127 protein-coding genes and 2 pseudogenes (2 of these 129 only partly in view) are annotated in these 114400 nt (G+C 41.1%); 37 read left to right on the top strand and 92 right to left on the bottom strand.

The genetic code is table 11. The annotated features are described in order from the left end of the window. The 35 genes from H6G79_RS11470 to rplC all read right to left on the bottom strand — a co-directional run. Positions 1 to 10: the 5' end (the start) of an ABC-F family ATP-binding cassette domain-containing protein gene (locus H6G79_RS11470; RefSeq protein WP_190588757.1), read on the bottom strand. 1685 nt of this gene lie to the left of the window's left edge; 10 of the gene's 1695 nt are visible here — the first part of the coding sequence; the start codon lies at positions 8 to 10; its stop codon lies off the left edge, out of view. A gap of 137 nt (positions 11 to 147) precedes the next feature. Next, positions 148 to 363, bottom strand: a complete 216-nt coding sequence (locus tag H6G79_RS11465; RefSeq protein ID WP_190588921.1) for a hypothetical protein — start codon at positions 361 to 363, stop codon at positions 148 to 150. A gap of 26 nt (positions 364 to 389) precedes the next feature. Then, the gene (locus tag H6G79_RS11460) at positions 390 to 1226 is read right to left on the bottom strand and encodes an Rpn family recombination-promoting nuclease/putative transposase (RefSeq protein ID WP_190588756.1); all 837 of its coding nucleotides are present in this window, start codon (positions 1224 to 1226) and stop codon (positions 390 to 392) included. Between the two features lie 33 nt (positions 1227 to 1259). Continuing rightward, on the bottom strand, positions 1260 to 1760 hold the full coding sequence (locus H6G79_RS11455) for a hypothetical protein (RefSeq protein WP_190588755.1): 501 nt from the start codon (positions 1758 to 1760) through the stop codon (positions 1260 to 1262). 163 nt (positions 1761 to 1923) lie between these two features. After that, the gene (gene prfA / locus H6G79_RS11450; protein WP_190588754.1) at positions 1924 to 3024 is read right to left on the bottom strand and encodes a peptide chain release factor 1; all 1101 of its coding nucleotides are present in this window, start codon (positions 3022 to 3024) and stop codon (positions 1924 to 1926) included. A gap of 117 nt (positions 3025 to 3141) precedes the next feature. Then, positions 3142 to 3381, bottom strand: a complete 240-nt coding sequence (gene rpmE, locus H6G79_RS11445; RefSeq protein ID WP_190588753.1) for a 50S ribosomal protein L31 — start codon at positions 3379 to 3381, stop codon at positions 3142 to 3144. A gap of 203 nt (positions 3382 to 3584) precedes the next feature. After that, positions 3585 to 4001: a 30S ribosomal protein S9 gene (gene rpsI, locus H6G79_RS11440; protein ID WP_190588752.1), complete on the bottom strand. Its 417-nt coding sequence runs from the start codon at positions 3999 to 4001 to the stop codon at positions 3585 to 3587. Then, positions 4001 to 4456 (bottom strand): 50S ribosomal protein L13, encoded by a 456-nt coding sequence (gene rplM / locus H6G79_RS11435; protein WP_190588751.1) that lies wholly within the window; start codon positions 4454 to 4456, stop codon positions 4001 to 4003. The genes rpsI and rplM overlap by 1 nt, the downstream gene beginning before the upstream one ends. A gap of 66 nt (positions 4457 to 4522) precedes the next feature. Further along, positions 4523 to 5344, bottom strand: a complete 822-nt coding sequence (gene truA / locus H6G79_RS11430) for a tRNA pseudouridine(38-40) synthase TruA (protein WP_190588750.1) — start codon at positions 5342 to 5344, stop codon at positions 4523 to 4525. Between the two features lie 70 nt (positions 5345 to 5414). Further along, the gene (gene rplQ, locus H6G79_RS11425; protein ID WP_190588749.1) at positions 5415 to 5765 is read right to left on the bottom strand and encodes a 50S ribosomal protein L17; all 351 of its coding nucleotides are present in this window, start codon (positions 5763 to 5765) and stop codon (positions 5415 to 5417) included. 33 nt (positions 5766 to 5798) lie between these two features. Then, positions 5799 to 6746 (bottom strand): DNA-directed RNA polymerase subunit alpha, encoded by a 948-nt coding sequence (locus H6G79_RS11420; RefSeq protein WP_015113408.1) that lies wholly within the window; start codon positions 6744 to 6746, stop codon positions 5799 to 5801. Between the two features lie 336 nt (positions 6747 to 7082). Continuing rightward, a complete protein-coding gene (gene rpsK, locus H6G79_RS11415) occupies positions 7083 to 7478 on the bottom strand; it encodes a 30S ribosomal protein S11 (protein ID WP_015113409.1) in 396 nt (131 codons plus the stop codon). A gap of 54 nt (positions 7479 to 7532) precedes the next feature. Next, entirely contained in the window at positions 7533 to 7913 is a 381-nt protein-coding gene (gene rpsM / locus H6G79_RS11410; protein WP_062291702.1) for a 30S ribosomal protein S13, read from the bottom strand. Between the two features lie 125 nt (positions 7914 to 8038). Further along, positions 8039 to 8152: a 50S ribosomal protein L36 gene (gene rpmJ, locus H6G79_RS11405; RefSeq protein WP_015113411.1), complete on the bottom strand. Its 114-nt coding sequence runs from the start codon at positions 8150 to 8152 to the stop codon at positions 8039 to 8041. A gap of 135 nt (positions 8153 to 8287) precedes the next feature. Beyond that, complete coding sequence (infA, locus tag H6G79_RS11400) at positions 8288 to 8512, bottom strand: translation initiation factor IF-1 (protein ID WP_006276978.1); 225 nt, start codon at positions 8510 to 8512, stop codon at positions 8288 to 8290. A gap of 202 nt (positions 8513 to 8714) precedes the next feature. After that, a complete protein-coding gene (locus H6G79_RS11395) occupies positions 8715 to 9269 on the bottom strand; it encodes an adenylate kinase (RefSeq protein ID WP_190588748.1) in 555 nt (184 codons plus the stop codon). After that, positions 9269 to 10582 carry a preprotein translocase subunit SecY gene (gene secY, locus H6G79_RS11390; RefSeq protein WP_190588747.1) on the bottom strand — a complete coding sequence of 438 codons (1314 nt, stop codon included), beginning with the start codon at positions 10580 to 10582 and terminating at the stop codon, positions 9269 to 9271. Before secY ends, H6G79_RS11395 begins: the two co-directional genes overlap by 1 nt. Before the next feature lie 70 nt (positions 10583 to 10652). Further along, positions 10653 to 11099 carry a 50S ribosomal protein L15 gene (gene rplO, locus H6G79_RS11385; RefSeq protein WP_190588746.1) on the bottom strand — a complete coding sequence of 149 codons (447 nt, stop codon included), beginning with the start codon at positions 11097 to 11099 and terminating at the stop codon, positions 10653 to 10655. 45 nt (positions 11100 to 11144) lie between these two features. Next, entirely contained in the window at positions 11145 to 11669 is a 525-nt protein-coding gene (gene rpsE / locus H6G79_RS11380) for a 30S ribosomal protein S5 (protein ID WP_062291712.1), read from the bottom strand. Between the two features lie 106 nt (positions 11670 to 11775). After that, positions 11776 to 12138 carry a 50S ribosomal protein L18 gene (rplR, locus tag H6G79_RS11375; RefSeq protein ID WP_190588745.1) on the bottom strand — a complete coding sequence of 121 codons (363 nt, stop codon included), beginning with the start codon at positions 12136 to 12138 and terminating at the stop codon, positions 11776 to 11778. 2 nt (positions 12139 to 12140) lie between these two features. After that, on the bottom strand, positions 12141 to 12689 hold the full coding sequence (gene rplF, locus H6G79_RS11370; RefSeq protein ID WP_190588744.1) for a 50S ribosomal protein L6: 549 nt from the start codon (positions 12687 to 12689) through the stop codon (positions 12141 to 12143). Between the two features lie 93 nt (positions 12690 to 12782). After that, positions 12783 to 13184: a 30S ribosomal protein S8 gene (gene rpsH, locus H6G79_RS11365; RefSeq protein ID WP_190588743.1), complete on the bottom strand. Its 402-nt coding sequence runs from the start codon at positions 13182 to 13184 to the stop codon at positions 12783 to 12785. Between the two features lie 20 nt (positions 13185 to 13204). Beyond that, positions 13205 to 13753 carry a 50S ribosomal protein L5 gene (gene rplE, locus H6G79_RS11360; protein ID WP_190588742.1) on the bottom strand — a complete coding sequence of 183 codons (549 nt, stop codon included), beginning with the start codon at positions 13751 to 13753 and terminating at the stop codon, positions 13205 to 13207. Positions 13754 to 13850: 97 nt separating this feature from the next. Then, complete coding sequence (gene rplX / locus H6G79_RS11355) at positions 13851 to 14195, bottom strand: 50S ribosomal protein L24 (protein WP_190588741.1); 345 nt, start codon at positions 14193 to 14195, stop codon at positions 13851 to 13853. Beyond that, positions 14195 to 14563 (bottom strand): 50S ribosomal protein L14, encoded by a 369-nt coding sequence (gene rplN / locus H6G79_RS11350; protein ID WP_062291728.1) that lies wholly within the window; start codon positions 14561 to 14563, stop codon positions 14195 to 14197. The genes rplX and rplN overlap by 1 nt, the downstream gene beginning before the upstream one ends. A gap of 39 nt (positions 14564 to 14602) precedes the next feature. After that, positions 14603 to 14851: a 30S ribosomal protein S17 gene (rpsQ, locus tag H6G79_RS11345; protein ID WP_015113422.1), complete on the bottom strand. Its 249-nt coding sequence runs from the start codon at positions 14849 to 14851 to the stop codon at positions 14603 to 14605. Positions 14852 to 14857: 6 nt separating this feature from the next. Then, positions 14858 to 15085 carry a 50S ribosomal protein L29 gene (gene rpmC, locus H6G79_RS11340; protein ID WP_190588740.1) on the bottom strand — a complete coding sequence of 76 codons (228 nt, stop codon included), beginning with the start codon at positions 15083 to 15085 and terminating at the stop codon, positions 14858 to 14860. A 3-nt stretch (positions 15086 to 15088) separates the two neighbouring features. Continuing rightward, complete coding sequence (gene rplP / locus H6G79_RS11335) at positions 15089 to 15517, bottom strand: 50S ribosomal protein L16 (protein ID WP_190588739.1); 429 nt, start codon at positions 15515 to 15517, stop codon at positions 15089 to 15091. A 72-nt stretch (positions 15518 to 15589) separates the two neighbouring features. Then, entirely contained in the window at positions 15590 to 16345 is a 756-nt protein-coding gene (gene rpsC, locus H6G79_RS11330; RefSeq protein WP_190588738.1) for a 30S ribosomal protein S3, read from the bottom strand. Between the two features lie 26 nt (positions 16346 to 16371). Further along, entirely contained in the window at positions 16372 to 16731 is a 360-nt protein-coding gene (gene rplV / locus H6G79_RS11325; protein WP_190588918.1) for a 50S ribosomal protein L22, read from the bottom strand. Between the two features lie 87 nt (positions 16732 to 16818). Then, on the bottom strand, positions 16819 to 17097 hold the full coding sequence (gene rpsS / locus H6G79_RS11320) for a 30S ribosomal protein S19 (RefSeq protein WP_190588737.1): 279 nt from the start codon (positions 17095 to 17097) through the stop codon (positions 16819 to 16821). A 97-nt stretch (positions 17098 to 17194) separates the two neighbouring features. Next, positions 17195 to 18058, bottom strand: coding sequence for a 50S ribosomal protein L2 (gene rplB, locus H6G79_RS11315; protein ID WP_190588736.1), 864 nt, complete (start codon positions 18056 to 18058; stop codon positions 17195 to 17197). Between the two features lie 6 nt (positions 18059 to 18064). Continuing rightward, complete coding sequence (locus H6G79_RS11310; RefSeq protein ID WP_190588735.1) at positions 18065 to 18379, bottom strand: 50S ribosomal protein L23; 315 nt, start codon at positions 18377 to 18379, stop codon at positions 18065 to 18067. Next, entirely contained in the window at positions 18372 to 19004 is a 633-nt protein-coding gene (gene rplD, locus H6G79_RS11305) for a 50S ribosomal protein L4 (protein ID WP_190588910.1), read from the bottom strand. The genes H6G79_RS11310 and rplD overlap by 8 nt, the downstream gene beginning before the upstream one ends. Positions 19005 to 19095: 91 nt before the next feature. Further along, the gene (gene rplC, locus H6G79_RS11300; protein ID WP_190588734.1) at positions 19096 to 19731 is read right to left on the bottom strand and encodes a 50S ribosomal protein L3; all 636 of its coding nucleotides are present in this window, start codon (positions 19729 to 19731) and stop codon (positions 19096 to 19098) included. Positions 19732 to 20785: 1054 nt separating this feature from the next. Between rplC and H6G79_RS11295 the strand changes: the two genes are divergently transcribed. Further along, positions 20786 to 21274 carry an NAD(P)H-quinone oxidoreductase subunit N gene (locus tag H6G79_RS11295; protein ID WP_190588733.1) on the top strand — a complete coding sequence of 163 codons (489 nt, stop codon included), beginning with the start codon at positions 20786 to 20788 and terminating at the stop codon, positions 21272 to 21274. Between the two features lie 63 nt (positions 21275 to 21337). On the opposite strand, the gene H6G79_RS11290 is transcribed toward H6G79_RS11295, so the two are convergent. The 4 genes from H6G79_RS11290 to H6G79_RS11275 all read right to left on the bottom strand — a co-directional run bounded on the left by H6G79_RS11290 (position 21338) and on the right by H6G79_RS11275 (position 22752). Next, entirely contained in the window at positions 21338 to 21739 is a 402-nt protein-coding gene (locus H6G79_RS11290; protein ID WP_190588732.1) for a type II toxin-antitoxin system HigA family antitoxin, read from the bottom strand. Next, entirely contained in the window at positions 21723 to 22022 is a 300-nt protein-coding gene (locus H6G79_RS11285) for a type II toxin-antitoxin system HigB family toxin (protein ID WP_190588908.1), read from the bottom strand. Before H6G79_RS11285 ends, H6G79_RS11290 begins: the two co-directional genes overlap by 17 nt. A 198-nt stretch (positions 22023 to 22220) precedes the next feature. Further along, a complete protein-coding gene (locus tag H6G79_RS11280) occupies positions 22221 to 22472 on the bottom strand; it encodes a CopG family antitoxin (protein ID WP_190588731.1) in 252 nt (83 codons plus the stop codon). Further along, positions 22447 to 22752, bottom strand: a complete 306-nt coding sequence (locus H6G79_RS11275) for a BrnT family toxin (RefSeq protein ID WP_190588730.1) — start codon at positions 22750 to 22752, stop codon at positions 22447 to 22449. Before H6G79_RS11275 ends, H6G79_RS11280 begins: the two co-directional genes overlap by 26 nt. Before the next feature lie 283 nt (positions 22753 to 23035). Between H6G79_RS11275 and H6G79_RS11270 the strand changes: the two genes are divergently transcribed. The 3 genes from H6G79_RS11270 to H6G79_RS11260 all read left to right on the top strand — a co-directional run bounded on the left by H6G79_RS11270 (position 23036) and on the right by H6G79_RS11260 (position 26030). Beyond that, entirely contained in the window at positions 23036 to 24286 is a 1251-nt protein-coding gene (locus H6G79_RS11270; RefSeq protein WP_190588729.1) for a sensor histidine kinase, read from the top strand. 109 nt (positions 24287 to 24395) lie between these two features. Next, positions 24396 to 24650 (top strand): hypothetical protein, encoded by a 255-nt coding sequence (locus H6G79_RS11265; protein ID WP_190588728.1) that lies wholly within the window; start codon positions 24396 to 24398, stop codon positions 24648 to 24650. A 531-nt stretch (positions 24651 to 25181) separates the two neighbouring features. Continuing rightward, positions 25182 to 26030, top strand: coding sequence for a hypothetical protein (locus H6G79_RS11260; protein ID WP_190872685.1), 849 nt, complete (start codon positions 25182 to 25184; stop codon positions 26028 to 26030). 277 nt (positions 26031 to 26307) lie between these two features. On the opposite strand, the gene H6G79_RS11255 is transcribed toward H6G79_RS11260, so the two are convergent. Then, positions 26308 to 26856, bottom strand: coding sequence for an NUDIX hydrolase (locus H6G79_RS11255; RefSeq protein WP_190588726.1), 549 nt, complete (start codon positions 26854 to 26856; stop codon positions 26308 to 26310). Between the two features lie 277 nt (positions 26857 to 27133). On the opposite strand from H6G79_RS11255, the gene H6G79_RS11250 reads away from it, so the two are divergent. Together H6G79_RS11250 and H6G79_RS11245 are read left to right on the top strand one after the other, a co-directional pair. Then, on the top strand, positions 27134 to 28186 hold the full coding sequence (locus H6G79_RS11250; protein WP_190588725.1) for a dipeptide epimerase: 1053 nt from the start codon (positions 27134 to 27136) through the stop codon (positions 28184 to 28186). Continuing rightward, positions 28170 to 29222, top strand: coding sequence for a DUF1611 domain-containing protein (locus H6G79_RS11245; protein WP_190588724.1), 1053 nt, complete (start codon positions 28170 to 28172; stop codon positions 29220 to 29222). The genes H6G79_RS11250 and H6G79_RS11245 overlap by 17 nt, the downstream gene beginning before the upstream one ends. A 110-nt stretch (positions 29223 to 29332) precedes the next feature. Here the strand turns inward: H6G79_RS11245 and H6G79_RS11240 are convergent, their stop codons facing one another. From H6G79_RS11240 to H6G79_RS11230, 3 genes are read right to left on the bottom strand one after another with little or no spacing between them, the layout of a single operon-like run. Then, positions 29333 to 29671: a type II toxin-antitoxin system PemK/MazF family toxin gene (locus H6G79_RS11240; protein WP_190588723.1), complete on the bottom strand. Its 339-nt coding sequence runs from the start codon at positions 29669 to 29671 to the stop codon at positions 29333 to 29335. 4 nt (positions 29672 to 29675) lie between these two features. Then, positions 29676 to 29912, bottom strand: coding sequence for an Arc family DNA-binding protein (locus H6G79_RS11235; protein WP_190588722.1), 237 nt, complete (start codon positions 29910 to 29912; stop codon positions 29676 to 29678). Positions 29913 to 29969: 57 nt separating this feature from the next. After that, the gene (locus tag H6G79_RS11230; protein ID WP_190588906.1) at positions 29970 to 30401 is read right to left on the bottom strand and encodes a Fur family transcriptional regulator; all 432 of its coding nucleotides are present in this window, start codon (positions 30399 to 30401) and stop codon (positions 29970 to 29972) included. A gap of 360 nt (positions 30402 to 30761) precedes the next feature. On the opposite strand from H6G79_RS11230, the gene H6G79_RS11225 reads away from it, so the two are divergent. Together H6G79_RS11225 and H6G79_RS11220 are read left to right on the top strand one after the other, a co-directional pair. After that, complete coding sequence (locus H6G79_RS11225) at positions 30762 to 32369, top strand: M48 family metallopeptidase (RefSeq protein ID WP_190588721.1); 1608 nt, start codon at positions 30762 to 30764, stop codon at positions 32367 to 32369. Between the two features lie 70 nt (positions 32370 to 32439). Continuing rightward, entirely contained in the window at positions 32440 to 33219 is a 780-nt protein-coding gene (locus tag H6G79_RS11220) for a COP23 domain-containing protein (protein ID WP_190588720.1), read from the top strand. A gap of 117 nt (positions 33220 to 33336) precedes the next feature. Here the strand turns inward: H6G79_RS11220 and H6G79_RS11215 are convergent, their stop codons facing one another. Both H6G79_RS11215 and H6G79_RS11210 read right to left on the bottom strand, forming a co-directional pair. Beyond that, positions 33337 to 33678 carry a DUF86 domain-containing protein gene (locus tag H6G79_RS11215; RefSeq protein WP_190588719.1) on the bottom strand — a complete coding sequence of 114 codons (342 nt, stop codon included), beginning with the start codon at positions 33676 to 33678 and terminating at the stop codon, positions 33337 to 33339. Beyond that, positions 33675 to 33965, bottom strand: a complete 291-nt coding sequence (locus H6G79_RS11210) for a nucleotidyltransferase family protein (RefSeq protein WP_190588718.1) — start codon at positions 33963 to 33965, stop codon at positions 33675 to 33677. The genes H6G79_RS11215 and H6G79_RS11210 overlap by 4 nt, the downstream gene beginning before the upstream one ends. Positions 33966 to 34158: 193 nt before the next feature. Between H6G79_RS11210 and H6G79_RS11205 the strand changes: the two genes are divergently transcribed. The 3 genes from H6G79_RS11205 to H6G79_RS11195 all read left to right on the top strand — a co-directional run bounded on the left by H6G79_RS11205 (position 34159) and on the right by H6G79_RS11195 (position 38149). Beyond that, positions 34159 to 34860 (top strand): cyclase family protein, encoded by a 702-nt coding sequence (locus H6G79_RS11205; protein ID WP_190588717.1) that lies wholly within the window; start codon positions 34159 to 34161, stop codon positions 34858 to 34860. Positions 34861 to 34967: 107 nt separating this feature from the next. After that, positions 34968 to 36464 carry an aldehyde dehydrogenase family protein gene (locus H6G79_RS11200; protein ID WP_190588904.1) on the top strand — a complete coding sequence of 499 codons (1497 nt, stop codon included), beginning with the start codon at positions 34968 to 34970 and terminating at the stop codon, positions 36462 to 36464. Between the two features lie 323 nt (positions 36465 to 36787). Further along, on the top strand, positions 36788 to 38149 hold the full coding sequence (locus H6G79_RS11195) for an NAD(P)/FAD-dependent oxidoreductase (protein ID WP_190588716.1): 1362 nt from the start codon (positions 36788 to 36790) through the stop codon (positions 38147 to 38149). A 138-nt stretch (positions 38150 to 38287) separates the two neighbouring features. Here H6G79_RS11195 and H6G79_RS11190 read toward each other — a convergent pair whose 3' ends face one another. The 3 genes from H6G79_RS11190 to H6G79_RS11180 all read right to left on the bottom strand — a co-directional run bounded on the left by H6G79_RS11190 (position 38288) and on the right by H6G79_RS11180 (position 40401). Then, the gene (locus H6G79_RS11190) at positions 38288 to 38683 is read right to left on the bottom strand and encodes a DUF309 domain-containing protein (protein WP_190588715.1); all 396 of its coding nucleotides are present in this window, start codon (positions 38681 to 38683) and stop codon (positions 38288 to 38290) included. After that, the gene (locus H6G79_RS11185) at positions 38680 to 39045 is read right to left on the bottom strand and encodes a ferredoxin thioredoxin reductase catalytic beta subunit (RefSeq protein WP_190588714.1); all 366 of its coding nucleotides are present in this window, start codon (positions 39043 to 39045) and stop codon (positions 38680 to 38682) included. The genes H6G79_RS11190 and H6G79_RS11185 overlap by 4 nt, the downstream gene beginning before the upstream one ends. Positions 39046 to 39210: 165 nt before the next feature. Continuing rightward, positions 39211 to 40401 (bottom strand): DUF58 domain-containing protein, encoded by a 1191-nt coding sequence (locus H6G79_RS11180; protein ID WP_190588713.1) that lies wholly within the window; start codon positions 40399 to 40401, stop codon positions 39211 to 39213. 106 nt (positions 40402 to 40507) lie between these two features. On the opposite strand from H6G79_RS11180, the gene H6G79_RS11175 reads away from it, so the two are divergent. The 5 genes from H6G79_RS11175 (at position 40508) to H6G79_RS11155 (ending at position 44208) form a co-directional block, all read left to right on the top strand. Next, a complete protein-coding gene (locus H6G79_RS11175; protein WP_190588712.1) occupies positions 40508 to 41503 on the top strand; it encodes a hypothetical protein in 996 nt (331 codons plus the stop codon). Between the two features lie 296 nt (positions 41504 to 41799). Continuing rightward, a complete protein-coding gene (locus H6G79_RS11170; protein WP_190588711.1) occupies positions 41800 to 42126 on the top strand; it encodes a DUF433 domain-containing protein in 327 nt (108 codons plus the stop codon). Positions 42127 to 42451: 325 nt separating this feature from the next. Next, positions 42452 to 43033, top strand: a complete 582-nt coding sequence (locus H6G79_RS11165) for a hypothetical protein (RefSeq protein WP_190588710.1) — start codon at positions 42452 to 42454, stop codon at positions 43031 to 43033. Next, entirely contained in the window at positions 43023 to 43283 is a 261-nt protein-coding gene (locus H6G79_RS36675; protein WP_242048273.1) for a hypothetical protein, read from the top strand. The genes H6G79_RS11165 and H6G79_RS36675 overlap by 11 nt, the downstream gene beginning before the upstream one ends. A gap of 10 nt (positions 43284 to 43293) precedes the next feature. Further along, entirely contained in the window at positions 43294 to 44208 is a 915-nt protein-coding gene (locus H6G79_RS11155) for a PIN domain-containing protein (RefSeq protein WP_190588709.1), read from the top strand. A gap of 14 nt (positions 44209 to 44222) precedes the next feature. Here H6G79_RS11155 and H6G79_RS11150 read toward each other — a convergent pair whose 3' ends face one another. The 11 genes from H6G79_RS11150 to H6G79_RS11100 all read right to left on the bottom strand — a co-directional run bounded on the left by H6G79_RS11150 (position 44223) and on the right by H6G79_RS11100 (position 52550). Beyond that, positions 44223 to 44768 (bottom strand): (2Fe-2S) ferredoxin domain-containing protein, encoded by a 546-nt coding sequence (locus H6G79_RS11150; protein WP_190588708.1) that lies wholly within the window; start codon positions 44766 to 44768, stop codon positions 44223 to 44225. Positions 44769 to 44975: 207 nt separating this feature from the next. Then, a complete protein-coding gene (gene nifT, locus H6G79_RS11145) occupies positions 44976 to 45179 on the bottom strand; it encodes a putative nitrogen fixation protein NifT (protein ID WP_190588707.1) in 204 nt (67 codons plus the stop codon). After that, entirely contained in the window at positions 45154 to 45441 is a 288-nt protein-coding gene (locus H6G79_RS11140; protein WP_190588706.1) for a nitrogen fixation protein NifZ, read from the bottom strand. The genes nifT and H6G79_RS11140 overlap by 26 nt, the downstream gene beginning before the upstream one ends. Beyond that, a complete protein-coding gene (gene nifV, locus H6G79_RS11135) occupies positions 45428 to 46561 on the bottom strand; it encodes a homocitrate synthase (RefSeq protein WP_190588705.1) in 1134 nt (377 codons plus the stop codon). Before nifV ends, H6G79_RS11140 begins: the two co-directional genes overlap by 14 nt. A 459-nt stretch (positions 46562 to 47020) precedes the next feature. Then, complete coding sequence (locus H6G79_RS11130; protein WP_190588704.1) at positions 47021 to 47218, bottom strand: DUF2949 domain-containing protein; 198 nt, start codon at positions 47216 to 47218, stop codon at positions 47021 to 47023. Between the two features lie 123 nt (positions 47219 to 47341). Further along, positions 47342 to 47575, bottom strand: a complete 234-nt coding sequence (locus H6G79_RS11125; RefSeq protein ID WP_190588703.1) for an Asr1405/Asl0597 family protein — start codon at positions 47573 to 47575, stop codon at positions 47342 to 47344. Between the two features lie 52 nt (positions 47576 to 47627). Beyond that, positions 47628 to 48392: a serine O-acetyltransferase gene (gene cysE, locus H6G79_RS11120; RefSeq protein ID WP_190588702.1), complete on the bottom strand. Its 765-nt coding sequence runs from the start codon at positions 48390 to 48392 to the stop codon at positions 47628 to 47630. Positions 48393 to 48972: 580 nt separating this feature from the next. Next, on the bottom strand, positions 48973 to 50082 hold the full coding sequence (locus H6G79_RS11115) for a precorrin-8X methylmutase (RefSeq protein WP_190588701.1): 1110 nt from the start codon (positions 50080 to 50082) through the stop codon (positions 48973 to 48975). Positions 50083 to 50192: 110 nt separating this feature from the next. Next, positions 50193 to 51581: a carotenoid oxygenase family protein gene (locus tag H6G79_RS11110; RefSeq protein WP_190588700.1), complete on the bottom strand. Its 1389-nt coding sequence runs from the start codon at positions 51579 to 51581 to the stop codon at positions 50193 to 50195. Between the two features lie 443 nt (positions 51582 to 52024). Next, on the bottom strand, positions 52025 to 52204 hold the full coding sequence (locus tag H6G79_RS11105) for a hypothetical protein (protein ID WP_190588699.1): 180 nt from the start codon (positions 52202 to 52204) through the stop codon (positions 52025 to 52027). A 193-nt stretch (positions 52205 to 52397) separates the two neighbouring features. Continuing rightward, on the bottom strand, positions 52398 to 52550 hold the full coding sequence (locus H6G79_RS11100; protein WP_190588698.1) for a hypothetical protein: 153 nt from the start codon (positions 52548 to 52550) through the stop codon (positions 52398 to 52400). 49 nt (positions 52551 to 52599) lie between these two features. On the opposite strand from H6G79_RS11100, the gene H6G79_RS11095 reads away from it, so the two are divergent. Then, positions 52600 to 53784 (top strand): phosphotransferase enzyme family protein, encoded by a 1185-nt coding sequence (locus H6G79_RS11095; RefSeq protein ID WP_190588697.1) that lies wholly within the window; start codon positions 52600 to 52602, stop codon positions 53782 to 53784. Here the strand turns inward: H6G79_RS11095 and H6G79_RS11090 are convergent. Further along, entirely contained in the window at positions 53748 to 54872 is a 1125-nt protein-coding gene (locus H6G79_RS11090; protein WP_190674564.1) for an RNA-guided endonuclease TnpB family protein, read from the bottom strand. The genes H6G79_RS11095 and H6G79_RS11090 overlap by 37 nt on opposite strands. Before the next feature lie 148 nt (positions 54873 to 55020). Between H6G79_RS11090 and H6G79_RS11085 the strand changes: the two genes are divergently transcribed. The 4 genes from H6G79_RS11085 to H6G79_RS11070 all read left to right on the top strand — a co-directional run bounded on the left by H6G79_RS11085 (position 55021) and on the right by H6G79_RS11070 (position 58185). After that, on the top strand, positions 55021 to 55560 hold the full coding sequence (locus H6G79_RS11085; RefSeq protein ID WP_190588902.1) for a DOMON-like domain-containing protein: 540 nt from the start codon (positions 55021 to 55023) through the stop codon (positions 55558 to 55560). Between the two features lie 515 nt (positions 55561 to 56075). Beyond that, on the top strand, positions 56076 to 56867 hold the full coding sequence (locus H6G79_RS11080) for a YdcF family protein (RefSeq protein WP_190588695.1): 792 nt from the start codon (positions 56076 to 56078) through the stop codon (positions 56865 to 56867). Positions 56868 to 57283: 416 nt separating this feature from the next. After that, the gene (locus H6G79_RS11075) at positions 57284 to 57904 is read left to right on the top strand and encodes a hypothetical protein (protein WP_190588694.1); all 621 of its coding nucleotides are present in this window, start codon (positions 57284 to 57286) and stop codon (positions 57902 to 57904) included. Between the two features lie 56 nt (positions 57905 to 57960). Continuing rightward, on the top strand, positions 57961 to 58185 hold the full coding sequence (locus H6G79_RS11070; RefSeq protein ID WP_190588693.1) for a hypothetical protein: 225 nt from the start codon (positions 57961 to 57963) through the stop codon (positions 58183 to 58185). Positions 58186 to 58190: 5 nt separating this feature from the next. Here the strand turns inward: H6G79_RS11070 and H6G79_RS11065 are convergent, their stop codons facing one another. The 4 genes and pseudogenes from H6G79_RS11065 to H6G79_RS11050 all read right to left on the bottom strand — a co-directional run. Then, positions 58191 to 58463: a ferredoxin-thioredoxin reductase variable chain gene (locus tag H6G79_RS11065; RefSeq protein ID WP_190588692.1), complete on the bottom strand. Its 273-nt coding sequence runs from the start codon at positions 58461 to 58463 to the stop codon at positions 58191 to 58193. Between the two features lie 376 nt (positions 58464 to 58839). Next, entirely contained in the window at positions 58840 to 60780 is a 1941-nt protein-coding gene (locus H6G79_RS11060; RefSeq protein WP_190588900.1) for a protein phosphatase 2C domain-containing protein, read from the bottom strand. A 468-nt stretch (positions 60781 to 61248) separates the two neighbouring features. Continuing rightward, positions 61249 to 61434: a hypothetical protein gene (locus tag H6G79_RS11055; RefSeq protein ID WP_190588691.1), complete on the bottom strand. Its 186-nt coding sequence runs from the start codon at positions 61432 to 61434 to the stop codon at positions 61249 to 61251. Positions 61435 to 61660: 226 nt separating this feature from the next. Continuing rightward, positions 61661 to 62087: pseudogene (locus H6G79_RS11050) on the bottom strand (glycosyltransferase); the annotation flags it as partial. Between the two features lie 460 nt (positions 62088 to 62547). On the opposite strand from H6G79_RS11050, the gene xth reads away from it, so the two are divergent. The 5 genes from xth (at position 62548) to H6G79_RS11025 (ending at position 70566) form a co-directional block, all read left to right on the top strand. Further along, entirely contained in the window at positions 62548 to 63333 is a 786-nt protein-coding gene (xth, locus tag H6G79_RS11045; protein ID WP_190588690.1) for an exodeoxyribonuclease III, read from the top strand. Positions 63334 to 63565: 232 nt separating this feature from the next. After that, entirely contained in the window at positions 63566 to 64612 is a 1047-nt protein-coding gene (locus H6G79_RS11040; protein ID WP_190588689.1) for a hypothetical protein, read from the top strand. Beyond that, a complete protein-coding gene (locus tag H6G79_RS11035) occupies positions 64609 to 66375 on the top strand; it encodes an ATP-binding protein (protein WP_190588688.1) in 1767 nt (588 codons plus the stop codon). Before H6G79_RS11040 ends, H6G79_RS11035 begins: the two co-directional genes overlap by 4 nt. 8 nt (positions 66376 to 66383) lie before the next feature. Then, positions 66384 to 67562: an exonuclease SbcCD subunit D gene (locus H6G79_RS11030; protein WP_190588687.1), complete on the top strand. Its 1179-nt coding sequence runs from the start codon at positions 66384 to 66386 to the stop codon at positions 67560 to 67562. Next, the gene (locus tag H6G79_RS11025; protein ID WP_190588686.1) at positions 67549 to 70566 is read left to right on the top strand and encodes an AAA family ATPase; all 3018 of its coding nucleotides are present in this window, start codon (positions 67549 to 67551) and stop codon (positions 70564 to 70566) included. Before H6G79_RS11030 ends, H6G79_RS11025 begins: the two co-directional genes overlap by 14 nt. A 20-nt stretch (positions 70567 to 70586) precedes the next feature. Here H6G79_RS11025 and H6G79_RS11020 read toward each other — a convergent pair whose 3' ends face one another. The 5 genes from H6G79_RS11020 to H6G79_RS37305 all read right to left on the bottom strand — a co-directional run bounded on the left by H6G79_RS11020 (position 70587) and on the right by H6G79_RS37305 (position 78591). Continuing rightward, complete coding sequence (locus H6G79_RS11020; RefSeq protein ID WP_190588685.1) at positions 70587 to 72797, bottom strand: EAL domain-containing protein; 2211 nt, start codon at positions 72795 to 72797, stop codon at positions 70587 to 70589. Between the two features lie 150 nt (positions 72798 to 72947). After that, complete coding sequence (locus tag H6G79_RS11015; RefSeq protein WP_190588684.1) at positions 72948 to 74465, bottom strand: ATP-binding protein; 1518 nt, start codon at positions 74463 to 74465, stop codon at positions 72948 to 72950. Between the two features lie 92 nt (positions 74466 to 74557). Then, complete coding sequence (locus H6G79_RS11010) at positions 74558 to 76249, bottom strand: histidine kinase dimerization/phosphoacceptor domain -containing protein (RefSeq protein WP_190588683.1); 1692 nt, start codon at positions 76247 to 76249, stop codon at positions 74558 to 74560. Positions 76250 to 76827: 578 nt separating this feature from the next. Beyond that, the gene (locus tag H6G79_RS11005) at positions 76828 to 78360 is read right to left on the bottom strand and encodes a SagB/ThcOx family dehydrogenase (RefSeq protein ID WP_190588682.1); all 1533 of its coding nucleotides are present in this window, start codon (positions 78358 to 78360) and stop codon (positions 76828 to 76830) included. A 99-nt stretch (positions 78361 to 78459) separates the two neighbouring features. Further along, complete coding sequence (locus H6G79_RS37305; RefSeq protein ID WP_277877233.1) at positions 78460 to 78591, bottom strand: hypothetical protein; 132 nt, start codon at positions 78589 to 78591, stop codon at positions 78460 to 78462. Positions 78592 to 78665: 74 nt separating this feature from the next. Between H6G79_RS37305 and H6G79_RS11000 the strand changes: the two genes are divergently transcribed. Next, positions 78666 to 78875, top strand: coding sequence for a DUF6887 family protein (locus H6G79_RS11000; protein ID WP_396019793.1), 210 nt, complete (start codon positions 78666 to 78668; stop codon positions 78873 to 78875). 74 nt (positions 78876 to 78949) lie between these two features. Here H6G79_RS11000 and H6G79_RS10995 read toward each other — a convergent pair whose 3' ends face one another. Then, the gene (locus tag H6G79_RS10995; RefSeq protein WP_190588681.1) at positions 78950 to 79828 is read right to left on the bottom strand and encodes a DUF4349 domain-containing protein; all 879 of its coding nucleotides are present in this window, start codon (positions 79826 to 79828) and stop codon (positions 78950 to 78952) included. Positions 79829 to 80012: 184 nt separating this feature from the next. On the opposite strand from H6G79_RS10995, the gene H6G79_RS10990 reads away from it, so the two are divergent. Together H6G79_RS10990 and ilvC are read left to right on the top strand one after the other, a co-directional pair. Next, positions 80013 to 80450 carry a thermonuclease family protein gene (locus tag H6G79_RS10990; protein ID WP_190588680.1) on the top strand — a complete coding sequence of 146 codons (438 nt, stop codon included), beginning with the start codon at positions 80013 to 80015 and terminating at the stop codon, positions 80448 to 80450. A gap of 340 nt (positions 80451 to 80790) precedes the next feature. Then, complete coding sequence (ilvC, locus tag H6G79_RS10985; RefSeq protein WP_190588679.1) at positions 80791 to 81786, top strand: ketol-acid reductoisomerase; 996 nt, start codon at positions 80791 to 80793, stop codon at positions 81784 to 81786. A gap of 175 nt (positions 81787 to 81961) precedes the next feature. Here the strand turns inward: ilvC and H6G79_RS10980 are convergent, their stop codons facing one another. Further along, positions 81962 to 82168, bottom strand: a complete 207-nt coding sequence (locus H6G79_RS10980) for a hypothetical protein (RefSeq protein WP_190588678.1) — start codon at positions 82166 to 82168, stop codon at positions 81962 to 81964. A gap of 613 nt (positions 82169 to 82781) precedes the next feature. Between H6G79_RS10980 and H6G79_RS10975 the strand changes: the two genes are divergently transcribed. Both H6G79_RS10975 and H6G79_RS10970 read left to right on the top strand, forming a co-directional pair. Then, on the top strand, positions 82782 to 83510 hold the full coding sequence (locus tag H6G79_RS10975) for a hypothetical protein (protein ID WP_190588677.1): 729 nt from the start codon (positions 82782 to 82784) through the stop codon (positions 83508 to 83510). Between the two features lie 222 nt (positions 83511 to 83732). Continuing rightward, positions 83733 to 87971: an NB-ARC domain-containing protein gene (locus tag H6G79_RS10970; protein WP_191049354.1), complete on the top strand. Its 4239-nt coding sequence runs from the start codon at positions 83733 to 83735 to the stop codon at positions 87969 to 87971. Between the two features lie 29 nt (positions 87972 to 88000). On the opposite strand, the gene H6G79_RS10965 is transcribed toward H6G79_RS10970, so the two are convergent. Further along, positions 88001 to 88540 carry a hypothetical protein gene (locus tag H6G79_RS10965; RefSeq protein ID WP_190588675.1) on the bottom strand — a complete coding sequence of 180 codons (540 nt, stop codon included), beginning with the start codon at positions 88538 to 88540 and terminating at the stop codon, positions 88001 to 88003. Between the two features lie 78 nt (positions 88541 to 88618). Here H6G79_RS10965 and H6G79_RS10960 point away from each other — a divergent pair, with 78 nt between their 5' ends. Further along, entirely contained in the window at positions 88619 to 88777 is a 159-nt protein-coding gene (locus tag H6G79_RS10960) for a transposase (protein WP_190588945.1), read from the top strand. 81 nt (positions 88778 to 88858) lie between these two features. Continuing rightward, positions 88859 to 89071, top strand: a pseudogene (locus H6G79_RS10955) (transposase); the annotation flags it as partial. 59 nt (positions 89072 to 89130) lie between these two features. On the opposite strand, the gene H6G79_RS10950 reads toward H6G79_RS10955, so the two are convergent. Both H6G79_RS10950 and H6G79_RS10945 read right to left on the bottom strand, forming a co-directional pair. Further along, positions 89131 to 90774, bottom strand: coding sequence for an alpha/beta hydrolase (locus tag H6G79_RS10950; RefSeq protein ID WP_190588674.1), 1644 nt, complete (start codon positions 90772 to 90774; stop codon positions 89131 to 89133). A gap of 273 nt (positions 90775 to 91047) precedes the next feature. After that, positions 91048 to 91611, bottom strand: a complete 564-nt coding sequence (locus H6G79_RS10945) for a TetR/AcrR family transcriptional regulator (RefSeq protein WP_190588673.1) — start codon at positions 91609 to 91611, stop codon at positions 91048 to 91050. 389 nt (positions 91612 to 92000) lie between these two features. Between H6G79_RS10945 and H6G79_RS10940 the strand changes: the two genes are divergently transcribed. After that, positions 92001 to 92207, top strand: coding sequence for a hypothetical protein (locus tag H6G79_RS10940; RefSeq protein ID WP_190588672.1), 207 nt, complete (start codon positions 92001 to 92003; stop codon positions 92205 to 92207). A gap of 341 nt (positions 92208 to 92548) precedes the next feature. After that, entirely contained in the window at positions 92549 to 93202 is a 654-nt protein-coding gene (locus H6G79_RS10935) for a PEP-CTERM sorting domain-containing protein (RefSeq protein ID WP_190588671.1), read from the top strand. Positions 93203 to 93302: 100 nt separating this feature from the next. Here H6G79_RS10935 and H6G79_RS10930 read toward each other — a convergent pair whose 3' ends face one another. After that, positions 93303 to 94097, bottom strand: a complete 795-nt coding sequence (locus H6G79_RS10930) for an HAD family hydrolase (protein WP_190588670.1) — start codon at positions 94095 to 94097, stop codon at positions 93303 to 93305. A gap of 115 nt (positions 94098 to 94212) precedes the next feature. On the opposite strand from H6G79_RS10930, the gene H6G79_RS10925 reads away from it, so the two are divergent. After that, on the top strand, positions 94213 to 94995 hold the full coding sequence (locus H6G79_RS10925) for a hypothetical protein (RefSeq protein ID WP_190588896.1): 783 nt from the start codon (positions 94213 to 94215) through the stop codon (positions 94993 to 94995). 186 nt (positions 94996 to 95181) lie between these two features. On the opposite strand, the gene H6G79_RS10920 is transcribed toward H6G79_RS10925, so the two are convergent. The 4 genes from H6G79_RS10920 to H6G79_RS10905 all read right to left on the bottom strand — a co-directional run bounded on the left by H6G79_RS10920 (position 95182) and on the right by H6G79_RS10905 (position 100848). Continuing rightward, a complete protein-coding gene (locus H6G79_RS10920) occupies positions 95182 to 95916 on the bottom strand; it encodes a DevA family ABC transporter ATP-binding protein (protein ID WP_190588669.1) in 735 nt (244 codons plus the stop codon). A 293-nt stretch (positions 95917 to 96209) separates the two neighbouring features. Beyond that, entirely contained in the window at positions 96210 to 97364 is a 1155-nt protein-coding gene (gene devC / locus H6G79_RS10915) for an ABC transporter permease DevC (RefSeq protein ID WP_190588668.1), read from the bottom strand. A 218-nt stretch (positions 97365 to 97582) separates the two neighbouring features. Then, the gene (locus H6G79_RS10910) at positions 97583 to 99022 is read right to left on the bottom strand and encodes an HlyD family efflux transporter periplasmic adaptor subunit (protein WP_190588667.1); all 1440 of its coding nucleotides are present in this window, start codon (positions 99020 to 99022) and stop codon (positions 97583 to 97585) included. A 1088-nt stretch (positions 99023 to 100110) separates the two neighbouring features. Next, positions 100111 to 100848 carry a phycocyanobilin:ferredoxin oxidoreductase gene (locus H6G79_RS10905; protein WP_190588666.1) on the bottom strand — a complete coding sequence of 246 codons (738 nt, stop codon included), beginning with the start codon at positions 100846 to 100848 and terminating at the stop codon, positions 100111 to 100113. 194 nt (positions 100849 to 101042) lie between these two features. On the opposite strand from H6G79_RS10905, the gene H6G79_RS10900 reads away from it, so the two are divergent. Next, positions 101043 to 101300, top strand: a complete 258-nt coding sequence (locus H6G79_RS10900; RefSeq protein WP_190588665.1) for a hypothetical protein — start codon at positions 101043 to 101045, stop codon at positions 101298 to 101300. Between the two features lie 62 nt (positions 101301 to 101362). Here H6G79_RS10900 and H6G79_RS10895 read toward each other — a convergent pair whose 3' ends face one another. From H6G79_RS10895 to hpsE (H6G79_RS10835), 13 genes are all read right to left on the bottom strand, one after another. Next, positions 101363 to 101956 carry a nucleoside triphosphate pyrophosphatase gene (locus H6G79_RS10895; RefSeq protein WP_190588894.1) on the bottom strand — a complete coding sequence of 198 codons (594 nt, stop codon included), beginning with the start codon at positions 101954 to 101956 and terminating at the stop codon, positions 101363 to 101365. A 106-nt stretch (positions 101957 to 102062) separates the two neighbouring features. Further along, entirely contained in the window at positions 102063 to 102608 is a 546-nt protein-coding gene (gene psbP, locus H6G79_RS10890; RefSeq protein WP_190588664.1) for a photosystem II reaction center PsbP, read from the bottom strand. Positions 102609 to 102723: 115 nt separating this feature from the next. Then, complete coding sequence (locus tag H6G79_RS10885) at positions 102724 to 104115, bottom strand: SpoIIE family protein phosphatase (RefSeq protein ID WP_190588663.1); 1392 nt, start codon at positions 104113 to 104115, stop codon at positions 102724 to 102726. Positions 104116 to 104872: 757 nt separating this feature from the next. Next, on the bottom strand, positions 104873 to 106435 hold the full coding sequence (ftsY, locus tag H6G79_RS10880) for a signal recognition particle-docking protein FtsY (protein ID WP_190588662.1): 1563 nt from the start codon (positions 106433 to 106435) through the stop codon (positions 104873 to 104875). A gap of 215 nt (positions 106436 to 106650) precedes the next feature. After that, on the bottom strand, positions 106651 to 107292 hold the full coding sequence (gene nusB, locus H6G79_RS10875) for a transcription antitermination factor NusB (protein WP_190588661.1): 642 nt from the start codon (positions 107290 to 107292) through the stop codon (positions 106651 to 106653). A gap of 103 nt (positions 107293 to 107395) precedes the next feature. After that, complete coding sequence (locus tag H6G79_RS10870; RefSeq protein ID WP_190588660.1) at positions 107396 to 108118, bottom strand: DUF502 domain-containing protein; 723 nt, start codon at positions 108116 to 108118, stop codon at positions 107396 to 107398. A gap of 592 nt (positions 108119 to 108710) precedes the next feature. Beyond that, the gene (locus H6G79_RS10865) at positions 108711 to 109601 is read right to left on the bottom strand and encodes a glycosyltransferase family 2 protein (RefSeq protein ID WP_190588659.1); all 891 of its coding nucleotides are present in this window, start codon (positions 109599 to 109601) and stop codon (positions 108711 to 108713) included. Positions 109602 to 109695: 94 nt separating this feature from the next. Continuing rightward, positions 109696 to 110532, bottom strand: a complete 837-nt coding sequence (locus H6G79_RS10860; protein ID WP_190588658.1) for an HpsJ family protein — start codon at positions 110530 to 110532, stop codon at positions 109696 to 109698. 254 nt (positions 110533 to 110786) lie between these two features. Then, positions 110787 to 111449: a TIGR04282 family arsenosugar biosynthesis glycosyltransferase gene (locus H6G79_RS10855; RefSeq protein WP_190588657.1), complete on the bottom strand. Its 663-nt coding sequence runs from the start codon at positions 111447 to 111449 to the stop codon at positions 110787 to 110789. A 33-nt stretch (positions 111450 to 111482) separates the two neighbouring features. Next, a complete protein-coding gene (locus tag H6G79_RS10850) occupies positions 111483 to 112085 on the bottom strand; it encodes a type II secretion system protein (RefSeq protein WP_313933906.1) in 603 nt (200 codons plus the stop codon). Between the two features lie 99 nt (positions 112086 to 112184). Continuing rightward, positions 112185 to 113156: a glycosyltransferase gene (locus H6G79_RS10845; protein WP_190588655.1), complete on the bottom strand. Its 972-nt coding sequence runs from the start codon at positions 113154 to 113156 to the stop codon at positions 112185 to 112187. Next, entirely contained in the window at positions 113153 to 114148 is a 996-nt protein-coding gene (gene hpsE / locus H6G79_RS10840) for a hormogonium polysaccharide biosynthesis glycosyltransferase HpsE (protein WP_190588654.1), read from the bottom strand. Before hpsE (H6G79_RS10840) ends, H6G79_RS10845 begins: the two co-directional genes overlap by 4 nt. Positions 114149 to 114153: 5 nt before the next feature. Beyond that, a protein-coding gene (gene hpsE, locus H6G79_RS10835) for a hormogonium polysaccharide biosynthesis glycosyltransferase HpsE (RefSeq protein ID WP_190588653.1) crosses the window boundary here: on the bottom strand, positions 114154 to 114400 show its final stretch. Its footprint extends 719 nt past the window's final position; the window shows 247 of its 966 coding nt (coding positions 720-966); its start codon lies off the right edge, out of view — the gene reads right to left on this strand; its stop codon occupies positions 114154 to 114156.

Here is a 114400-nt window from a genome sequence, read left to right as displayed (position 1 = left end):
GTCGCAGCATCGAGTTTCTCTCAGGGTAGGAAATTGATGGTTAAGGACGAAGTACCAACACCGTGTCCAATATTAACAAAAATTAACCAATAATTCTTCCCAAGAAGTCACAATCAAACCCAGACATCGCTTAATTTTGATTACTGATTAATTTTGTGCAGCTTGCTGTACTTCTTCAATACTTAAATCAAGTTCCGCCTCTACTTGTTCCACAGTAAAACCCAATCTCAAAAGTCGAGAGACAATTCTCAACCTTTCTTGGCGTTTACCTTCTTCTATACCTTCCTGTCTACCTTGTTCTATACCTTCCTGAAAAGCTTCTTGATAAAATCGTGTTTTCTTTAAATCGCCTAATTCAAACATAGCCTGCATTTTGCCTTGATTACTGATTAATTTTGTGCAGCTTGTTGTACTTCTTCAATACTTAAATCAAGTTCCGCCGCTACTTGTTCCACAGTCAAACCCAACCTCAAAAGGCGAGAGACCATTCTCAACTTTTCTTGGCGTTGACCTTCTGCCATACCTTCCTGTCTACCTTCTTGTCTACCTTCCTGTCTACCTTGTTCTTTGCCTTCCTGAAAAGCTTCTTGATAAAATCGCGTTTGCTTTAAATCGCTTAATCCAAACATATTCTGTATTTCCTCTCTACTCATGTTCGGCAACTTGTAAATCAGAATCGTCTCTATTAATTGTAATAATTGCTGTTGTTGACGTTGAGATGTTAACTCAAGTTTTGTTCTAGTAATTAGCTCTGTAGCCTCGATGATTGCTGCGTTGGTATCAGCAATTACTAACTTGATTGTTGCTATACCAATTGGTAGTGATGCTGCATCGCCTAATTCATCCAAATAAATACATTGGACTCGCTGACTTTCAAAAAATTCTCGGTAATGTTTTATATCTTGTGTATCTACACTTCTGCTAGGATATAAAACCACTGCACACCAGTTATTTGGCGGTCGATTTTGGCGTAAATATAAACAAACTTCGGCAAACAGTCGTGAATAAAAATCATCATCAGTTTGAAACTGTACCTCCACAAAGTAAATATGCTTTTCCTCATTTTGTACAGGTAGAAACACACCATCAATTCTGAAGGCTGTTTGTTTGATCTCAACTGATGAAAATTGATAGTATTCAGTATTTTCTGGAGAAGCACCAATGAGTTCAAAGAAGATATCGGGAAATTCTTGAAACAGGCGATAAAATATACTGTCTGTTTTCACAGATTGAACAAAGGAAATAATGTTAATAGCTAATTATGTACTTTTTTGGGCTTCTACACCATCTCTCACTTCTTGCACACGCTCTCTAGTTATCCCTAATACTCGTGAGATTGGCGCTAATAAACTATCATCAATCGGCTCTCCAGCATAAATACTACTGAGTTCGGTAGGAGAGATTTTAAAGGTATCGCAGAATTTGACAAATTCTTGATTGTTAAGGTCAAGTTCTTTTTGTCGCTCTTGTAGTAAAAGCGCGATCGCTCTCGTTCCATATTTAGGACGTTCACTAACTTTTATATATTTTTGTACTAAATAATTAACCTTAGTTATATCGCCACCAGTCTTTTTTAGTAAATCACCACAAGCTTTTTTGAGAGCTTTTTTTAAAACTTCTTCTTCATTTAAAAAATAAAGAATTTCATTCACATATTCTTGTTTAAAGAAACCAACTAAACTACCTTTATGATAAACAGGTATATAAGATGTTTCTGGATTAGATTGCCAATCTAAAGGTTCATTCCGTAACAATGACATAGCTGCACCTATAAAAATTTGATGCTCACCATTTTAAAACTATTTATATGTGCGTAACTTATGTATATTTGCGGAAATCAATTCAGATTAAAAAACCGTCTAGTGTGTTAAACATCGCAACACCCCAGACGGTTTGTAATCAAATTAATTCTCAAGCTAAAAATTAGTTCATTGTACCGGAAGCCGCTAACTCTGCCAAACGTTCTTGCTGATCTTGAGAGATACAAGATTGAATTACTGTCTCTAAATCACCTTCCAGAACAGGGTTTAAGGAGAAGTTTTGACCTAAGCGGTGGTCGGTAACGCGGTTATCTTTATAGTTATAAGTGCGAATCTTTTCCGATCGCGATCCTGTACCAACCTGCGATCGCCGCATCGAAGTTACAGCTTCTTGTTGTTCGCGTAACTTCATTTCATACAGTTTCGCCCGCAAAATTTGCATCGCCCGTTCTTTGTTTTGCAACTGGCTACGCTCTTCCGTACAGAAAATTCTGATTCCTGTGGGTTTGTGCATCAAGTCAACGGCTGTTTCCACTTTGTTGACGTTTTGTCCACCAGCACCGCCAGAACGAGCCGTCGTCATTTCAATATCTTTGGGGTCGATGTGAATTTCTACATCATCCACTTCTGGCATGATTGCGACAGTAGCGGTTGAAGTATGCACCCGTCCCCCAGCTTCTGTGACTGGTACACGCTGTACGCGATGCACTCCAGCTTCAAACTTTAACTGGCTGTAAACGTTGTCACCTTTAATTTCCAGAATGACTTCTTTCCAACCGCCCATTTCTCCCAAAGATTCGCTCGCCAGCGAAACTTTCCAACCTTGAGTTTGCGCGTAGCGAGTGTACATCCGCATCAAATCACCAGCCCAAATACTCGCTTCATCACCACCTGTCCCAGCGCGAATTTCCAACATGATATTCTTCTCATCGTTGGGGTCGCGGGGCAGTAATAATACTTTTAAGCGGGTTTCTAAGTATTCTATTTTTTCTTCCAGTTCACTAACTTCCAGTGCGGCCATTTCTTGCATTTCTGGGTCACTGGCTGCTTCTTTATAAACTTGACGCGCCCCAGTTAAATCGGCTTGGGCTGTTTTCCAAGTTTCATAGGTATTCACTACCTCTTCCAAAGAAGAACGAGCCTTAGCTACTTGCTGATACTCATCAGGATTTTTAGCAGTATCAGGGTCGGCTAGGCGGCGTGTCAATTCATTAAAGGTTTGTTCAACAGATTTAAGTTTCTCCAGCAGGTATGTTTCAGCCATAAGTGCGTTCACGAAGTGTGCGTTGAGCGCATTCGCTCCTTCAAATAACAACTTGGCTCAAAAAATGACAATCGACCCAGCATTCGCAGGGTCGTCGTTAACAGCAGAGCCAAACCGCTACTTTTTCTTTTTGTCGCCGGAGCCTTGCTCGCTTGACTTGCCGTATTTCCGCAGGAAGCGTTCTACGCGACCTTCGGTATCGATAATCTTTTGAGTACCAGTATAAAAAGGGTGATTTCCAGACCAAACGTCTACGTGCAATTCTGGCTTGGTAGAACCAATAGTCATCACAACTTTACCGTTGCAGTAGACTTTAGCATCTGGATACCACTGGGGATGAATATCAGGTTTAGCCATTGTTCCTTTTGTGGTGAATCTATATAAATTATAACTTTCAGTGGAATCTAGAGACTAGTACAGATCGGCGGAAATAAACAGATCATTTGGAATGGCTAAAAGGCTTGTGGTATCACTATTCTTTCTTTTTCCTTTTGACTTTTTACTTTTGCCTTGTTGTACTAGGGACTACAAAAATTACCCAATTCCCAAGACCCAATCCCTTATCGTTTGGAGTACTGAGGAGCTTTGCGAGCTTTGTGCAAACCGTATTTTTTGCGCTCTTTAGCTCTGGGATCGCGGGTGAGATAACCTTCGGTTTTTAAGGGTGAGCGATTTTCTGGGTCTAATTGACACAAAGCACGAGCTACACCCAAACGGATAGAATCAGCTTGACCAGTCAAGCCACCACCCTCAGCTTTCACCAAAATGTCATATTCGCTTTCCAAGCCAAGGGTTTCCAGAGGAGCTTTAATCACTCCCAAGTAATTCGCATTGAACTGGAAGTATAAATCTCCAGGCTTGCCATTGACTGTCAATTGACCGCTACCAGGCACAAGGCGGACTCGTGCAACTGCGGATTTACGGCGGCCAGTACCCCAGTAAACGGCACGACCGCTATTGGCTTCTGCTACTACCATTAACTTTCTTCTCCAGGAATTGTACTAATCTTTAATTCTTTAGGTTGTTGAGCTGCGTGGGGATGAGTCGGCCCTGCATAAACTTTGAGCTTGGTAAACAACTGCCGACCCAAGCTATTTTTAGGAAGCATACCTTTAATAGCATGTTCAAGAATCCGTTCGGGGATGCGCTGTTGCAGCTTGGCAAAAGTTTCGGTCTTCATCCCACCAGGACGGCCAGAGTGGCGACGATATAATTTTTGCGTCCGTTTTTTACCTGTGACTGCGATTTTCTCGGCATTAATCACAATCACAAAGTCACCAGTGTCCATGTGAGGTGTATATTCCGGTTTCTTTTTGCCTCGAAGAATCATAGCGATTTCGGTAGCGAGGCGACCAAGACGTTGGTCAGTAGCATCTACTACGTACCAATCATGCTCAAGTGAAGCTTGAGGCGGAAGGTAGGTTTTACTCATTTGTGTTTGTCCTTTGTTATTTTGCCCTTTGTCATTCGTCATTGAGTAATGACTGATGACCAATGACTAAAAACTAAATTTGGGCTGGGTATCGTACCAAATATCACAAGAAAAAGGAAAATCAGGATAGCCGACGCGCAACAAGCATAAACCCTGAGCAGGTGCGGCATATTTTACTTCTTCTCGGCGTTCTTCTTGCCAAATTTCGGTGAAGTTCGCCAGGGTGCGCTGTCCAGCACCTACTTGTACTAGCATTCCCACCAGCAGTCTAACCATGCCATATAAAAATCCATCTGCTTGAATTTCTAGATGGAGCAGTGACCCGCTACGATGACATTGGGCGGCTTGTACTTCTACCCAAGAATGTTTTCGCTTGGAACCTGCACGATGGAAAGCTGCTAAATGATGCTTGCCCAACAGAGGTTTCATGGCAGACTGAATTAATAATTCATCCAGTGGCTCATGATAATAATGCCAACTAAAGGGTTTAACGAACAAATTTGGTCGTTTTTCAGTGTATATCGTGTAGCGGTATCGCCGATAAGCCGCGCTAAAACGGGCGTGCCAAGCGTTACCTACGGGTGCTGAAGCCCTAATTATGATGTCTTGTGGCAGATAACTGTTGAGAACTGTTGCCCATTTCTGAGCCGGAATTAAACCTGTAGCATCAAAGTGGGCTACTTGTGCAGCAGCATGAACACCAGCATCAGTGCGTCCTGCACCATGTAGTGTGACATGATGACCAAGAATAGTCGCGATCGCTGTTTCGATTTCTTCTTGGACTGTACGCTGCCCCTTTTGCCTTTGCCAGCCATGAAAATGAGTACCTAGGTATTGAATTACCAAGGCAACTCTTTGAGTTTGTTGCGGCTGGTCAATTTCTAACATACAGATTTTGTCCTTTGTCACTCGTCCTTTGTCATTTGTTCAGTTTGATCAATGACTAATGACTAATGACTTAGACCAGTTCAATAATTGCCATTTCGGCATTGTCTCCACGCCGAGGCACGGTATGAAGAATCCGGGTGTAACCACCACTACGATTAGCATACCGAGTAGGAGCTTGTTCAAACAAAGCATGAACCAGTTGCTTGTCATATATGTAACCTAAAGCCGCCCGACGAGATGCTAAGGAGCCGTCTTTCGCTAAGGTAATCATTTTATCTACTTCACTCCGCAAAGCTTTCGCTCTAATCAAAGTGGTGGTAATTCGACCATGACGAACTAGCTCAGTGGTTAAGGTACGCAACAGAGCGCGACGCTGGTCAGCTGGTTTACCAAGTTTTTTAACCCGACAACGGTGACGCATAATAGTGGACTATGAACTATGAAAGGTTTTGCTTTAGCTGTGTTTGGAGCTTCTTTCCTGCGGTAAGGTAATACCCAAGCGTCGTTGCAACGCTTCTACCACCTCTTCCGCCGATTTTTGACCAAAGTTTTTGATTTCCAGCAAATCTTCTTGGGTAAAATCCAATAAGTCTGCCACAGAATTAACTTGTGCGCGTTTGAGACAGTTGTATGCCCGCACAGAAAGTTGCAATTCTTCGATGGGAATTTGAGCAGTTGGATCGTCTGGAACATCAGAACCAATATCTGTTGGTTCTAACGAAATGTCCTTCAGTGGGTTGAATAAATCTACCAAAATACTGGCAGCTGAGGATAGTGCTTCTTGGGGAGAGACACTGCCATTTGTCCAAACTTCTAATAACAGTCTGTCTTTGGTAATCGAGCCATCTGCACGGGCTTCTTCAACACTATAGTTGACTTTTCGCACTGGCATAAATACTGAGTCGATTTGCAAAAAGTCCAAAGAAGTGGCTTCTTCCCGCCCTCGTTCTACGGTACGATAACCCTTACCGCGTTCGATGCGAAATTCCATTTCCAGCTTACCGCCCTCAGCGAGAGTCGCAACATACTGGGTAGGATCAACAACTTCAACTTCACTAGGCAAATCAAAATGAGCGGCTGTGACTGTTGCTGGCCCGGTAACGAGTAATCTGCCAATTTGGGGTTGAGAAGAGTAACTTTTGAGAATAACTTCTTTCATTCTCATCAAGATTTCTAGCACGTCTTCCCGCACACCAGGAACTGTAGCAAACTCATGTGTCACACCTGCAATTCGCACTGCGGTCACGGCTGTTCCTTCCAAGTTGGACAACAACACCCGCCGCAGTGCATTACCCACAGTTGTACCTTGACCACGCTCTAGGGGTTCTAAGACAAACTTGCTGTAATGGCTCCGACTTTCTTCTGTACTTGACTCTACACATTCAATTTGAAACTGCGCCACGGAGTAGCCTCCCTTAATTAAGGTGCTGCTAACAATTAATTGCCTATTCAATTTACTTCTGCCCTCGGCTTGCTTCCGGCTGATCAAATTACCCAACTCTAGTGGGGTAGCTGACCTGCTGATGAAGCTTGTGGGCGATTATCCATAATTAATATGGTGTTGCGGATAGTGCAGCAGCTCTCCCTCTAGGAAGAGCTAACTTGCTTTTTACCACCCAAGCATCCAGAAGTTATTTACTATTTACTCTGCTTGATAGCTAAAAACCAAGACTTTAGTAGCTATGACAAGTGAATTTTTAATTGCAACTTCTGGTATTTGTTACCCAACAAGTTTTATCTAGACTCGACGGCGCTTTGGTGGACGGCAACCATTGTGAGGAATTGGGGTAATATCCCGAATCAGGGTAATTTCCAGCCCTGCTCCTTGCAGTGCGCGAATCGCAGTTTCTCTACCAGCACCAGGGCCACTGACCATCACTTCAATTTGACGCATTCCTTGGTCAATAGCACGACGGGCGGCGCTTTCAGCAGCAGTTTGGGCTGCAAAGGGAGTGCCTTTTTTGGCTCCTTTAAAACCACTGGAACCAGCACTTGCCCAGGAAATAACATCGCCGTTTTGATCAGTGATTGTGACAATGCTATTGTTGAAAGTAGATTGGATGTAAGCAAGTCCGTTGGGTACGTTCCGCTTTTGCTTTTTACTCCCAGTTTTTTTAGTTGGTTGTCTCGCCATATTTGTTTAGTTAATTTAAGGAAAAACTTGCTCTGTTGAGCAAGCAATGAACAATTATTTGCCAGGAGCCTTCTTCTTACCAGCTACTGTCTGCCTTCTACCACGACGGGTTCTAGCATTAGTACGAGTTCTTTGTCCTCTAACTGGTAAACCCATGCGGTGACGGCGACCTCTGTAGGTTCCGATGTCAATTAGACGCTTGATGTTCATCCCTTCCAAGCGTCGCAAGTCACCTTCTACTTGATAGTTACTTTCTATTTCTGCACGTAGGGCTGCGACATCGGCATCACTTAAGTCTTTCACACGAGTGTCTGGATTGACACTTGTAGCCGCCAGAATTTCCTGCGACCTTGATAATCCAATTCCATAAATGTAAGTTAGACCAATCTCTACGCGCTTGTCGCGTGGCAGGTCTACGCCGGCAATACGTGCCACAATAAATCTCTCCCTGTTGTTCTCGCAATTTCTCTTGGTTAAGATGTGGGTGATTGATATGCCACATCTAGGGGTTTTTTGGTGATTTTTTCCTAGTCACGGTTAACTTCCCAATACTGAGAGTGTTATCCTTGACGTTGTTTATGCTTGGGGTTAGAGCAAATCACCATAACGCGACCACGACGGCGAATCACGTTACACTTTTCGCAAATTTTTTTGACAGAGGCTCGAACTTTCATGCCTTTCTTAATTGACTCCAAATATAAAATTATAGCATTTCTAGAAAAATATTACAGTTAAGTAAATGAGAATCTCCCAACAAGTTGATTTTATGGTAAGATCCTTCACATATAACTAGTTTTTTCTGGATTTAATTATTTTTTCCGCAATCTATAGGTAATTCGGCCTTTTGTCAGGTCATAGGGAGTGAGTTCAACCTTGACGCGATCGCCTGGCAAAATCTTGATGTAGTTGCGGCGAATTTTTCCAGAAATGTGTGCCAGTACGTTAAAACCATTGTCCAGGTCTACACGAAACATCGCGTTTGGCAAGGACTCAGTAACCGTACCTTCCATTTCAATCAAATCTTGTTTAGACAACTTTTTTGTTCCTCAACTCAACAGTTTTCGGTTCGCTGGCAGCTTTTATCTGCAACAGAACACAATTTGAGAAATATATCAACAGTTTATTAATATATCTTAGCTAAAATCGATCAGCATACTCTTGCCAGAGTTCAGTGAAGAATGGGGAGTAGTGAGTGGTGAATTTTATGATTCCCCATAACTACTCCTACATCTCCAGCTAGGAAACTAAAATTTGTTTCAATTCACTAGTGACTTCTTCTTGGGATTGATTACCATTGACTGTTAATAGCCTTTGGCGTTCACTATAGTAGTTGATCAAAGGTGCAGTTTCATTCCGGTACACTTCTAGACGACGACGAATCACCTCTTCGGTATCATCTTTTCTTCCTCTAGCCAGTAACCGTGAAATTACAATGTCATCTGGTGCATCTAAGTTAACTACTCTTTCGCCACCTTGAGCAGTTTTCGCTAACAATGCCTCTAAAAAAGCTGCTTGCGTCACTTTGCGAGGAAAACCGTCTAAAATCCAACCGGATTTGGCATCTGATTGACCTAGACGTTCCTCCACTAAATCTTGCACCAATTGATCAGGAACCAACTCACCGCTATCAACGTAACTTTGAGCTTTGACTCCCAAAGGAGTTTGCTCTTTCATGGCTTGCCTCAAGATTTCACCAGTGGAAATATGAGGGATATGCAGGTGTTCTGCCAAAACCTGAGCTTGAGTTCCTTTGCCCGCACCCGGTGGCCCCAAGAAGATTAGTCGCGTCACTATTGTTTCACCATTCCTTCATAACGCTGAGAAATAACGTAGGTTTGGACTTGTTTTGCGGTGTCAATTGCCACACCAACTAGAATTAACAATGAAGTAGCACCCAGTCCCTTGAAGGTTGGTACTTTCAACGCACTTTCCACGGCGGTAGGAATAATCGCAACCAAGCCTAAAAAGATAGCTCCCAAAAAAGTTAAGCGGTTAATAACTCGCTCAATATACTCACTGGTTGCTTTCCCTGGACGAATCCCAGGAATACTCGATCCCATTTTTTTCAAGTTTTGAGCTACATCAACTGGGTTGACAATCAATGAAGAGTAGAAGTAGCTAAAGAAAACAATGGAAGTTAAATACACCAAGGCATACACCCAAGGTGCAGAACCACCAGGGCTGAGATAGGTATTGACGATGTTCGCCAAGTCAGGATTTTTTGTAAAGTTGGCAATGAGTAATGGCAAACTCAAAATGGCAGCCGCAAAAATAATTGGCATCACACCACCAGAGTTGAGCCGCAGGGGTAGATAACTACGCTGTTCTGCCAAAACTCTTCTACCTACTTGACGACGAGCTGAAATGATGGGGATGCGGCGAATACCTTCCTGCACAAAGACAATGCCCACGATGGTGGCCAAGAAGACCAACACCAGCACAATTACCCGACCCACGATTTCTCGACCGCCAACTTGTACTAAGTCGATGGTGTCGCCTAGAGATTTGGGTAGCGAAGCAACAATGTTGACAAAAATCAACAATGATGCACCATTGCCAATACCTCGTTCTGTGATCAGTTCGGATGCCCACATAACAAACATAGAACCTGCGGTGAGAGCGATCGCAGTTTCAGCTACAAATAGCGGTCCAGGAGTTAAAGCAAATTGTTGCAAAAATAAGGCAGAAAAAGCCGTACTTTGGATAATTGCCCAACCTACAGTCACGTAGCGGGTAATTTGCGAAATTTTCCGCCTTCCTGCTTCGCCTTCGTTTTTCTGTAAATTTTCTAAAGATGGGATAGCCGCAGTCAGCAATTGGATGATAATGGACGCATTAATAAAGGGCAGAATCCCTAAAGCAAAGACTCCCAAAGTAGAAAGTCCCCGCCCAGAAAAGATATCCAATAAACCGAATATAGAATTGTTGCCGGAAATTGCTTCAGCAAATCTAGCTCGGTCAATTCCCGGTACAGGTAAAAAGATACCTAGGCGAACCAAAATTAAAATACCGACAGTAACAAGCAGCCTGCCTCTTAGCCCAGCTGCTTGTGCCATCTGCATAAAAGTTTCTTGAGCCGTTGGGGCTTTATCTCGACTGATCATAGAGTGCTACCTTTGTCGTGAACCAGGCACTGGAAGGGAGTTGGCAGGTATTTAAGTGCGCGGTTGGGCTTCACCCTAAAACTTCACAACTTCCTCCAGCTGCCTCAATTTTGCTACGAGCTTGACCTGTGAAAGCTGCCGCTTTGACGTTGAGGGCAACGTTCAATTCCCCATTACCCAAAATTTTCAATGGCCCTTTGGCAGAGGTTAAAATCCCGGCTGCTTTTAAGGATTCCAATGTTACTTCTGTGTTGGCAGGAAGAGAGGCTAACTTCTCTACATTTATCGTAGTGTAAATCTTGCGATTCACAAGTGGAAAGCCTTTCAGCTTGGGTATACGGCGGTACAATGGCTGTTGACCACCTTCAAACCCTGGTCTGGTACTACTACCAGAGCGAGATTTTTGACCCCGCATACCTAGACCGGCACTGGCACCTTGACCAGCAGAAATACCTCTGGCTACACGGCGACGGCGTTTTTTAGAGCCTTTTTGGGGCTTAACATCGTTGAGTCTCATGATGTTATTTGTATTGTTTACAAGAACTCGGTGAGTGAAGCTCTACTAAATGTAGAGTTTGTCAATAGCGATACCACGGTCTTCAGCAACTTCCGCCAAAGTACGCAGGGTAGATAAAGCGTTAACTGCGGCTCTAGCATTATTGAGTGGGTTGTTAGAACCAAGTTGTTTAGCAAGAACGTTGCGAACTCCGGCTAATTCCAATACAGTCCGCACAGCACCACCAGCAATTACACCGGTACCAGGTGCGGCTGGGCGCATGATGACTTTTGCACCACCACCAACGCCATCAATGGGATGCGGAATGGAATTAGATTTGGTAATCGGAATGTCAATGAGATGTTTTTTGCCATCGGCTACGCCTTTTTTCACAGCACCGATAACATCTGAGGCTTTACCTACTCCCACACCGACTTGACCGCGTTCGTTCCCAACAACGACAATGGCACGGAAGCTGAGTTTTTTACCACCCTTAACTACCTTGCTCACCCGTCGGATTTGGATGACGCGCTCTTGCCAGTTAGTTTCTTCTTTTTTTGCGCGGTTAGCTTTACGACGACCTGTTGCCATAATTCATGCTCTCTAAATGTCATTTGTCAATTGTCATTTGTCAGTTGTCACTTGTCCTTTGTCATTTACCTAATGACCAATGACCAATGACTAATGACTAATGACTTTAAAAATCTAAACCAGCTTCGCGTGCAGCATCCGCTAGTGTTTTGATGCGGCCGTGGTATATGTTACCACCACGATCAAAAACTACTTTTGTAATGCCCTTTTCTAATGCGCGGGCTGCGATTAACTTACCAACTTGCGCTGAGGCTTCGCAGTTAGCGCCAGAAGCTAAATTTGCTTTTAACTCTGCATCTAAAGTTGATGCTGCCACTAAAGTATGATGCTGAGTATCATCAATTACTTGGGCGTAAATATGTTGGTGAGAACGAAATACGGATAGGCGTGGGCGTTCGGGAGAGCCGTTTACCTTGCCACGAACGCGGCGGTGGCGGCGCTGTTTGGATTCTCTACGAGTAAGTTTCATGTTTATTTCTTACCTTTACCTCCGGTCTTACCAGCTTTGCGTCTGACTACTTCACCCGCATAGCGAATACCTTTACCTTTGTAGGGTTCTGGTGGTCGGACGGCACGAATCTTAGCGGCTGTATTACCGACTATTTCTTTGTCGTAACCACTAACGATGACGTTAGTGTTATTCTCTACGGCAAACTGAATACCATCTGGTGGCTCAATCTGTACTTGGTGACTGAAACCCATGTTTAACACCAGGTTGCGTCCTTGTACTTGGGCGCGATAACCAACCCCTTGAATTTCCAAACGACGTTGAAAACCTTGGGAAACTCCCTCTACCATGTTGGCTACCAATGTCCGGCTTAAACCGTGCATTTGGCGAGAGGTACGGGAATCATCTTTACGAACTACTTGTAAGGTTTCGCCTTCCTGGCTCACTGTTACTTGAACAGGTAAATCCCGTGAAAGCTCACCTTTGGGGCCTTTGACCACAACCTTAGTGCCATCAATTGTGATTTGCACTTTGGCGGGAATAGTAATTGGTCGTTTACCAATACGAGACATGATCTTTTGTCCTTTGTTATTTGTCCTTTGTTATTTGTCCTTTGTCCTTTGTCCTTTACTAATGACCAATGACTAATGACAAATGACTAATGACTACCAGACGTAGCAAAGTACTTCACCACCCAAATTCTGACGGCGAGCTTCACGGTCAGTCATAATGCCACTGGAGGTAGAAATAATGGCAATACCGATACCGCCTAATACTCTGGGTAGTTCTTTTCGGTTGGAATAAACACGTAAACCAGGTTTACTGATCCGTTTGAGGGCAGTAATCAAAGGCTGACGATTTTTCCCTTTGTATTTTAGGGCAATCACCAAGTGCCGTTTTACGCCTTCTTCGGCTTCTGTATATTCTGAAATGAATCCTTCTTCTTGTAGTACTTTGGCAATACTACGGGTCATTTTAGTGGCTGGCACTTGTGTTGTTTGATGCCTTGCCATATTGGCATTGCGGATGCGCGTCAGCATATCTGCAATTGTGTCGTTAGCCGCCATCGTTCCCTCTTTAGATGAACTTATTGATCGCGAAAGGGCATTCCCAATTCTTTGAGTAAAGCGCGGCCCTCTTCGTCATTTTTTGCTGTAGTAATAATCGAAATATCCAGACCACGAACTTGATCAATGCTATCGTATTCGACTTCTGGAAAGATTAGCTGTTCTCTTACGCCGAGAGTATAGTTACCACGGCCGTCAAAGCTTTTTGGGCTAATACCACGAAAGTCACGAATTCTTGGTAGTGTCAAGCTGATCAAGCGGTCGAGGAAAGCATACATTCTCTCGCCTCTGAGTGTAACCATAATCCCGACGGGCATACCTTGGCGAATTTTAAAGCCTGCGATCGCTTTTTTCGCTCTTGTCACTACGGGTTTTTGACCAGTAATGAGCGCAATTTCGTTGATAGAAGCTTCCAAAGCCTTAGCGTTTTGTGCTGCTTCGCCCAAACCTCGGTTCACAGTTACCTTGACCAACTTCGGTACTTGATGAACGTTGGTGTATTGAAACTGATTCGTGAGTTTCGGGACGATTGTCTCTTGATATAAAGTTTTGAGTCTTGTTGTCGCCATAGTTTTTGTCCTGAGATCCCTGGGCTTGGTCAGGGAAGATTATAGAGGATGAAGATAAAATAAGTAATATTTATACTTCAGGCTTTCAGCTTCATCCTTAATCAATAATCTCGCCAGTTTTTTTGAGTTTTCGCACCTTCTTGCCTTCGGGGGTAAAGGTGTAGCAAACGCGACTAGCGACATTTTGTTTGGTGGAATAGAGCATCACGTTAGAACTGTGGATTGGGTACTCTTGAGTTACAATCCGTCCAGATTCCCCTTCTTGTTGGGGTTTAACGTGCTTGGTCTTAATGTTGACACCTTTAACAACAACTTTGCTCAGTTGGGGCAATGCTTTAATCACTTCGCCAACTTTGCCTTTGTCTTTGCCGGCAATTACTTGCACGGTGTCACCAGTTTTGACGTGCATTTTATAGAATACTTTTTCCTTTTGGATAGGCATTACAGCACCTCCGGAGCCAGAGAAACAATTTTAGTAAAGTTCTTGTCGCGGAGTTCCCGTGCTACTGGGCCAAATACCCGTGTACCTCTAGGATTACCTTCTTTATTGATGATTACGGCGGCGTTATCATCAAAGCGAATAGTCATACCGCTATCACGACGGATGTTATGGCGGGTGCGAACAATCACAGCTTCCACAACATCTGATTTTTTCACAGCCATGTTGGGGATGGCATCTTTGACAACAGCGATAATGCGATCGCCGATAAAACCGTAACGGCTATTACCAGCACCTAACACCCGGATACACATTAGTTTCCGTGCGCCACTGTTATCTGCCACATTTAAGTAAGTTTGGGGTTGAATCACAATTGGTCTCCCTTGTGCAGTTGTTAGTGAAGTAACAACTTATGAGTTTTTAGTGTTGAGGATTTCTGTGACTTGCCAGCGTTTGGTTTTGCTCAGGGGTCTGGTTTCTTGAATCCGCACGCGATCGCCCACTTTGCATTTGTTTTCTTCATCGTGAGCTTTATAGCGGCGGGTTTTCACTACAATCTTGCCGTATTTGGGATGGGGAGCGCGGTTTTCAATGGCAACTACCACCGTTTTTTGCATTTTGTCGCTCACTACCAACCCAACTCGTTCTTTGATTGCCATAATCTCTTAGTTCTCTTCTTTAGGAGTTTGACTTGCTGCCCGTTTGCGCTCTCCCTCTACTGTCAACAGTTGGGCAAGGCGATGGCGAGCGTGGCGGAATTGGTGGGGTTTTTCTAGTTGTCTGGTTGCCTTTTGCAAGCGCAACTGAAACAGTTGTTTTTTAGTGGCGGCAATTTCCGCAGCTAATTGTTCGTCACTTAATTCTCTTGCTTCTGAAATCTTAGGAAGCGGCATAACCTACTCCTGCTCCTCTTCTATTTGAGGGCGCACAATAAATTTAGTTTTAATTGGCAGTTTGTATGCAGCTAGGCGCATAGCTTCACGGGCGATTTCTTCAGAAACCCCAGCGATTTCAAATAAAATCCGCCCTGGCTTCACTACTGCTACCCAAAATTCTGGATTACCTTTACCAGAACCCATCCGTGTTTCTGCTGGACGCATGGTTACAGGCTTATCTGGGAATATCCGAATCCAGATTTTACCACCCCGGCGGATATAACGTGTCATCGCCCGACGGGAAGCTTCGATTTGTCGAGAGGTAATCCAAGCTGGTTCTTGGGCTTGGAGGGCAAAATCGCCAAAGTTGAGGGTGCTACCCCGGTGGGCTAGACCCGCCATTCGCCCGCGCTGTTGTTTGCGGAATTTAGTTCTTCTAGGACTTAACATGATTTTTCATCTGTCGTTTGTCATTTGTCATTTGTCATTTGTCATTACTCAGGACTAATGACAAATAACGATTTAGCCTTCATTGGAACGGTCTTCAAACTGCTGACGACGGCGCTGTTGTTGACGGCGACGCGGCTCACGTTCGCGGGTGGCGGGTTGGGGTTGAGTTTCTTCCTGTCCAGGAATAATTTCTCCTTTAAATACCCACACTTTGATGCCCAAAATACCGTAAACGGTTTTGGCTGTGCAGTAAGCGTAGTCAATATCAGCCCGTAAGGTGTGTAGAGGTACTCTACCTTCGCGCGTCCATTCTGTCCGGGCAATTTCCGCACCGTTGAGCCGACCACTGACTTGAATTTTAATTCCTTGAATACCAGCACGTTGCGCCCGTTGAATTGCTTGGCGGACTACGCGACGGAAGGAAACCCGACGTTCTAATTGTTGGGCGATGTATTCCGAAATTAAGTAAGCATCGGCATCAACTCGTTGGACTTCGACGACGTTAATCCGAATCTGGCGAGTACCGCCTAATAAATCTTGCAGTCCAGTACGTAAGGATTCGATACCTTGTCCACCACGACCTACAACTACACCAGGGCGGGCTGTGCGTACTTCTAAATCAATTTGGTCTGCTTTGCGCTCAATTCTAACTTCGGAAATACCAGCGTTGTTTTGAGCGAGTCTACCCAGTTTTTGTTCGATGTAATTACGTAGTTTGTAATCTTCTTGTAAAAGTTCTGGATAGCGTTCAGGATCTGCGTACCACCGGGATTGGTGTTCTTGGGTAATTCCGAGGCGAAAGCCAACTGGATGAATTTTTTGTCCCACAAATGCTTCCTCTAAAGTTCTGGTAATTATTCCACAGTCTCACCAGCAGCTACAGCTACTGTGATGTGACATGTAGGTTTGCGAATTTGGTAAGCTCGACCTTGCGCTCTAGGTTGGAAACGTTTTAGGACTGGGCCTTGATCGGCATAAGCTTGAGTAATTACCAGTTGGGCGCGGTCTAGACCTGCATTGTGTTCAGCATTGGCGGCTGCGCTTCTAATTAGTTTTAGTACTGGTTCACAAGCCCGATAAGGCATAAATTCCAGAATAATTAACGCTTCTCTGTAAGACCGCCCCCGAATTTGATCGAGTACGCGACGCACTTTAAAGGGAGACATGCGTATATAACGGGCGATCGCTTTTACTTCTGTAGTATTAGTTGCCATGTTTTTCTCCTTGTCGTTTGTCATTCGTCATCTGTCATTTGTCATTTGTCAGTTGCAAAGGACTAATGACAATAGACAAAGAACAAACTATCTACCCGCTTTTTTGTCACTTTTGCCATGACCCCTGTAGGTGCGTGTTGGGGCGAATTCTCCCAACTTATGACCTACCATCTGATCGCTGATAAACACGGGGACGTGTTGTCTACCATTGTGAACAGCGATCGTATGTCCCACCATCTGGGGCAGAATTGTTGAGGCTCTTGACCAAGTTTTAATGACTTGCTTTTCGTTTCTCTCGTTCAGCTTTTCAATTTTGCTGAGTAAGTGATCGGCAACGAAAGGCCCTTTTTTTAGTGAACGACCCATAGTTAAATTTTGGTTTTAGGATTTGGGCTTTTGGATTTATTTAGTTGGATTTTAGATAATTTCTCAATCTAAAATCCAAAATTTCAAATCTAAAATTTTAAGACTGACGACCACCACGACCGCGCTTAGAAGATTTACGACGACGGCGTACAATCAATCTACTGCTAGGTTTCTTGGGCTTGCGTGTCTTGGCTCCCAATGTTGGTTTACCCCAAGGTGTGACTGGGCCAGAACGACCAATGGGCGCTCTACCTTCACCACCACCATGTGGGTGATCAACTGGGTTCATGACGCTACCTCTAACTTTCGGGCGGCGACCTTTCCAGCGATTACGTCCAGCTTTACCTGCACTCAGGTTTCTAAAGTCCGTGTTGCCTACTTGCCCGATGGTAGCGTAGCATTCACGCCGCACCATCCGCACTTCCCCAGAAGGCAACTTGAGGGTGACATAATTACCTTCTTTCGCCACTACTTGCGCTGTCGCACCAGCAGCACGAACAATTTGACCACCCTTACCCGCAGTCAGTTCTACGTTATGTACGTTTGTACCTAAAGGAATGTTTGCCAGTGGTAAAGCATTACCATCTTCAATGGGAGACTCAGGGCCAGCCATTAAGGTTTTACCTACAGTCAAGCCATTCGGTTGCAGGATATAGCGTTTTTCCCCATCCTGATATTGCAGTAGGGCAATACGAGCGTTGCGGTTGGGATCGTACTCGATCGCTAACACTGTAGCGGGAATGTTACGCTTATCTCTTTTAAAATCAATAATTCGATAAAGTCTTTTATGTCCGCCACCCCGGCGACGGCTGGTTATCCGCCCTTGATTGTTGCGACCTTTGGCGCGATGGACGTACACCGTCAGAGACTTTTCTGGATCTTTTTTAGTAATTTCCGAAAAGTCGGAGATTGTAACTTGACGAGTACTGGGGGTATAAGGGCGATAAGAACGAGTACCCATTTTTTGTTAGACCTCTGGGAATAGAATCTGTCTAATCTTTTGTGCGTCCCCAGGTGAGACGGTGACAATAGCTTTCTTATATTGGGGCTTGTAGCCAATAAATTTGCCCACGCGACGTTTTTTCCGTGGCTGTGTAGCAGTGTTGATTTTGACTACTTTGACTTGAAACAAGTCTTCGATCGCTGCTTTAATATCTGGCTTGGTAGCTTTCAGAACTACTTCAAAAGTGTATTGATTCTGTTCCATCAGAATCGTTGCTTTTTCGGTGACAATCGGGCGACGCACCAAGTCAGGCAGATCACGGGGCGCAATCTTAGGCATTGTAGACCTCCTGAATTTTTTCTAATGCTGGTGCTGTAACCACAAGCTTGTCAGCGTGCAGCAAATCATAAACATTCAACTGATCTGCGGCAATAATTTTTAAGTTCTCGACGTTGCGTCCTGACAGATAAACGGTTTCGGCAATCTCAGACAAAATTAACAGGGTCTTTTGTTCTGGGCTTACTCCCCAACGCACTAAAGCTGCCAATAAATCTTTAGTTTTCGGACGAGAAAGTTCGTTGCTAAATTCTTCGACCACAATCAAATCATCAGCACGGCTCACAAAGGCTGTGCGTAATGCCAACCGTCGTTCTTTCCGGTTCATTTTCAGGTCGTAATCTCTGGGTTTAGGCCCAAAAATCACACCACCACCACGCCATAAGGGTGAACGAATCGAACCAGCACGAGCGCGACCTGTGCCTTTTTGCCGCCAAGGTTTGCGGCCACCACCTCTAACTTCTGCGCGAGTTTTTGTACTAGCGGTTCCTTGACGAGCATTGGTTGTTTGTCTAACCAAGGCACGATGTACAATATGGGCCGCTGTTTCTTCTTTGGCAACTCGCAAGTCGAACGTCTTTTGTCCGACTTCCTCTCCTTGCCAGTTTTTAACTACAGTCTCAACCATTTTTTTGTCCTTTGTCATTTGTCTTTTGTCATTAGTCCTTTGTCATTTGTCTTTAGCTAATAACCAATGACTAATGACCATTGACGATTGACTATTTACCAACTTTCTTTGCGGGTACAACACTCACTAAGGAACCTGGTTTACCAGGAATTGCACCTTTAATGAGTAATAAGTTGCGTTCTGCGTCTACACGCACAACTGTCAATTTACTAATGGTGACGCGGGTACCGCCCAAGCGCCCTGCCATTCTTTTTCCTGGATACACACGACCGGGTGTTGTACCAGCACCAATGGAACCGGGCGCTCTGTGGTTTTTAGAACCGTGAGACATTGGCCCGCGACCAAAGTTATTCCGCTTTTGGTTGCCTGCAAAACCGCGACCGATACTTGTACCAATTACATCTACGATTTGACCAGCAGTAAAAATATCTGCTTTGATTTCTTGACCTAATGTATATTCGCTGGAATTATCTATGCGAAACTCACTCAGGTGACGTAAAGCTGGCGCTGATGATTTGGCTAAGTGACCCAATACGGGTTTATTGAGAGCTTTTGGTTTAACTTCGCCATAACCAAGTTGAATGGCGGTATAACCGTCAGTTTGCTTTGTTTTGACTTGTGTAACAGTGCATGGCCCTGCTTGAACAACAGTGACAGGAATTGCTACTCCTGCCTCGTCAAATATTTGGGTCATGCCCAGCTTGGTGCCGAGAATACCTACAGACACAGTAACTGGTTCTCCTTTTTACTTACTGAGCAGATTCATCGGGATGTTCGGTGGTTTTCTGACTGAGGGAGGACGATCCTCAGTAATTTCCAGCAACTAATGTTGCTTTCTCTTATCCAGAAAACAAAAACCGTTCCCTAAATTTTGGTTGAATCCGTTTACCTGAATTCAGTTGCTTACTAGAACAGCCATGAGTTGCTTCCAAACGGATCACAAATCTCTGTTTTTAAGGCAATGCTCTAAAGCTTTGCTTTTCGTGCAGCAATGCTCTCGTCCAAGCAGTTGCTTAGGCACTTTTTGGAGGCTGCTTTTTTGGTGGCCTCCTTGTGGTAGAAGGACTTAAGTAGTTAATTACCACTCAGTATCCCTATAACTAAGGCTTTTGTACTACTACAGCACTAGTATTACAACTCAGTTTCTACGTTCAGGATTACCTTAAACTACTGTTCAAGGTTTTGCCTGGTTTATCCGGGTTACAGGAAAGAATCCAAATTGTATCCGGCTTATGGCTTTGATTACTTCGCCATAATTATATTTGGTGAACATCAAGGCTTTTTTAGTTTAGCAGTCTCTTGGTAGCTTGGCTTAACTTAATAACTTGATTCTGTTTAATCAGAGGTTAGATGTTACGCTCATACGACTCACCAGGGAAGGCTTTATTTTGCCGTTTGGTCACAATCTCACATTATAGATGAGGGGTGTGATGTTTGTCGAGTATTTTGTCAGGACTCACTCAATGGTTTTGAATAAGGTCACTTCGACTGCGCTCAGTGACCTGACCTGATTTAAAACCCTGACACTGTTCGGTTGACGCTCACGGCGCAGCCCTATGCCCTTTTACCCAGTCTCCACAGAAAATCTTGGTGTGTAAGTCCTGAGTAAGTTGCATATATCTATATTATTAGGTGAATAAAATAAGCTTTTAGAAGTGATTTGCTTTGTTGGGCAATACTTTGGCAAGTTTTGGACTAGTTGCTATCTGAAGACACCTTAAATATTTTACTTAACAGTAAATAATAGAGATATGTAAGTGGGATAGGATAAACGAAAATCTATGGCACTGATTACCACTGGCAATGGTTTAATCCGAGATTTGGAGAAATTTGGCGCTCTCGGTACGTACGTCCCTTTAGAGGGAGGTTTTGAAGGTCGATATCGCCGCCGACTGCGTGCTGCTGGCTATGTGACTTTAAATATAACTGCTAGGGGATTGGGCGATGTAGCGGCCTATCTTACTGGAGTTCATGGTGTGAGACCGCCTCACTTGGGTAAGAAAAGTACTGGTAGTGGTGCGGCTGTGGGTAGTGTCTACTATTTACCCCCAATTGTTAACTATCAGTTAGAACAGTTACCACCAAAATCTAAGGGTTTGGTGCTGTGGATCATTGAAGGGCATATTCTGTCTGATCAAGAAATTGAGTTTTTAGCAGAATTGCCGAAACTGGAACCCAAAGTCAAAGTAGTGGTGGAAAGAGGCGGTAGTCGTGCTTTCAAATGGAAGCCTTTGACAGCTACCTTCGCGGTTAGTTCTCAGGCTGTGTAATTTTTTCGATTACAACAAAGGCGATCGCATCTCTGATTGTACAGGTGCGATCGCCTTTGTTTTTCATGAGCAAAATAACTCCGGCTCGACGTGAAAAAACTGTCCTAAAACCTTGGCCTGTTCTTCTGTGATTTCTTGCTCTCCATCAAGTAACTTAGTCACTATCTCACTTGAACCCAGTACTTCCACCAAATCAGATGGCTGTAAATTTCGAGCATCCATCAAATGCAACAGTCTGGAACAAGAAGTTGAAGCATTAAGTTGATAGTACTTTTCTTCAAAATCTTCGATGAGTTTGACTAATAATTCTAACAATGTATCTTCTTCTGGACTTAAGTCAGGACGAGCCAGTAATTCTTCAACCACTGCCAAAAATTTCTCATTTTCTGACTCAGTTTTGATGATGCGGGGTTGATAGTGTAACAATAACTCACCGTAAATTGTGGAATTAATAGTATGGGTCATGCTTCCAGTCGTCTTTGTCATAATTGGCATGAGTCAAAACGTACTTGATGTAGATAACCTGCTTCTCGTAATTAATACTGGTAATTAAGCGATATTTATTGCCTTTAATATTAAAAACTGTAAAGTTACTAACAGCTTCAGCTTTTGGGTAGACTGTTTGTACCTCAATCAGGTTAGCCCAGTTTGCTTTGCTTGCTGCCTGAAACCAGTCATCAAGTGCTTCGCGCGAATCAGCGTGTATTTGGCAAAATTCTCGAAGCTTTTTCCGACTTATGACGTGCATCATATAATCATTTTATTTTTTAATATCCTCGGCGAGTAGTCACCAGGCTTGACACCTCGCAAACTAGCGCAAAAAAAATCACACTTGTGTTTACAAGTGCGAGACGATCGCTTATTTTTTAGTAGAAGTTGCGATTATGTTTAGAAAAACTGCGATCGCGCTTTGATGCTTACTTCTCTCATTTTTTATGCCAAATTACTATTCAGCACTTAAAGACCGTTCTATCGCACGTCTAATGTAACGCTGATAAGGGATACCCTCTTTCTTGGAAACAGATTTAACTTTTTCTAGCATCTCCTCAGACATCCGTACATTCACACTTTTGTCTTTAGGCTTAAATTCAAAAGTTACTGGCTTGAAATTATCAGGAGTAAGATAATCTGACAAATCTTCTTCTAAGAGTGCCTCTATTTCTTCATCAGTTTTAAGTCTTGGGAAAGTTTTGTCCATATTTCTGTACCTCTGTGTCTCTCATATATCTGGCACTGATCGGTCTAATGAGTATTTCATCCTGTTTATTTCGGAGCGTAAAAGCCACAAAAATGTACTTTTGTTGGCTTGAAATCCCTATGGCTAAATACCTATCTTCATCCTGAGAATGTTTTATATCTGGTGCAATCAGAACACCCGATTGTTGAAACAGGTACTCAATTTCTTCTTTAGAAACACGATTCCAGCATTTGGCAGAGTTCCCTTTATCCCAATCAAAGCCATTTACACTTTCAAGCATAACTCTGAAATCTACATTTGTATATACAAATGTAGCAATATCTCAAACATTTCAAAAATTTGCTTTTTAAGCATTGAGGCGATCGCCCACTATATTACTATCCACTTCAATATATTTAGAAGCATTTTCTCTCTAGATAACTAATATCAAGCTAAAAACCACTTTTTAGAAATTATTTAACTTCACATAAATAAAAAAATGTCTATTGTAAACATTTATATCAATTATGAGTGAGCAAATGGGTACTTTAAGGATCTGAGGGCTTTAGGGTACTAGTAGATTTATGAATCATATATTGGATGCCGATCAAATCGGTGGGTTAATAGCGGGGGAAAATTTAGTCATCTCTTGTTGTTATTTCATTATTGGTAGCGTCATTGGTTTTGGAGTGTGGCGTAATCGACAAGCAGGTGTTGACCCACTGGTAGTTACAGTAGCTGGGATTTTTTTAAGCTGCGCTTTTGGTCACGGCTTGCATGTAGTGGGAATGCTGGGTTTGGTTAATTCCCATTTTTGGCAAGCAATAGCGGATTTGTTGACAGTTGCGATCGCATTACGCTTTCTCAGTTTCTATAAAAGTTTTGATTTACTTGCTTGTTTCAGTCAGATATTCGCTTCAAAAATCGAACTGGAAAACAAGAATCAACTCTTGGAAAATACGATGACAGAACTCAAGCAGACACAGATGCAGTTAGTCCAACAAGAAAAGATGTCAAGTTTAGGACAATTAGTAGCTGGGGTTGCACATGAAATTAATAATCCGATTAACTTTATTCACGTTAACTTGACTTATGTCGAAGAATATGCTGATTATTTATTGAGCATTGTCAATGCTTACCAAGCGCATTTTCCGGTTTTACCCTTGCCCCTTCACAGGCTAATTGAAGAAGTTGATTTAGACTTTTTGCAAGAAGATTTACCAAAAATTTTAAATTCAATGAAAGTAGGAAGCGATCGCATCCGGCAAATTGTCATATCATTACGAAATTTCTCGCGCTTGGATGAAGCGGAACTGAAAGTGGTGAATATTCACGAAGGTATTGATAGTACTCTGATGATTTTGCATCACCGCCTGCAAGCAAAACCAGAGCGTCCAGAAATTAAGGTGATCAAAGATTATGCTAATTTGTCGGAAGTAGAGTGTTATCCGAGTTCACTCAATCAAGTGATGCTGAACATTCTCACAAATGCGATAGATACCCTAGAAGAGAAAATTACGCAAAAATCTCATTCAGAAATTCAAGATAATCCACCTCAAATTACAGTCAAAACTTCTTTGACGGCAGACAAATGGGTAGAAATCACGATCGAAGATAATGGAGTGGGGATTCCTGAACAGCTTCAGCCAAGAATTTTTGACCCATTTTTCACAACAAAACCCGTAGGTAAGGGTACAGGAATTAGTATGTCAATTAGTCATCAGATAATTGTCGAAAGACATCATGGTAAATTAATCTGTCTTTCCACCTTTGGTCAAGGAACAGCGTTTGTCATACAAATTCCGTTGAAACAAAACACCTATGCGCTTGTTTAAGGTTATGGTTGTGGTAGAAATACAAAGTTTTGTGGGCTTTTGAAATAGCTATAAAAAAGTTGCGATCGCACTTTGTTTAGTATCTACCTTGCGTTACTAGTATGTTGATATGCGATATGAAGACCATCCAGATTTTTATGCGCGTGTCTTCGCCAGAGTTTTAGGATGTCTACTTCCTGGGGAGATTACCATTATTCTCTTTCCAGGACATGGGTTAGTGCGAACAGAAGCAATCCCAACGCAGCTGATTCCTGAAAGCTTGAGAATGCCCAACAGTGAATTTTATGTGTTGTTCAAACATCCTGGGCGCGAAATGATCAGAATTTTGCAAATTGACGAATTTTGCCCAGAAATTGATATGTAGCACCACAAAGCTTTTACCCCTGTCACCTGTAACCTATTACCTGTCCCCTGCTATAAGTCAGAATTGAGGCTCAAATTGTTTTAAATTGCAAATAACAGCTTGTTTAGATAGCAGGTGAACGGTTATAGGATGAGATGACAGTGATCTTATCTACCTTTTATCAGTTCAGATTGGTTTTAGATTCATATTTGGGCGATCGCTAGTTGGTGTTATGGGTGCGATCGCTCAATTTTTGTGATCGAATGGCGATCGTGCTTTGTTGAATATCAGCCTTTTAACTGGCTATTCTATGGCAAAACCGTTATTTCTCTTGATTGATAGCCAATTTACGGTGGATAGATTCGAGATAGAGAACATAATAAGTTTCGATAAATTGCAAGTATCCAGTCGTACAAGTACTGGGGTTACAGTATTAAAAATGTTATTTATTTGAGATTGTTAGACAAAGAAATATACTGAGAAAACAGCCCAAAATAGGCGGATAAAGTTTATTCTAAATTTGCTTAATACATAAAATAATTTATACAATCTATGGAACTTATTACTTATGCTAGAGAAGTCGGTAATAAGTATAAGAACATGAACAGAATCTGGCGTATTTTAATGGTTTCTAGCTTGGTTGGCTTAGGTACTTTAGTTAATGCTAAAGCCCAAGCAGCTTCTTTTGAAATTGACTCTACTTATACTTTCTTGAAAACTCAGTCTGATACAACTTATTACAATAATGTTCAGACAATTGCAGGTAATACTAAAGCCATCTCTTTAGCTGATTTAGGTCTTGAAGCTGGAAGCACAATTCGTTTAAGTACTTCTGGCGCATTTAACTGGAGTGTTTGGAACCCTGGACAAAGAAACGATATGATTGGGGTTTTCAGTGCTTCGGATACATTGCTTGATTCTTCTTTTCAACAACGTGTAGCTGATGCTATTAGTCTTGATGCTGAAGATGCCAGTAAGTATGCCTATACAGACGCAAACTGGACTTCTAACACTTTATTTGACACCACTAATCAAGCAGGTTCTACTTACGACGGCTCAAAAGGTGCTTATATGTGTAATGGAGCAACTTTAAGTGATGTTAATAGAACTTGTGGTCAAAAAACATTGTTTGATGGTGTATTCGGAATCTTAGGCGAGATGACAATTAAGATTCCCACCAACGCGAAGTTTTTATTCTTGGCGGTTAATGATATTTTCTATAGTGACAACACTGAAAAAATGTTAGTTGATATCACTAATACAGAATCTGTCAATACAGTAGCCAGCGCCAAATATGTAAATGAGACAACTTCTGTTCCTGAACCAAGCGCAGTTGTTGGCATTGCAGCTACACTTGCATTGGGTTTAAGAATGAAGTCTAAAAAACAGGTGGCTAATTAATTTCCTGGACAGAATTCAGAATCATGAATAAATCAAGGGTCTGCTAGATATAAATTTGAATATTCTCATCATATTATTCATCAAACTCTGAGCAATTTTGACTTCGGGATTCTGGATTCTTGTACTTTATTGCAGATTTTATTAGTAAAGGAGAAATATTTAATTTAGGGAAAAATATTTATCAATTCTCAAACTGTTTGATTTACTGGATTAATTTTTTGGCGATCGCTATTCTGAATTACAGATGCGGCCGCCTTTTTTATTGATGGTTATTAAGCTATTTCATCAAGTTTAAACCTAAAAATAAAGCCGCAATAGTTCCTGACACTGAAATTTCACCTTGATAGATTTTATCTAATACTTCCGCTACAGGAATTAAAATTACTTCAATTTCTTCTGTAATATCTAAATTCTGTTCCCCAACTTTTATCACATTCTCAGCTAAAAATAAATGTATGCGGTTGGTATCTTTGCTGGGTTTATCATAAAAAACAGTGACTTTTTTAACTTGTTGAGCTAGATAACCAGTTTCTTCTTGTAATTCTCGGATGGCGGCGATTTCCGCACTTTCTTGGGTGGGGTCAAAATGTCCGGCTGGTAATTCGATAAAAAAATCGGCGACTGCGTGTCGGTATTGGCGGACGAAAACAATTTCTTGATTACTGGTAATTGGCAAAATAATGGCAATTTCTGGTTTAATACTGACAAAATAATCATCAATCACCTTGCCGTTAGGTAATTCGATTTTATCTTGCCTGACTTTGCACCAAGGATGGTTTAATACCATTTCTGATTGCAAGATTTTCCATTTCTTGAGATTGCTCATAGATGCTAATTAATAAATGTAAAAAAGTATAACAGATGTAGAAAATCGGCTAAAATCACTTAAACTATTTTCTGCCCTAGCCATCATAGAGCAGTCTTATTTGAGAATGAAGAAAAGAGACAAGGTAGACAAGGTAGACAAGGTAGACAAGGTAGTCCCGATGAAACAAACTTCATAGCCAAGTATGAAAGTGGGACTAGCATTTTTACTCAGCACTCAGCACTTTCAGGTCAGAGAGATGTTTGTATATCGTTTAGGATTGCTATAGAGCAGACTTATGCAAGTAGAAGTCAAGGTATTTACTGTCAATAAACGATTTCCCTTAACTATTAGTCGGGGGACAACTGCACAGACAACGAATGTCTGGGTAAAAATTTCGCAAGATGGCGTTGAGGGCTGGGGTGAAGCATCACCGTTTGGGGTGGGGAATCATGCTCAAAAAACCGAGCAAATCAAAGATGCGATCGCTCAAGTTATACCATTATTAACAACTTTCAGCCCATTGCAGAGACAGCAAGTTGAGCAGTTGTTAATTCAACAGCAAATTCCTTCATCGGCGCGGGCGGCTGTAGATATGGCAATGCACGATTGGTTGGGTAAGTTTGTTGGTTTACCGCTGTGGCAGATTTGGGGATGCGATCGCAATCTCATTGTCCCGACTTCGGTAACTATTGGCATAAATTCACCAGAGGGCGCTAGGGCGAGGGCGCGGGACTGGTTAAATTATCTGGATGTGCGGCTGTTCAAGGTGAAATTAGGTAGCCCCGATGGTATTGAGGCAGATCAGCAAATGCTATTAGCAGTCCAACAAGAAGCACCAAATCTAGAATTTTTTGTGGATGCAAATGGTGGTTGGAGTTTGCCAGATGCAATTAAGATGTGTCATTGGCTGGCTGATTTAGGTGTAAAGTATGTAGAACAGCCACTAGCAAGGGGTCAGGAAGAAAGTTTAGCCAAACTCAAACAAGAGTCACCCCTACCGATTTTTGTTGATGAAAGTTGCTTTACTAGCGTTGATATTCCCCATTTGGCAAACTACGTGGATGGAATTAATATCAAACTGATGAAGTCAGGGGGCTTAACCGAAGCATTGCGAATGGTACACACAGCGCGGGCTTACAATTTACAAGTGATGTTTGGCTGCTATTCTGACAGTTCACTCGCTAACACAGCCGCAGCACAATTAGCACCACTCGCTGATTATTTAGATTTAGATAGTCACCTCAACTTAGTTGATGACCCATTTATGGGTGCATTAGTAGTAGAAGGAAAAGTTTTACCAAACGATTTACCAGGCTTGGGGGTACAATACAGTGCGTTTGCCGCTTAATCAACGAATCGCTATTCTGCTGCATGAAGGAACTACAGGAACACAGGGCAAAACCGGGTTGGCAATTTTACGCTACAGTGAAGCCCCGATTGTCGCAGTAATTGATAAGGTAAGTGCTGGTAAGTCTTTGCCAGAATTAACAGGTATCAAGCGTGATGTGCCGATTGTAGAATCTGTCACCGCAGCTTTAGCATATAAACCCGAAGTATTGGTAATTGGAATTGCGCCCAAAGGTGGTGCTGTACCTGATGATTATTGGATAGAAATTAAAAATGCCCTAGCGGCTGGGATGTCTTTGGTGAATGGGTTACACACACCATTGGCGACGATGGCAGAGTTAAATGCCATTCTCAAACCAGGACAGTTAATTTGGGATGTCCGCAAAGAACCACCAAATATAGAAGTGGCGAGTGGGATGGCGCGGACGCTTCCCTGTCGCCGGGTGTTGACGGTGGGAACAGATATGGCGATTGGGAAAATGTCTACTAGTTTAGAATTACACTGGGCGGCAAAGTTACGGGGTTGGCGTTCTAAGTTTATCGCTACAGGTCAAACTGGTTTGATGTTAGAAGGTGATGGTATCGCTTTAGATGCTGTCCGTGTAGATTTTGCGGCTGGTGCTGTGGAACAAATAGTGATGCGCTATGGCAAAAACTATGACATTCTGCACATTGAAGGACAAGGTTCGCTGTTACATCCTGGTTCTACTGCTACCTTGCCTTTGATTCGCGGTTCCCAACCTACACAACTAGTATTAGTACATCGGGCAGGACAAACTCATAACCGGAATAATCCCCATGTCCCGATTCCGTCGTTAATGAAAGTGATTCAAATGTATGAATCTGTAGCGAGTGCGGGTGGTGCTTTTGGGAAAGTGCCTGTGGTGGGTATAGCGTTGAATACTGCACATTTAAATGAGTTTGCAGCCCAAGAAGCGATCGCCCAAACTACAGCCGAAACCGATTTAGCTTGCACTGATCCGGTGCGGTTTGGGGCTGGGTTGTTGTTAGATGCAGTCATGCGAAGTGACGTGTGAAGTAAGGTGCGTGACATTTTATTCACGCATCCTACAAAATTGGCGATCGCACCGCACCCAACCTACGAAATTCTGCTACCGAAGTCTGAAATTTCACACTTCAGACTTTTTTAAACCTCCGGGGGCTTCAACATTCGCCAAATTTCCCCATCAATCTGCACCAAATACTCAGGCTCCAACTCACCAATTTTACGAATAATTCGCTTAGGATCGATCGCTCGCATCTGAAAAACCATTGCTACCGAAAGCAATGTCAAACCATTCAGCACTGATGGCTCAATCCTTACAGTAAATGGAAACCTTGATGCCCCCAAGGAAGAAGTAACTGGGACAATCATTAACATGGGCGAAACCGCAATGTCTGTTTGAACAGCGATCGCTGGGCGATTACCTTGTTCTTCTCGTTTATCTGAATCTGGTAAACTTACTAACAGAACATCCCCTCTCACTATCTCATTCTCCCAGAGATGCCAGCATTCCTTCTGTAGTCAGCCAATCCTCGTCACTTGCTGCTTCCCATGCTGCAAATTCGACCTCTAACTCATTGGGTATTTGTACCAGCAAAGGAGTCAGCAGTGCGACAATCTCTCCACTCACTGAATTTCCATGAGCTTGCGCTCGTTGTGCGATCGCCTGATATAGTTCCATCGGCAATGTCACTTGAGCATCAATGTCACCTGAACCATTCATAAGAACTGAGATATCGATAGAATATCTTATTCATTGTATTGCGATCGCACTGAAATTTTACACTTCCAACTTTGTTTGACAGCGATCGCAAGTTCCTTGGACAGTCACTTCATAGCGTTCGGCTTTTAACCCCGAACGCAGTTTATTCAAATCAATACACTGAAAGGTATTCCAATCAATGTCTTCAATTGCACCACAACAGTTGCAGCGAAAATGATGGTGTGGCAAAACTTTGGCATCGTAACGTGAGACACCTTCTTCTAACAGCACTTCTCGCACTAAGCCGACTTCCCGTAAGGCTTGCAGTGCAGCATATACTGTGGCTTGAGAAGAAGTAGGTGCATCTTGATTCAAGCTTGTCAGAATTTGATCTACTGTGGGGTGGTCTTCTCGCCCTAGTAGATTGGCATAGACGGCGAAGCGTTGAGGCGTTACTCGCAATCCCTTACCCTTGAGTGTTTTGACAATCTCATCAGCTTTTTGCTGCATAGCATTCACTTGAATCATATTAACAGAAATAGATCACTATTATAACCTTTTTCAGAAAGATAAATTGTAGAGAGTACTTCTCACTAATATATAAGTCTTAGTTCAGAATAGTTATGCTTTTATCATATCAGTTCAAACAGCAAAACTTGATCATTCTCAGTGCTGAGTCAGAAAAAAATACTCAACACTTTAGTACTATGATAAATACCACGCTCGTGGGCGGTCTTTTAACTCAGCACTCAGCACTTTCCACTCAGCACTCTTTATAACCTGAGATTATCGGAAAACAGTAGCGATCGCTCTAGGCGGATGGGGTCAGTTACTCATAGCATTAAAATAGCCCCTTTGCATAAAATCAGCATGAAACGAACCAGGAAGTCTCTGCTGCTCACCTTGAGTTGGATTTTGTTGTCAGTTAGTACATCAATTGTAATTATTCTGACGCAACCTTTAGCACCTGTTCCAGCCCAAGAACCTGCCACTACCACCGTAGAAACAACAGATACACCCAGTTCCGAAAGTTCACAGTCCAACCAAACGCCAAAACCAGAAGCGACTGAACCTAAAAAACCAGACACCGCCACAGAACCTGCACTTACTCCTGAAGAACTTGCCCGTCAACAAAAATTTATCGAAGCTGATAAATTATACCTCGCCGGAAATATTACTGAGGCAGAAAAACTTTATCGGGAAGTCAAAACACCATTCGCCAACACAGATACTGCAACTCAAGAACGTAAACCCGCCATTGTTGATGCGACGCAACTATCCCCAGCAGGTAAAGTTTACTGGCGAGAATCAGAAGCGGGAATTGCGGCTAAGTTGCAAACAAGAACAGAAGTACCGCTAAAACTATTAGTTGAACAGTATCCCGAATTTATTCCTGGCCATATTCGCTATGCTGAGATTCTCAAGCAATATAATCGCCCCAAAGAAGCTGTAGAGGTTTTAGAACAAGCATCATCACTATATCCCGATCAGCCAGATTTAATTAAAGCTAAAGTTACCGCACTGGCTGATGAAAAAAAATGGATGGAAGCATCCTTAGCAGCGCGTCAATTTGCTATTCTTTATCCGAATGATCCGCAAGCCGAGGAATTTACCCAACTTGCAGAAATCAATCTCAAACGCTACAAAGCCCATATCCGCGAAGAAATTAGAGGTAACACTCTCGCTAATATTATTACAGGTGCAGTCGGCTATGCGGTGACAGGTAGTTTGTTAGGGCCGTTTTCTGCCTTAGACTCTACCATCTTGCTACTACAAGGCGAAGGTGCGGTGGGGGAATCGGTAGCGAAACAGGCAAAACAACAGCTACCATTAGTCAAAGATGAAGAAGTGCTGGCCTATGTGAACGAAATTGGGCAGAAACTAGTGAAAGTTTCAGGACGCACTGAATTTAAATACGAATTTTTTGTGATTCCTGAAGAAGAATTGAACGCCTTTGCCTTACCAGGAGGTAAAGTTTTTATTAATGCTGGTGCGATCGCTAAAAGTAATTCTGAAGCTGAACTCGCTGGGTTAATCGGTCATGAATTATCTCATGTAGTTTTATCCCACGGCTTTCAACTAGTTACCCAAGGAAACTTAATTTCTAACGTCACCCAATATCTGCCTTTTGGCGGTACAGTCGGTCAACTTTTCTCCCTCAGCTACAGCCGTGATATGGAACGTCAAGCAGATGTTTTGGGTACTCGCTTAATTGTGGCGAATGGCTATGCTGCTGATGGGTTGCGTAACTTGATGGCGACACTACAAAAACAACAAAAAAATGCGCCTCCTACCTGGATATCATCTCACCCCGGCGGTAAAGAACGGGTAAATTATCTCGAAAACTTAATTATTCGGGGTAAATACAACCGCTACAGTTATGAAGGCGTTGAACGTCACACAGCCATTCAAGCCAAAATTAAACAAATCCTCAAAGAAGAAAAAGAAAGAAAAGAGAAAAAGCGGCGTTCTGAATGAATCAAAAAACAAATTTCTGCGTCACTGAAATTATCAATTAGCTAACCTCATATCTACTAAAGGATAATTTATGGCATTTCAACCCTTGAAGCTATTATGTTTAAGCGGTTTGGGCTTATCTTTATTTTTAGGTAATTCCGCCGCCTTTGCTCAAGTTAATGATGGTGGTGGTATTGTTGTACCTACCACTTCCGATCCTTATCCATCAGGTTCATCAAATCCTGTAGACACTTCCTCTAGTGGTACCGTAGCGACTGGTACCAGATTTAGCTGTCAAAACAGCAATGGTCAATATATAGTAATGTATCAACCCGAAAGCCAACCAGGAAGATTCTTTCCTTGGGCTGCTCCTGCACAATTGGGTGGTGGTTGGGACCCGTACAAACGTTGTGTTACTATTGCTCAACGCTTAGAAGAATATCGTCCCGATGGTTTGCAAGAACTCCAAACAGGTTTTTTGAATAACGAAAATATTGTTTGTGTCACTACTGAAGCTAACTCTAGTTGTCGAATTGTATTGACAGTACCCAGAGATAAAGACCCTTATACTGTCCGCAATAGCATTTTCCAAAACTTAATTTCTGCGGATGATGGTCAACAAACTACGGCTGTGAATACTTTCCGCAATAATAGAGGCGGCGCAGATGAAATTTACAATATCGGACGCACAATTTTAGGTGGAAATAATCGCAGAGTTAGCTCATCGAGAAGTGGCATTAATCTTAAACCGTTCCTCGATCGCAAAGATGGTGGAACTGGAACACAATTACGCAATGGTGTCGCAATTCGTCGTCAAACTCCGACTCAATCTCAAAATCGGACTCGCTTAAATCCTGGTAATTTCCGGTAATATTGTGTGCAGTGAATGTCAAATCTTGACTGATGAAAACTCTCATTCAAGCTCTGTGTTATTTGGGCTAGAGTGAGAGTTTTTGTTATTGGTATAATACAGGAAATTTTCACATACTTACAACTCTTCCCATCTCTGCAAAATTTCCTCAACTGTAGATTTTAGTTCTGGTAAATTCTGCTCAATTACACCCCAAACTCGATTTAAATTTACCTTTAAATAATCGTGAATGAGTACATCTCGAAAACCAGCTATCTGTTGCCACGGTAAATCTGGATAAGCTGCTTTTATTTCAGGAGATAATCGCTTTGTTGCTTCCCCAATAATTTCAAAATTTCTAATTACCGCATCTTGAATAATTAAGGTTTGCAAAAATACTTCTTTGCCACTACAGGTATAAAGCTCAATGCGCTCAATACATTCTTTGATGTTACTCAAGTACAAGCGATCGCCTTTCATAACATTACAGCTTCCTGTAACACTTCATCTCTAATTAACTCATGTAAAGTTTCTACTTCGGTTACATCCACTTTACGTCCAAGTAATTGCTCCAAAGATTGTATGAAAGCAATTTGATCTAGTAAAGTTCGCTGTGGTTCAAGGTCTATCAGAAAATCTACATCACTATCTAGTGTAGCTTCTCCTCTAGCTACAGAACCAAACACTCGCACATTATATGCGCCGTACTCAGCAGCAATTTGTAAAATTTCTTCACGGTAAGCTGTGATTATTTCATCAATACCCATAACCTAACTTAAATCTTTCTTATTTTCATAATATATGGTGAAAGCTTCTGTTATCTATCACCTGATTTCTGCTATGGCGTTTTTCATTGCAATGAGGTACATTCATCTAGCCTCTAGCCTCTAGCCTCTAGCCTCTATCTCCTATCTACTTGTACTGCACTCAACCGAGAAACGCTATATTGCTTTGTACTTTATGCAAATTAATTATTCCCGCGTTATACACTTAAGCCATATTATTGATGAAAATATACCTTTATGGCCGGGCGACCCAGCGATAGAACTTAACACTGTTGCTGATATTCAAAATGATGGTTACTATCTGCGGCGTTTTGCTTTGGGTGAACATAGTGCTACTCATATCAACGCGCCTAATAGTTTTGATTCTGCTGGTGCAGGAATTGATGAATATGCGGCGGAATCACTGGTTTTATCGGCAGTAGTGATAGATGTCTGCGAAGTTGCCGAAAATAATCCTGATTATGCTTTGAGTATTGCTGATATTCTGGCTTGGGAGGCAAAATACGGCGTGATTGCCAATGGTAGTTTAGTCATACTGTATACTGGCTGGCAGCATAAGTGGACTGATAGCCATGCCTTCTTTAACCAAGATGCGGCAGGAATTATGCACTTTCCGGGCTTTAGTGGTGATGTGACGCAGTTTTTGTTGGATGAACGGCAAATTGCTGGTGTAGGAATTGATACCCACGGTGTTGATCCTGGAAAAGATAACAGTTTTACGACTAACCATTTAGTGTTGGCACAGCAGGGTATTGTGTTGGAGAACTTGACGAATTTAGATCAACTACCTCCTCAAGGTACTACATTAGCGATCGCTATTCTCAGATTGCGTGGTGGTTCTGGTTCTCCTGTGGGTGTGTTGGCTTTTGTGCCTTAACTTTTGTGTATAACTTTTTCGCCTTCTGCCCATTCTTTAAACTTGACGTTAACGTAGAAAGCAAATCAAATCCATAGCAGTTATCTCAAAAAAATTTTTAAATACTAATTATGACTTTGCTAACTTGTCGCAATTATATTAATGGTCAGTGGGTGGATGCTACGACAGGAAACGTTCTGGAAAGTTATAACCCTGCTGTGGTAAGTGAAGTTGTCGCCACCTTTCCCCGTTCTCACACTGAGGATGTGGATAAAGCCGTCGCCGCCGCCCGTGAAGCTTACCGTAGTTGGCGGCAAGTTCCTGCCCCAGCCAGAGCCGAATATATTTTTCGTGTGGGAGAATTATTACTCCAGCATAAAGAAGAACTCGCCCAATTAATTAGTCGGGAAATGGGTAAACCCTTAACCGAAGCTAGAGGTGATGTGCAGGAAGGTATTGACTGTGCTTTTTATAGTGCTGGTGAAGGAAGGCGGCTGTTTGGGTTAACGACACCTTCAGAAATGCCGAATAAATTTGCGATGACGGTGCGAATGCCCATTGGTGTTTGTGCTTTAATTACACCGTGGAATTTCCCTGTGGCTATTCCTTGCTGGAAAGCTATGCCGGCTTTGGTATGCGGTAATACTGTTATTCTCAAACCTGCTGAAGATACTCCCGCTTGTGCAACTAAACTAGTAGAAATTTTTGCCGCAGCCGGTTTACCAGCAGGTGTAATTAACTTAGTGCATGGTGTTGGTGAAGAAGTTGGTAAAGCTTTAGTTGAACATCCCCATGTTGATTTAGTTTCTTTCACTGGTTCTTCGGAAACGGGTGCTTTTGTGGGTGCAACTTGCGGACGCACTCACAAGCGTGTCTGTCTGGAGATGGGCGGTAAAAATGCCCAAGTGGTGATGGAAGATGCCGACTTAGGACTAGCTTTAGATGGTGCGGTTTGGGGGGCTTTTGGGACAACTGGGCAACGTTGTACGGCTACGAGTCGGCTGATATTGCACCGTGACATTAAAGAAGAGTTTACGGCAATGCTGTATGAGCGTACTAGTAAGTTACGCTTGGGTGCTGGTTATGACCAAGATACAGAAATTGGGCCGATAATTAATCAAAGGCAATTGCAACGGGTGAATGAATATATGAAAATTGCCCGTGAAGAAGGGGCAAAAATTTTAATTGGTGGGGAAATTGCCACTGAAGGACAACTACAACAGGGTAATTTCTTTTGGCCAACTATTTTAGATAATGTTACGCCAGATATGCGCGTTGCCCGTGAAGAGATATTTGGCCCTGTAGTGGCATTAATTGAGGTTAATTCCTTTGAAGAAGCGATCGCTATTCTCAATGATACTAATTACGGTCTGTCTTCTTCCATTTATACCCGCGATATCAACCGGGCGTTTACCGCCATGCGGGACATTGAAGCAGGCATTACCTATATTAATGGCCCGACTATTGGCGCAGAAGTACATTTACCTTTTGGTGGTGTGAAACAAACAGGTAACGGACACCGCGAAGCCGGAACCACTGCTTTAGATGTATTCACAGAATGGAAGAGTGTGTATGTTGACTTTTCTGGTAGTTTACAACGCGCCCAAATAGATAATCGAAGTTAGTCAATCGCCTCTTGCATGAGTTGGGCGAAAATAAACTAAAATCCCGACACCCCAAACCCTTTCACCCAGTCGCCACAAACAATCTTTGTGCAGAAATCCTCATAAAATAATGCCCTTTGTAATGTATCTAAACAAAGGGCGATAAACACTAAAGCTAAGAGGGCAATATATGAATGTAATATGTATCACCTGGGAATGGTAATCTAGCTTACCTTTATGTTTTTTTCATTTGTGCAGCGTGAACAGAAACATATATGACAAGTTTGATACATATTTGTTAAGAATAGTTACAGCACCCGTAACACTAGGAAATATTTCTTCTTATGGTAGACTCCCTTGAGAATAACCCACCGCATCAAGTCGTGATCATTGGTGGTGGCTTTGGTGGACTATATGCAGCAAAGGCACTGGCTAAGGCTAAGGTAGACGTAACGCTGATTGACAAACGTAATTTTCACTTGTTCCAACCATTGCTGTACCAAGTTGCCACAGGTACACTATCACCTGCTGATATTTCCTCTCCGTTGCGATCGGTATTAAACAAAAGCAAAAATACGAAAGTGTTGTTGGGAGAGGTGAATGATATAGATCCCCAAGCACAGCAAGTCTTTTTGGGTGATCAAGCGATACCATACGATACGTTAATAGTGGCTACAGGTGCCAAGCATTCCTATTTTGGTAAAGATAACTGGGAAGATTTTGCGCCTGGTTTAAAAACTGTAGAAGATGCGATCGAAATGCGTCGCCGGATTTTCTCGGCGTTTGAAGCCGCAGAAAAAGAAACTGATCCTGAAAAACGTCGGGCTTGGTTAACCTTTGTGATTGTAGGTGGTGGCCCTACAGGGGTAGAATTAGCAGGTGCGATCGCTGAACTTGCTTATCAAACCCTCAAAGAAGATTTCCGCAACATCGACACATCCGAGGCAAGAGTTTTACTTCTAGAAGGACTAGATCGGATTTTGCCACCCTTTGCACCAGAATTATCGCAACAAGCAGAAGCATCTTTACAGCAATTGGGTGTTAGCGTTCAAACCAAAACTTTAGTCACCAACATTGAAAACGATATTGTCACCCTCAAACAAGGTGATGAAGTGAAAGAAATTGCTGCCAAAACAGTATTATGGGCAGCAGGTGTGAAAGCTTCACCAATGGGGCAAGTTTTAGCAGAATGTACAGGTGCAGAATGCGATCGCGCCGGACGAGTGGTTGTTGAACCAGACTTAAGCATCAAAGGCTATCCCAACATTCATGTAGTTGGCGACTTAGCAAACTTCTCCCATCAAAATGGCAAACCTCTTCCTGGTGTTGCGCCAGTAGCGATGCAAGAGGGAGAATATGTTGCTAAATTAATTAAGGAAAAAATCAAAGGTAATACCTTACCTGCTTTCAACTATAGCGATCGCGGTAGTTTAGCCATGATTGGGCAAAATCTAGCCGTCGTGGATTTAGGCTTTATCAAACTCAAAGGTTTCTTTGCTTGGCTATTTTGGCTATTAATTCATATCTACTTCTTAATTGAGTTTGATAACAAACTAGTAGTCATGATTCAGTGGGTATGGAACTATGTCACCCGCAAACGTGGCGCAAGATTGATTACTGGGCAAGAAGCTTTGGCACAAGCAGGAAATGAAGCGCCTAGTAAATATTACAAAGCCACACCACCAAGACAAGCACTCAATGTCTAAAAAGGTAGGACTTACGCACCAACATTGTCTGTAGAGATTGGGTGTGAGGGTGAAAGAATATGGGGTGTAAGGGTTTTGGATACATACACCCCTATACCCTTTCACCCTTGCCCATGATGATTTTTCGCTGTTCCCTGTTTAACAATCATTAGATAGTAAAAGTCTAGGTATCGGCAAGTTTTGATTTTCCAGCAATTCACTTGCCGGAATTTTGTTTAAACTTGTTTGCTGTAATACTGTCAATAATTCGGCACTTTGGCTTAATAACTCATCTACATTAATACCGCCATAACTATCTGGATAACGGCGCAGGCGGTTGCTTCCTTCTCCGAGTAAAATAGCTGCGCCGCGCAAATTCTCATTTCTGAGATGATACAAAGCTACAGCAATTTGGAGAATGCCCTGGTAAAAAGTTTTTTCGGGTTCAATGGCTTCGATCCACAAAGCCTCTAAAGTGTCATGACAGGCGTAAAACTGTCCAGAGTTGAACTGTTCTACACCTTGCCAAAACTCTTGGGGCATAGTTTCGCTCATGCCATACTATCTCTTACTTCTTTAATAGTTTCGATAGAGATTTCTTGGCTTTCACCAGCAAATTCATTGTCTGATGTTAAAAACAGCATACAATGGCATTCTTTCCGTTCTCTCATTGGTACACAAGGACAGTTCCAATATGTAGCCTTGACTTCAGCTTCTTTGTCTTCGTAGTGGCGACAGGGACACAAAGGCGCACCTAGATCGTCTTTATGTTTGGCTAACCCTTCAATTACCACTGCTGTAACCGAAGGTTCACTACAGAAGTACGTTCCAGTACGCTTGGCGTATTGTTCGGAAAAATGCCGCATTGCTTCTAAGCTTTTATCGCTGGAATGTGTGTTAACTTCTGATGTGATCATGTGGATCGGCCGCTCATAATTTAAATATTTCTTTGCATTGTACCTCAGCCTCAAGGCGCTATTACTGGGGATATCTCCCCAACCTGAACAGATTCAATGATGATATTTAACAAAAACCGCAATAAATTAGCATTCATTGAAATATTAAATACATAGAATACTCATTTAAAATGCTTGTAAAGGTTTTTGTAGTTGGGGTTGTAAAGCTTGTTCGCTTTGCACCACAATACCAGGGCAGTCACGATTGACAACCGTTGATGCTTGATCTGAGGAATTATTATTCTGCCACAAAATCCAACGACTGCCTTGGGGTAAGGAAGAGAGTGTCAGAGAATTTTGAGTTAACCAAATTAAAGGATTGTTTGGTGTTTCTGTGGCGTTGATATCTTCTTGAGATGTTGCCGCAGCTAGGGTTTCTAGAACAATGCGTAGGCCGGAGGACTTGCCGCAGGCATCGCCTTTTACCAAATTTGTCCCAGCTGTCCAGAGTTTGACGGGCATTCCCATCCGTTGTGTGTAAAAGTACAAGCTGGCTGCGGCAATTACGGCTTCCTCAAAATCATCTTCTTGCCATTCACCACCACTATCTAAGGCAATAATGATTTCTTGTCCACCTGTGACAACTTCTAACTCCCGGACTCGTAATTCACCATAACGGGCGCTAGTCCGCCAATGAATCAGTCTGGTGGGGTCGCCGATGCGGTAAGGACGCAGCGATCGCACTAATCCCGATGTCGCTGTCTGCAATGGGCGATTGATAGAATCACCTTTTTTGCTTTCTTCTTGTCCCATTTCATCAACTAAGGGACAAGTGGTTAAAGGTAATACAGTGGGGTAAACAATAGCGATCGCTTCACAATCTCGCTGACGACGACACCAAAATAAACCTAAAGGTGCGCCAGTTGCTAATTCCACATTGTGCCAACGATAAATACCTCGACGCTGGGTCTGGTGGTAATAAACCCAACGGTAACTATTTTTACTCGGAATAACTTCTATTGGCTGTTTGATTGGGTTACCCAAAACAAAAGGCAAAATATCCTCGACTTGCAGCAAACTTACAGATTGTGACGTGGGATTGTGGATTTCTAATTCTACAGTCAATTCATCCCCAGCCGAGACAGGCTGAATTGGATTGCGGGTGATAGTTAAACCAACAAGCGATCGTGGCGGTAAAACTGCTGCTACTACCAACAGCGCCACACTCACACCGCTAATAGCATACAGCCACCCTGCCATTGTATTGACAGCCGCACCAAAAAAACAAATAGCAACTCCCGCAAGCACCCAACCGCCGTATGTAGGTGTACTTGCCCGATTTTCTAACCAGTTGGTGATGGGTTTGATAATTTTCATGTTTCTTTTTTAACCCAACATCACCGGAAGTTCACAGTGGCGCTGGTGTCATTTCACGAGCAGAACAATCATAATAATTAGCAAACATCACCTTGATAATGCAAAAATGTCTAACAACCTCAGTCACATAGAAGAAATTCAAGCAATTCGTCGCCGACCGGCTATGTACTTTGGGAGTGCAGGAGTGCAAGGTACAGAACAGTTTGTTTATGAACTGGTAGCCAATGTGCTTGATGCTTATTTGACAAAAAAAGCAACCTTTGTGAATGTAACTTTGGATGGAACCACTATCTCAGCCGTCGATGATGGCCCAGGACTGCCATTTGATGAACCCAGTGATATCGAAGGTGTTAGCCTTGCTACTAAATTGCTAACTCGTATTCATCAAACACGCTCATTTGATGAACACACTCCCCATGTTCATATAGTTAGCCGAGGCGTTGGTTTAGCACCCATGAATGCCACTAGTATTCAACTCAAGGTACAAAGTTGGCGTTCTGGAATGCTGTGGGAACAGTGCTTTAATAAAGGAATTGCACAAGGATATGCCAAGATTATTCAACAAGGTAATGGTCGAGGAACAAAAATTGAAGTCACACCTGATCCTGAACTTTTTAGGCAAACGCAACCCAGATTTGGAATAATTCAGAGGGCTTTGTTTGACACTGCTCATTTATTTGCTGGGTTGAAAATTGGATTAAATGAAGAGCGTTTCTATGCACCGCAAGGACTAAAAATGCTGGGATATATACTTTTGACTCGGCAAACAGACGCTAACAATGAGCCATTTCACGTAACTTTGCACCATAAAAATATTTTGATTGAAGCGGCAGCTTTTGGCGATCGCTTCTCGCAAAACCGCATATTTTCATGGGTAAATGGAGCCAGAACCCCAGATGACGGCAGCCATGTTGAAGGTTTTTCACAAGCATTAGCAGAAGTCAACTGGCAACCTGCACTGAGTTTGATTCATATTGTGATGTATGACCCACGTTTTGCAGGGCCGACGCGGGATAAATTGGATGTCCCACATATTAAAGAAGTAATTCAAGAAGCACTGCGAGAACCTTTATCATCCTGGTGGGAAGACCCCAAAACGTAAGCGGAACCTAATGATGAGAGCCTTTCTCAGAGACTTGACTGCTGAAATTTGAATATGAAATCTAGAATTGTAAATATAAAGCCGTGTACAACTTTATCTCAAACCTAACCCCCAACCCCTTCCCTCGTAGGGAAGGGGAGCAAGATTCAAAGCCTCTCTCCGCTTCGGGGAGCCAGCGCGTTGCGGAGGTTCCCTCCGTTGTAGCGACTGGCGTGAGAGGTTTGGAGAGGGGTTTCAAGAATAAATCGCACATCGCGTAAATTATAGTCTGACAAAATACCAAAAAATTTAAATTCGTGACACTTAGAGAATTAGAAAACCAACTTCTTGCTCTTAGCCCTAGTGAAAAATTGCAGGCAATACAGTTACTTGCCCAAAGTCTTGGTAGCAGTTGGCAAGGAATAGAGAAAACCCCTGGAGTCTGTGGTGGCGAGGCGCGAATTGCCAACACTCGTATTCCAGTTTGGGTACTTGTGGAAGCTCGCCGTCTTGGATATAGTGATGCTGACCTTTTGACAAGCTATCCCAGCATTTCAGCTACAGATTTAGCTAATGCTTGGGTATATGCAAAAGCTCATTCTGATGAAATTGAATTGGTAATTGAGCGTAATCAGGTAGCGTAAATGGCAAGATTTTACGCAGATGAGCAGTTTCCGTTTCCGGTTGTCGTTATTAGGCGTAGGTTGGGTGGAGGAACGGAACCCAACATCATCAAAACTTTGAAGTTAATTCCTAAATGTTAGATTTATCAGGACTTACGCAAAAGTATGAAAAAACGAACCACAAAGGGCGCAAAGGACACGAATTTATAAGAGTTTGAGAGAGTTCTTGCATAAGTCCTATTAATTAAAAAAACTGTTTGTTATATTCAAAAGATACTATAGAGTAATAGCTAATTAACTGTATAATTTATGGATCTGTAACTGTACTAAAAATTATCAAAGTTAATTGACTCACATTGGATGCTATCAAGTAAAAGTCCAAATAAATGCACTGGCTCAGGATAATGCTTTTCTTTCCCCAGCCAGTATAGATGACATACCAAATAATTGGTCTTGTAACTGGGTGAATTTCTGGAAAAATACTAACTTCGAGTGTCAAAATATAGTCAAAATTGTTTATCAGGATGAGGTTTGGGGATTAGTGCATTATGGTCTTTATCCATATCTTTATCCCAATTCTGTTCCTCCCAGATTTTTAGAGATAGAACACATAGAAGCGCACCCTACAAGTCGAGGAGAGATTGCTGGGCGGTTTATGGAACCGATTGGCAAATGGTTAATCTGGTATGCAACACAGGTTGCTTTAAAGTTTTGTCAAGCACAATCAGATGATCCACTCGTTATTCTAGAAGCTCTAGATACAGCTGTGTCATACTACAGAGATAAGGTGCAGATGGAATATCTTGGTTTCGCACGTAGCACTCCTGGAGAAGATTTATATGGCTTCAGATTCTCACGAACAGCAGCAGAAGCATTCTGCCAGCGACATGAAAGCCAATGGGGAGGAGCAATACAGTATGAGCAGTGATGAAATTAGAGCAGGATCAAAAGAGATGATGACACACGCTCAAAGACAAGCTTTTCTAAAAACATCTTCTTTAGGACAATTATTTGGAGTAGCAAATTTACTTCCTGAAGTTGAAGCAGCTGACGAAGAATCATCAGAAGAACTACCAAGGCTGAAACGAGTGCGTGGACTATTTAAACTGAAGCAAGTAGGACACAATCAGCATTCTTCGACTGATGCTGAAATTTCTAAAACTAATAATCAAGTTTAGGTAAACATACGTGATTAGACGTGTTTTAGTAGATTTTGATATTCTACTAGATGTTCTGCTAGACCGAGAGCCGTATGTAGAATATTCTGTAAAACTCTGGGAGTTAATCGAGTCTGGGCAGATAGAAGGTTATGTAACCCTAACAACTCTCAACAAAATATTTGATATTGGTAGAGAAAAAGGAGATATTGAGATCGCCTGGCAAGCTTTATCAGAGATTCGAGCAATCATGAATATTTGCCCTATTGATGATCAAATTTTAGCAAAAGCCAGCAGTTATAAAATAGAAGATTTTGAATTTGCAATACAGTTAGCCTGTGCAAGTGTTTTAAATCTCGATTATATTCTAAGTAGAAAAAAAGGTAATTTACAAATATTCTATAATTTAGATTTTAAATATATTTCAGAAAATATTTTTTCTTTAGTACCAGTAAAACAGTTCTTAGACTCTTATTGCTTATTTGACAATCCTACCCATTACATAACGCGTTATGTTAAGGAAGAAGAAAAGCGTTTATATTTTGTTGATTTTATCCTGAAGAATGTTCATCAGATAATAGCTAATTGCGCCAAAGACTTGTTAATAGAGCAAAAACTAATTGATTCAAATGATCAAGCACACATCAAGAGCTATATAGAAACTATCCAAAGAGATATGGCAAATATTTTAAAATACATTATGTATGTCATACTATCTTATGACACTAGCGTTTTTGATAAGCTTAGACTTGATTGTTTGGATAGAAAAGAAACTTCACAATCTCTAAATTTAAACCACGAATCTGTGATTTTTTTGATTTACAGAATGCAAGACAATATCTTAAAGATAACTAATGAATCAACGGATATTGATCATGTTGATTGCATTAGTTTAATCTATGAATTAAACAGCTATTTTGAAAAATTGATAACTGTTATTAATTAAATCCAAATATTTACTCACTCAACATTTAAGTGATTTTCTAGCAATGATGCGATCGCTTCTGGATGAAGTTTCTTATACTTCTTTTTACCGAGTAACAAAACGCAGTTAGGGGCGCTGCTGCACCGCTTTTGACAGTCTGTGTGTTCAATTTTTACTTTGTCTCGCAAACCGCGATCGCACAGAGTTTTTTCTAATTCTGATAATAAACCTTTACCACCTTTTTTCACACAGCCAGATTTTTGACATACCATAATTTTGGCTTCTGGTTGCGGTAATAATTCTTGAGTGGGACAAGCAGCAACTGGCGTGACTTGATGTGCTTTAATTTTGATTTTGCCTGTGCGTGTGTTGACTTTACTCACACCACAAACATGAATTTGCTCACCAGGAGCTAAACTACATTGCAACGAACTACGCAAATCTTTTGGTAATTTGATATATAAATTACCAGAAGGAATTGCTAATTGCAGATATTTAGCTTTTCCTGATTTAATGCCTGCAAAACCCTGGAACTGACCTTCTAAATTCAATTCCGATAATCTGAGATATTTGTCACCCATGTTAACTACTCAAAATTTAATTACAAAATAATTAACCCCATGCTTTTGGGGCATTTTTGCTGATTCTTGAGTAAAAAGGAAGAAGGAAAAATTGGTTGTTACTTTTTGCCTTCTCTCTTTACTGTTGACTTGTATTTTTTCGCTAGATTCCTATAGGTAATAGCCTACAAATCAGGAATAAATATTTTTATTCTCTAGCCTCTGATTTCAAGCCAAGCGTCTAGCTTCTACAGTTTTAGGCAAATTTGCTACATCAGGTATTTCGGGAAATTCTAATTCCCAACCATTGGCTAAGGTAAGAATTTTACCAGCTTCACCGTCTGTTTGTTTAACTACTACTTCTTCTAAATCTTTTTTAGCGACGTAGACTGTTAAATTACCATTATCATTCATCCGTAGCATTACCTTCATGATTTTCCTCAGCAGATTCTAGTTCTTTTTTGCGACAACCAACAACAATGCCTTTATCTAAAAAATGCACTGCATAAATATAGGAACGTTGTAAAAAAGTGCCTATACTTGCTACGTAACCAATGTCTCCTTTCTTCGCTAAAATTTCGCCAATTTCTCTACCGGGAAATGTACCGTCATTTTTAATTTGTTTGCGGAGTCTGACTTTTTCACCAATTTCAAAATCAGGTTCTGACTCTAATTCGTATTCATCGGGTTGCATGAGAATACCTCTGTTCTTTTACCAAGTTCAACAGTTCTTCGGTTGTCAGGCTGCGTTTTTTCTTAACTGATTGTTGGCGGACTGCATCTAATACAGATTGGGTTTCTTCGGGGTTGAGAAAGATCCCATGCTGCTGAAGCAAGCTAGATACCAAATGCTTTCCAGAATGCTTACCAACGACTAAACGTCTTTCCCAACCAACTTCTTCTGGTGCAAAGGGTTCGTAGGTGTTAGGGTTTTGTAATACGCCGTGTGCATGAATTCCAGATTCGTGAGCAAAGGTATTCTCACCAACAATTGCTTTCCAAGGTGGTACACCAGCACCGGCGGCTGCGGCTACAAGTTGCGATAATTCCAACAAACGGGGTGTGTTAATTCCCATATCTAAGCCATAGATGCGTTTGATAGCCATGACAACTTCTTCTAAAGCGGCGTTACCTGCTCTTTCACCCAAGCCGTTGACGGTGGTGTTAACAGATATTGCGCCACCTTTAATTCCGGCGAGTGCGTTAGCTGTCGCCAAGCCGAAATCGTTGTGGGTGTGGATTTCTACAGGAATCGACAACCAAGAAACAAGGCGCTTAACTTTTTTGTAGGTGGTGAAAGGATCGAGAACTCCTACGGTGTCGCAGAAACGAAAGCGAGATGCACCCCATTCTTGAGCATACAGAGCGACATCCAACAAAAAGTTTTCATCGGCTCTGGAAGAATCTTCGCCACCGACGGCTACCCAAAGACCGCGATCGCGTGCGTAACTGATACAATCTTTGAGTCTTTGCAGACTTACTCGCCACTGTCCATGAAACTTGGCAGCGATTTGGATACCGGAAACCGGAATAGCAATATGTACTCGCTGCATTCCACAAGCAATGGAAGCTTTGATATCAGAAATTACAGCGCGGTTCCAGGCGAGGAGGTTGGCTTTTAATCCCAAGTCAGCAATGATTGAGATGGCACGAATTTCATCTTCTCCCATCGCTGGGATACCGACTTCTAATTCATGCACGCCGATAGCATCGAGAAATTTGGCGATCGCAATTTTCTCTTTTAAGGTAAAAGCAACACCTGCTGCTTGTTCGCCATCGCGTAATGTAGTGTCATTAATTATGATTTCACTCATTTCAAACAGCCTCATAGGAATTTTTCTTAATATTCTTTCTGTAGCGTTAATTATTTTCCGCAACGCTGAGTAAAGGTAAATGCTATAAATTAATCCAATTAATATTTTGTCTTCATCATTCTTTAATATTAACCAGATAAAGACATCGCATCTGTATGACAGAAAACAAAACGACAGTATAATTTAACTGCCATTTTCACTATTGTCATGCACACTTTTTTCTAGTAGAAGATAGCCCAAATAGGTGTTAAGTAGACTGGAAACAAATAAGAAAACAAATCCACAAACAAAGCTAGAAATCATAATCCTATCTCCCGATAATTGCAAGTCATTTCTGCCAAAAAGTTGTAACTAGCGATCGCCAACATATTGCCAGTAAAAATTTGTTCAGTTCATCCCACAAATCAAAGCTCCAATTTCTCCCTTGTCTCCCCTGTCTCCCTCATCTCCCCCATCTCCCTATCTATGCTCATCTAGCCAATCTAAAATTTGTTCTAGCTGTTCTAAGTTGACCAATCCATATTGCCAAAGCAGCATCGGTAATGGTGCATCATCAAACTTTTTGTGTCGCAGTGCTACAGCAATATCTGCATTGGTGAGTTCGAGTTCTGTATGTAAAAATTTGATGAATTTTGATTCTTTCGTGCGGGTGGACATAACTAAACCAGAAACAGATAAGTATAGAGGAGAATTAAAGATTGAGTATGCAATTTAGGCAACTAAAAAAATCAGAGTTAAAAATAAAAGAGAAGCTGATTTTTTTGGTTTGTCAAGACAGGTTTATAAATCCCAACAATGTTTTAACCAGTTGACCAATTCTTGACGCGGCGCGAAAAATTGCATAATCGTACTACGGACTAAAATTGCTGCCAGTAAACTGTTAATTTGGACTCGTAAAGAACCATCAGGGTGACAAGCACAGGGAATCATTAACTCTTGCAAACGGTGATAAATTCGCCAGCGATCGCTCAATGGAATCTGTAAAATTTGCTCACCTAAAGTATTATTTGTCATTGGTCATTTGTCCTTTGTCCTTTTTCTTTTGTGTAATATTAGTTACTATGTTTTATTCTTTTGCCTTTTGAGTTTTAACTTCTGATTGACGGATTGATTCGTAAGCTTTGATTTTTTGTTCAAGTTGCTCAATGCGAGATAGTAAGGAACGAATCACAGTGGCTTCCACATCCGGGAGTTTGTTATGTTCTAGAGGAGATTGATTCTTGTCTTTGCGAGAAATAATTCGTCCGGGAACGCCGACAACAGTGGAATCAGCCGGAACATCACGCAACACAACGGAACCCGCACCCACACGGACGCGATCGCCTAATTGAATATTTCCTAAAACCTTCGCACCAGAACCAACCACAACGTTGTTACCTACAGTCGGGTGACGTTTCCCGCTTTCCTTCCCAGTTCCGCCGAGAGTCACCCCTTGGTAAATCAGCGTGTAGTCTCCCACAATCGCCGTTTCCCCAATCACAACCCCCATCCCGTGGTCGATAAATACGCCTTTACCAATCTCTGCACCAGGGTGAATTTCAATTCCGGTTAAGAATCGACCAATATGAGAAATGAAACGCGGAAAGAAAGCTACGCCTCGACGATGCAACCAGTGAGCTAGACGATGTAAACAAAGCGCGTGGAAGCCAGGGTAGCAAAACACCACCTCTAACCAATTACGTGCAGCCGGATCACGTTCAAAAATAATCCGAAAATCACTCAACACTGGCTCAAAAGAAGTGACAGCAGAGAGTAAATTTTTCAGCAGGGATGTTTTTACAGAATCAGGCGCTACTGTCGCTGGTTGATTACTGTCTAATGACTGTTGCATCGGTACTGTCTGGGTAAAAAAGCCTTGTGCTATTTTTATGCTTATAGCAGGCGACCCCCAACAGGACAGTACACTCTATGTCGGTTGGATTTATTGTATTTATTAAGGTTGTACTCAACCACTGCAAAGCTTTATTTTTAATTAATAATAAATTTCTCTTGGGGTAGGGGTACTAGCTTTTTAAAGTAGGGGTACTAGTATTTCTTGGGTGGGGGTTTAAGAATTGCGGTACTCACCATCAAAACCTTGACCCGTCTGAATTTGCAGCGATTTATCCAAGTTATTTTACGATATATTAAGCTGTACTCAATTGCCCGGAAATCGGGTGTAGAGACGACTACAACTTAATTTCTGTATCTCTAGTTACGATTGTAATTTTACGGTTTTGCCACCCAAAAAACCAAATTCTTCACTTTGTTTTAGCTTTTATTATTTGTATTTGGAGATACTAATAAATTCCGATTTTACACCCTGTTGATTTGTGGGAGGATGGTGAAGCAATCTTTCCCCCCACACTCCCCACACCCCCACACCCCCCACACTCCCCACACTCCCCACACCCCCCACACTCCCACACCCCCTACTCCCCATTCCCCGATAAATAGCAATGACAATTGGGCTTTTCAATGAGTGACTCAACCAGGGCATTGAGGGCTGTGGCTGCTAGTAAACCACCGCCCAAAGTGCCTTCTGTGGTGATGGTAGGAATTGCTTGTTGCATAATTTGGCGTTTGGCGGCGGGTGCATGGCTAAAGCCGATGGGCATTCCGATGATGAGGGCGGGTTGAATTTTTTGTGCTTTAATGGCGGTGCAGGCTGCTAACAATACAGAGGGTGCATAACCAATGACTAAAATGCTACCCTGGGAGACTTGTAATAATTTTTCTTGCCATTCTTGATGTTGCCAAAATTCCTGTTCGGCTTCTGTGGCGGTGGTGATGTGGGGGTTATTAATTAAAGTTGTGACACGACAGCCTAAATGAGCTAATCTTGTTTGATCTAAAGCGGCGGCAACGGTAGGAATATCCACAAAAATCTCGCAACTGGCTGATAAGGCGTGACGACTAGCTGCGATCGCTCCGGCACTGACTCTCACAAAAGATGCTAAACTCACATCACCACAGGCTAAAACCAATTGCGAAATCAGATGTTGTTCAATTTCCGAACGGTCAGATAAATCAGGTAATAAATGTTGTAGAGATTCGGCAAATGCTTCTGAGTGGGTGTGTACTTGGGCATCTAAACCATTCCACAGTTTTTCTAACCCGCCTAATCCTATGTGGGTTTCGACTTCTAACAATTTTAGTTGGGCTAAGACTTCCGCCTGCATAATTTGACAATGGCGATCGCGTCCTAATAATCCTTCTAAGGCTGAGGCGGTTTGTCGCAATTGGGCAATTTGCTGCATAATTGCCTGATACTGTTTTTGTAATTGCGCTGTCAGAGTTTCGGTTTCTGGTTCCATCTCTAAAATGTGGCGGATGTGGTTGAGTTGGAACCCTTGTTGCTTCAGCGCCACAATTCTTTGCAGCCTGATGACATCTTGTTCTGTGTAAAGACGATAATTACTCGGCGATCTGACTGGTTGCGGCAACAAACCTAATTGATGGTAATGTCGTACCATACGCGGCGTAATGCCACCGCCAACCGCTTCCGTTAGTTCTTTGATTGTTAAAGAACAATTATTCATACATCACAGCCAAGCTAACCACATACTATTATTTTGAGGTTTAGACGAGATAAGTAAGAATAGTCAGATCCCCGACTTCTTTGGAGAAGTCGGGGATCTCGCCCAACTAACTAAAACCCTTGCAACTGTTTCTCAGTCACCCAAGCAGCATGAAACCCATAAGGTACACGTTGGGGAATTAACACTCGCGCTACAGGTTCACCAGTAATATCTTGAGCATTCATTACCAATAATTCTGAAGTATTGGCTGTTTCATCGTGAACAAAAGTCATTAACCAGCCATCATCTTCAGCTGTGGCGTGAGGACGTGGTGCAAATATAGACTCACCACCATAACGCCCTTGCCCAAATTCACGAATTTGGGATGTACCATGATCAAAATCGTATTTAATTACACCGTCGAACAAAGGTACAGGAGTAGGTGCGCTTTTATTCACGTAGCCATAGCGAGTTTGTCGTCCTAACAAGTTTTCGTTGACGCGGGGAAATTCCCCAGATGTGTCATCTAATCTGGACTCAGACACAGCCCCAGTCTTGAGGTTAAACCGCCATTGATGGAGTCGGGGAATATTCCCATCAGGATCATCAACGCCATTAACACCCAACACAGAAGTAGAACTCATCCGACAGGCTATTAATACGACTTCATCACCTTGTTGATAGGCGTTGAGGGTATGAAACATGTAGCAAGCAGGACTTTCAAACCATTGAATCTTGCTGTTATCACCGTGACGTGGGAGAATGCCAAAACGACTGGGGCGATCGCACTCAAACATGATCATTGGTTTTCCCTGCTGCATCCTTGCTGGGTTGAAGGTCAAGGGTAAATCCATGAAAATTGTATAGTCTTCTGTAATGGCAAAGTCGTGCATCATCACAGGTTCAGGAATTTCAATCGGTACAGTGAATAACAACTCCCCTGTAGCGGAAACTATGCCGTACTGCAAATATGGCGGCGTAAATGAATAGCCAAAAAACACCATTTCACCCGTAATTGGATCTACCTTTGGGTGTGCCGTAAACGGAGAAACAAGTTTGCCATTATAGGTGTGTTCGCCAATTGTCTTTAACTCAGGTACTTGAATTGTATGAGGCGCACCAGCTTCCCACACTGCTAATAACTGACCACCATGCCAAACTAAGGCGGTATTGGCGGTATTTCTCGATATTGGTGGCGCATCTGTTTGTGGTGGTTCTAGCAACCCAGTCAAGACTGCTTTACCCGCTTCATGTTCTGTTTCCCATTTTTGCGTCTGCACATAACGGTTGCGATAAACCGCCTTACCGCCACTAATTCTGACACCGTGCAGCATCCCGTCACCATCAAACCAATGATACTGACCAATAGGTGAATATTGCGGGTTAGGGCCATTCCGCACAAACATCCCTGATAGTTCTGGTGGGAGTTCCCCAATTACTTGCAGGTTTTCTGCCGTAATTTCTGCGGAAATTGGCGCAAAATTGCCATCAAGATAAGGATTTACTGCTGTTGTGGTCATGATGTTGTCTACAAAACTCTGTGAATTTGTAATACTACTTAATCTTAATGATGACAATATAGCAATCCTCATAGGGAACAGGTGGGAGGGATGTGGGAGGGGTTGGAGGTTTGGGAGGATGGTGAAGAAATCTTTCCCCCCACACTCCCCACACTCCCCACACTTCCCCCACGCCCCACACGCCCCACACGCCCCACACTTCCCACACTCCCCACACTTCCCCCACTCCCCACACTCCCCACACCCCGCCCCGAAGAGGCTAGTCAGCGAATAGGGTGCGCTAACAGTGTTAACGCACCCTACAAAAATTAATAGATTGTTGACAAAAGTAGATATATCTAAATAAAACCTACAGATGTAAACTTCTGTAATATTGATAACTTGCCAAGCATTGATAGTTGTAGTAAATATCTCGGCTCTAAATATTTACTTAATATTTAAACTTATGATTGTTGAGGCCCTTTAGCATCGCATTCTCTGTGCCAGCATCGTTTGAGCAAATCAATCCGCCAGCTATGAGCAAAGCGTTGGGGATTTAATTCTAGTTGATGATCACGGCTAAATAAGGGCTGGTTGAGATATTGCCAAAGAGGAAATTTAATCTTGGTGTGTTTTTCTGCCATAACGAGGAACAAAGGAAATATATATAAGCGATCGCCTTATAGCAGCAGTGGAAATTTTTACTCAAAACTACCACTTACTGATTTTCTAGTTAAAGATGACATGATAAGTATTCAATTGTCCTGGTGACAATTGCGGAATTTTACGTAAAGTTTTCTGTCCAGTTCGTTAGACTCAAGATCATGTTAAAAGTTCCTAAAGCTTAATACTGCTTGGTTCTAATTGCTGTGGCTGGCGGTTGTACTGAGTTCCTATATGAGATAGGTGTCGGTTTCTCAGACAGTTTCTGACTGTTTGCCATCCTCGCAACACATTTATATATCCTGAAACCAACACTTGAGTTACCATGTCTGCTATTGCTTTTGTGCATTTGCGTGGGGAGTAGTCAAAAATCAATATGGCAACAGTTATCAGTCAGCAAAGCGTTGAGAAGTTAGTTGGCATTGCCGAGCAGTTTGTACTTCAAGGTAAGGTTAAGAGTGTCACAGCATTTGGCAGTGGGAATATTAATGACACTTTTTTAGTGACTCTCGATGGCGCAACCCCAGAACATTTTGTTTTACAACGCATCAACACTCAAGTATTTCGCCAGCCGCAACTGATTATGCAGAATATGCGGATTTTTAGCGATCATGTTTATCAGCGTTTGCAATTTACACCCCTCAACCGTCGCTGGGAAGTACCACGGGTGTTGTCAACTCAGGATGCTCAAGATTATTACATTAATGCTGAGGGTGATTTTTGGCGAGCCATTAGCTTTATTCAAGACTCACAGTCTTTTGATACGATGCCTAATATCGAATATGCCCAGGAAATTGGCTATGGCTTGGGGATGTTTCATAATTTGATCAGTGATTTACCACCAGAAAAATTAGCCGATACACTTGCAGGTTTCCACATTACACCGCTTTACCTTGGTCATTATCAAGAAGTTTTAGCCAAAACTAGTCCCAAATCATCACCAGAGGTTAATTACTGTTTGCAGTTTGTGAGCGATCGCACCAGTTTTGCCAATATCCTAGAAAATGCTAAAGCTCAAGGTCAACTACCATTACGCTTGATGCACGGCGACCCTAAAATTAATAATGTCTTATTTGATACTTTTACACAAAAAGCTGTCAGTGTAATTGACCTAGATACAGTTAAGCCAGGATTAATACATTACGATATTGGTGACTGTTTGCGCTCTGGTTGCAATCCGGCTGGCGAAGAAACCGAAGATTGGGATAATGTGTATTTTGATACTGATTTATGTGCGGGAATTTTACAAGGTTATCTGGCGGTAGCTAAGGCATTTTTGACAGAAAATGATTATGCCTATATGTATGATGGCATTCGGTTGATTGCCTTTGAATTAGGATTGCGGTTTTTTACCGATTACTTAGCTGGAAATGTTTATTTTAAAGTCAAGCATCCAGAACATAATTTAGCAAGGGCGATCGTGCAGTTTAAGCTAACCGAAAGTATCGAATCCCAAGAAACCCAAATTCGCCAGATTATTCAGGATGTCAACAACCCCACCCACAAGGGGATGGGGCTTGTGATTCAAGTTCCCATTTCTGGGCAGACCACAATAGGCTGATTGACCGCAGCCCTGAGTTTGAGAAAATCCTCACGAATATTCACCGCAGCATTGTAATCCCCATGGCACTCGTACCCACACTTCTTACACCGAAATTCAGCCTGAGACGGGCGATTCCCTCGCTCAATGTGTCCACACTGGCTGCATTTCTGAGAGGTGTAGCGCGGGTCAACAAAACCCACATTCACGCCTCTAGCTTCGGCTTTGTAGGTGACAAATGCCTGGAATTGGTGAAAGCTCCATCCATGCAGTCTGCGGCGTTGAGCCTTCCTCATCTTGGCTCTACCGCGAATGTTTGTGAGGTCTTCAAAAACCAATGTTGCACCAGACTGAACAGACCGAGCCAAACGCTTACTCAGCAAATGGTCACAGTCTTTTCTGAAACGTCTCTGTCTGCCCGACAACTTTTTCAGATGTCGCTTGGCAGATTTCGTGCCTTTAGATTGCAGTTTACGGCGCAACTCAAACGTTCTATCTTCTACTCCTTTCCAATGGTCGGAGCCGTACTTACTCCCTCTGCTATCAACCGCAGGAGAAGCGATACCCAAATCCACACCGACAACCTCATCTGTTGTAATGGTTTCAGGGGTTTTAATCTCCATGACAACGTGCAGCCACCATCGCCCTTTGCGGTCTTGCAACAAGTCTGCACTGGTGTTTTTCCAGTTCAGGTATTGCCGATAGTATTCAGCTATTTCAAAGGGCAGTTTTACCCGTCTGTTGATGCTGAGTATCGTCAACTCTTTGCGGTCGAACCAGACTGTGTAAGACCTGGCATCGTACCGAATGGGGCAACGTTTCGAGGTTGGACAGCTAACTGTTTTGCCCTTCTTCTTCAGGCTCTTAGCCGATTTCAAAGCCTCGGTTGCTTTGACCCTAGCGGCACAGACCAACTGAGAAGGCAAGCCAGTAATGGCGCGATGGTCGTAGTAGGTTGCTTTGTGCAGTTCTACGCCATTTGCCAAGTCGTTTTCCCATCCATGCTGACACACCGCATTGAACGACCAGGTGTATTGCTCAATCGTTTGAGACAGCACCGAATCAGTTTCGATGTCGGGTTGAAGTTGGATGCGAATCGTTCTTTGCATACACACATTGTATCTTCATCTAGGCGTGAGGTTATCTGTGAGTTGCAAAGATTGTGTGTCGATTTCGGGGGCATTGAACCCCGCTCAATCGACGCTCCTATCCCTCCGCGCCCACAAGGGGATGCGGTTTCCCGGAGATTCCGATGAAATGAACGCGCAAAAATTTAATTTGCAACCTTTTAAATCTGACAATTTGCTACCAGATGTCCAAATCATTGGTAATATTGCCCGCAATGATCATCAACTCATGATTAGCTACAGCTTAATCGGGAATTTAACAGATATCATGATTGCGCCACCGTCAGATACGCCCACCCGCAAAGATGGACTCTGGGAAGATACCTGTTTTGAGTTTTTTGTAGGAATCAAAGACTCAGAATGCTATTGGGAATTTAACCTTTCCCCGGCTAAACACTGGAATGTGTATCGTTTTACAGGTTATCGCCAAGGAATGGAGGTGGAAACGGCTTGGACAACTCTACCATTCAATATTGACCGTCAAGCTGAGATTTTTACCCTGAATTTAGATGTAGACTTGGTTAAGATTGTGGCATCCAACCAAGACATTGACGTAGCAATCACAACTGTGGTTAAACAAAAAAATCATCAGGTGTCCTATTGGGCGTTAGCGCATAAAGGTGCTGAAGCTGATTTTCACTTACGGGATAGTTTTTTAATTCGCCTGTGAATCATACAGAACTGACGCATAAAGATTGTCTTTGGAGATTGGGTGTAGGGGCTTCGCCGTGAGCGTCAGCCGAACGGTGAAAGGGTTTTAGATATAGCAGGTGACAGGTAATAGGTGACAGTAACAGTGTCAGGACTTACGCACCAAGATTGTCTATGAAGATTGGGTGTAAGGGTGTGTGGCGTAAGGGTTTTAGATACATATACCCCTACACCCTTGATTTTTGTAAGTCCTAAAAAGGTAATGAGGGGTCTGACCCATCAGGGGGTTCACCCAGCAGGCATAATGCCACTTGCAAAAATACAATCTTAGTAATCGATTACTTTGTTCAGGGTTTTATAGGCTATATATTAAAGCGATCGCTACCACGGAACTGCGATCGCTTTTTATTTATGAGTTTAGGTGTGTAGGGGCGTGAGGGTGTAAGGGTTTAGGAGTATAAAAAGAAAAACAGAACTAGAAATTTTCTATCACCTGTAACCTATAACCTATCACCTATAGCCTTTAAAACCTATATGTTTTTATATCTTTCTAAGTTGCTACCACTGTTCTTTTATCCCTTGGGATTGGCGAGTATTAGTTTGGTAGTAGCTTTGATTACCATCAGGAAACAACCGCGCATAGCGACAGGTGCGATCGCCTTGGGGTTAGTTTTATTGCTATTTTGTAGTAATGCTTGGGTGGCTAAGGCACTGGTGCGATCGCTAGAATGGCAAAATCTACCGTCTCAGCAAATGCCAAATGCAGAAGCAATCGTTGTTTTGGGTGGTGCGACTAAATCAGCTTCTTTCCCAAGACCAGCAGTTGATTTAAGTGAATCAGGCGATCGGGTAATTTATGCAGCACAGTTATATCGGCAAAAAAAAGCGCCTTTGATTATTCTCAGTGGTGGTCGGATTGATTGGCGTGGTAGCGGTCAACCAGAATCAACAGATATGGCAAGTATTTTGACATCTCTTGGCATTCCAACACAAGCAATCATTGAGGAACCAAATTCTCTTAACACTTATCAAAATGCTGTAAATGTCAAACAAATTTTACAATCTCGGAGTATCAAACAAATATTATTAGTCACTTCAGCTATGCACATGCCGCGATCGCTTAAAATTTTCCAACGTCAAGGTATTGACGCTATCCCCGCACCAACTGACTTTCTGGTAACTCAAGGCGAACTGCAAGAACTGGTTAACACACCTAAAGCCGCCTTGCTAAATTTACTACCCGACACCGATAACTTACATCAATTTACCAGTGCTTTGAAAGAATATATTGGTAGTTTTATCTATCGCTTACGTGGTTGGCTGTAGCTATGACTTACGCAACTGGAATATTTTTTCTGTAGGGTGTGTGACGCAACGAGAAGATTTGAACGTAGTCATCAGATTTATAGCGTCACGCACCAACCACCAATTGTGACACTTACGTAAGTCCTGTTAGCATCTATAGGAATCCGGTTTGATTTCTGAATTTATTTGTGTAAGTAGGGAATAGGGAATGGGGAGTCGGGAGTAGGAAAGAAGTCTGATCTGAGTGTACTGATTTTTTTCCCAAATCAAATATGAGTCCTATAGCAGAATACAGAAGTCAGAATTTAGAATTTAGTCTCTAACATAGATTTGCGGCTTAAATGATGTAATACTCTGACTTGAAATATCCTGTAAATAAGTCGTTAATAGTAATCTTACTGATTCATCAAGCTTTTAATCTAAAATCTAAAATTGGTATGAGTCACCCAACATTGTTAGATCCAAATCGCTCTTATACATTTAGCAATTATTTTGAATTAGGGTTTGCAGTTGATGATTTAGTCACAGAATTTGGTTATACTTTTGAGCGGAAATTTCTTAATTTACCGCAGTATTCTGGGACATTAGATAGAGTCGCAGAACTAAAGCAGCGTCTTGAAGAAATTCTACCATATATAGATTTAGAAAATGAAGCTACACGCCGAGAAATCCTGATTGCACCAGTTGTAATTGAGTTAATTCACTATTCCCATGCTAAATTAAAAATTGAGTACAATATTAAAGTTAATAATCAACTGCAAGGTAACTTAGATTATTATCTACGAAACCAATCTAATGTCATTGTAATTGAAGCTAAACAAGCAGATATAAATAAAGGCTTTACCCAATTAGCCACTGAAATGATTGCCCTTGACCGATGGCTAGATTCCAATCAAACAGAAATATTAGGAGCGGTAACGACAGGTAATATTTGGCAATTTGGCATTCTATATCGAAAGCCACAAATTATCGAACAAGCAATCAATCTTTACCGAGTTACTGAAGAATTAGAAGTAATAATTAGAATTATCCTGGCTGCACTGTTCAAAGAAAATTAGTTTTTCTCAAAATATCACCTAATCATCTCAGAACTTCTAAACTTATCATACAAACCATGCCTCAAGAATTACCTCATATTATTCCTGCTCCGCAACCGGGAGTTGCAGAAAATTTTAGTACTTACCAAACCACCCATGAATTTTATTACGAAGTTCAGCAACGCTTAGAGTTTCAGCGTTATTGTGAATGGTATAACGCTACGGCAGAAAATCACCGTCAAGAACTCAAAAAAATGCGCGGCGAACTCAACATTTTTCGGTGGTTCCTTCGCCGCTTTTGAGTAATTTAGATGATTTCTAACTCATTTTCGCGCAAGTGGGCTTTAAACTTTTTATTAAACTGAACTAATATTGGCAAGTTAGCACTAACAGGTCTACCTTGCCATTGAGTCACAATATCTACAACATCGCCTTCTGAGCCTTCAAGGTCAAAAGCTTGAGAGCGATGTTCAGGGTGATGGTAAACTACCACTGATTTTACAACACGGACGCGATCGCCAACTTTCATAAGAGAATTTACACCTAGCTTTTGCGGTTCCACAAGCATCTCCACAGCCATCCCTCATCGAACTTGCTGAGTGAAAAACCAACTGTCTAAAACAGTTATTTTTCATCTCTCATCGAGACAAACACATCAAATACAGCGTTTGCAACTTTGATACAAACAAAGCCTGACAGTGCAGGCTTGGCTCATAGTTAACCAGCGACAAATGTCTCACTGCTTTTTTCCTCATTGCACTTGTCCACGCTTACGGGTGTCTCAAAAGCACTTTTTTGAGGATTTTTCAGCTAACAGGCTATAAAAGTCCTGTTTTACCTTTTCTGTGCGCTTTAACAACAGTTCCAATTCTACATCAAATGGCTATTTCGTTCCTATATGCTGTGTTTGGCAGTTATAGGATTTAGGCACAAAGGCGAGTTGTTGACATTGATACCTAGGGACAAATTGACTGCATTGGTTGGGGTAATTTTTGACAAGCTTGCTGGAATGTCAGAGGACTGAGTAACCACCAAGCTAATAATCCTAGAGTTGTACCGCCAACTACCAGCAAGGCGAATAATATTCCCTTTGCTACAGGAGACTTTTTCCGCCGACGAGGTTTCTTGACTGGTGTGGGAATTGGTTCAGGTATTGGTTCTGCTGTCAAGTCTAAGTCTAATAAGGCTTGGGAACTTTCTGTCAAAGTTGGTTCGGGTTCGTCTAGTTCGGGAATTTCTGTTTCAACAATCTCTACTTCCACTTGTGGCGATGATGAAGTGACTGGTACTAAGTATTCTTTAGCAAGTCGACAAAGGGTGAGAACCACTGATGTATTATCATGACCATTTTTTTGATTGGCAAGATGAATTAAATTTTCTACAGCTTCTGTCAGGGAAAGTTCACCAGATAACACAGGTATGGCAAAATCTTGCCAAGCGTGTTCCACCCAATCGTTATCACTTAAACCATCAGAACACAGTAGTAATAAACCTTCTTCATCGATGATGAATCTTTGAATTGTTACTCGCAAAAAGTCTGCTTCTTTTGTACCCAATGCTTGAGTCAAAGCGGTTGCATCTAATCTCTGGAGTGCTTGTCGATACAAACTCTTCCCGTAGCGGACTTCTCGCCAAGCCACATCATCATCGACTGTGAGTAATTGACAGTAATTACGAGTTATCCAGTAAGCGCGACTATCACCAATGTTGGCTAAATAAAGTTCATGGGCATTGTCCGATCGCCATCCTGAAATTGTTACTATTGGTTGGGGTAATTGCAGTGCCATCACCAAGGTTGTTGCCATACGTTCTCTACCTTGGCGTTTTTGTTCATCGTTCCGAGAACAAATTAAATTATTCACTACCCGCAAGCTGGCTTCTAGCTGTTCTTGCAATAGTTTGGGTGCTACAGGTTCAATTTGTTCGCTGACTTCTGTTAATAAAGCACGGATTTGCAATTTTAAAGATTGTACCGCCATTTGGCTGGCTACTTCACCACCTTGATGCCCACCAATCCCATCACAAACCATTGATAAGCGCGGGATGAGGGGGTCATAGGGTTCATTGGTGTTGGGGTAGCAAGTGTCTTCGTTTTGGGTGGGTTCTGTGCCGATATCGGTTGTGCCGGCTACTTGCAGGCTGAGTGGTAGTTCGCCGGCGGCTGAAAGTAAGAGCGTATTCAGTTGACTGGTGATATTTTCTAGATTGACTGTGCGATCGCACATCTGCTCAACTATATTTTGTAATGATTCCGCTACTTGTGGCTGTGCCAATGCTATCCAAGGTTGCCAAGATTGAGCTAAATCACGTAAGCTGGGTTTTTCGCTTTGGGCTGGATAAAGTTCTACAAGACGCACACACCAGCCTTGAACACGCAAGTTATGAGGAATGAGTAAACTTTGCTCAACCCCTTGTTCTGCTAAAGGTTGCCAAAGTTGGAGAATTTGCCATAACCAATAAACTTGTCTGACGGCGGTGGCTTGTTCCCAACCATCAGTGATGCTGGGGTATAAGTTACCTGTTGCATCTATAGGCGCATTTTCTAACAACAGAATATCTTCTGGATCTTCCTCAGCCGGAACAAAGCCATAAACTTGGGGCAGATGTAAATGCTGTTGATACAGTTTTAAATAAGGAATAATTGCTGGAGGTAAATCTTGTAATGTTTCTGGTGGTAGTCCTGGTTGCGTATCTAGCCAGATTTGCGGTTGAATAACCTCATATCGTTCTGCAACTTGCGTTTCTGGGGAGATGTTAGCGGCAAAATTACCAGTCGCCCAGAGGTAACGGTGAACTAAAGGAGTTTGACAATTACTACAAATGCGTTCTCCAAGTGGGTTAATTGGGCGATCGCATGTTGGATTTAGACAATAAATTACTCGTTGAGTAGAAATTATCATAAATGATATCTTGCACCATTCTCAATAACCGTAGGCTGGATAATGCCACAACGTAAAAATTAGGATATGAGCAAATTCATCACATTGCCCACCCCTCCTTATACCATCTCCGTAGCCGTAGGGTGAGCCATACCATAACGTAGAAATGAGGATATAAGCAAATGCCCACCCTAGGTTATACCATGCTCAACAACCTTAAGGTGGGCAATATCTGAAACTTGAATAGGACTTACACATAAAACCGAAAAATCAAGGGTTTTGGCGAGGGTATAGGGGTGTATTTATCTAAAACCTATACGCCAAACACCCTTACACCCAATCTTCATAGACAATCTTGGTGCGTAAGTCCTGTTGAATAAAGGATATAGGATGTCAAGGTTTTGCATAAGAACATCCTTCGGCCGATGCTCACAGCAAAGCCCTTACATCCCTCTTGAACAATCATCTTATTGGATAAAACCAGACTTAAGTGTTGATCTTTGGCTGAGTCAGCACTCCTGTATTCCGGGTTTCTCCATTATTTAAGCGATTAATTGTTAACAGTGGTACTTCTTGTCGGCACGACAGGCAAAACCAATATAGTTCAGCATGACGGACATGACGCAGTAGGGAACCACCGCAACAGGGGCAAGTGTTGGCTCGCATACTCATTCCAATGTCCTCCTTAAAAAATAAGATTGATGATTAAATGCAGGTAAAAAGGTTGTAAATTATTACCGCCCTTGAGCGGTATGGATTTAACCGTTGAGGTTGATGCGATTTTTTATAATTTTTTTGTAGGCTGTTTCGTAGCCATCAACCATTTTAGTAAGACTCAATTTTTTGGTATCAACGGATAATCTGCAAGCAAAATTCCGTGATCAACTGTGACAAGCTAATTTAAATTAATTTGCCATTGAGCGTTACTCATACTGACGTAAGCTTACTTATAGTGGTGACTGTAGACGTTAAGTCATCCTTTGTAAAATTGCCGTGCTGAGGATGCACACTGGGCGTTGTAACCAAACTCGCTAAGGGTAATGCCCCAATTCCTACATGAGAATGAATGATGTCGAATTCCGCAGCTTGGCGCTGTTCTAACATTTCATACACTGCATACTCTTGGACATTAATGTCTAAACGTAAAGCCTGTGGATGAATTGCTCCTAAACAAGCCAGAGTTTGTGAATCACCAGAAGCAAACAAAGTTACTTTATGGCCACGATGCACTAATTCATCGGTCAAGCGACTCACTACCAGTTCAATTCCTCCATAATTTGGAGGTGGAACTCGTTCCCTAAAGGGGCTACCTGAGCGATTGTCATAAATTGTTTTGGTTTAGGCTGTCAGAAAGTCTTGCTATAAAGATTATTAAAATCTTTTCTTGCAGACAAAGCATTTTTACTGACTCTTTTAAGATTTCAATTAACTTAACTGACCTTTAAGAGTGCAACATTAGTTAACAGTAACGTCTCTGTCGTCCGCTAAATTTAAGACTATTTACAGGTTGTAGTCACTTAGTGTCTACACCTTTAAAATATAGCTCACCTTCCTTGATTTTCATCTACCTTGAGAATCAGAATTAGTCTGAATATTTTGTAGCGGAACTTACAAAAAACTATATTTTGTAGCCATAAATACTAAAAATCCCGGACGGGATCAATTTTCTCAGAGTCACAATCTGTTTAAAAATCGGCAGTTGCGAGGATCATTAACATAAAGATTAAATAATACTAAAATTTTGTTAACTAGGAATCTTAGGCATTAATTTCGATAAATAGCTAAATGAAAATTGTAACTTGGAATGTTAATTCAATTCGCACTCGTCTAGAACAGGTGATCTATTGGTTAAGTGAGAATCCTGTGGATGTGCTTTGTTTGCAAGAGACAAAAGTCATAGATGCCGATTTTCCGCGATCGCCTTTTGTAGAATTAGGCTACCATCTCCAAATCTCAGGACAAAAAGCTTATAACGGTGTCGCCCTCATTTCCCGTCAACCACTACAAGATGTGTCAGCAGGATTCACAGCTATTTTGCCTCACCTAGAACCAGAATGGGATGAGCAGAAACGCGTAATTACAGGTGTGATTGATGATATTCGGATTGTAAATTTATATGTACCCAATGGTTCTGCCATTGGTAGCGAGAAATATGAATATAAGTTACGCTGGTTGACTGTGTTAAGGGAGTATTTACAATTTTTGCTGAAGTCACAATCAGCCATTTGCATTTGTGGTGACTTTAATATTGCGCTGGAATCGATAGATATTCACGACAAGGTAAATGCAGATAACCATATTATGTCCTCACCAGCCGAACGCCAAGCCTTGAGAGATATTCTGGAATTAGGCTTTGCTGATGCTTTTCGTAAGTTTACTACTGAAGGCGGACATTATAGCTGGTGGGATTATCGCACAGCCGCCTTTCGCCGCAACTTGGGTTGGCGTATTGATCATCACTATCTCACACCAGTTTTATATGAGCGTGCCAAAAGTTGCATTATTGATGTGAACCCCAGAAAATTAACCCAACCCAGCGACCATACACCAGTGGTTGTGGAACTTGAATAGACCGAAAAGTTGTGAGGTTAACTTGCTCTCAAAGATATAAATTGCGAAGGAAGTGAAGAGTAGGAAATAGGAATATTAGGAATATTCTGTTTGAGCGCAACTTAGTATGAAATTTGTCTCAAGGTAACGTGGGCGAAAGTCAAACATGTGAATAGTGGGAATTTATTGGCAACTATTAGTTGATTGCGAGTAATATTGAAAACATAATAATTACTGAGCAAAACTAAAAGTCATGTTAGAGGAAAGTGATGTAAGTGACTTTTGGCGATCGCATAACTTTCGCCTCGAACCTTGGGGAAATGACTATGAACCGCCAATTCAAATCAGCGAAGAACTTGCGCCATCAGAAAGTGATGTTGATCCTACAGTAGAGACTTCTAAGGATTGGGAGAATTTTGAACCTGAACAGGTGCGATCGCTACCTTATAAACTTATATTTATCGACGGGCGGCGACGGCTAGATGCTGCAATTGTTGGTAGCAATGGCAACACAATAATCTATGGTGTATTTGGCACAATCGCTGTAGGTGCTGTGGTAGTAGATAGAACTATCCCCAAAGCGAGTTATCTAGAAAAGCAAATTGATATTCAGCGAGTTGTGGGTTTTAGTGGCGAACAAGAAGCTGTATCAACAACCATTCCTTGCCCTTTGGGAAGCAAAGCAAAATCATTATCATACGAACCATTTAACAGTAAATTTGACAATACCCCAGCAGCAAGGGGAGTAATTGTCCAAACAGCTATGTTGAAAGCTGAAGAAGAGTTAGTAGGCAAACTAGATATAAAAGATGCGGATACTTTGGTGATTCGGGATGGCTCATTGCGAAATGAATCGCCTGTTTTTACTTTGGGCTATATCAAGACCATGCACAGACAATACTTACCTGAAAAATATGCTGCTCTACTATGGAAATTATCGCCAGGACAACGCACACCTATTTTTAAAATTAAATTGCAAAATAGATCACAGTATTCATGGTATTTAAAATCTGGTGATTTTCAACATTTACCACAACAACTTGGTTATCACGATTTATATGGTATTGTGCGGCTGGAATTATCTAGCGAAGTACCTTTAGAAAAAGCTAAAGAAATAGCAAATCAAACTTGCCATTTAATCCCTTATTATGCTTCCCATCCATCAAGAGATCCCCGCGCACCACAAAACCTTGCACCTGTTGGCGCTTTGGAACGGGAATTAGGCAGACGTATGGGTGACGCAACATTAATTAAGCGGCGATTACAAAACTTTTTAGCATCTTTTGGAAAAAATCAATGACATCTTCTGAAGCAATTGGTTATGTGCTTGGTACTCAAGAAGCTACTCCTTTGGAATTTTGGATAGCAGTAGACACAGAGAAAGTTTTACGCCTAGATGATGTTGTAGCAGTGGAAACTAAACGCCCTGATGGTGAGGGAATTGTTCATTTTTATGGCGTGGTTGATTATGTTCGCACTCAATACGAAGGAGCGCAGTTTGATACTGATACTTTATTAGTAGCAAAAAAGGGAACTTTACCTGTCAATATTTCATATACTGCTCACGTTCAAGTTACCAGAATTGAACCCGAAGAATATTTACCGCCTCAACCAGGCGATAAGGTTTACCTAGCCGTAGATAAGCAACTGGCATCGGCATTATATTTTGACAGCATGGATACCCCGATTCCGGCTGGTATTATGAATAATGGTAATGCAGCTTATTTTAACTATTCATTTATTAATGGAGAGAAAGGCGCTCATGTAAATATCTCCGGTGTTTCTGGAGTCGCAACTAAAACTTCTTATGCTTTATTTTTGTTATATTCTATTTTTAATTCTCCTGTTTTAGGGTCTTATAAAGCTAATACAAAAGCACTCATTTTTAATGTTAAAGGCGAAGATTTATTCTTTTTAGATAAACTTAATCAAACTTATGGAAATTCTGTTAATGGCAAAAACCAAAGTAAATATGAAATTTTAAAATTGCCAGTACAGCCTTTTAAAAGTACAAGTTTTCGTGCTGCTCCTAAAAAAGATTCTCGGACGGTTGACTCTGATTTAGAACAACGTTCTGAAGGGATATCAGTCTATTTGTGGAGTATTCGGGAACTGTGCCGCGATCGCCTATTTCGTTTTTTGTTCACAGGCGAAGATTTAGACAGGGGGAATTTATCTTATTTAGTAACAACTGTAGAAGAACGATTAGCACGACTAGCAGAAGAAAATGACGAGATTGATAGAAAGCGGCGGCGTAAACTCCAAGCCCATTTAGAAGTAGAAGCGTTTGGAGAAGAAGGTAAAACAGAAATAAAAAGTTTTAGAGATTTAATCGACTTCTTAGAAGATAAACTGCTCAATGATGAAGATAGAGAAGAAAATAGGCGTTGGTTAGGGCGAAATGTACCTGCTACCGCAGAAGCAATGATTCGGCGTTTATACGGTATTAGTAGTGAAGTTAGCCATTTAATTCGAGGTGATTTATCACCAGATGAACTTGCTAACTATCAACTCAATCCACTAGCTTCAGATACGCAACTAACTGTAACTGATATCCACAAACTTACCGCCCGCGCCCAAAAATTTGTTGTGGGTGTTTTACTACAAAAACTATTTTTTCAAAAAGAAAAACAGGGAAGAGAGCCTGTTGTTTTTATCGTCCTAGATGAGTTAAACAAATATGCCCCCCGCGATGGACGTAGCCCAATTAAAGATTTGTTGGTAGACATTGCAGAACGAGGACGCTCTTTGGGAATCATATTAATTGGCGCACAGCAAACAGCTTCAGAAGTTGAACGGCGTGTTGTTGGGCAAGCAGCTATCCGTGTTGTAGGTAGGTTAGATTCCGCAGAAGCAGAACGCCCTGAATACAACTTTCTCACTGGTTCTTGTCGCAAACGAGCCTTATTTCTTAAATCTGGCACGATGTTTGTGCATCAACCAGAAGTTCCTGCGCCCATTTTGGTGAATTTCCCCTTCCCTGCCTATGCGACACGCAAAGAGGAAGTGTTTTTGAGCCAAGCAGAAATCGCCAGTATTGAAGCTGATTTTGATCGTTTTTAGGAGGAATCTTGCGTTTAATTCATACATCTGACTGGCATTTAGGGCGACATCTTAAAGGCAAGGATCGTACCCCAGAAATTGAATTTGCTCTCCAGCAACTTTTACGACAAGCCAAAGAATTAGAAGTTGATGCGGTATTAATCGCAGGTGATATTTTTGAAACTTCCAACCCTCCAGCCGAGGCGGAGAGAGTTGCATATCAGTTTTTTGAAGGATTGCGAACTGCCAAAATTCCCGCAATAGCGATCGCTGGTAATCATGATTCCGCCTCCCGTTTTGATGGCATAGCTAATCTTGTATCTTTAGCTGGCGTGCATATTCTAGGTAAACCTCGTAATGTAAAGCAGGGAGGTTTGATTAGCTTGGAAACCCCTAATGGTAGACTGCGCGTTGCAGCTATGCCTTTTGCTTCGGAAAGACGGCTGTTAACAGTTGAGAATCTGTGGACAATGAACGAGTTGGAACAAATAGGAAACTACAAAGAAAGGCTAAGTAAATGCCTCAACAATTTAGCGGGCGGTTTTCAAGATGACAGCGTTAATATCTTCATGGCTCATCTCACTATTGATGGTGCGAGATTAGCCAATTCCGAAGCCCGTCATCACACCAAAGAAACCTACGCCTTGGCTGGGCAAAGCCTACCTGCTGAAGCTCAATACATTGCTCTCGGACACATCCATAAACCCCAACAAATTCCTGTTGCCGCTCCTACATACTATTCTGGTTCTTTAATTCAAGTAGACTTTGGTGAAGTTGGGGAAGATAAGGGATTTTATCTGATTGATGTTGAACCAGGTTCTCCCGCGAAACCTCAATTTATATCTATTCCTTGTCAAAAACCTTTGCAGATAGTCGAATGTGAACTGAGCGATTACGAAGAAAAACTAGAACCTCTGCGTGATTATTCTGGTTATCTCAAGGTGATTATTAAGCTACAAACACCTCAAATGGGATTAGCTGACAAAATTCGCAAAATTTGTGGTGACAAAGTGCTGCAAATTGAGCCAAGTTATCCAGAAGTTAAGCCAAATCAGGAAAAATCTGTAAGCAGAGAAGATTTTGATCCAGTAGAAGAATTTAAACGCTATTTTCAAGATGTATTAAAGACAACACCAAATTCTGCTGTTGTGGCGAAGTTTGAGCAACTATACAAAGAAATTAAGGAAAACCAAGATGCGACCACTTGAACTGACAGTAGAAGGTTTTACCAGTTTTCGCAATCAGACCACGATTCCCTTCGAGAAATTAGATTTATTTGCTATTACTGGCCCAACTGGTGCAGGTAAATCTTCCTTGCTAGATGCCATGACTTTAGCACTTTATGGAAAGGTGGCAAGATTTGGTGGTAAAACTCAACCCAAAGAATTATTGAGTCAGGGTAGTTTAAGATTACAAGTATCATTACGTTTTTTAGTAGATGATATTGAATATCAAGTTTTTCGCTCCTGGCTATATCGTGCTAAAACATCGCAAACTAACTTCAAATTAGAAAAGCGAATTAAAGGTGATTGGCAACCTTTGGGAGAACAAAGGGAGACAGAAATTAATACGGCAATTGAGAATATTTTGAGGATGAATTTTGATACTTTTACCAAAGTTATCTTTTTACCTCAAGGACAATTCGATAAATTCCTTAAAAGTGAAGCTACGGAACGCCGAGAAATTTTACGAAAACTGACTGGCTACCAAATTTTAGAAGATATGCGTCAACAGGCGGAGAAGGAAGCCAATCTTCTTGAAGGGGAGTGCAAGGCAATCGAAGAACGATTGAAAACTTTAAATTTAACATCGGATGTTGAACTAAATTCTTGGCGCAACCGTTATCATATTTTAGAACAAGAACTACCTCAATTAAATACAGCCATTGCCAATGCAAAAACAGTTTTAGAAGCAGAAAAAAGATTATTGCAGTGTCTTCAAATTTTAGCAGAGCGACAACAGCAACTTGAGGCATTAAACAAACAGGCTACAAAAATAAGTGATTTAAAACGGCAATTAGAGCAAGCGCGAGTTTGCGATCGCTTATCAGCTATTTACACATCAGTCAATTCTGCACGTACTCGTTATCATAGCACCCAAACTGCCGCCAAGAATGCTGCCAAAGCTTTGATTGATAAAGAATCAGCTTTGAAAATTCAGCAGGATAATTTAAGTCAAGTACAAGCCTATCAGGCTGAGATAACACCACAGTTAAAACAGCGAGAAGCTGCGCTTAATGCCGGCAAAGTTTATGAAGAACAACGTTGTAAATTGAGCGAGGAACTCAAACGGTTCAAAAAAATTTTAGCAGACAAATCTAATTTGGTAACTGAAGCTAGTAAAGCTGTAGCGAAGGCTGAAGCTGAATTAACTGAGAAAAAACAGATATTGGCTAAAGCAAATAATGAACTTACTCAATATTCACTTGGTGGTACAAGACTAGAACAGCTTAAACAAGCCTCGCCATTATTAATTAAATGGGAAGGTCTTCAAAAGCAAGTTGACAGCGATCGCTTAAAATTACAACAAATTGCTCAACAATTAACAACGGCTGATGATAACTATCAGTCTACTATTTTAAGTCTGCAAAAATACCTAGAAGAATGTGAGCAAATTCGGGTTAAATTAGATACTGTAAGGCAAAAAAATCATGCTTCTGCTTTACGTGCCATGCTCCATACTGGTGATGATTGTCCAGTTTGTGGCGGAGTATATTCAGAAGACCACTTGTTACCACAACTAGAAGCTTCACAGGATATCCAAGCATTAGAGAGACGCGTTCGCATGGCTGAACAAAACCGTCAAAAAGCTGCTGATGATAAAACTAAAGCTGCAACCACAATAGAAGAACTGAAAAAACAAGAAACTGAATACCGCCAAATATTAGCCGATAAAGAAGCAGATTTACAGGCAGAAAACCAACAAATTACTGCTATCTTAAAAATAGATAAATGGGATATTAAGGCACTTCAGCATGAATACAAAGAATTACAAGAAAGTAATACTAAATATCAAGAATATTTAAGTAAAAAAGACAAAGCAGATGTTGAATTTAAAGCCAGTGAACAAAATTTAAACTTTGCAAAAAATAAGTTATCAGATACCCAAGCCCAGCATCAAGACGCACTCAGTGAAGTAGAACACCAACAAACACAACTTCAGGAAACTGTAGAGAAATTATCACAACTTACTGATGGCGATACTTACGATAATTTATCCCGAAAACTAGAACAAGCTAAACACGATTTAGACGAGCGTCTTCAGCAAGCCGATAAGTTTTTTAGAACTGCCAATGATGAATTTATCCAGGCTCAACAAAATGATTTAAAAGCACGAGAAGACTTTGATTTAGCTTCCACTGAAAAATTAAGCATAGAAACTGAATGGCAAACTCGCTTGTCATTAGAAAATTTGACAGAAGCAGGTTTTGAGGCGAGTAAAGCATCACCGGAACAACAAAATATGTGGCAGGGACAAATTACAAAATATGACAATGAAAAACTTAAGTTAGAAACTCTGATTATCCAGGAAACTAATGAAATCGGCGATCAGATCACAAATCCAGAAATAATTGCCCAGCATGAGCAATCTGTTGTGAATACCGAAGAAAAGCGTAAGCAAACACAAGATGAATATAATAATTTAAAACTTTGGATTACTAAAGCTGAAGAACAACAAGCAGAATCAGCAACATTACAACTTCGATTATCTGCGAAACAGGAAGATTTAGAAACGTATCGTATCTTATCCAAAGAGTTAAAATCGGATCGCTTTCAAGAGTATATTCTCCAGAATTTTCAGCAGGAGTTAGTAGAACAAGCAACAGTATTTTTAAAGGAACTGACAGAACATCGCTACGCCTTGAAATATGCTGATAAAAAATACTCTGTAGAAGATAATTGGAGCGGTGGCGAACCAAGACGAATACAAACATTATCCGGTGGGGAAACTTTTGCGACTTCTTTATCTTTGGCTTTAGCACTCTCAGAAAGGCTGTCAAGAGGAGCTAAGTTAGGCAGTTTGTTTATAGATGAGGGCTTTGGAACATTAGATGCAGAAACTCTCCAAAGCGTCTCAAGTATTCTACAGTCATTGGGTGAACAAGATAAATTAGTAGGTGTGATTACTCATGTTTCTGCGCTAGGAGAACAGTTAGGAACACAAATCAAAGTAGAAAAATCTCCTGAAGGCTCTCGAATTATGATAAATTGAACCTCAAATTTTAATTGACCTTAGCATCTTTCACAGTCAATCTGTACTATACAGTTTCGCCCTTGGGCTTTTGCCTGATACAGTCCTTGATCAGCAGCAGCAATTAAGGTTGCAGGGGACGATTGATGATTGGGAATGATGGTTGCGACACCGAGACTAAGGGTAATGAATTGATTGACTTCAGACTTGGGATGTGGCAATTGCAATGCACGGATATGAGTTTGAATTTCTGTGGCAACTGCGATCGCACCTTCAGCATTGGTATAAGGTAAAATAATGGCAAATTCTTCGCCGCCATAGCGAGCTACTAAATCCGCAGGGCGTTTAATGATCTGAGAAATTGCTTGGGCAACATTTCTTAAAGCATCGTCTCCCGCCAGATGTCCATGAGTATCGTTGTAGAGTTTAAAACAATCGACATCACATAAAATTAAAGATAAGTAAGCTTGTTCCCTGGCTAATCTTTGCCATTCGTTGTTAAGTGTGTCATCAAAGCAGCGCCGATTCGCTACTTGAGTCAGACCATCAGAAGCCGCAAGACGCTGTAATTCTTGGTTTGCTTTTTGTAATTTATGGTAGAGTTCCGATTGGTGAATGGCGATCGCAGCTTGTTCGGCTAACTGGTTAAATAAATTAATCTCCGATTGCCGCCATTGTCTAGTACTACTACATTGATGAGCAATTAATAATCCCCATAAACGCTCTTGTTGCAGAATCGGTACAACCAAGTTTGCCCGAATTTGTAACTTCCGCAACAGTTGAATGTGACAAGGTGATAGTCCTTCATTTTCTATATTTTCAATTGCTCTGGTATTGCCTTGCTGGTAATAATCGGCGCGGGTGGAAAGAAAACAAGTATCCATCACATTCCATCCCAACAAAGACATACAACCTGGTGCTAAAGACTCGACAGCGACTAACCCACTCCAGTCTGGTTCAAAGCGATAAATTACCACTCGGTCTACAGCAAACAATTGTCGCACTTCATCGGCTGTGGTTTGCAAAATTTCGTTTAACTCTAAAGATTTGCGGATACGCTGGGTGACAGCAGCAACAATGCGTTCAGACTCACTTTGGTGTTTTACCTGCTGCTTGATTGGTTGATCATCCACCGATGCTAAACTTAAGGCGATCGCATCAAAGTGCGGAGTTATCGTCACAGGTTCAGGATGAGGTTTAGCAATTAAATAGCCTTGAGCAAAAGTCGCGCCTCTTTCTCTTAACCAATTTAATTCTTCAATACACTCAATTCCTTCGGCAACGGTATAGATATTTAACTTTTGGGCAATTTCCAAAATTTTCTCGGTAATTGAAGCTTTATACAAATCTTGATGCACATCTCGAATTAACTCCATATCTAACTTGATAAAGTCTGGGCGTAGCTGATGCAACAAGTTCAAACCAGAATAACCAGAGCCAAGATCATCCAAGGCAACTGAAAACCCTGAATCTCGGTAAAATTGCAATACGGCTTTGAGGTGAGCTAAATCTTGAGGATTATCTGACTCGACAACTTCAAAAACAACCCGTTCATGGGAAATACCTGCTTGATCAATTGCGGCGACTGTACTACGGAGACAAGAAACGGGGTCATACAATGCTGTGGGTGAAAAATTGATAAAAATTTTCCCGTTGACTTGATGACGGCTAAATTCCGTGATGCTTTTGAGGCGAGCCAGTCGGTCTAATTGGGGTATCAGTCCAGCTTCTGTTGCTAATTCTAATATTGGTTCTATTGACAATAAATTACCTTGTTCATCTAAGCCACGTAACAGCGACTCATATCCATAAACTTGGGACGTATTCTGAATTGAAACAATTGGTTGAAAGTAACTCGTGAATTGTTCTTTGGCCAGCATATCTACTAGCCAGTCAGATTGATTAAACTTAATGAAGCGTTGTAATGAAACAATATCACTAAAGTCTTGCAGTTGCGGTTGAATAGCACCGCGAATAAACAAAACTTGCGTCTCTTGCAACTCTCTTGGCGCTAAAAGTTTAGCTAGTTTTCGAGCAATTTCCTGGGCTTGTCCGGGTTTACAGTCTACACTTAACCCCGGACGCTCTTGCATGAGTTCATACTTTAGCTCAGACTGCTGCAAGTAATTTGTGACTTTTGTTAAGGTATGGGAAACAGGAAACCAGAGAAAAATTCTGCCTGCTTCCTGGCTTTGGCAACGTGCAAGATGACAACAAGCACAAGTTTTGGAAGTAGGACATTTCTGGCTCATAGAAAACACAATTTTTAATGATCTGACTTCTTTTAGTTTGCCCCCAAATGTAGATTTTAAAGATAAATTGCTCTTGAAGTAAATGAAGATTTGGTAATATTTACTCCTGTCTTCTGCCTCCTGCCTCCTGCCTTCTGGTATATGTCTAAATTATGCTTGATCATCTCTATGAGATGAACAATTTAATGGCAAAGTTACTGTAAATGTGCTACCAACACCAGCTTGACTGTGAATGCTAATTTCTCCTTGATGTGCTTCTACACACTTTTTCACAATGACTAATCCTAAGCCTGTACCTGGAATGGATTTGACATTAGAAGCTCGATAAAATGATTCAAATATTCTGGCTTGATCAGCTTCGGGGATGCCAATTCCTTGGTCTTGAATGCAAAAGATAGCTACTTGATGAATTAAGTCGCAAGTTAACTTAAATAAGATGTTTTCACCTGGGGGAGAATATTTAATAGCGTTACTGAGTAAATTTGTAAATATGTAACGTAATAATTGTTCATCCATCAAGGCATCGGTGCGATCGCTCTGGCAGTTATAAATAATTTCTGCGCCCGTAGGATGAATCATCGTAAATTCAGCTAACAATTCTCGACAAAATTCATCGAGATTTAGATGATGAGGATGACACTCCAATTTACCTGCATCTGCTTTCCCCATAAACAGCACATCTTCCATGAGTTGTTTCATGGATTGCACTGCATTACTAATTCGGTTTAAATAAGTATTTCTTTTTTCTACCGTTAAATTTTCCCCTTGCAGTTCAATCAATTCTACTGAAGATTGAATCACACTTAACGGATTCCGAAATTCATGAGAAACCGTAGAAATAAATAAGGATTTTAGTTGGTTAACTTCTTGCTCTTTTAGCAATGCTTGTTCGAGTAATTGTGTTTGTCGCCGTTCGCTGAGATCCCAAAATACCACTACGACACCATTGATTTGCCCAGGATGTCGCATAATCGGAGAAGCACTATCTCCAATAGGCACTCTAGAGCCATCTTTTGTAATTAATGATGTAAAGTCATTTAAATAGACAACCTTTTGTTCCCTTAAAACTCTAGTCACAGGGTTTTCTACAGAAGTTTCGGTGACTTCATCAACTAGCTGCAAAATTTTAGATATGTCTTTACCCAAAGCATCTGTTTGTTTCCAACCTGTTAGCGACTCTGCTGCTGGGTTAATAAATGTCACAATTCCTTGTTCATTTGTGGCAATGACAGCATCACTCATAGAGTTTAAAAGAGTAGCTAATCTATCTCGATTTTCTCTTAAGTCCTGTTCTAATTGATGTTTTAATAAACCAATTTCAATGGCTATCCGCAAATCTTTGGGTGTAAAAGGTTTAATGATATAGCCAAATGGTTGAGTAGTTTTAGCTCGCTGTACTGTCTGATTATCACCATAAGCCGTGAGAAATATTACCGGAATATCTAACTGCTCTCGAATGTGAGATGCGGCGGTAATTCCATCCATCTCACCTTTTAAGATGACATCCATTAACACTAATTCTGGTTTACCTTCTAAGGCTTTAGCAATAGCAACTTGTCCTGAAGAAGCTGTACCGATGACTGTATATCCTAGTTGATTTAGTTGGTTAGCAATGGTTCTAGCAACTATGACTTCATCTTCAACAACTAAAATTTTCACTGGCTCCATTAGAAATATATGAATCTGGTTTGATGTTTGATATTATCTGTGCAGGCTGGAAGTAAGAGAGTAGGAAAGAGAATTTTTTTATGATTCCTATATTACTCCAAAGTGAACTGGGGAAATTGGATAGTAAACACTGTACCGTGATTACGTTCTAAAGTAATGCTGCCTTCTAGCTGTTCTGTAACTAAGTCAGATACTAAAGATAGACCTAAAGAATTGCTATTTCTCCAATCTAAATCATTGGGTATCCCAACACCATTATCTTGAATAGACATTTTGATATGATGATGATTTTTTTCTAGGGTAATAGTGATAATACCTTTCTGATCCTTGGGGAAGGCATGTTTGAGGGAGTTAGAGATTAATTCGTTAAGGATTAAACCACAAGCGATCGCTTGATCAATATTGAGACTAATGGGGGAAATATCAGTTTTTAATTCTATTCTCTCTAGCCCATTTTGGTAAGATATTAAAATGCTAGTTGCTAAACTTTGGATATAATCAACTACATCTAATTGTCCGATGTTGGGGGAAGTGTATAGGTTTTTATGAATTAAGGAAATGGAATCAATGCGATTTTGACTATCTTGAAAAACTCTAATTACTTCTGGATCGATGAGAGTCTGAGATTGGAGTTCTAATAAACTCGAAACGATTTGCAAATTATTTTTGACACGATGATGTACTTCTTTTAAGAGAATTTCTTTTTCAGCTAAAGCACTCCGCAATTCGCTTTCGGCTTTTTGCCGTTCTGCTAATTCTGTTTGAGCTTGCTGAAATATACTAGATTGTTGAATAGCGATCGCAATTGTCACTGAAAGTTGATCCAGCAAGTCTAGTTGATTGTCTTCCCATTGTCTTGTACGAGAACACTGATGTGCAACCAGCAAGCCCCAAAGTCGAGAGCTAGTATTGTTGCCACCGACTTCTACTAAAATTGGTACAACTAAGTTAGCCTTGACTTCAAATTGCTCTAACAGTCGAATATGACAATCTGTCAGTCCGGCTGTGTAAATATTGGCGATCGCTCGTTTCCGCCCATAATAATAATCTACGCCTGCCCCACTTTGAAAACAAGTATCTTCAATTTGGACACCTAAAGATTCTCTCCACCCCGCCTCCACTGACTCGGCAACGACTTTACCACTCTTATCAGGCGCAAATTGATAAACAATCACCCGCTCTACTTGCAGTAAATGTCGTACTTCTTGCACTGTAGCATTGAGGATATCTTGTAAATTCAAAGATTGGTGAATTCTTTGGACTACAGTTCGCATTAATTGTTCTCGTGCTAACTGAGTTTTTAAAGCCTGTTCTGTTTGCTTATAATTGGTGATATCTTGACAGATAGCAATCATTTGACAATTAGTCCAAGATGTTTTTAAAAGGCGACCATCTTGCACAGGAGTTGGAAAATCTGCTGCTAGGAGATGATGCTTTATTTTTTTCTCCCGGCTAACATCTTGAATATAAACTAAATGAGCATTTTTCTTTTGATATTCTATGGAGTATGTAAAGATTTCAACATCAATATATTTGCCATCACAACAACGATGTTGACATTGAAAATTAAAACTTAGCTGATTGTGATGATTCCTAATAATATCTAATAAAATCGGTTGATATTCTGCATGATACAAGTCAGTAACTTGCATTTGCAGAAATTGTTTTTTTGAATAACCATACTTACTAATCGCCGCCCCATTTACATTTAGAAATTGCCAGCTTTGGCTATCGTATATCCAAATGGGAGAAGGATTGTTAGTAAATATGAAATCATCATCCATAATTATAAAGTGATATTTAAAGCATCGGTTATTCCAACTATATGAATCATATTGAGTTTTGAGAAAAACTTTGGTCTTTGTTGGCTGGACATTTACCACTATATTTTATGTCAAGTGATATCATTAGGACTTACGTAGTAAGACGAAAAATCAAGGGTGTAGGGGTATAGGGGTGTATGTATCTAAAACTCTTACACCCCATACCCTTTCACCCCTAAACCCAATCTCCACAGACAATCTTGGTGCGTAAGTCCTAATCATATCCGACTACACACTTGTTATGGTTAGGACTTACGCAAAAAAACGAAAAAATAAGGTTTTAGAACAGGGTGCAGGGGTGAAAGGGGTGAAAGGGGGAAGGAAGGTACGCTCTCCCCTGCACCTGAAGCTCCTCCGCCCCCCTGCTCACCTCAACAGATATTTGTTAACCGAACCGTATTGAGGGTATGAGGGTGTAAGTATTTAAAACCCTTACACCCAATTTGATCATCTTTGTGGGTAAGTCCTGATGACTTACCGCAGAGTGCAGTCGATCTCGTCGTTGCACTCGCGGCGGAAATATCGTCAGTCCTGTTGTTTTATCTTGGTCTTCCTAACGTAGTAATGTAGAGAACAGCTTCATCTGTAGGAATACCCAGAACTTCATTTACTTGGTCATCAAAAAAACCACCAATACCGCTCACGCCCAAATTGAGATGGACTGCGGCTAAATTTAAGCGTTGACCCAAATGCCCAGCATCCATGTGTAAATAACGATAAACGCGATCGCCATACTGAGCAATAGCGGCTTTCAGGTCTGCGGTATGAAAGACAACCGCCGCCGCATCTCTGCCTAAATCTTGACCCAAGCACAGATAATGTAATTCCCGCCGGAAGTTTTTAAACCGAATCTGGCGCAGTTCTTGGGCTTTGGGCGCGTAATAATAACAGCCAGATTCCAAGCCTTTGACTCCACTCACGGCAATAAATGTTTCAATTAAATTGAGGTCAAAGTAGTCGGGATTCCGGTCAAGATGTTGGTCGATGTAATTTTGGGGCTGGTAGGTAAAATCTAATAAAGCTTTGAGTTCATCAAAGGTTAAATCATCACCACTATAAGCACGAGTAGAACGACGCTTATGGATAGTCGCTTCTAAACTGGAGAGATTTATCCCCCAGTCAATTGGTGTGGTAGCGGTGGGAATTTTCAGACAGAAAGGGAAATTATATTTGTCTTCCAAAGACCTTTCTTGTTTCACTGCTGGTAAATTCAACTTACCAGTAATACCTGATTGAATTTGGGTGTGACGATGGAAATATTTCAGCAACTCACCATCAGGGATGGGGGGATATTTAGTTTCTGTGGCGGAAGGTAAAGCGGTGCATCCGGTAGACAAATTTTGCTGAATATCTAATAAGTCTGCCATCGCCAAAACTGCGATCGCACCTTCTTGCTGCGGATCAATATACAATAAATCATTAACCGCATCGTCAACAAAACCGCCAATCAAGTGGGGACGGTAATCAGTAATCGCACTTGCTAACTCAATATTCCCCAACAAATGCCCTGTATCCAGAAAAATTCGCCGATAAGCTCTGTCTTCATACCGCCAAGCCGAACGATAAAAAACCGCAGTCACCACAATTGCCAATTGCGTACCTTCTAACGCCGGATGCCAAAAACAAGCATCTTGCAAAGCTCGCCACACATCATTTTCCCAATACAACATCAATGAATGAGTGCGACACTGATAGTTATAAAGTCCGGCGGGGAGCATGGGTGTACCGCGAGAAACTACATACACCTCTGCGGGATATAACCCACCAGCACTAGGCGCAGAACGCAAATAAACTGCGCTACCCATAGAAGGCATTCTGGCAGTTAACCCGTAACTCCGAAACAGTAAACGAGACAGTCTTTGCCACCACCCTGCATCTGCTTGAGCAGCCAAGGGTTCTAACGATTCTTGCAGGTAAGGTTTCAGATCAAAAACCGAGCCAATTTTATACTCTTTAAAAGGTACTGGCTGTTTAGCCCAGTCTAGCCTCTGATTTTTCGCGGCTAGGGTTTGAGGGTCATATTTAGTACGTTCGTGGTAGTGCTGTGCAATAGATTGGTGGATTTCTGGCATAGTACTTTCAATACCCTAGGGCTTGCTTTTTTGATCTTGGCATTCATCTGGCTCATTATTTCGTGTTACGCGGTACAATCCCATGAAAGAGTCAGGTTCTTAATTTCTAGTTTCTCCTGGTGTATGAGTGCGTCGCCAACGGAGAAAACCGTAGACACCCGCAGCTAAAATCAATAAATAAGGGGTGTAGACTATTAACCATATACCTAACTTTAATAGCCCAACAGTCAAGCTGCCTAGAGATTGGGTCGAATTGTTCCAAGTTTCTCTACAATGCCAGTCACTTCAAAGACACTGGGAGTTTGATGATGACACTGAAGCCTGACTTTCAAAAAATGAGTCGAAAAGAACTCAGAACTTATGTTCTAACTCACCGTGAGGATGAAGAAGCTTTACGGATATATATGGCACGACTACAAAATGAACCTGGTGTAATTCGACAAAGCGGCGGACTCAATGAGCAGGATCTCAAACAGTTAGAGCAGCTAATCAAGGCACGAGTGAGTGATGCTTAATTTTGTTATGCGATCGCACTCATGATTTCTTGTGATCAACACTCTGCTTTTCCCCACTTTCTCACAATTTGTCCTTAGCGTTGGAGTTCACGAGTGCGTCGCCAACGGAGAAAACCGTAGACACCCGCAGCTAAAATCAACAAATAAGGGGTGTAGACTATTAACCATATACCTAACTTTAATAGCCCAACAGTCAAGCTGCCTAGAGATTGAGTCGAATTATTCCAAGTTTCTTGAATTTGTGAACCTAGCGCACGTTGGGGACTGTTACTAGATACAGCTGCTTCTAGATTTAAGGTAATGGTGGAGTAGGCGACTTGATTTTGCAAGCTTTTGAGTTGAGCGTCAATTTGCTCAATAGATTCTCGGACTCGACTGAGTTCTTGAGCAACACTCAACACATCGCGCACAGAACCAGCCCTGTCCATAATTTTTTGTAAATTTACTTCGGTTTTGCGGAGATTAGTTAATCTAGCTTGGATATCCACCAAGCGATCGCCTACATCCTCGGCTGTAATATTACGACTTTCGATTGTACCTAATTTAGCTAATTCTTCTAAGGTCGGTTCTAATAAGTTTTGCGGCACTCGCAACTGTATAGATGCAGTGTGACGGAAATTTTGTTTTGTGGGCTGCATTTCATTTAACCCAATCAAATCACCTTGCTGTTTTGCAATAATCTGTGAAACTGCATTAATGCTGTTTTCGACAGAGTTCACCACAATTGTCATTGTGGCTTTTTTGATTAATTGGGGACGCGCCCTGGTGACTGGTGCTGCTTCTGCTTGGGCGACGAGATTATTAGCCGTTGGTGCAGCTTGCTCTTGGCTGGCAATTGGCGGTAATGATTTAGTAGAAAAATCTTGAGCAGCACAGCTAGTAAAAACAACCCCTCCTAGTAAAGCACCCACAAGTAAGGTTGATTTGCGTGGTAATGGTAAATCAAAAGTCATAATTCGACCTCGGAAAGATGAAATTAATTTCAGTATTACCGAGGAAAGTTTTATTATTGGATTTGTTGCAATTTATGTAACCAGTATTTTGCTGAATCTGTCTATGTGAGACAAATCACAGGAGCTACCCGACAAGTAAAATACACTCGAAAATATGGTGTAAAAAAATACCTATTTTTAAAAGATGAATTTTGTAGAGTTACTTTTAGTTCTAGCGACAGTGCTGAATGTCGGCAATAGCAATATAATTACCGTTAAAAATGATACAGGACAAATTCAGACAGTAAAACTTGCTTGTATTAATTTACCCGCAACAAAAAAACCAGATAATCTAGCAGCAACCGAGAAACTCAACCAATTATTACCAGCAGGTAGTCCTGTAGTGATTAGAAGAGTTACAGAAGATGAAGGCGATCGCATTACAGGCGAAATCTTCGTAGATAATCAATCAGTCAATCTCCGCTTAGTTGCCGAAGGTAACGCAGTTATTGACCAAGATACTATCTACTACTGCTCAGAAACTAAAACTCAATATTTAATTGCCCAAGCCAATGCTCAAAATAAACGACTAGGAATATGGCAGCAAATTAATCCAGACACAACTAAAAAAATCCCAAGATAACTATTGATTGGGAAGAATTTAGGAGTCAGAAGTCAGAATGATTAATAAATTGTTTTACTAGAGGCAGATGCTCATAGTTTCAAACTACGAGTTATAGCAATCTTAAATGATTTATCAAAATCATTCTTCCTTGTTTCCCTTGTCTACCCTGTCTTCCTTGTCTCCCTTGTCTTTTGTGTTCACATATTAAATACCAAATGCGAACACGCCTGACTTCTGTATTCTGAGGATTACAGAGAAATTTTCATGCTTCGGAGCTTATCTGTGGTTACACAATTTACGGTAAGATCAAAAACCTGCCTATAAATAATTGTGATGCTTGCTGACAGGAGATGCTTCTATGGCCCGGATGTACTATGACGAAGATGCCAATTTAGACCTTTTGGCTGGAAAAACTATTGCTATTATCGGCTATGGTTCCCAAGGTCATGCTCATGCCCTGAACTTAAAAGATAGCGGTTTGAATGTGATTGTGGGGCTATATCCTGGCAGTAAGTCAGCACAAAAAGCTGAAGCTGCTGGCTTAACCGTGAAAAATGTTGCCGATGCAGCCAAAGCGGCTGACTTCATCATGATTTTGTTACCTGATGAAGTACAGAAAACAGTTTACAAAAACGAAATTGAACCTAATTTAGAAGCTGGAAATGTAGTAGCGTTTGCCCACGGCTTTAACATTCACTTTGGGCAGGTTGTACCACCTGCTGACGTAGATGTGGTTATGGTAGCACCCAAAGGCCCTGGTCACTTAGTGCGCCGGACTTATGAACAAGGACAAGGCGTACCTGCGTTGTTTGCGGTTTATCAAAATGCTAGTGGTCAGGCACGCGATCGCGCTATGGCTTACGCTAGAGGTATTGGCGGTACTCGTGCTGGTGTCCTCGAAACCACCTTCCGCGAAGAAACCGAAACTGATTTGTTCGGCGAACAAGCCGTATTATGTGGTGGTTTGAGTGCCTTAATCAAAGCTGGTTTTGAAACCTTAGTCGAAGCTGGTTATCAGCCCGAATTGGCTTATTTTGAATGTCTGCACGAAGTTAAATTAATTGTTGACTTAGTTGTAGAAGGCGGTTTAGCCACAATGCGCGATAGCATCTCCAACACCGCCGAATATGGTGACTACACTCGCGGCCCCAGAGTGGTTAACGAACAAACCAAAGCCGAAATGCGGAAAATTCTCCGCGAAATTCAATCAGGACAATTCGCCCGTGAATTCGTTTTAGAAAATCAATCCGGTAAACCAGGATTTACCGCTATGCGTCGTCAAGAAGCCGAACACCCCATTGAAGTAGTCGGTAAAGACCTACGGGCAATGTTTAGCTGGCTGAAAAAAGTCTAACTTCGGTTCATTCACACGTAAAACGGGTCATAGTAGAGACGCAGTTTAATTGCGTCTCTGCGTCAACATAGTATTAAGACAAACCACACCAAAAGACTTTTCAGAATACTCCAATATCTCCCTTGTCTCCATTGTCTACCTTGTCCCCCTTCTCCCCTAACATCCCAAGTCAACCTTAATCTTCCAATAAACTCATCAACGCTTTAATTTCTGGGTCTTCTGCCTCAGATAGCTGACGGCGTAATTCTAAAATTTGATGGTTTAATGCTTCCGAAGTATAAAGCAGATTTGATGCTTGAGCAATTTTTAATTGACTTTCCTTAATTCTGATTTTTCTAAGCAGTTCATCGACAGCATAGACATCATAATCTTGAGAAATCATAGCCTTAGATTTATAAAAAATTTTTAGTAGTTTAAGTTAAACTTGGCGTTTGTATTATTGATTAGTCCGTATTGCTTGAGATTATACATGGTTGAGATGCAGATTGCTCATACGGTTGATTACATTTGATTAAGCTTGTCAATCCGATTTTACGTATATATTTTTACACCAACTTTACACAAACTTCACTCACAGAAATAGATTAACCAAGAATGTAGATTTCCTTGGTAATGCTATGATTGCACGTCATCATCAAGATGAACTGTGTGATTTACTTAAGTACATTCCTGGGAGTATTTGTAAAAAATACATGAATTTACGGGAACAGGCTTGATTTTTCTCTCAGCTATTATTTATATTTACTCTAGACGGTTAATCACTACTTAATCATCCAACTAAACTTCTTCAAGCTTAAAGCCTACTTAACTGTGTAAAGTTTATACAAACAAATCATCTCAATTCCAAATTGAACTAGGAATTGATAAATATTGCAGAGATGCTGTTTTTTATGTCTCTACAATAATTTATGTGTTCCTAATATTGTTGAACTTGCTCAAGATTCAACTAAATTTTTATTGCCTAGATTCCTGATTACAAATCATAGGTTGATAGTATGCAAGATGTTTTAGAATATATTAAACACCAAGAAAAAAAGTTTTCTGAATTACCGTTTTTTCAATTTTTAACCAATAGTAAAATAGACCCGGAACAGCGATTAGTCTGGTTTCCTTGTTTAGCTCATTTTGCTATGAGCTTTAAAGATTTAAATAATGATATTCTCAAAGATGAGTTGAGTGATCATCCACTCCAAAAAATCATTAACCAGCAGTCAGTAGAAGATGGTAGTCACTGGAAATGGTATCTCAGAGATTTAGATACCCTGGGAATTGATCAGGTAATGCGCTTCAGTGACTTTCTCAAATTTATTTGGAGTGAAAAAACTATCAAAACGCGCCGTCTATCTAATAATTTAGTAGCAATGTGTCGTTATGAAAATGACATCTTACTAAAAATAGTGATTATTGCCGCAATAGAAGCTACAGGAAGTACCGCCCAACGCGCAATGGCGCAGGTTGGTGATGAATTACAAGCTGTAAAAAATAAAAAATGTTTTTACATTAGTCAGCACCATGTAAATGTAGAAAATGAGCATTTTCAATTTGCCAATGAAAATTGTCTGCTCAATATTGAATTAAGTGCAGAACAGAAAGCTAAAGCCTTAATTCTAGTAGATTATGTTTTTGATAGCTTTACAGAATGTATGGATGGACTAATACAATTTGCTAATCAACATAAATTTAAAGAATTGGTAGCTAAACCTAAATATGCTCTACCTAGATAAATACAAATTTATCTGCGGTTACTAGATTAATCAAGTTGCTCAATTTTTGCTTTGCAATGGCGAATTATAGCAATCCTAAATGATTTATTGGTATAGAAGATGATGAGAGCATAACTTATGACCTTGCTTAAAGTAAAATTAATTTTAGAAGAACATAAAGGCTTTGAGCGTTTTTGGAGATATCTAGTCAATCAAAAGCTGTAAAAGCCAGTAATATACAAGATGATTGATACCTTACTTGCACCATCTCTACCAAATTATTATGTAGAACGTCTCGAATACAGCCGAGAGTTAAAAACTCGTCTGCTGAAAAATTCATCAGATGTAGGTGCTTTGGTCGTGACAGCTATTGATGGCTTGGCTGCGGTTGGTAAATCTACCCTGGCAATGGCTTTAGCACATGACCAAGAGGTGCAAGCTCATTTTTGTGACGGGATTCTCTGGGTAACTTTAGGTCAACAGCCTAATCTTTTATCGCTGCTTAGTGCTTGGGTACAAGCATTGGGGGACTACAACTTTAAACCCATCAGTGTGGAAGCAACTTCCAATCAACTGCGTACATTGTTGTATGAAAAAGCTGTGCTGCTAATAATAGACGATGTTTGGAATATAGAGGATGCACAAGCATTTAATGTTGGTGGAGCTAGCTGTCAAGTTTTGGTAACAACCCGCGATGCAGAAATCGCCGAAGCTCTCGGAGCTAACCCCCCATGTTGTTTGGATGTGATGGAACCATCCCAAGCAATGGAACTGCTAACTAAAAAATTAGGACGCGCGATTACTGCTATAGAATATCAGCCAGCGCAAGATTTAGCTTCATCCGTTGGTTATTTCCCTTTGGCGTTGTCATTGGTAGCTGCTGAAATCGCCAGTTGTACAACTTGGACTCAATTATTAGAGGATTTTCAGCAAGAGGTAGCGCGATTAAAAAATCTTAATCGACCAAAAGCAGAAGAAATTACTGATGAAACCATTTTAAAACGCTTGTGCTTAACAGCATCATTAAATTTGAGTCTCAAGCGAATGCCTAAAGAAGAGCAGGAGCATTTTTCTTGGTTGGGGGTATTACCGAAAAATGTTACCATCACTAAGATGATGGCAGCGACTCTATGGAAAATGGATATATATGATGCTGCTAAGACATTGGAATACTTAGAAAATAAAGCAGTTTTATCGCCTGGAGTTCCTTTAAAAGATGGGACACCAACGTACCGTTTACATGACTTATTTCATGACTTAGCACGTAATTTGTTGACTGCTCCACCAAACTCAGAGGATGAAGATAATCTATCGGGTTTGGGTATAACTTTAGCCTCTGCTCACGCTACTTTTTTGGAGACTTATCGAAATAAAACCTCTAAAAATCTTTGGCATACCTTACCCAATGACGGGTATATCCATCAGCATTTAGTTTGGCATTTGTCCAAGGCTCAAAAGGTAGAAGAAATTCACGAATTATTACGAGAAGATTCAGAAACAGGAGGTAATGGTTGGTACGAAGCTTGCGATCGCTTGTCACAAACTGCCAATTTTGTAACTGATGTTGTTCGTGCTTGGGAATTGGCAGAAAACTCCTGGACTGAAACAACCTTGGCTCAAGTTATTGGGTTGCAGTGTCGCTATGCTTTAATTATTGCATCCCTTAATAGTTTAAGAGTTGATTTACCAGTAGGGCTGCTGGTTGCGTTAGTTGAAAAAAATATGTGGACTCCTGAGCAAGGACTCAGTTACGCAATACAAAGCTCGAATCCATCACAGAAAGCAAACTTGCTTACACAGCTAGCCAATCATTTGCCATCAAAGTTAAAAGAATTAGCACTGTCGAAAGCTCTGGCTGCTACTAGGGAGATTGATACCAGGGGGGCTGAGGATGAAGAGTTTCGCGTCTTTATTATAAGTAGTTTGGCTGTTAAACTGCCACCAGAATTATTATCAGAGGCTCTGGCTGTTGCTAGGGAGATTCATTTTGAGAGCTATCGCGCCGATGCCATAAGTAGTTTGGCTGACAAATTGCCGCCAGAATTGTTACCAGAGGCTCTGGTTGCTGCCAGAGAGATTCAGGATGAGGAGTTTCGCGCCCAGGTACTAGGTAGTTTGGCTGATAAATTGCCAGAATTGTTACCAGAGGCTCTAGCTACTGCCAGAAAGACTGAGGATGAGTTTAGGCGTGCTCGAATTCTAAGTAGTTTGGCTGATAAATTGCCACCAGAATTGTTACCAGAGGCTGTGGCTGCTGCCAGGGAAATTCAGGATGAGGAGAATCGCGCCGAAGTACTGGGAAGTTTGAGTGATAAATTGCCGGAATTGTTACCAGAGGCGTTGGCTGCTACCAGGGAGATTGAGTTTGAATCAAGTCGCGCCTATATTCTAAGTAGTTTGGCTGATAAATTTCCAGAATTATTACCAGAGGCTCTCGCTGCTACCAGGGAGATTCAGAATGGTTATAATCGCGCTGATATTCTAAGTAGTTTGGCTGATAAATTGCCCCCAGAATTATTACCAGAGGCTCTCGCTGCTGCCAGGGAAATTCAGGATGAAATGTATCGCGCCCAAGCCTTAAGTAGTTTGGCTGATAAATTGCCAGAATTGTTACCAGAGGCTCTCACTGCTGCCAGGGAGATTGAGGATGAAAAGTATCGCAACGATGCTCTAAGTAGTTTAGCAAATAAATTACCACCAGAATTGTTATCAGAGGCTTTAGCTGCTGCTAGAGAGATTAAGGATGAGAAGTATCGCGCCCATATTCTAAGTAGTTTGGCTGGTAAATTGCCAGAATTATTACCAGAGGCTGTGGCTGCTGCCAGGGAGATTCAGTTTGAGTCAAGTCGCGCCCAAGCCCTAAGTAATTTGGCTGATAAATTTCCAGAATTATTACCAGAGGCTCTGGCTGCTGCCATAGAGATTCAGGATGAGGAGTATCGCGCCCAAGCCTTAAGTAGTTTGGCTGATAAATTGCCACCAGAATTGTTACCAGAAGCTGTGGCTGCTACTAGGGAGATTGAATATGGAGAGTTTCGCGCCTCTATTCTGGGTAGTTTGGCTGTTCAGTTGCCAGAATTGTTACCAGAGGCTGTAGCTGCTGCTAGGGAGATTGAGTATGATGCGTTTCATTCCGATGCTCTAAGTAATTTGGCTAATAAATTCCCAGAAGTGCTACCAGAGGCTCTGGCTGCTGCCAGGGAGATTCTGAGTGAGCATTGTCGCGCCGATAGCTTAAGTAGTTTGGCTGATAAATTGCCACCAGAATTATTACCAGAGGCGGTGGCTGCTGCCAGGGAGACTGAGGATGAGTACTATCGCGCTTATATTCTCAGTAGTTTAGCTGATAAATTCCCAGAATTATTACCAGAGGCGGTAGCTGCTGCCAGGGGGATTCAGGATGAGTATCCTCGCTCCTTAGCCCTAAGAAGTTTGGCTGATAAATTGCCAGAATTATTACCAGAGGCTCTGGCTGCTGCCAGGGAAATTCAGGATGAGTACTATCGTGCCAACGCCTTAAGTAGTTTGGCTGATAAATTGTCACCAGAATTGTTACCAGAGGCTCTGGCTGCTGCTAGGGAAATCCAGGATGAGTACTATCGCGCCAATGCCTTAAGAAGTTTGGCTGATAAATTGCCACCAGAATTGTTACCAGAGGCTCTGGCTGCTGCTAGGGACATTCAGGATGAAAAGTATCGTGTCGATGCCTTAAGAAGTTTGGCTGATAAATTGCCACCAGAATTGTTACCAGAGGCTCTGGCTGCTGCTAGGGACATTCAGGATGAAAAGTATCGCGTCGATGCCTTAAGTAGTTTGGCTAATAAATTGCCAGAATTGTTACCAGAGGCTGTGGCTGCTGCTAGGAAGATTCAGGATGAAGAGTATCGTGCTGATGTTCTAAGTGATTTGGCTGATAAATTGCCAGAATTGTTACCAGAGGCTGTGGCTGCTGCTAGGAAGATTCAGGATGAAGAGTATCGTGCTGATGTTCTAAGTGATTTGGCTGATAAATTGCCAGAATTGTTACCAGAGGCTGTGGCTGCTGCTAGGAAGATTCAGGATGAAGAGTATCGTGCTGATGTTCTAAGTGATTTGGCTGATAAATTGCCAGAATTGTTACCAGAGGCTGTGGCTGCTGCTAGGAAGATTCAGGATGAAGAGTATCGTGCTGATGTTCTAAGTGATTTGGCTAATAAATTGCCAGAATTGTTACCAGAGGCTGTAGCTGCTGCTAGGAAGATTCAGGATGAGAAGCATCGCGCCCAAGTCCTGAGTAGTTTGGTGAATAAACTTTTACAAATACAAAAAACTCAACTTTTTTGTCTCTGGGGAAAAACTCTTCACATCTTATCTGTTTACACTCGCCCAGGTTTACTTAGTGATATAAGTATATTAACTCCAATTATAGATACTTTAGGTGGCGAACAAGCATTGAGAGATACAGCTTCTGCTATCCAAGATGTTTCACGGTGGTGGCGATAAAATTTAAAAATCGCTCTCTGAGTCAACATTTATTTATTTTTTGGTAAAAGCTGAAGCTTCAAAAGTTGGCACTGTTCTTTATATTTTTTACGCATAGCTTCCCTTTCCGATTGGTTAGGGATTTCTGCCAGTACACGCTCAACATTCTTTTTATCACAGTACATTTGCCGCATTATCGGAATCCATGTTGCATTCCAACCATCTTGCCCAGTCATGCGCTGCGAAACAGGCTTACCAATATTCGCAAGTGCCACAGCCTTCTCTAAGTCTGCTTCACTATCCCAAAATTGAATACTTTCGGTACGCTCGTCAAGCAAAAAGTAACCCTCAGCCGCTTGACCTGTAACATGCCTGCGATAATATCTCCACCATTGAACTTGGGAAGCTAAAGTTTTACGCTGGTTGCTCATTAAACAGGTGCCGCACTCATCTTTGTATGGGTCACTGTGGGTAATAAAATTACCGTTGGCTGTTGTCACTTCCCATTCTGCAAATCCCACTGTAGCCATTACAGATTGAGGTAATGCGATTACAACACTACCGAATATACCAAGTAACAACTTACGCATAATTAACTAATTATTTAGACATTATTTTAAAGATAATGTTTAATATAGCCGAGCCAATTTTCATCTGGTTTGTGCTTTATGATAACTTCTTATTTGGGCAAGGTCAGCACATCTCAAACCCTGCAATTTTACATTACTAATCTTGCCAGTGATGCTAACAAAATTGGTAGTGCGATTCGACAGCATTGGGGTATTGAAAATTCTGTTCATTGGACGCTATACCATTTTGGATTTTAGATTTTAGATTTTGGATTGGGTAAGGGTTGATCGGTAGGCTTTTGAGTCATCCATCTGTCGCAATCATTTTTTAATTTGGTATTAGATGTCACTTTTAATGAAGATGAATGTCGAATTCGTTCTCTGCACAGTCCACAGAATTTTTCTTTGCTACGTCGCATTGCTCTTAATGCCTTAGAGCGAGAATCCTCTTTCCGCCGCAGTATTCGCCAAAAGTCTCGGCGAGCCGCTATTAATGATCAGTATATGCTTTCTGTGTTGGCCGCATCTCTCCCCAATTCAATCCTCTCCTAGAATCCCACTGTCAATAGGTTTTGAGACGCGCTAACCCTGCTATATCTGTAAGGAAATTTCTATTTTTGTTTTTTATTTGTGCCATTTTTTAAGGCCTGTGCTAATTGTTCTGTACTCAGGTTACTTAACAAAGTGATATTGAGAGGTGCTTGATTAATATATTGAGCATAAGATGATTGTAAATAAGGGCGATATTCTGCATTATTTAAGAGATTTGTTTCCATAAAAGCCACACTTAATGCTTTTAAATATGAATAAACGGGTTCTGGCTCTGGCCCTAATAAACCGGTTGGTACAGGTAAAACATTATTTTCTGGAGCAGGTTCTTGTAGTGCAGAAAAATGGGTAGCATTTTCAATTAATACTAGATATTTGTTAGGTTCAGTTAGCCAAGTAAAGGGACGAATCTGTTCGGGGATGGCGGGGGCAAAAATATCTTGGCTACCCGTGACTATCATTGCGGGAACTTTGATTTCACTGATGCCATTTTCGCCTAAGACTGAACTGTTAATTGGATTAATGGCCATCACTGCTTTAATTCGCGGATCTTGTAGTGCATAATCTGTTTCGGATAATTCAGCAGCTTGACATTGCAGTAATAAAGATAAATTCAAGGATCTATTGGGATAACAGTCTCGACGCAACTGAGCAAAGTTCAGTTTAGCTCCGGCTAAAGTCAATACTGTATAACCACCAAAAGAATGTCCAATGGCTCCAACTTCCTGAAAGTTGAGTTTTCCTCGTAGCTGAGGATTAGATGTTTCTAAGCTTTGGAGTTCATCAAGGACAAATTTGACATCTAAGGGACGGTCGATAAATTCTCGTGGTTGTGGTGGCCCTGCTAAACCAGCAAAGTATTTTTGAAAGCGTTGGGCGTTACTACCGGGGTGTTCTAATACGGCGACGGCGAAACCATAGGAAACTAAATGTTCTGCTAGATAAGCTAAAGCATAGCGGTCTGAAGCTAACCCATGAGAAATCACAATTAAGGGAAAAGGCTTTTGGGTTGTGACTTGTGGTATGTAAACATCTAGTGGTAGACGACGATCGCGTTTAGTGTCATTTAACTCAAAGTACAATTTTTGCAACGGCAATTTTCCTGGCTGGCGTAAATCTGGCTTTTGCGAAAAATCTATGTTTGCGTTGCTAGATTCAGCGATCGCTTGTTGTTGCAAATATGCCACAACTGCATCTCTATCTTTGAGTAATTCTGATAAATTGTTGACTATCTTAATTCCTTCGGAGAAATTTAATTTAATCGTGGGCGAAGGAAACTTACGTATGATATTGACAACCGTTAAACCTTCTTTAGAATCTGCCGCAGCTAAAATCAAAGCCGCCCGCACAGCATAAAAACCATTTTGGCGAGATTCTGTAAGTAACAATTCTCCTAAACGTTGTACAACTTGCTCTCCGATGGGGGAATAAGTAAACTGTGAAACTAAAGTAGGTGTGGCACTAAATCGCTGTTGTAAAAGCTCTCGTAGTTGCGCCAGTTGTTCCGGTGTGGCACGCTGGGCATAAATGTCTAACTCTCCAGTAATTTTGCCTTCTTTGGCGAAGGTTTCTAGCGCATCTGTGGATAACGAAAATTCTCCAAAGGGGGGATAAAATAAGCTAATACGTTCGGCTCCCCAGCTAGGAGCAGCTGATAAAACAGTGGATAATAGCCCCAAACCCAAGTATTTCAGCAGTTTTTTCATAAGTTATTGCTAAATGGAGAATTATCAAGGTTATATTAGGATGCGATCGTTAATATAGAAGGTTTTGCCAGACAAAAGTGAAATATCACCAGAAATAATACTTCGGTGGTATCTGACTATTCATCGACTGTGAGAAAACTTTGGTGACAAGACTATGTTTGCAGTCAAGCTGACTCTACACATCATCCAGATAGCTATAACAAAATTTCCAGATGCAAACATCAGATTCAGAAAGCACTCAAATCACTTTTTACGACTATCTGAAATAACTGATTACTCTTGTGCCAATTTTAGTAGAGTTTCAAAGACCTGCTTTTGCAAAGATTCATCAGGAACTCCTAAACCAAAGATGCGGACGAAGGTAAGACCTTCAAGTGCTAGACGAATTACAGTTGCTATTGCTGGATCGATTCCACTGTTTTCGATTTGCTGTTGCCAATCAGCTAAGTGTTTCTGCACTGGCTCAAGTAATTCTGGATTTTCGGCGATCGCAGCTAGAAAACTAAAATGAATAGCGATCGCTTCAGCATCAAACTTTTTAAATGACCTGATATAAGCCCTCAGCCAATGTCCAGGTGTATCGGGTGCATCATCTTGCTTTAATTCATTCTCTAGTGATAGTGTCTTTTCATCAATTAGCTGTTGCAACATCCCAGAAATCAAGGCTTCTTTGCTAGGAAAGTGGTAAAGCAATCCACCTTTACTGACACCTGCTTCACGAGCGACAGTTTCTAACGTCAGAGCCTTGAAACCAGATGCTACCATCACTCGCCCTGCTGCTTCTAACAATGCTGTACGGGTAACAGACGCAGATTTTGTTTTTTTATTAGCAGTCATAGCGTTGAATTAAGGAGCTAGATAAATTGTCTTCACCAGACAATTTATCTAGCAATGAGATTTTTTGTGAATTTAGGTTTCTGCCATTAGTTTACCGTTTAGTTGGTAGACTAAATTTAGTGTACCGTCTGGACGGTAATGCGTCAACTAAATGAGTGAAAAAGTTTGGTCGTTTTTTGAGTAATGAGTAAGGATTACAGGGCTTACGCAAAACGTAGACGCACTCTTCGGCTACCCGCAGGGTAGGAAACTATATAAGAGTTTGAGAGAGTTCTTACATAAGTCCTAGTAAATACTCATTACTCATTACTCATTAATAATCTTTGCGAGTAAGTCCTGTTAGTGTCAGCAATAAGCGCGATAATGGATATAGAACTCAAGTTAATCTTATGTCTACAGTTTCCTGCTCCAGTTGTGTCGTAATTCTCAACCAACAACAGGAACAAAATATGTCTCACCAACAGCAGTGCCAAAATCAGCCAATCAACCACAGTCAAAGTACTGTTAAAAATTCTACAGTGGTAAAAAATGGCCGGGTTGTTGTCATATCTGAACAAGCACAATCTCAGCAGACTAACGAATCTCAAAACGCATAAAACACGGGTTAGGAAATTTGTTATTTTTTAGATTGCGACGTTAGTCTTTACGAAAATAATAAAAATCTCAGTTTAATATCGGTATTTTTGACTAATTCCTTAAATTTACCTTTACGAATTTAGTTTAAAATTACTCTGGGGCTTAAGCTATTACACGGAGACGCACATAATTTTAGATATCTTTTGTGTTGGTGGTTAACTGCTTACTATTAACAGATAATCATCAAGTAACATCATGGGAAATTATGTAATTTAAAGCTTAATAGCTACAGAAAAATACTTTCTCAAAAAGCCAAGTTTTAGCTCAATCACTTGAATTTAACTACACCAGAGGCAGATAAATGAAAAGTTTATTGTTGGGAATAGGAGCTACCTTATTTTTTGCTTCCAATGCTCATGCAGCCACCCTCATATATAATGAAGCTGTTGATGGTGACTTATCTGGCGACAACTTAAACCCAACACTAGTGAATCTTTCAGTTGGTTCTAACAGAATTAGTGGTTCTACCACTGGTAATAATAATCCCGTTCTGGACAGAGATTTCTTTACCTTCACTATTCCTGCTGGTCTTCAATTGCGTCAAGTTATCTTAACTACTTATACCGGGCTAGATGGTACAGGGGCAAATCAAGGATTTTTAGCAGTCCAAAGAGGTTCTCGTATTACTAGCCTAATTAATAATCCTCCATTACTAGGTGCAGCTTTAATTGGTGCCGCGCCTGGAACCCAACAAGGAGATAATGTCTTAGACGACTTAGGTACAGCAGCATCAATTCAAGGAAACAACTTTGTGGGTTTTCCTAGCGGTAGACTTGGCGCTGGTACTTACACTTTCTGGATACAGGAAACAGTTGGTGGGATACAGAACTACACCTTAGATTTTGTTACCACAGTTCCCGAACCATCAACTATTTTCGGTATTGCTGCTGTAACGGGTTTGGGTACTTTAATCAAAAGGAAGAAGCGTGGGCAGAAAGCGACAATAGATCAATAAAGTTTCTCATCAGTGTGGAAATTCACCTTTTTATAGATCCCCTGATTGTAATGATGGGGATTTTCTTATTCTTGATTGCCTTTGAATGGCGATCGCATAATTATTCTGCTTGAGTAGACGATTTTAAAATATAACTAGCTAACTCACAAAATCCTGCGGCTTCAGCTGCACTGGTGACGTAAATTGGTCGATTTTGTAAGCGACTGGCGTATTTTACGATATTCGCTACACCCACAGAAACAGGAAAATTATTGGCTGCAAATAAACTCTCATCATTGGGACTATCACCAACAGTGACAACTTGTGTGGGTGAGTAGTCAGGCCAATGTGCTTGTAATACTTGCAATAAACCTACAGCCTTATCTTGACCTTGGGGTTTGATATGACACTGCACTGTACTGTAAGTAAATCCCCACCCCATTGATTCACAGAGATTACCTAAAGTTTGTAATTCCTCTACAGTTAAAGCCGCGACATCGAATGTCCAGTCTGTGAGGCGAAAACGATTGTCCGCAGATTCTTGAATTTGGGGAAATTTCTGTTTTAATTCGGCAAAAACGGCTGCTAATTGTTGGCGGTGCAATGTTAAGTCAGGAATCGCAGTTAAAGCAATGGGCTGTTCACTACCCTTGGGATAGAAGATACCACCATTTTCAGCGATCGCACCTGCAACCGGCATTAAGCTACTAATTCCACTTACCCAACCCGCAGAACGTCCTGTGACAATTAATACATCAACTCCAGATGCTGTTAATTCTTCTAACGCTTGTAATAACGCAGTAGAAAACTTTCCTTCCTTGGTTAGAGTCCCATCCATATCAGTAGCAATCAGGCGGATATTACTCCAGCAACTAGATGCAGCTTGAGATATAGGAATTAGATTTAAATAATACATATTAGTAACTGTATATACGCAGTTTATAAAAAGCTGTTAAAAATACTAATAACACAGCAATATGACCTTGAGGATTTGGGCATTCTAAACAATGACAAGTAAATTTATTGTTACCATGCTAAATCCTATACTTCTGGCGCAATCTCCACCAGCAAAAACAAAAAAAGTTACTCAAAAACCAGCCGCTAGTGAACCTTCCCCAGCACCGCCCTTTTTATTAATTACCTCTGGAGGGCTGGCTGTAGCGGTGATTGGGTTGATTGTGTTTGGCAAAATCCAGATGACTAAGTTAGAGAAAAAAATTAAATTTGAAAAATTCCGTGCTAGAGAGCTAGAGAAAAAGTTTAAACTGGCGCTAGACACAATCCGCAAAATGGAAACTAACCCGGATTTGGTAAACTCACGGGACTTCAACCTCGATTATTTACGGATGCGGATGTCTGAAGAAGTATTTCATTTTGCGATTCTGAACCAAATTAAAATCAGAGTCAAAGATAAAATTTCTCAAGCTTTGCGTCCCAACCAATCTCAACAAGGGACTGTGGGAATAGCCAATAGTGCAGGGCGACAGGTGGATGAGATTTTTGATGTTGAATATGAAAGTGGTACACCGCCAAACATTGCGAAACGGGTGCTATTCCGCATTCAAGTTAAGCTGATGAAGTTACCCACCCAAGCAACTTCCGCCACAATTAGCCAAATTATTGATTGCATCGAGACTTATCTTAGCCCGATGGACGATGAAGATACATGGCAACCGACAATTCAAGGTCGCCTTGCTACTATGCACTGGGATCAAAAAGCTAAACCCACACCATTACTAGTGTTAGAACAATCCAATGATGGCGTAAATGTCACGTTTCGGACTAGTCGCCAAGCAAATGCCCCAGCTAAATAGACTGGGAGTCGTGAGTAGGGAGTAGGGAATAGGGAAAGAAAAAGAGTCTCTTGTATCAACTACAAATTGGTATAGCCATAGCCAAGGTAGTTAAGACATTTGTCAATGATCAAATCTAGATAGCAAATGTCACCGTTCGACTAAAGCTCACGGCAAAAGCCTGTTACCTGTCCCCTACTATGTATGTTATGCTTTTTCGCTCCATGCTCCAGCATCGTAACTAATAACGGCGCTTTGGGAGTCACGGGCTAAAAGGCCGTCTTCCATTTCGACAATCCGATCAGCTATGTCTAAAATCCGGTTGTCGTGTGTTACTAACAAAATGGAAGTTCCTTGTTCTTTGGCGAGACGCTGCATAATTTCTACAACATCACGCCCTGATTGTTTATCTAAGGCGGCAGTTGGTTCGTCTGCTAACACTAGTGGCGGATTGTTCACTAGGGCGCGAGCGATCGCAACTCTTTGTTTTTGTCCCCCAGATAAGTTATCAGGATAGTAATTAACTCGGTTCTTTAAGCCAACAGCAGTTAGCATGGTTTCTGCTTTGGCGATCGCATCATTTTGACTGACTTTATCATTCAGTTCTACCGCCATTTGGACATTTTGCCGCGCAGTTAAAAATCCTAGTAAGTTGTGCGCCTGAAAAATATAGCCAATGTTACGCCGAATTTGTACTAGTTGAGTTTGGCTAGAGCCGAATAATTCTACACCCAAAAATTTTAAATTACCTTCTTGGACAGACCTTAAACCGCCAATCAAACTCAGTAATGTTGTTTTACCTGAGCCAGAAGGGCCTGTCATAATCACAATTTCTCCTGGATAAATTTCCAGGTTAATGTCAAATAAAATCTGTCTTTTTAGTGAGCCTTTGCCATAGTAATGATTCAGATTTTTAATGGCAATTACAGGTTCTTGTCTCATGTTCAGTTGTTGTTTAGAAGTTGATAATTGCTTCTCGGAACTCTAGAGCCTGTCTGCAAATTATGAGTAAGAATTCAGGAGTCAGAATTCAGAATTCAGCATCATAAATCAATCAAGAGTTTGCCAGATGAAAGTTTTGATAGTCTTATAGTATTAGTTATCAAACTCTTATTAACTTTGGCTTCTGGATTCTGTATTCTAAGTTCTTACAGTTATAGTGACAGTTTAAGCATTAAATATATATCATTTTGATAATAAAAACTGATTGCTTGCTACATATTTATCAAAATGATTTAGAAAATATCAGCCGGGTCAGCAGAACGTAACTTGCGTACAGCGATCGCACCAGATATAAAACACATAATCATGGTTAATATTAATACCGAAACTGCTCTGTCAAAAGTCATAAAAATTGGTAAAAGTGTAGCATCTTTGGCTTTTTGATACATTAAAATTGTAAAAAATAATCCAGGTAAATATCCCAAACAAGCTAATAATAAAGCTTCTTGTAAAATCACTGTTAACAAATATTTTTGTGTATAGCCTATAGCTTTTAAAGTTGCATATTCGGATAAATGGTCGGACACTTCTGTATAAAGAATTTGGTACACAATTACAGTCCCGACAATAAAACCCATAATTGTTCCTAAACTGAAAATAAAGCCAATGGCTGTACTACTTGCCCAATAATGACGTTCAAAATCGATAAAATCTTGTTTAGTCAATACATTCACATCTTGGGGTAAATATTGGCGTAAATCTTTCGCTACAGCCTGAACATCTGCTCCTGGCTTGACTTTAATTACGCCAATATCAATTAAGCCTTGCTGACGGGTATTAAAGATACGTAAAAAATTAACATCGCTGGTAATTAAGTTACCATCCGCACCAAAAGATGTGCCTAAAGTAAACAATCCGACTACTTTAATTTTGCGTCTTCTGAGTTCGGCAGTGACAGTTTTACCTTGATCAAAATCAGAGGCGATCGGCCCATACTCCTGCCTAGAAGAACGGTCAAATAAAACTACATCAGGTAGCTTTAATCTGTCGAGATTTTCAGAAACTCCAGGTAAATTAAATAAATTAACTTCCGGGTTAATGCCAAACACAAGTAAAGTACGTGACCGCCCTGTGACTGGATTTTTCCAAGCAGTGTAATCTAAATATATGGGATGTACTGATTGTACTGTTGGCAAATCCAAAGCTTTATATAACCGCCGTTGCGAAAAGCTTTTCATAGACAAAATCGCATTAGATTGGCGGTTAATTAAAACAATGTCACCATTTAAACTACTATGTAACTGCACGTTACTGTAATAAAGTGCATCTCGGAAACCGAGTTGGGTAAACATCAAAATATCAGCAAAAGCAATCCCAGCTAAAGCTACGGCTAATCGCGTTTTATCTCGCGTCATTTGTAGCCAAGCGAGAGGTATTTTTTGAATCATGTTATTTATCAATGGTCTTCTGGAATAAATCAGATTAGTAACTGTTCATCTGATCAATGTGTATTTTCACAAGCTAGGGCGGTAGTCAGATATGTGAGGAAATTTTGAAAGCTGGAATGCCAGGAATAATCAAACTTTTACCTCCTGCCTCACTTCGACTACGCTCAGTGAACACCTGCCTGGTTGGTGAGCGAAGCCGAACCACTGCCTTCTGCTAGTTAATTAGAAGCTGATGGGTTATTAATTTCAACCAGAACTTTGGCATTAGTTAAGCCAGAAACTTTACTGCTATCTTCTGGAGAGATGGCAATTTTAACTTCTACAACTCTGGCATCAACATCAGCAGCCGGATCATTATTCAACACATCTTTTTTACCGACTTTTCTGCCAATTTCAGCCACAGTTCCTTTTAATTCACCTTCAAAAGCGCCATTATCACTACTGACAGCAACACTTTGACCAATCCGAACTTTACTAATACTATCTTCTGGAACTTCTGCAACCACCATCATTTGCTCAGTTTGACCAATTTCAGCAATACCATTGGGGCTGATGGCTTCGCCTGACTTGGTGTAAATTTTTAAAATTTCTCCAGAAGTTGGTGCTTGAACGTAGCTTAATCGCAGTTCTGCATCGGCTTGTCTCACAGTAGCGATCGCATTACTAACTTGTGCTTGCGCCATTTGAACATTCGTCGGATCAACTTCTATCAATCTCTTGAGTCTGGCTCGTTCTTCGTCGAGTTGTCTTTGTAAAGTGGCTACAGTTTTGTCACGGGTGACTCTAGCTTCAATTAGTTGCTGTTGTAAGCTGGTTAAGGTTTTGACTTGGTTCGCCCTAGCTTCTGCAACTTGTTGACGCAAAGTTGCGATCGCTTGTCTGAGAGTCGCTTGACTTTCCACTACCTGCTGTTGAGCCGTAACCGCACTCAGTCGCCGTCTATCTCGTTCTTGCTGCGAGATAGCACCTTGGCGATAGAGAAAATCATAACGTCCAGCATCAACTTGAGCATTACGCTGTTCGGCTTGGATACGTGTCAAAGTGGCTCTTAAGCTATCACTTTGTCCGCGCAATTCTGCTTCCAAGCGATCGACTGTCGCCTGTTGAGCTAGTTTTTCTGCACTCAACTGCGATGCAATTCTAGTAATTGAGGCTTGTTGAGCATCCCTCTCGCCGCGTAACTGAGCTTCTAGTCGAGCAATTACCGCTTGTTGCGCTTGTACATCTCTAGGTGAACCCACTCGAATTTGGGCTAAATTAGCACGCGCTTCTAGTAATTTGGCTTTTGCTTGTTCGACATTGGCTAACTGAGTGTCATGATTGTCTAAAAGGGCAATCACTTGTCCTTTTCTCACCTGTTCTCCTTCGCGGACAAACAGTTGCTTCACTCGTGATGCAGATTGTAATCCGGCTGCTGGTGCAGAAAGTTTAATCACTTCACCGCGTGGTTCTAAACGCCCTACTGCACTAATAGTGTTAGCAACTGGTCTGACTGGTACAGATGAGTTAATCTTTTTCAATTGCTCAACTTTAGCTGTAGTTAGTAACCCCGCAGCGATTACTATTGGTAAGGCTACAGCGATGCCCCACCAAATCTTAGGTTGTTCTGGATCAAGTATTGGTGGCCTTGATCTTGGCTTCTCAGTCACCCTTGACATGGTTGTTGCCTGTTTATTTAAAAATGTGCTGATGGATATAAAAAAGTATGAGACGTAGTAGAGATTTGATAAATTACCTCTACTAAATACCCTCTGAAATTTGATGCCAATTAATACTTAGAGCCACAACTTTGACATCATGGCGCTAATAGTAGGTAGCGTTTATCTCATTAATTTTCAGTAGTGGTAGAGCAAAATTAATGGGACAAACTACTAGTTATTCAATAGATGCAACAATCAAGACAATTGCTAATGCGTAATTAAAATATCAATGAGAATCCACCGCTTTGAAAAGCAACCCCGGTTCAGTTGGAAACTCAATCTTTATCAGAAACTTAATTATGAACTAGCAATTACAAATTTTCAATCAATTTTCTCAAATAGCGCATCCCTAACATTACAGTTTCCTTAAACTTGTAGTCAACTAATTATTAGGTTTGTTAACTTTGAACTCATTGGGAAATTCGCTCCACAGATGCTACAGCTATGGTTAAACTCCATTAAACTATTGTCATAGCAAGAGGCAGTGGTTCGACTGCGCGGTAATCGAGCGAAGCGATGCACTGAGCTTGTCGTTCGCGTAGCGTCTCCGGTAGGAGAAGTGTCGAGATTCACTAACCAGAGGTAGGAGGTAGAAGCATTAGTATTCTTTCAGCATTTGTATGTTCAAAATTTCCTAATCTATATGCTTCTTGCTATAACTAAATTCTACATTTATCAGTTGCAGGAAAACGTAACAGAATCTACAGATGCGGCAGGGGAAGAAAGTCTGAAGTGTGTAGATGGGTTTTGCTCTGCTTCGTCAAATGTAGTATAAAATTTAGGACTTACGCAGACTCTACGATTTCTTGGCGTTCTCGGCGACTTGGCGGTTCGATAAATTAAGCTTTTTGAGAATTTTTGCGTAAGTCCTGAAATTTTTTCCTTCTGTTTCCTAATTTCTACCTCCTGAGTTGAAAGTGCTGAGTGCTGAGTGCTAAGTGCTGAGTAAAAATACGAGTCGCACTTTCATACAAAGCTTGTGAAACTTGTTTCATCGGGACTGCTTTTTACACATAACAAATGACAAAGAACAAATGACTCAGGACTTATTCTGGTAAATCAAATAATACTGTCGTCATATAATTATCTGCCCATTCTTGCCCAAAGGCTTTTTCTAGGACGCGGCGGGTTTTATCGTTTTGTTGTTGTTTGGTACAGTAGTTGCGTTGTCCAGCGATAATTTCCTGAGTTTGTTCAGGGGAAATTGGACTAGCTGCGATCGCTTGGGTACAATGTACTTCTAAAAAGTCCTGCACACGTTCCAAGAACATCGCTTCTTCTTCTGGGGAACTAGGACGGATAAACAAGCAAAATTCCGAGAAGATGTGACCCCATTCTGGTAACTCTCGCGGTTGGGAAAATTCTATTGTTTTGAGTGCGGTGAGTTGATTTGTATAGGAAGCTGGCAAGGTCAAGTCTAAGTGTACCGGAGATACATCGGCGATCGCTGCACTAATTTGCCCTCTACCACCAACTAAATCGCAACCAAACATCGGTAAGTCATATTCTGGACGCGGAAACATCACGCAATGCAAAATATCCAGCATATTTCCCACCTTCGCCAGTTCTAAGTGCATTTTGCGAAACTGTGGTGTTTGATAGCAGCGATTTTCAATTGTCAGTTTTTCACCCTCTAATCGACCTTCCACATATCCCAACTCTGCTGGTAAATGGTAAGGCGACAGTTCTAAATGCTTGTGCCAAGCCGCCTCGATGCTATCAGCTAACTGCCGAATTAGGGGATGTTGTTGTTCACGGAGTGAGGGAGTTGAAGTAAATGACATATTCTCATCAGAAATGCTATCTAAGGCCAGTCTACAGCCAGCCGTGCCACTTCTATTCTGCCGCGCAACATTAAGCAAACTGTTACATATAGTTACGTAAAGTTATAAGACATTGACTTTTCAAATGAATTACTTATTTTGTAGTCTTAGTTACAGAATTATTTTGATTTTCATTCATCAGGGAGTCTTCGGTTATGCAAATTAATACTCAAAGACCAAATTGTGCTGTCCCAGCAGTTAGACAAAACCTAGCTTGGTTAAGCAAAGCCTATAGTCAAAATTCCCTCAAGTCATGTCAACCTGCTGTCTGGGTGCGCCTTGTCGAACCTCTTAGCCCATACAGCTATGATGAAGCATTGTTACTTTGCCAAGTTTCTGCCGATGAGTGGTTAGCTTGGGTTCCAGATCATGGGGAAGTGACATTGCGTCTTAGTCAAGGGTCAATAGTTTAGGACTTACGCAAAAATTCTCAATTTCAGAAGACTTGGCGTAAGTCCCGTTGTGATGAGTTAATTTATTGCCAAAAATCAGTGGCTTCATATCCCAGTTCTGCCAACATCTGCCGCAGCAAAGGTAAACTGAGACCGATAACATTACTGTGACAGCCTGCTATTTTTTCAACAAATAAACTACCAAAACCTTCCAAAGCAAAAGCACCAGCACATTTGAGAGGTTCGCCAGTAGCGACATAAGCTTGGATTGCGCGATCGCTCATGGTTGCAAAATAAACCCTTGTCACCTGACACTTAACTAAAGTCCGGTTTTGGGCAGTGTCAATCAACACATGACCTGTGTATAAGTCGCCTATATTACCCTGCATAAATTGCCAACGAGCGATCGCTTCTGCTGCATCTGCTGGTTTGCCATGAATCTTACCATCAATAGCCAAAACCGAATCACAGCCCATAATTAAAGCTGATGGAAACTGTGGTGCGATCGTTTCTGCCTTACGTTGAGCTAAAACCTGCACTAACTCACCAGGATCACTCAGTTGAATTTGTGACTCATCAAAATCACTGGGTATAACTATCGGTTCAATCCCAACCGTTTGCAGCAAACGCCGACGTGCAGGAGAAGCAGAAGCCAATACAAATTGAGGAATATTTATTGTCATTGGTCAATGGTCATTTGTTCTTTGTCATTTGTCATTTTGCCTCCCCTGTCTCCCTTGTCCCCCTTGTCTCCCTCCCTACTCCCCACTCCCTAATTAATAATTAATACACGGTGAAAGAATCGACAACATTTTCCATCGTCCGTTTCACCTTTGTCCAACGTTTTTCAGGAATGGAGGCGTTAAAGGTAAACAGTTTGCCACGACTAACAGCAACACTAGCGATGTTATGTCGTTGCTGAGAATTTGGGAGTTTGACTAAATACTCTAATATATAGTAGGTTTTGCCTTCATTATCCTTTTCTCGCGCATCAACTAATTCGGCTGTGCGACCAGAATCTGGAGGTGCAAGGGCCGCTTTGCCAAGTTTATAACCAACTTCTGTGGGAGCGCCCAATTCTTTTAAGGTTTTACCTTCAGGAACCGGACTAATCACGACAGAAACATTTTCCGAGATTTCTATCAAATCATGAAATACGATATCAGGGCCATTGGCAACTTTCACAGATAGCCAGCCATTAGGGTATAAAAACTGATAACCATCAGCAGTATCTACATAGCTTTTAAATCCAGCCGCAGCAGCTACACCAGGATTAATCAAGCTAAAGCTCAACATTAATAAGCAAATAATTGCAATTTTTTTCCACATTGTTAGAGATTCCTTTGGCGGGAAGTAACAAAAATTAAACATTATGTATCGTTTTTATTGTCCCACCAACGGGGTCGCTTCATCTCGTCATTGGTGATGAGTCATTTGTCAAAAATTAAACAATTTGCAAAACCAAAAGTGTCATATCATCAGTGTTTTGCCTATCAGTACCAATAAACTGCTGAACTTGGTTAAATAAATAATCCACGATTTCTTCTGGCCCGTTGCAATAGCGACAAGCGGCGCTGAAGGCTGCTACAAAGTTTTCTTCATCGAAGCGATCGCCACTAGCCGCCGCCGCATCCGTCAGTCCGTCTGTATAATAAATTACAGTATCTCCAGGTTCTAACTGTGCCTGGGCATCTTCATATTGACTGTTGGCATCTAAACCAATCAACATCCCCAAAGTATCTAAGCGGCTAACGGTTTTTGTGGCTGCGTGCCACCACAAAGGCGGATTGTGTGCAGCATTACTGTAAGATAAAATCCGATTTCTGGGATTGTACTCAGAATAAAACAACGTCACAAAGCGGTGGGAATTTTCCAAATCCGCATACATCACTCGATTCAAATTTTGCAAAATCCCCGCCGGGGAATTGCCATGTAAGACTTCGCCCCTCAGCATTCCCCGCATCATCGTCATAATTAATCCGGCGGGAACACCTTTCCCCATCACATCTCCAATTACAAAACCCCAACGGCTATTTTCTGGAGACACTCTATTAATTAACTGCAACTGGTTATGATTGGTGGGAATAAAGTCGTAATAATCACCACCCACACGATTAGCAGGTTTACAACGTGCTGCTAGTGATACACCAGGAATATTCGGACATTGACGCGGTAAAAGTCGGCGTTGAATTTCTGCCCCAATTTCTAATTCTTGGTCTAGGCGTTCTTTTTTCCGCAGTTCTACAGCTAGTTCGTCGTTTTCAATTGCTACTGCTGTTTGGTCTGCAACCAAGCGCACTAGCTTTTGTCTGGTTTCTGTCCAGCTATAGTCAGGGTCACGACTTAAAACGTAGAGCCAGCCGCGTTCTGTATGCTTAACTAAAATTGCCGTGCCGAATATTTGCACATCAGGCCCCAAATAGCGGTGCATCTGATCATCTAATATGCCGGTGGAACTCGCCAAAGGTGTGCTGTTGGGCAGTAATGTAACTTGACTACTGGCTGTTTCTAAAGCTTTGCGAATATTTTTGCGCTGGCGACTATCCTGCCAGTGGAGTTGCTCTAACCTAACTTGACCGTTAGGCTTGTAGAGAAATAAAGCACTACCATCAGCATCTGTCACCCTTGTGGCCATCAAGGGAATCAGTTCTAAAAACTGATTTAAATTGTTGAAGCTTCTGAGGGCAAATCCTAAAGAACTCAGCAAATCTTGAATTTTGTTCTGTTCTCGATGCAACCTTGCCACAAGTTCTTTTAGTGCTACGACTGGTGTGACATCCGTCGCGGCACTATTATTACCATCAGTAGGTTGAAAGGGTACTTGAGACACAGGCACAGATAATATCCAGTTAAGAGTAGTAGATTTTCAATTGATTAATAACTCTTTGCGGCAAAATATTGCTAAATCATATTGAGACAAGATAAGTCAATTTAGCAAGAGTAGAAAGACGTAAGCGAGAGCGATAAAAAACTATAGCATTCGCTGATTTTATTTCTACCTAAATCCAGATACATAAATTTCATGTGTTTTTACGCAAAAGCTGATGAGTATAAATCAGTAAATACCTCCATTGCTGAGAAAATTCTCACGCTCACGGCAGTCAATTAGCAAATCATACATCATGAAACATAAAATTCCTTAATTAATTGATTAATTATTTTTGCCAATTTTTGAGATTTTTTCTTGTCTCAGAGAAATATTCAGATACTGAAATAAACCATAACTTAAAATTTTCAGGGAAAATATCACTTTAACTGGATCAGCTAGAGCATTTTTCTAACTTTTAATTTACCTTTAGAGAATATTTGTCAGTTTTTCTGGAAATTCACTTCAATATATATACTCCTAAATTTGGACAAGCTGATTTGCTGATAACAATAGGCTTTTGCTAACTTACCAACGAACTTACTTGAGCTTTTTTGTTTTTTTCAGTATTTATAGCAGTTCTCAATTGGGTTTACAAGGTTGGGACTGGCGCAAAAAGATTACTGGTTGAGAATGGGTGTAGGGGTGTAAGGGTATAAGGGTTTTGCATACCTAGACCCCTACACCCTTCTTACATACCTGACTTTTGCGTTTGTCCCATACAGATTTAGCCACTCAAGAGAGCTTCAACAAACTCGTAGCTAGAAAATGGGCGTAAGTCTTCAATTCCTTCACCAGCCCCAATAAAGCGAATTGGTAAACCTAATTGTTGGACTACAGCCAATGCGACACCACCTTTGGCGGTACCATCCAATTTGGTTAATACTACGCCACTCAGTTGGGCCGCTTGGGAAAATACTTCGGCTTGGCGCAAACCATTTTGACCAAGGGTAGCATCTAAAACTAATAGAGATTCGATTTTGGCGTTTGGGGCTTTTTTGTCGATGATGCGGCGAACTTTTGTGAGTTCATCCATTAAGTTCTTTTTATTTTGCAATCTTCCCGCAGTATCAACTAATAATAATTCTGTGTTGCGTGCTTGGGCGGCTGCGATCGCATCAAACACCACGGCGGCGGGGTCTGTATTTTTACCAGGGTTGGCAATGACTTCTACACCACTTCTGTTTCCCCAAACCTTGACTTGTTCGACAGCCGCCGCCCTAAAAGTATCTGCTGCGCCAATCAAACATCTGTAGCCAGATTTTTGAGCTAAATGGGCAATTTTACCGATGGTTGTGGTTTTGCCAGCGCCATTTACACCAGTAATTAACCAAATATTTAAATTGTCTTTATCTGGGGCAAAGCTGGTTTTCTCAGATTTGCGAATAGGCTCCTCTAACATATCCCGTAAGATTTGTTTTAAGTAAGCGATCGCTTCTTCTGGAGGTGTAACTTCTTCCCGCAGTTTTTGTTGTAAAGCACTGATAATATAATCTGTGGCTTCTACACCCACATCAGCTTGTAACAATACAGATTCAATTTCGGTTACTGCTGCTTGGTTGAGTGGCCCTTGTCCAACAATGGCTTTTAGTTGATTGACGATGTTCCGCCGGGTTTTGTCTAATCCTTGGCGTAACTTTTTCAGCCAGGTGATTTCTTCAATCGAAATGTCTTCTGCACGTCTACCTTGAGCCGCCAATAATTCTGCTGACCAGACAAATCCTTCATCAAATGCCAAATCTGGCATTTCTGCGGCAGTTACTTCACTCACACTTGCTGGCTGTGCCTCTGGTTGTGTAACTTCAATGGCACTAGCTATTAAGCGTTCTTGCTTGGCTTGCCGTTCTGCTGCTGCCCGTTCTAAAAAAGATAATGCAGCCGTCTCGGTGGGCTGAGTTTCTTGTGATGTTACTTCTTCCGTACTGGCTGTAATTTCTGTTTCTGTAACAGCTACTTCCTCAACAGTAGTTGCTACTTCTGGTTGTGGTGTTTCGATAGTTGCCGCAGGTTCTTGACTGGGATTTGTGACCTCTTGTGAATCTGCGGCTATCGTGTCTGTTGGGGCTGGTTCTCCAGTTTCTATTTGTTGTTTTTGCTGGATATTTTTATAGGCAGCTTTAGCAAACGCCAACAAATCTGCGGCCGAATCCGGTGCAGTTTCTGGGTTAGTATTTGATGTTTCGGTTGCCTCTGGTTCGGTTACAGGTGTGGGAGTATTTTCTGCCTCTTGGTTTTCAGAGGGAGTAGCAGAAGAATCGTTATATTGACGACGAAACCAATTAAAAGCCATTGCTGCTAACAGTGTTAGTTGTGATTTAAGTTAGGAGTTATGAGTTCGTAAGTTAAGAGTTTAATAGAATTTGTTACTCTTCCCTGTGGTGAAATCCTCCGGGATATCCTCACCTCTCAATTTCGGGTTACTGGGAGGGGGTAATTCATCCCTCACAAGTACCTGACTTCTCCTCACCTTCAACTCACAACTTAGCATTCAGAATGGTTACAAAGTTAGGATAAAACACTAGGAAGTTTTTTTTGTTCTGTGAATCGCCGCAGCACTCCATTAATAAATCGATGACCTTCATCGCCACTGTAGCGTTTGGCTAACAAAACAGCTTCGTTGATGGCTACGCTGTCAGGCAAGTTTAAAAATGTCATTTCAGCTACAGCGATACGGAGAATGTCGCGGTCAATTTGAGCTAGACGGTTGACTTGCCAATCTACCAAAGCCGCCGATATTTGTTCATCAATCAAGATCCGATGCTCATTCACGGTTTTGACAATTTGAATGGCATATCTGCCAACTTCTCTGTCTTGGTTGGCGAGTTGAATTAATTCGGGAAACTCAACTGCTGCGCCAAGTTGATTGATGGCGGTTTGGGTATAAGAGATCGCTTCTTGTAGCATGGTTCTCGCAGTATTCATATCAGCAGCGCGAGTTTGGCTAGTTAATAGGCGATCGTTACTGCGTTGCAATTCCGCCGCAGCGTTGTCTAAGGTATCTTGCACTTCTGCCCTTAAGGTACGCACGGTTGCTAATACCAATTTAGGCAGATGTTCTTCGGTGAGTTTTTTAGGGTTGACTGGCAGCTGGCTGAGACTTAACAGCGCCAGTTCACGAGCGATTTGTTGGGGTTTGCGGTCTTGCATGGAAGTGAGTGCCTAAGCACTGAATTAGGGTGAAAATTTAATTGATTGCTACAAAGCCAGACATTCATAATATCTATTTACTTGTGTCTTTGCCGGATAAATTTTATATTTCCTCGACGGAAATTACTGAATGTTTTGATTCCCTGGTTAAACTCGCTAAATTTTGTTCTTTGCCTAAAACTAGCGGGGGTAAGGGCGTATTCGGTGCCACAATTCCACCAGAGACAATCACTTTAAAAGCATCTTCGATTGACATTGAAAGATTGATCACATCTTCTTCTGGTACTACTGCATACCATCCTGTAGTCGGGTTGGGTGTCGTTGGGATGAAAATGCTCAACATTGGGCGAGGCATTTGGGATTGAATTTCATTGGCGATCGCACCTGTAACAAACGCGATCGCCCAAATGCCTTGTCTGGGATACTCAACTAAAACCACACGGCGAAACTTGCCTGGAGAATCTTTAAGTAAAGTCTCTAACAGTTGTTTTAAGGTTTTATATACCTGTCCCGCTAAGGGAATTGCCTGTAATACTCGCTCACCAAAATCTAATAACCATCTCCCAGCAATATTCCGAGCCATTAACCCAATTAACAAAATACTTAACAGTGGTACTGCTAGACCCACAGCTAAATTTAGTATATTTACTAAAATTGGGTGTAGCCCATCAAAGGGATTGAGTTGTTTGGGAACTTGGGTAAGGAAGTCGATTACCCAATTAGCGATCGTGATTGTGAGCCAGATGGTGGTTGCTAGGGGGATAACCACTAACAATCCTGCTATCAGGTCATTTTTCAAGTCCTGCTTTAAGCGATCGATTACCAAACTTAGTTTCTCCTTTTCTTGGCTAGTGAAACTTTAGATAAGCAGAAATTCATACCAGCAACCGCCCAAGGTTAGAAGGCTGTACTAGTAATATTTTTTACCCTGTTCTATTTTAGAAAGCTGTCACTAAATAGCTTTTACCTTGATAATATGCTGTTCAGACCAGAAAAGTATTGATTTTTCGCTAGTTCGATGTTGAATACAGAAAGATATAGCTAACTACCGATAGTTCTTCCATCTGTGAGGATGTTACTTTTCTTTGTACAGCTTGTAAATGAATGTTGCAAATATTTTAATTATTACTAATCCTACCGCGATCACTCAAAATCTGACTATGTTTCTAAAACCTATGTATGACAACTAAAAATCCACTTGTAACTAGTTTAGAACTAAGCCGCAAGTAAAGGATGTTTTTCTGAAAAACTTTTGTTATAAATTTTAATAAAATAGAAGACTCCGGTTTGATTTCCGAATTCACTTATGTAGTCAGGGAGTATGAAAGAAACTTTAATTTAAAGGGGTGTGGGTATTCAAAACCCTTACACCCTTAATACCCAATCTCCACAGAAAATCTTGGTGTGTAAGTCCTTTTTTACCCCTCTCCAGCAGTTTGTGTAGCGACAACCTTGCTTTTCTCAGTTTGGGATAGTGTTTCTTCTAAGGTAGGTGTAGGTAGATGCTGCATTTCCCAGACTTTCAACAAAATTAGGTACTCATAAAAAGCTTGCAAAGTACACCAAGCCATCCCAGCGCGACCATCCAAGCAGCCACCTAACATAAAATACATATAAAGAAAACGCAAAAAAGGTCTAGCTGGTAAACGCAAAGACAAGTCTTTTAAAGCACGCCGTCTTTCTACCTCAGTTTTGCCAAAAAATAAATCTCGCCAAACAACTGTGCCATTTTCTAGTTGATGTACTGTTTCTTTGGCTTCATCGGTAGAATAACGATTATGTTTTTCAATCCAACGGCTCAAACCTTTACTGCAAGTGTAATGAGGGTAAGTTTCCTTGATAAAGCTAGTAGCACCATCACATACTTCTCGTTCTGTGTGACCATAGTCTGTAAACCAGACCTTACCGTGGCGGAAAAGACGCATCTGATAACGGGGATATTGGGTGCTATAGCGAATCCAACGATTCATAAACATTACCCGTTCAGCAACGTAGTAACCAATGTAATCTGGGTTATGTGTGGCTTGTGTGCATTCCGCAAATAATTCGGGTGTCATCCGTTCATCAGCTTCCAGAATATAAACCCACTCATATTTCGGGGGTAGAGATTCTAGCATCCAAGTGCGTTGACGACCGTGGCTTTCAAAAGCGTGCTGCACAACCCGTACAGGATAGCGACTGGCAATTTCCACAGTGCGATCGCTACTGCACGAATCCACAACTATAATGTCATCCGAAAGCATTGCCGACTCAATACAAGGTGCAATATCTAGTTCTTCGTTATATGTCAGTATGTAAATTGAGAACATTTGCAGATTTTATAGCGATTTTCCTAACAGTTAATTTTTAGGAGGCAGGAGGCAGGAGGGTCACAATAATTCCTACTCCCTACTCCCTACTTTTTTACCGTGCAGCAGCTTTACGTCCACCTGTTTGTAAAGCACCGCCACCTCTTAATCCTGTCCAGCCAATAATAATGTACCCAACAGATAATAAAAGACTACTAATTCCAATCCGTAAGCCAGATTTCCAAGCATTGTCTCTTGCTTGTTTTTCTGCATCTTCCTTACGCTGACGAATTTGTCCTTTTCTTTGATTCGCCAGTGCTTGAGGATCTGTTTGTTGGTCAATAAATTTGTCCAGTTCTTGCGGATTAGCTTTAAACTTCTGGAGTAAGTCTTTCTGTGATTGCGGCAATTGCGGATTTGCCAGAGCTTGTTTATACTTTTGATCATCTTTGAGCAAGTCAGCAAACTGCGCCCTGGCTTGGGCGCGGAGTTGTTCTAATTGCGCTTTCCCCTGATCTGTATTGAGTTGCGCCTGAAATTGATTCAACTGGGTGTCTAGTTGTTTTTCTGCTTGATCAGCTTCTTGAGTAATTTGAGTGACAGTTTGTGCTTTGGCTTGATTGACATTGTTCAGGTGCAAGGGAAAAATCAACAAGAAAATTAGACCCAAGACACTAGAAAGTATAAACGCTGGCAATCGTAAATCGATACCTTTAGGGCCACCATCACTAGCACCATCAATCCAATAGCCAATCAACAGAGAACCTAAGCCCACCATAGGTACAATCCCCCGGTCAACTAGGGCTGTTGCTAAGTTAATTTGCCAGCCACGATCAGTAGGTTGAAAGGGTAGCAATAAAATTAGAAAGTCCAGCAAAAAGGACAAAATTAAAACTGCCCCAATCACTTTGAGACCAAGGGCTGCGTTCCCGGAAGTAAAACGATTAGTCATATTTTCCAAACTTAATAGTGAGTCAGAGTGATTGTCCTATTTAAAGTTACTGGAATATTGTTCCTGTAACTCTGCCTGTTCAATAAAACTATCTCTTATATAGAAAAGGCAAAGGTAATCCTAGTGGATACCTGTAGGTTTGAAACTACACCACGGTAGCACTAGTTAACTTGAGTGTCTTCAGAAAATACATGGTGTTTGAAGATACGAGATTAGCTGATATTAATCAAAAAAACAACTTTTATTTTCAGCTTCTACTCTCTGGTTTTTCGCAAATAAACTGACTGCTGAAGCACTTCCTGCCAAATAGACAAATCCTCTGGTCGGTCAACATCAGCTAAAGTTGGTAAGTATATAGATGAGACACCCAAGTCAGCCGCAATATCTACAGTTTGTTGTAATACCTGAGAAGTTCCCCAATCGATGTTAGCGAATAATTCCGGGATGAAGCGACGCACACCAATTAAGTAGTAACCACCGTCAATAGCTGGCCCTAGTACCAAATCAACAGTTTGTAGTTCTTGAAAAGCTGTTGCCAAAATTTGAGATGTCAAACCAGGACAATCGCTACCAATGATAATTATATATTCAGCATTTTTGCGGAAACTATCAACCAGCGATCGCGCCATCCTTTTACCTAAATCGCCTTCACCTTGAGATGCGTAAAGTAATTCCCCACCCAACCAATCTTGCATTAACTCCAAACTACCACCAGCAAACCGCACTTCCACAGAAACACCAATCGTCTTTTGTAATTCTCCAACTTGCAACAGAGTATATTCTGTCATTTGCTGTTGCAGATGAGCAGCACCAACACTACCCAAAGCTGGTATCAGCCGAGTTTTGGTCTTTCCTGGTTCTGGATAGCGCGTAAAAATAATCAAGTGCTGCTTTTGGACTTCTGATAATTTCAGCACGTAATAACCTTAACTGTTAGCGACTCAAATATTTTAATAGCAATACTTATCGTTTTCATTAGCACTAGAACGTTCTCTGCCCTTTCGCATTGCGCCTAAAATCGTAGAAACATAGACACATCGCCTAGCCTTGCCAGTTTTATAACTGTATAAAGTAATTTGTCCTAACGTTCGCAGTGATGTATTAGTACATTCGTCTCCAGGCTGATAAACTGGACAACCTTGGTGGTTAAAAACAACACGCCAAATTGCTTGAGAAGTATGTTTTGGTACAGTCGTCTCAGATGTATTGCGATTATTTAAACTTTTATCAATCAGAATATTAGTTTCTAAATTCTGCCATAAATTGGCATTATTATTCACAGCATCAGAAATAAAAAAATTAGCATCTGCTCGATGAACTGCCCACTTCACAACATTATTTTCCTCACGAAAACTTACTTGCCAACTCACTTTTTCTTTTAGAGCTTGGCTTTGAGCTTGACGCATAGCCAAATAAACTTTATCTTGAGCAGTATTAAGACGACTTCTATCTACAAAAGCTAACCAATTTGGTAAGACCAGCCCAGCTAAAATACCAAACATTAAAACAATTACTAAAATCTCCGGTAATGTAAAGCCACTACAGGAGTCCACATATAAGATATTTTTTAACTTACCCCTATAAAATAAATGCACCTGAAAATACTTCTACAATTAATTTAATGATCACGTACCAAGTTTAATTTCCAAAAGCTATGCAGTTTTCATTATGATTTTGTTAAGTATTTTTGTTGATATTTTTGTTGGTAGAATAACTATTATAGCAATTTTAAGTAGTAACTTAAACGTAAAATTAACTCGCTTTAATCTTGCAGTATCGTAAATAAAAAATAAGTATAAGAACCTAGCAGCCAATATTCCTTTTTTTCGATTAAATGGTTCTTGGAGAGATTTACATACTAGATATTTATAAAGGTTAGTTAGGCTTAAATTCCAAACATTTTTATTTACTAATTCTCTAGTATGATATGCACCTTCTAAGACATATAAACAAGCCTTTTCTTGTCTAACTAAATTAGAAGATAACGAATTAGCACTGACTCTATACAAAATTTGCACTTTCGGGACACAAACAAAAGAATATCTAGCAGCTAACCGCAACCACATATCCCAATCTTGAGCAGCACTTAGTGATTCATCAAAACCGCCTAATTCAATTAAAGCTTCTCTATAAATTAATGGATTAGAACCATTTTCTAAAAAGTTACTTACTAACAATCTCTCATACACATCACCATTAACAGTAATATGACTTCCTGAAACTAAAAATTTACCATTTTCATCTATATAATCAGTCCAGCTATAAGCAACCTTCGCATCAATATTATCTTGCAAAGCCTCTAACTGACTTACCAACTTATCAGATGTCCAAACATCATCCGCATCTAAGAAACTAATAAATTCTCCAACTGCTTTCTGTAGTCCTCGGTTGCGGCTGACATTACCACCAGCATTCTCAAAAGAAAATACCTTAAGGCGTGAGTCTTGAATTTGTGAAGCAATATCTAAAGTTGAATCTGTCGAACCATCATTAATGACAATCAACTCAAAATCTGTAAAACTCTGGCTCAATACAGAATCTATAGTTGTTTTAATAGTTCTTTCGCTGTTATAAGTTGGAATAATTACAGAAATTTTGGGAATATTTTGAATGACACTGGTCATAATTTATCTAAGTTATCTACAAATTTATTAGACAAGTAGCATCGTAAAGCATATAAAGGACTCATCATACTAGCCCAATAAAACTCTATCTCAAAGAGTGCAATCAAATTACTGCTTAAACCTCTTCTGTACTTAATCAGATGATTTAAAATTCGCCGCAAATTTCCCAAAATAGTTTTGCATAAAATCATTGGTTTTTGCCAATTTTTAGCATTGATTAACCGGAGTTGGAAAATACACAAACCGCAACCACGAGCCAAATTTAACAAATAACTCTTCTCAAATCGCCAGTGAGGAATTTGATGATAAGTGTGCATGTTGGGGTTATACCAAATTTGCCAACCACCTCGGTGTATGTAAAGCAATGGTTCATAATCATCTCCTTGAACAAATACACCAGGTAATTTTCCAGTCAATGACGGTTTCTGCGGAACATAATCACGCCACACTTGTTTGCGGACAACAAGTGCTGCCGCAGGTGGTAGCCTTAACTTATCTGGTTCAAATTGATGTGCTTCACTTCCGTGTTCTCTGATAGCAAGAAAACCTTGAATTTTTTCAAAATTTTCTGGTGGTTTTACTTCATAATTACCATGAATTTGACCACTCCAAGCGCCAGCTTGAGGATATATATCTCCAAAAGCATAAGCTTCTGCTAACCAATTAAGATCGGGTAAATTATCGTCATCTAAAAAAGCTACTAGCTCACTTTTGGCCTCGTATATTGCTCTTAATCTTGCAAACGCAGCACCTTGCTGAGTTTCTAAAAAGTATTTTACTGGCACCTTATGGCTAAAAAGCTTTTGATAGTCCCGAATTATAAATTCAGTATTGTCTGAACTATTATTATCAATAATAATAATTTCCCATTGTAGATTCTCTACATTTACTTGAGTCAAAAGCAAATCTAGAAGTTTAGGTAATCGACTAGCTCCATTGTATGTAGGAATAGCTACAGTAATATCATAGTTATTTTTCAATATCTCATTCATAATAATTATTTAGAGTTAAAATAACCTTCATTAAATAAATAAAATGGACTAATAAAACTACTTATGAATAATTCCATTTCACAAGCTACCACTAAATCAATTTTGATTTTTGTGCCATGTCTAAGCAAGTGAGCTATAATTTTGCGTAAGTCATTTAGCATATAAATCAGAAGTACAATTGGTTTATGTGCAGGTTGTATGTTAATCATTCTAGTAACGTAGCGGCTAAGTCCAATTCCTGCAAAAAAAGGA

The organism is Anabaena sp. FACHB-83 (assembly GCF_014697485.1).
GTDB lineage: Bacteria > Cyanobacteriota > Cyanobacteriia > Cyanobacteriales > Nostocaceae > Nostoc_B.
This window is presented reverse-complemented; position numbering and strand designations above follow the sequence as displayed.

Bases quoted from the DNA above. Each gene is read 5' to 3' on its own strand.
- H6G79_RS11465 (WP_190588921.1), bottom strand. From the start codon at position 363: ATGTTTGAATTAGGCGATTTAAAGAAAACACGATTTTATCAAGAAGCT.
- H6G79_RS11455 (WP_190588755.1), bottom strand. From the start codon at position 1,760: ATGTCATTGTTACGGAATGAACCTTTAGATTGGCAATCTAATCCAGAA.
- prfA (WP_190588754.1), bottom strand. From the start codon at position 3,024: ATGGCTGAAACATACCTGCTGGAGAAACTTAAATCTGTTGAACAAACC.
- rpmE (WP_190588753.1), bottom strand. From the start codon at position 3,381: ATGGCTAAACCTGATATTCATCCCCAGTGGTATCCAGATGCTAAAGTC.
- rpsI (WP_190588752.1), bottom strand. From the start codon at position 4,001: ATGGTAGTAGCAGAAGCCAATAGCGGTCGTGCCGTTTACTGGGGTACT.
- rplM (WP_190588751.1), bottom strand. From the start codon at position 4,456: ATGAGTAAAACCTACCTTCCGCCTCAAGCTTCACTTGAGCATGATTGG.
- truA (WP_190588750.1), bottom strand. From the start codon at position 5,344: ATGTTAGAAATTGACCAGCCGCAACAAACTCAAAGAGTTGCCTTGGTA.
- rplQ (WP_190588749.1), bottom strand. From the start codon at position 5,765: ATGCGTCACCGTTGTCGGGTTAAAAAACTTGGTAAACCAGCTGACCAG.
- rpsK (WP_015113409.1), bottom strand. From the start codon at position 7,478: ATGGCGAGACAACCAACTAAAAAAACTGGGAGTAAAAAGCAAAAGCGG.
- rpmJ (WP_015113411.1), bottom strand. From the start codon at position 8,152: ATGAAAGTTCGAGCCTCTGTCAAAAAAATTTGCGAAAAGTGTAACGTG.
- secY (WP_190588747.1), bottom strand. From the start codon at position 10,582: ATGATCAGTCGAGATAAAGCCCCAACGGCTCAAGAAACTTTTATGCAG.
- rplO (WP_190588746.1), bottom strand. From the start codon at position 11,099: ATGAGACTCAACGATGTTAAGCCCCAAAAAGGCTCTAAAAAACGCCGT.
- rpsE (WP_062291712.1), bottom strand. From the start codon at position 11,669: ATGGCAACAGGTCGTCGTAAAGCTAACCGCGCAAAAAAAGAAGAAACT.
- rplR (WP_190588745.1), bottom strand. From the start codon at position 12,138: ATGAAACTTACTCGTAGAGAATCCAAACAGCGCCGCCACCGCCGCGTT.
- rplF (WP_190588744.1), bottom strand. From the start codon at position 12,689: ATGTCTCGTATTGGTAAACGACCAATTACTATTCCCGCCAAAGTGCAA.
- rpsH (WP_190588743.1), bottom strand. From the start codon at position 13,184: ATGGCGGCTAACGACACAATTGCAGATATGCTGACGCGCATCCGCAAT.
- rplE (WP_190588742.1), bottom strand. From the start codon at position 13,753: ATGGCGACAACAAGACTCAAAACTTTATATCAAGAGACAATCGTCCCG.
- rplX (WP_190588741.1), bottom strand. From the start codon at position 14,195: ATGCCTATCCAAAAGGAAAAAGTATTCTATAAAATGCACGTCAAAACT.
- rpsQ (WP_015113422.1), bottom strand. From the start codon at position 14,851: ATGGCAATCAAAGAACGAGTTGGGTTGGTAGTGAGCGACAAAATGCAA.
- rpmC (WP_190588740.1), bottom strand. From the start codon at position 15,085: ATGCCGCTTCCTAAGATTTCAGAAGCAAGAGAATTAAGTGACGAACAA.
- rplP (WP_190588739.1), bottom strand. From the start codon at position 15,517: ATGTTAAGTCCTAGAAGAACTAAATTCCGCAAACAACAGCGCGGGCGA.
- rplV (WP_190588918.1), bottom strand. From the start codon at position 16,731: ATGGCAACTAATACTACAGAAGTAAAAGCGATCGCCCGTTATATACGC.
- rpsS (WP_190588737.1), bottom strand. From the start codon at position 17,097: ATGGGTCGTTCACTAAAAAAAGGGCCTTTCGTTGCCGATCACTTACTC.
- rplB (WP_190588736.1), bottom strand. From the start codon at position 18,058: ATGGGTACTCGTTCTTATCGCCCTTATACCCCCAGTACTCGTCAAGTT.
- H6G79_RS11310 (WP_190588735.1), bottom strand. From the start codon at position 18,379: ATGCCTAAGATTGCGCCCCGTGATCTGCCTGACTTGGTGCGTCGCCCG.
- rplD (WP_190588910.1), bottom strand. From the start codon at position 19,004: ATGGTTGAGACTGTAGTTAAAAACTGGCAAGGAGAGGAAGTCGGACAA.
- H6G79_RS11295 (WP_190588733.1), top strand. From the start codon at position 20,786: ATGGCACTGATTACCACTGGCAATGGTTTAATCCGAGATTTGGAGAAA.
- H6G79_RS11290 (WP_190588732.1), bottom strand. From the start codon at position 21,739: ATGACCCATACTATTAATTCCACAATTTACGGTGAGTTATTGTTACAC.
- H6G79_RS11285 (WP_190588908.1), bottom strand. From the start codon at position 22,022: ATGCACGTCATAAGTCGGAAAAAGCTTCGAGAATTTTGCCAAATACAC.
- H6G79_RS11280 (WP_190588731.1), bottom strand. From the start codon at position 22,472: ATGGACAAAACTTTCCCAAGACTTAAAACTGATGAAGAAATAGAGGCA.
- H6G79_RS11275 (WP_190588730.1), bottom strand. From the start codon at position 22,752: ATGCTTGAAAGTGTAAATGGCTTTGATTGGGATAAAGGGAACTCTGCC.
- H6G79_RS11270 (WP_190588729.1), top strand. From the start codon at position 23,036: ATGAATCATATATTGGATGCCGATCAAATCGGTGGGTTAATAGCGGGG.
- H6G79_RS11265 (WP_190588728.1), top strand. From the start codon at position 24,396: ATGCGATATGAAGACCATCCAGATTTTTATGCGCGTGTCTTCGCCAGA.
- H6G79_RS11260 (WP_190872685.1), top strand. From the start codon at position 25,182: ATGGAACTTATTACTTATGCTAGAGAAGTCGGTAATAAGTATAAGAAC.
- H6G79_RS11255 (WP_190588726.1), bottom strand. From the start codon at position 26,856: ATGAGCAATCTCAAGAAATGGAAAATCTTGCAATCAGAAATGGTATTA.
- H6G79_RS11250 (WP_190588725.1), top strand. From the start codon at position 27,134: ATGCAAGTAGAAGTCAAGGTATTTACTGTCAATAAACGATTTCCCTTA.
- H6G79_RS11235 (WP_190588722.1), bottom strand. From the start codon at position 29,912: ATGAATGGTTCAGGTGACATTGATGCTCAAGTGACATTGCCGATGGAA.
- H6G79_RS11230 (WP_190588906.1), bottom strand. From the start codon at position 30,401: ATGCAGCAAAAAGCTGATGAGATTGTCAAAACACTCAAGGGTAAGGGA.
- H6G79_RS11225 (WP_190588721.1), top strand. From the start codon at position 30,762: ATGAAACGAACCAGGAAGTCTCTGCTGCTCACCTTGAGTTGGATTTTG.
- H6G79_RS11220 (WP_190588720.1), top strand. From the start codon at position 32,440: ATGGCATTTCAACCCTTGAAGCTATTATGTTTAAGCGGTTTGGGCTTA.
- H6G79_RS11215 (WP_190588719.1), bottom strand. From the start codon at position 33,678: ATGAAAGGCGATCGCTTGTACTTGAGTAACATCAAAGAATGTATTGAG.
- H6G79_RS11210 (WP_190588718.1), bottom strand. From the start codon at position 33,965: ATGGGTATTGATGAAATAATCACAGCTTACCGTGAAGAAATTTTACAA.
- H6G79_RS11205 (WP_190588717.1), top strand. From the start codon at position 34,159: ATGCAAATTAATTATTCCCGCGTTATACACTTAAGCCATATTATTGAT.
- H6G79_RS11195 (WP_190588716.1), top strand. From the start codon at position 36,788: ATGGTAGACTCCCTTGAGAATAACCCACCGCATCAAGTCGTGATCATT.
- H6G79_RS11190 (WP_190588715.1), bottom strand. From the start codon at position 38,683: ATGAGCGAAACTATGCCCCAAGAGTTTTGGCAAGGTGTAGAACAGTTC.
- H6G79_RS11185 (WP_190588714.1), bottom strand. From the start codon at position 39,045: ATGATCACATCAGAAGTTAACACACATTCCAGCGATAAAAGCTTAGAA.
- H6G79_RS11180 (WP_190588713.1), bottom strand. From the start codon at position 40,401: ATGAAAATTATCAAACCCATCACCAACTGGTTAGAAAATCGGGCAAGT.
- H6G79_RS11175 (WP_190588712.1), top strand. From the start codon at position 40,508: ATGTCTAACAACCTCAGTCACATAGAAGAAATTCAAGCAATTCGTCGC.
- H6G79_RS36675 (WP_242048273.1), top strand. From the start codon at position 43,023: ATGAGCAGTGATGAAATTAGAGCAGGATCAAAAGAGATGATGACACAC.
- H6G79_RS11150 (WP_190588708.1), bottom strand. From the start codon at position 44,768: ATGGGTGACAAATATCTCAGATTATCGGAATTGAATTTAGAAGGTCAG.
- nifT (WP_190588707.1), bottom strand. From the start codon at position 45,179: ATGAAGGTAATGCTACGGATGAATGATAATGGTAATTTAACAGTCTAC.
- H6G79_RS11140 (WP_190588706.1), bottom strand. From the start codon at position 45,441: ATGCAACCCGATGAATACGAATTAGAGTCAGAACCTGATTTTGAAATT.
- nifV (WP_190588705.1), bottom strand. From the start codon at position 46,561: ATGAGTGAAATCATAATTAATGACACTACATTACGCGATGGCGAACAA.
- H6G79_RS11130 (WP_190588704.1), bottom strand. From the start codon at position 47,218: ATGTCCACCCGCACGAAAGAATCAAAATTCATCAAATTTTTACATACA.
- H6G79_RS11125 (WP_190588703.1), bottom strand. From the start codon at position 47,575: ATGACAAATAATACTTTAGGTGAGCAAATTTTACAGATTCCATTGAGC.
- cysE (WP_190588702.1), bottom strand. From the start codon at position 48,392: ATGCAACAGTCATTAGACAGTAATCAACCAGCGACAGTAGCGCCTGAT.
- H6G79_RS11115 (WP_190588701.1), bottom strand. From the start codon at position 50,082: ATGAATAATTGTTCTTTAACAATCAAAGAACTAACGGAAGCGGTTGGC.
- H6G79_RS11110 (WP_190588700.1), bottom strand. From the start codon at position 51,581: ATGACCACAACAGCAGTAAATCCTTATCTTGATGGCAATTTTGCGCCA.
- H6G79_RS11105 (WP_190588699.1), bottom strand. From the start codon at position 52,204: ATGGCAGAAAAACACACCAAGATTAAATTTCCTCTTTGGCAATATCTC.
- H6G79_RS11100 (WP_190588698.1), bottom strand. From the start codon at position 52,550: ATGGTAACTCAAGTGTTGGTTTCAGGATATATAAATGTGTTGCGAGGA.
- H6G79_RS11095 (WP_190588697.1), top strand. From the start codon at position 52,600: ATGGCAACAGTTATCAGTCAGCAAAGCGTTGAGAAGTTAGTTGGCATT.
- H6G79_RS11090 (WP_190674564.1), bottom strand. From the start codon at position 54,872: ATGCAAAGAACGATTCGCATCCAACTTCAACCCGACATCGAAACTGAT.
- H6G79_RS11085 (WP_190588902.1), top strand. From the start codon at position 55,021: ATGAACGCGCAAAAATTTAATTTGCAACCTTTTAAATCTGACAATTTG.
- H6G79_RS11080 (WP_190588695.1), top strand. From the start codon at position 56,076: ATGTTTTTATATCTTTCTAAGTTGCTACCACTGTTCTTTTATCCCTTG.
- H6G79_RS11075 (WP_190588694.1), top strand. From the start codon at position 57,284: ATGAGTCACCCAACATTGTTAGATCCAAATCGCTCTTATACATTTAGC.
- H6G79_RS11070 (WP_190588693.1), top strand. From the start codon at position 57,961: ATGCCTCAAGAATTACCTCATATTATTCCTGCTCCGCAACCGGGAGTT.
- H6G79_RS11065 (WP_190588692.1), bottom strand. From the start codon at position 58,463: ATGGCTGTGGAGATGCTTGTGGAACCGCAAAAGCTAGGTGTAAATTCT.
- H6G79_RS11055 (WP_190588691.1), bottom strand. From the start codon at position 61,434: ATGAGTATGCGAGCCAACACTTGCCCCTGTTGCGGTGGTTCCCTACTG.
- xth (WP_190588690.1), top strand. From the start codon at position 62,548: ATGAAAATTGTAACTTGGAATGTTAATTCAATTCGCACTCGTCTAGAA.
- H6G79_RS11040 (WP_190588689.1), top strand. From the start codon at position 63,566: ATGTTAGAGGAAAGTGATGTAAGTGACTTTTGGCGATCGCATAACTTT.
- H6G79_RS11035 (WP_190588688.1), top strand. From the start codon at position 64,609: ATGACATCTTCTGAAGCAATTGGTTATGTGCTTGGTACTCAAGAAGCT.
- H6G79_RS11025 (WP_190588686.1), top strand. From the start codon at position 67,549: ATGCGACCACTTGAACTGACAGTAGAAGGTTTTACCAGTTTTCGCAAT.
- H6G79_RS11020 (WP_190588685.1), bottom strand. From the start codon at position 72,797: ATGAGCCAGAAATGTCCTACTTCCAAAACTTGTGCTTGTTGTCATCTT.
- H6G79_RS11015 (WP_190588684.1), bottom strand. From the start codon at position 74,465: ATGGAGCCAGTGAAAATTTTAGTTGTTGAAGATGAAGTCATAGTTGCT.
- H6G79_RS11010 (WP_190588683.1), bottom strand. From the start codon at position 76,249: ATGGATGATGATTTCATATTTACTAACAATCCTTCTCCCATTTGGATA.
- H6G79_RS11005 (WP_190588682.1), bottom strand. From the start codon at position 78,360: ATGCCAGAAATCCACCAATCTATTGCACAGCACTACCACGAACGTACT.
- H6G79_RS11000 (WP_396019793.1), top strand. From the start codon at position 78,666: ATGATGACACTGAAGCCTGACTTTCAAAAAATGAGTCGAAAAGAACTC.
- H6G79_RS10995 (WP_190588681.1), bottom strand. From the start codon at position 79,828: ATGACTTTTGATTTACCATTACCACGCAAATCAACCTTACTTGTGGGT.
- H6G79_RS10990 (WP_190588680.1), top strand. From the start codon at position 80,013: ATGAATTTTGTAGAGTTACTTTTAGTTCTAGCGACAGTGCTGAATGTC.
- ilvC (WP_190588679.1), top strand. From the start codon at position 80,791: ATGGCCCGGATGTACTATGACGAAGATGCCAATTTAGACCTTTTGGCT.
- H6G79_RS10980 (WP_190588678.1), bottom strand. From the start codon at position 82,168: ATGATTTCTCAAGATTATGATGTCTATGCTGTCGATGAACTGCTTAGA.
- H6G79_RS10975 (WP_190588677.1), top strand. From the start codon at position 82,782: ATGCAAGATGTTTTAGAATATATTAAACACCAAGAAAAAAAGTTTTCT.
- H6G79_RS10970 (WP_191049354.1), top strand. From the start codon at position 83,733: ATGATTGATACCTTACTTGCACCATCTCTACCAAATTATTATGTAGAA.
- H6G79_RS10965 (WP_190588675.1), bottom strand. From the start codon at position 88,540: ATGCGTAAGTTGTTACTTGGTATATTCGGTAGTGTTGTAATCGCATTA.
- H6G79_RS10960 (WP_190588945.1), top strand. From the start codon at position 88,619: ATGATAACTTCTTATTTGGGCAAGGTCAGCACATCTCAAACCCTGCAA.
- H6G79_RS10950 (WP_190588674.1), bottom strand. From the start codon at position 90,774: ATGAAAAAACTGCTGAAATACTTGGGTTTGGGGCTATTATCCACTGTT.
- H6G79_RS10945 (WP_190588673.1), bottom strand. From the start codon at position 91,611: ATGACTGCTAATAAAAAAACAAAATCTGCGTCTGTTACCCGTACAGCA.
- H6G79_RS10940 (WP_190588672.1), top strand. From the start codon at position 92,001: ATGTCTACAGTTTCCTGCTCCAGTTGTGTCGTAATTCTCAACCAACAA.
- H6G79_RS10935 (WP_190588671.1), top strand. From the start codon at position 92,549: ATGAAAAGTTTATTGTTGGGAATAGGAGCTACCTTATTTTTTGCTTCC.
- H6G79_RS10930 (WP_190588670.1), bottom strand. From the start codon at position 94,097: ATGTATTATTTAAATCTAATTCCTATATCTCAAGCTGCATCTAGTTGC.
- H6G79_RS10925 (WP_190588896.1), top strand. From the start codon at position 94,213: ATGCTAAATCCTATACTTCTGGCGCAATCTCCACCAGCAAAAACAAAA.
- H6G79_RS10920 (WP_190588669.1), bottom strand. From the start codon at position 95,916: ATGAGACAAGAACCTGTAATTGCCATTAAAAATCTGAATCATTACTAT.
- devC (WP_190588668.1), bottom strand. From the start codon at position 97,364: ATGATTCAAAAAATACCTCTCGCTTGGCTACAAATGACGCGAGATAAA.
- H6G79_RS10910 (WP_190588667.1), bottom strand. From the start codon at position 99,022: ATGTCAAGGGTGACTGAGAAGCCAAGATCAAGGCCACCAATACTTGAT.
- H6G79_RS10905 (WP_190588666.1), bottom strand. From the start codon at position 100,848: ATGTCATTTACTTCAACTCCCTCACTCCGTGAACAACAACATCCCCTA.
- H6G79_RS10900 (WP_190588665.1), top strand. From the start codon at position 101,043: ATGCAAATTAATACTCAAAGACCAAATTGTGCTGTCCCAGCAGTTAGA.
- psbP (WP_190588664.1), bottom strand. From the start codon at position 102,608: ATGTGGAAAAAAATTGCAATTATTTGCTTATTAATGTTGAGCTTTAGC.
- ftsY (WP_190588662.1), bottom strand. From the start codon at position 106,435: ATGGCTTTTAATTGGTTTCGTCGTCAATATAACGATTCTTCTGCTACT.
- nusB (WP_190588661.1), bottom strand. From the start codon at position 107,292: ATGCAAGACCGCAAACCCCAACAAATCGCTCGTGAACTGGCGCTGTTA.
- H6G79_RS10865 (WP_190588659.1), bottom strand. From the start codon at position 109,601: ATGTTCTCAATTTACATACTGACATATAACGAAGAACTAGATATTGCA.
- H6G79_RS10860 (WP_190588658.1), bottom strand. From the start codon at position 110,532: ATGACTAATCGTTTTACTTCCGGGAACGCAGCCCTTGGTCTCAAAGTG.
- H6G79_RS10845 (WP_190588655.1), bottom strand. From the start codon at position 113,156: ATGACCAGTGTCATTCAAAATATTCCCAAAATTTCTGTAATTATTCCA.
- hpsE (WP_190588654.1), bottom strand. From the start codon at position 114,148: ATGAATGAGATATTGAAAAATAACTATGATATTACTGTAGCTATTCCT.